The sequence below is a fragment of the Pantoea sp. App145 genome, from assembly GCF_047947045.1.
In the GTDB taxonomy this organism is placed as follows: Bacteria; Pseudomonadota; Gammaproteobacteria; order Enterobacterales; family Enterobacteriaceae; genus Pantoea.
Map to the genome: position 1 here is coordinate 170,510 of NZ_CP133293.1, position 115,343 is coordinate 285,852.

The 115,343-nt window shown below is 50.3% G+C and carries 95 protein-coding genes and 2 pseudogenes (1 of these 97 cut by a window edge); 32 read left to right on the plus strand and 65 right to left on the minus strand.

What is annotated here, in order from left to right; translation table 11 throughout:
• Positions 1-39 precede the first annotated feature (39 nt).
• On the plus strand, positions 40-537 hold the full coding sequence (locus tag RCF31_RS25685; protein ID WP_416414496.1) for a M15 family metallopeptidase: 498 nt from the start codon (positions 40-42) through the stop codon (positions 535-537).
• Between the two features lie 261 nt (positions 538-798).
• Here RCF31_RS25685 and RCF31_RS25690 read toward each other — a convergent pair whose 3' ends face one another.
• Positions 799-1,404 carry a hypothetical protein gene (locus tag RCF31_RS25690; RefSeq protein ID WP_416414497.1) on the minus strand — a complete coding sequence of 202 codons (606 nt, stop codon included), beginning with the start codon at positions 1,402-1,404 and terminating at the stop codon, positions 799-801.
• A gap of 858 nt (positions 1,405-2,262) precedes the next feature.
• On the opposite strand from RCF31_RS25690, the gene RCF31_RS25695 reads away from it, so the two are divergent.
• Positions 2,263-2,784 carry a hypothetical protein gene (locus RCF31_RS25695; protein ID WP_416414498.1) on the plus strand — a complete coding sequence of 174 codons (522 nt, stop codon included), beginning with the start codon at positions 2,263-2,265 and terminating at the stop codon, positions 2,782-2,784.
• Between the two features lie 249 nt (positions 2,785-3,033).
• Here RCF31_RS25695 and RCF31_RS25700 read toward each other — a convergent pair whose 3' ends face one another.
• From RCF31_RS25700 to RCF31_RS25755, 12 genes are all read right to left on the minus strand, one after another.
• Positions 3,034-4,032 carry an Ldh family oxidoreductase gene (locus RCF31_RS25700; protein ID WP_416414499.1) on the minus strand — a complete coding sequence of 333 codons (999 nt, stop codon included), beginning with the start codon at positions 4,030-4,032 and terminating at the stop codon, positions 3,034-3,036.
• Between the two features lie 2 nt (positions 4,033-4,034).
• The gene (locus RCF31_RS25705; RefSeq protein WP_416414500.1) at positions 4,035-5,312 is read right to left on the minus strand and encodes an NAD(P)/FAD-dependent oxidoreductase; all 1,278 of its coding nucleotides are present in this window, start codon (positions 5,310-5,312) and stop codon (positions 4,035-4,037) included.
• A complete protein-coding gene (locus RCF31_RS25710) occupies positions 5,309-6,079 on the minus strand; it encodes an amino acid ABC transporter ATP-binding protein (RefSeq protein ID WP_416414502.1) in 771 nt (256 codons plus the stop codon). Before RCF31_RS25710 ends, RCF31_RS25705 begins: the two co-directional genes overlap by 4 nt.
• Positions 6,072-6,755, minus strand: coding sequence for an amino acid ABC transporter permease (locus tag RCF31_RS25715; RefSeq protein ID WP_416414503.1), 684 nt, complete (start codon positions 6,753-6,755; stop codon positions 6,072-6,074). Before RCF31_RS25715 ends, RCF31_RS25710 begins: the two co-directional genes overlap by 8 nt.
• Complete coding sequence (locus RCF31_RS25720) at positions 6,752-7,423, minus strand: amino acid ABC transporter permease (protein ID WP_416414505.1); 672 nt, start codon at positions 7,421-7,423, stop codon at positions 6,752-6,754. The genes RCF31_RS25715 and RCF31_RS25720 overlap by 4 nt, the downstream gene beginning before the upstream one ends.
• Positions 7,424-7,489: 66 nt before the next feature.
• Positions 7,490-8,377, minus strand: coding sequence for a transporter substrate-binding domain-containing protein (locus tag RCF31_RS25725; RefSeq protein WP_416414507.1), 888 nt, complete (start codon positions 8,375-8,377; stop codon positions 7,490-7,492).
• Between the two features lie 33 nt (positions 8,378-8,410).
• Positions 8,411-9,151 (minus strand): cupin domain-containing protein, encoded by a 741-nt coding sequence (locus RCF31_RS25730; RefSeq protein ID WP_416414508.1) that lies wholly within the window; start codon positions 9,149-9,151, stop codon positions 8,411-8,413.
• Positions 9,152-9,165: 14 nt separating this feature from the next.
• On the minus strand, positions 9,166-10,512 hold the full coding sequence (locus RCF31_RS25735) for an NAD(P)/FAD-dependent oxidoreductase (RefSeq protein ID WP_416414509.1): 1,347 nt from the start codon (positions 10,510-10,512) through the stop codon (positions 9,166-9,168).
• Between the two features lie 120 nt (positions 10,513-10,632).
• Positions 10,633-11,418 carry a hydroxyethylthiazole kinase gene (locus RCF31_RS25740; RefSeq protein WP_416414510.1) on the minus strand — a complete coding sequence of 262 codons (786 nt, stop codon included), beginning with the start codon at positions 11,416-11,418 and terminating at the stop codon, positions 10,633-10,635.
• A gap of 11 nt (positions 11,419-11,429) precedes the next feature.
• Entirely contained in the window at positions 11,430-12,272 is an 843-nt protein-coding gene (locus RCF31_RS25745; RefSeq protein WP_416414511.1) for a sulfurtransferase, read from the minus strand.
• A 2-nt stretch (positions 12,273-12,274) separates the two neighbouring features.
• Positions 12,275-13,606 (minus strand): LLM class flavin-dependent oxidoreductase, encoded by a 1,332-nt coding sequence (locus RCF31_RS25750; RefSeq protein WP_416414512.1) that lies wholly within the window; start codon positions 13,604-13,606, stop codon positions 12,275-12,277.
• A gap of 152 nt (positions 13,607-13,758) precedes the next feature.
• Positions 13,759-15,234, minus strand: a complete 1,476-nt coding sequence (locus RCF31_RS25755; RefSeq protein WP_416414513.1) for a Sapep family Mn(2+)-dependent dipeptidase — start codon at positions 15,232-15,234, stop codon at positions 13,759-13,761.
• Between the two features lie 221 nt (positions 15,235-15,455).
• On the opposite strand from RCF31_RS25755, the gene RCF31_RS25760 reads away from it, so the two are divergent.
• Genes RCF31_RS25760 through RCF31_RS25785 form a run of 6 tightly spaced genes read left to right on the plus strand, consistent with a single transcriptional unit; the run spans position 15,456 to position 23,356 of the window.
• Complete coding sequence (locus RCF31_RS25760; RefSeq protein ID WP_416414515.1) at positions 15,456-17,513, plus strand: hydantoinase/oxoprolinase family protein; 2,058 nt, start codon at positions 15,456-15,458, stop codon at positions 17,511-17,513.
• Positions 17,510-19,537, plus strand: a complete 2,028-nt coding sequence (locus tag RCF31_RS25765) for a hydantoinase B/oxoprolinase family protein (protein ID WP_416414517.1) — start codon at positions 17,510-17,512, stop codon at positions 19,535-19,537. Before RCF31_RS25760 ends, RCF31_RS25765 begins: the two co-directional genes overlap by 4 nt.
• Positions 19,518-20,606, plus strand: a complete 1,089-nt coding sequence (locus RCF31_RS25770; RefSeq protein ID WP_416414518.1) for an ABC transporter substrate-binding protein — start codon at positions 19,518-19,520, stop codon at positions 20,604-20,606. The genes RCF31_RS25765 and RCF31_RS25770 overlap by 20 nt, the downstream gene beginning before the upstream one ends.
• A complete protein-coding gene (locus RCF31_RS25775; RefSeq protein ID WP_416414520.1) occupies positions 20,603-21,691 on the plus strand; it encodes an ABC transporter ATP-binding protein in 1,089 nt (362 codons plus the stop codon). The genes RCF31_RS25770 and RCF31_RS25775 overlap by 4 nt, the downstream gene beginning before the upstream one ends.
• Positions 21,691-22,557, plus strand: a complete 867-nt coding sequence (locus tag RCF31_RS25780; protein WP_416414521.1) for an ABC transporter permease — start codon at positions 21,691-21,693, stop codon at positions 22,555-22,557. Before RCF31_RS25775 ends, RCF31_RS25780 begins: the two co-directional genes overlap by 1 nt.
• Positions 22,550-23,356 (plus strand): ABC transporter permease, encoded by an 807-nt coding sequence (locus tag RCF31_RS25785; RefSeq protein ID WP_416414523.1) that lies wholly within the window; start codon positions 22,550-22,552, stop codon positions 23,354-23,356. Before RCF31_RS25780 ends, RCF31_RS25785 begins: the two co-directional genes overlap by 8 nt.
• Positions 23,357-23,482: 126 nt before the next feature.
• Here RCF31_RS25785 and RCF31_RS25790 read toward each other — a convergent pair whose 3' ends face one another.
• The 13 genes from RCF31_RS25790 to RCF31_RS25850 form a co-directional block, all read right to left on the minus strand.
• A complete protein-coding gene (locus tag RCF31_RS25790; RefSeq protein ID WP_416414525.1) occupies positions 23,483-24,658 on the minus strand; it encodes an acyl-CoA dehydrogenase family protein in 1,176 nt (391 codons plus the stop codon).
• Complete coding sequence (locus tag RCF31_RS25795) at positions 24,655-25,728, minus strand: LLM class flavin-dependent oxidoreductase (RefSeq protein WP_416414526.1); 1,074 nt, start codon at positions 25,726-25,728, stop codon at positions 24,655-24,657. The genes RCF31_RS25790 and RCF31_RS25795 overlap by 4 nt, the downstream gene beginning before the upstream one ends.
• Before the next feature lie 11 nt (positions 25,729-25,739).
• On the minus strand, positions 25,740-26,747 hold the full coding sequence (locus RCF31_RS25800) for an ABC transporter permease (protein ID WP_416414528.1): 1,008 nt from the start codon (positions 26,745-26,747) through the stop codon (positions 25,740-25,742).
• Positions 26,728-28,320 carry a sugar ABC transporter ATP-binding protein gene (locus tag RCF31_RS25805; RefSeq protein ID WP_416414529.1) on the minus strand — a complete coding sequence of 531 codons (1,593 nt, stop codon included), beginning with the start codon at positions 28,318-28,320 and terminating at the stop codon, positions 26,728-26,730. The genes RCF31_RS25800 and RCF31_RS25805 overlap by 20 nt, the downstream gene beginning before the upstream one ends.
• Positions 28,320-29,588: a sugar ABC transporter substrate-binding protein gene (locus RCF31_RS25810; RefSeq protein WP_416414531.1), complete on the minus strand. Its 1,269-nt coding sequence runs from the start codon at positions 29,586-29,588 to the stop codon at positions 28,320-28,322. The genes RCF31_RS25805 and RCF31_RS25810 overlap by 1 nt, the downstream gene beginning before the upstream one ends.
• Before the next feature lie 243 nt (positions 29,589-29,831).
• Positions 29,832-30,893, minus strand: coding sequence for a sigma-54 interaction domain-containing protein (locus RCF31_RS25815; RefSeq protein WP_416414180.1), 1,062 nt, complete (start codon positions 30,891-30,893; stop codon positions 29,832-29,834).
• Positions 30,894-30,902: 9 nt separating this feature from the next.
• Positions 30,903-32,066, minus strand: coding sequence for an acyl-CoA dehydrogenase family protein (locus RCF31_RS25820; RefSeq protein WP_416414181.1), 1,164 nt, complete (start codon positions 32,064-32,066; stop codon positions 30,903-30,905).
• Positions 32,067-32,258: 192 nt separating this feature from the next.
• On the minus strand, positions 32,259-33,614 hold the full coding sequence (locus RCF31_RS25825; RefSeq protein ID WP_416414182.1) for an LLM class flavin-dependent oxidoreductase: 1,356 nt from the start codon (positions 33,612-33,614) through the stop codon (positions 32,259-32,261).
• A gap of 14 nt (positions 33,615-33,628) precedes the next feature.
• A complete protein-coding gene (locus tag RCF31_RS25830) occupies positions 33,629-34,606 on the minus strand; it encodes an ABC transporter permease (protein WP_416414183.1) in 978 nt (325 codons plus the stop codon).
• Positions 34,603-36,165: a sugar ABC transporter ATP-binding protein gene (locus RCF31_RS25835; RefSeq protein ID WP_416414184.1), complete on the minus strand. Its 1,563-nt coding sequence runs from the start codon at positions 36,163-36,165 to the stop codon at positions 34,603-34,605. The genes RCF31_RS25830 and RCF31_RS25835 overlap by 4 nt, the downstream gene beginning before the upstream one ends.
• A complete protein-coding gene (locus RCF31_RS25840; protein ID WP_416414185.1) occupies positions 36,162-37,505 on the minus strand; it encodes a sugar ABC transporter substrate-binding protein in 1,344 nt (447 codons plus the stop codon). The genes RCF31_RS25835 and RCF31_RS25840 overlap by 4 nt, the downstream gene beginning before the upstream one ends.
• A 24-nt stretch (positions 37,506-37,529) precedes the next feature.
• Positions 37,530-38,867 carry an LLM class flavin-dependent oxidoreductase gene (locus tag RCF31_RS25845; RefSeq protein ID WP_416414186.1) on the minus strand — a complete coding sequence of 446 codons (1,338 nt, stop codon included), beginning with the start codon at positions 38,865-38,867 and terminating at the stop codon, positions 37,530-37,532.
• Positions 38,864-40,105 carry an acyl-CoA dehydrogenase family protein gene (locus RCF31_RS25850; protein WP_416414187.1) on the minus strand — a complete coding sequence of 414 codons (1,242 nt, stop codon included), beginning with the start codon at positions 40,103-40,105 and terminating at the stop codon, positions 38,864-38,866. Before RCF31_RS25850 ends, RCF31_RS25845 begins: the two co-directional genes overlap by 4 nt.
• Before the next feature lie 613 nt (positions 40,106-40,718).
• Here RCF31_RS25850 and RCF31_RS25855 point away from each other — a divergent pair.
• From RCF31_RS25855 to RCF31_RS25885, 7 genes are all read left to right on the plus strand, one after another.
• Entirely contained in the window at positions 40,719-41,885 is a 1,167-nt protein-coding gene (locus tag RCF31_RS25855; RefSeq protein ID WP_416414188.1) for an FAD-dependent oxidoreductase, read from the plus strand.
• Positions 41,886-41,903: 18 nt separating this feature from the next.
• Positions 41,904-42,713: a transporter substrate-binding domain-containing protein gene (locus RCF31_RS25860; protein WP_416414189.1), complete on the plus strand. Its 810-nt coding sequence runs from the start codon at positions 41,904-41,906 to the stop codon at positions 42,711-42,713.
• A gap of 108 nt (positions 42,714-42,821) precedes the next feature.
• Positions 42,822-43,757, plus strand: a complete 936-nt coding sequence (locus tag RCF31_RS25865; RefSeq protein WP_416414190.1) for an amino acid ABC transporter permease — start codon at positions 42,822-42,824, stop codon at positions 43,755-43,757.
• A gap of 18 nt (positions 43,758-43,775) precedes the next feature.
• Positions 43,776-44,582 (plus strand): amino acid ABC transporter ATP-binding protein, encoded by an 807-nt coding sequence (locus RCF31_RS25870; RefSeq protein ID WP_416414191.1) that lies wholly within the window; start codon positions 43,776-43,778, stop codon positions 44,580-44,582.
• A gap of 6 nt (positions 44,583-44,588) precedes the next feature.
• The gene (locus RCF31_RS25875) at positions 44,589-46,577 is read left to right on the plus strand and encodes an FAD-dependent oxidoreductase (RefSeq protein ID WP_416414192.1); all 1,989 of its coding nucleotides are present in this window, start codon (positions 44,589-44,591) and stop codon (positions 46,575-46,577) included.
• Between the two features lie 28 nt (positions 46,578-46,605).
• The gene (locus RCF31_RS25880) at positions 46,606-47,427 is read left to right on the plus strand and encodes a transporter substrate-binding domain-containing protein (protein WP_416414193.1); all 822 of its coding nucleotides are present in this window, start codon (positions 46,606-46,608) and stop codon (positions 47,425-47,427) included.
• 478 nt (positions 47,428-47,905) lie between these two features.
• A complete protein-coding gene (locus RCF31_RS25885) occupies positions 47,906-48,334 on the plus strand; it encodes a helix-turn-helix domain-containing protein (protein WP_416414194.1) in 429 nt (142 codons plus the stop codon).
• On the opposite strand, the gene RCF31_RS25890 is transcribed toward RCF31_RS25885, so the two are convergent.
• The 14 genes from RCF31_RS25890 to RCF31_RS25955 all read right to left on the minus strand — a co-directional run bounded on the left by RCF31_RS25890 (position 48,291) and on the right by RCF31_RS25955 (position 62,057).
• Positions 48,291-49,052, minus strand: coding sequence for an SDR family NAD(P)-dependent oxidoreductase (locus RCF31_RS25890; RefSeq protein WP_416414195.1), 762 nt, complete (start codon positions 49,050-49,052; stop codon positions 48,291-48,293). The genes RCF31_RS25885 and RCF31_RS25890 overlap by 44 nt on opposite strands.
• Positions 49,045-50,595: a class I adenylate-forming enzyme family protein gene (locus RCF31_RS25895; RefSeq protein ID WP_416414196.1), complete on the minus strand. Its 1,551-nt coding sequence runs from the start codon at positions 50,593-50,595 to the stop codon at positions 49,045-49,047. The genes RCF31_RS25890 and RCF31_RS25895 overlap by 8 nt, the downstream gene beginning before the upstream one ends.
• Positions 50,596-50,610: 15 nt before the next feature.
• Positions 50,611-51,552, minus strand: coding sequence for an ABC transporter ATP-binding protein (locus RCF31_RS25900; protein ID WP_416414197.1), 942 nt, complete (start codon positions 51,550-51,552; stop codon positions 50,611-50,613).
• Positions 51,549-52,559, minus strand: coding sequence for an ABC transporter ATP-binding protein (locus tag RCF31_RS25905; protein ID WP_416414198.1), 1,011 nt, complete (start codon positions 52,557-52,559; stop codon positions 51,549-51,551). The genes RCF31_RS25900 and RCF31_RS25905 overlap by 4 nt, the downstream gene beginning before the upstream one ends.
• A complete protein-coding gene (locus RCF31_RS25910) occupies positions 52,556-53,434 on the minus strand; it encodes an ABC transporter permease (protein ID WP_416414199.1) in 879 nt (292 codons plus the stop codon). The genes RCF31_RS25905 and RCF31_RS25910 overlap by 4 nt, the downstream gene beginning before the upstream one ends.
• Positions 53,435-53,436: 2 nt before the next feature.
• Entirely contained in the window at positions 53,437-54,402 is a 966-nt protein-coding gene (locus RCF31_RS25915; protein ID WP_416414200.1) for an ABC transporter permease, read from the minus strand.
• Entirely contained in the window at positions 54,399-56,045 is a 1,647-nt protein-coding gene (locus RCF31_RS25920) for an ABC transporter substrate-binding protein (protein ID WP_416414201.1), read from the minus strand. Before RCF31_RS25920 ends, RCF31_RS25915 begins: the two co-directional genes overlap by 4 nt.
• On the minus strand, positions 56,042-56,479 hold the full coding sequence (locus RCF31_RS25925; protein WP_416414202.1) for a PaaI family thioesterase: 438 nt from the start codon (positions 56,477-56,479) through the stop codon (positions 56,042-56,044). Before RCF31_RS25925 ends, RCF31_RS25920 begins: the two co-directional genes overlap by 4 nt.
• Positions 56,476-57,489: a zinc-binding dehydrogenase gene (locus tag RCF31_RS25930; RefSeq protein WP_416414203.1), complete on the minus strand. Its 1,014-nt coding sequence runs from the start codon at positions 57,487-57,489 to the stop codon at positions 56,476-56,478. The genes RCF31_RS25925 and RCF31_RS25930 overlap by 4 nt, the downstream gene beginning before the upstream one ends.
• Before the next feature lie 32 nt (positions 57,490-57,521).
• Positions 57,522-58,055, minus strand: coding sequence for an OsmC family protein (locus tag RCF31_RS25935; RefSeq protein WP_416414204.1), 534 nt, complete (start codon positions 58,053-58,055; stop codon positions 57,522-57,524).
• Positions 58,056-58,179: 124 nt separating this feature from the next.
• Positions 58,180-58,941, minus strand: coding sequence for an ABC transporter permease (locus tag RCF31_RS25940; protein ID WP_416414205.1), 762 nt, complete (start codon positions 58,939-58,941; stop codon positions 58,180-58,182).
• Positions 58,934-59,692 carry an ABC transporter ATP-binding protein gene (locus tag RCF31_RS25945; RefSeq protein WP_416414206.1) on the minus strand — a complete coding sequence of 253 codons (759 nt, stop codon included), beginning with the start codon at positions 59,690-59,692 and terminating at the stop codon, positions 58,934-58,936. Before RCF31_RS25945 ends, RCF31_RS25940 begins: the two co-directional genes overlap by 8 nt.
• On the minus strand, positions 59,689-60,996 hold the full coding sequence (locus RCF31_RS25950; protein WP_416414207.1) for an acyl-CoA thioester hydrolase/BAAT C-terminal domain-containing protein: 1,308 nt from the start codon (positions 60,994-60,996) through the stop codon (positions 59,689-59,691). Before RCF31_RS25950 ends, RCF31_RS25945 begins: the two co-directional genes overlap by 4 nt.
• On the minus strand, positions 60,993-62,057 hold the full coding sequence (locus RCF31_RS25955) for an ABC transporter substrate-binding protein (RefSeq protein WP_416414208.1): 1,065 nt from the start codon (positions 62,055-62,057) through the stop codon (positions 60,993-60,995). Before RCF31_RS25955 ends, RCF31_RS25950 begins: the two co-directional genes overlap by 4 nt.
• A 714-nt stretch (positions 62,058-62,771) precedes the next feature.
• Between RCF31_RS25955 and RCF31_RS25960 the strand changes: the two genes are divergently transcribed.
• Complete coding sequence (locus RCF31_RS25960) at positions 62,772-63,518, plus strand: MipA/OmpV family protein (protein ID WP_416414209.1); 747 nt, start codon at positions 62,772-62,774, stop codon at positions 63,516-63,518.
• A gap of 65 nt (positions 63,519-63,583) precedes the next feature.
• Here the strand turns inward: RCF31_RS25960 and RCF31_RS25965 are convergent, their stop codons facing one another.
• Both RCF31_RS25965 and RCF31_RS25970 read right to left on the minus strand, forming a co-directional pair.
• Positions 63,584-74,068 (minus strand): hemagglutinin repeat-containing protein, encoded by a 10,485-nt coding sequence (locus RCF31_RS25965; protein WP_416414210.1) that lies wholly within the window; start codon positions 74,066-74,068, stop codon positions 63,584-63,586.
• A gap of 12 nt (positions 74,069-74,080) precedes the next feature.
• On the minus strand, positions 74,081-75,799 hold the full coding sequence (locus tag RCF31_RS25970; RefSeq protein ID WP_416414211.1) for a ShlB/FhaC/HecB family hemolysin secretion/activation protein: 1,719 nt from the start codon (positions 75,797-75,799) through the stop codon (positions 74,081-74,083).
• Positions 75,800-78,208: 2,409 nt separating this feature from the next.
• Here RCF31_RS25970 and yciA point away from each other — a divergent pair.
• The 3 genes from yciA (at position 78,209) to RCF31_RS25985 (ending at position 80,144) form a co-directional block, all read left to right on the plus strand.
• The gene (gene yciA, locus RCF31_RS25975; protein ID WP_416414212.1) at positions 78,209-78,640 is read left to right on the plus strand and encodes an acyl-CoA thioester hydrolase YciA; all 432 of its coding nucleotides are present in this window, start codon (positions 78,209-78,211) and stop codon (positions 78,638-78,640) included.
• 181 nt (positions 78,641-78,821) lie between these two features.
• Entirely contained in the window at positions 78,822-79,697 is an 876-nt protein-coding gene (locus tag RCF31_RS25980; protein ID WP_416414213.1) for a helix-turn-helix domain-containing protein, read from the plus strand.
• A 228-nt stretch (positions 79,698-79,925) separates the two neighbouring features.
• Positions 79,926-80,144, plus strand: a complete 219-nt coding sequence (locus RCF31_RS25985) for a hypothetical protein (RefSeq protein ID WP_416414560.1) — start codon at positions 79,926-79,928, stop codon at positions 80,142-80,144.
• Between the two features lie 108 nt (positions 80,145-80,252).
• Here RCF31_RS25985 and RCF31_RS25990 read toward each other — a convergent pair.
• The 4 genes and pseudogenes from RCF31_RS25990 to RCF31_RS26005 all read right to left on the minus strand — a co-directional run.
• A pseudogene (locus RCF31_RS25990) lies at positions 80,253-80,472 on the minus strand (nucleotidyl transferase AbiEii/AbiGii toxin family protein); the annotation flags it as partial.
• Positions 80,465-81,237 (minus strand): annotated as a pseudogene (locus RCF31_RS25995) (type IV toxin-antitoxin system AbiEi family antitoxin domain-containing protein). The pseudogenes RCF31_RS25995 and RCF31_RS25990, both read right to left, overlap by 8 nt.
• A 182-nt stretch (positions 81,238-81,419) precedes the next feature.
• Positions 81,420-81,770, minus strand: a complete 351-nt coding sequence (locus RCF31_RS26000) for a hypothetical protein (RefSeq protein WP_416414214.1) — start codon at positions 81,768-81,770, stop codon at positions 81,420-81,422.
• A gap of 493 nt (positions 81,771-82,263) precedes the next feature.
• On the minus strand, positions 82,264-83,481 hold the full coding sequence (locus RCF31_RS26005; protein WP_416414215.1) for a mechanosensitive ion channel family protein: 1,218 nt from the start codon (positions 83,479-83,481) through the stop codon (positions 82,264-82,266).
• Between the two features lie 270 nt (positions 83,482-83,751).
• On the opposite strand from RCF31_RS26005, the gene RCF31_RS26010 reads away from it, so the two are divergent.
• Entirely contained in the window at positions 83,752-84,132 is a 381-nt protein-coding gene (locus RCF31_RS26010; protein WP_416414216.1) for a Kdo hydroxylase family protein, read from the plus strand.
• Between the two features lie 1,533 nt (positions 84,133-85,665).
• Here RCF31_RS26010 and RCF31_RS26015 read toward each other — a convergent pair.
• Positions 85,666-85,800, minus strand: a complete 135-nt coding sequence (locus RCF31_RS26015; RefSeq protein WP_416414217.1) for a hypothetical protein — start codon at positions 85,798-85,800, stop codon at positions 85,666-85,668.
• A gap of 412 nt (positions 85,801-86,212) precedes the next feature.
• Positions 86,213-86,872, minus strand: coding sequence for a hypothetical protein (locus tag RCF31_RS26020; RefSeq protein ID WP_416414218.1), 660 nt, complete (start codon positions 86,870-86,872; stop codon positions 86,213-86,215).
• A gap of 670 nt (positions 86,873-87,542) precedes the next feature.
• Between RCF31_RS26020 and RCF31_RS26025 the strand changes: the two genes are divergently transcribed.
• From RCF31_RS26025 to RCF31_RS26060, 8 genes are all read left to right on the plus strand, one after another.
• Positions 87,543-89,135: a tannase/feruloyl esterase family alpha/beta hydrolase gene (locus RCF31_RS26025; protein WP_416414219.1), complete on the plus strand. Its 1,593-nt coding sequence runs from the start codon at positions 87,543-87,545 to the stop codon at positions 89,133-89,135.
• A gap of 187 nt (positions 89,136-89,322) precedes the next feature.
• Positions 89,323-89,538 carry a YdgH/BhsA/McbA-like domain containing protein gene (locus tag RCF31_RS26030; protein ID WP_416414220.1) on the plus strand — a complete coding sequence of 72 codons (216 nt, stop codon included), beginning with the start codon at positions 89,323-89,325 and terminating at the stop codon, positions 89,536-89,538.
• A gap of 523 nt (positions 89,539-90,061) precedes the next feature.
• Positions 90,062-91,375 carry an NAD(P)/FAD-dependent oxidoreductase gene (locus RCF31_RS26035; RefSeq protein ID WP_416414221.1) on the plus strand — a complete coding sequence of 438 codons (1,314 nt, stop codon included), beginning with the start codon at positions 90,062-90,064 and terminating at the stop codon, positions 91,373-91,375.
• 56 nt (positions 91,376-91,431) lie between these two features.
• Positions 91,432-92,982, plus strand: coding sequence for an ABC transporter substrate-binding protein (locus RCF31_RS26040; RefSeq protein WP_416414543.1), 1,551 nt, complete (start codon positions 91,432-91,434; stop codon positions 92,980-92,982).
• Positions 92,982-93,983 carry an ABC transporter permease gene (locus RCF31_RS26045; RefSeq protein WP_416414222.1) on the plus strand — a complete coding sequence of 334 codons (1,002 nt, stop codon included), beginning with the start codon at positions 92,982-92,984 and terminating at the stop codon, positions 93,981-93,983. Before RCF31_RS26040 ends, RCF31_RS26045 begins: the two co-directional genes overlap by 1 nt.
• The gene (locus RCF31_RS26050) at positions 93,980-94,795 is read left to right on the plus strand and encodes an ABC transporter permease (protein ID WP_416414223.1); all 816 of its coding nucleotides are present in this window, start codon (positions 93,980-93,982) and stop codon (positions 94,793-94,795) included. The genes RCF31_RS26045 and RCF31_RS26050 overlap by 4 nt, the downstream gene beginning before the upstream one ends.
• Positions 94,792-96,387: an ABC transporter ATP-binding protein gene (locus RCF31_RS26055; RefSeq protein WP_416414224.1), complete on the plus strand. Its 1,596-nt coding sequence runs from the start codon at positions 94,792-94,794 to the stop codon at positions 96,385-96,387. Before RCF31_RS26050 ends, RCF31_RS26055 begins: the two co-directional genes overlap by 4 nt.
• Positions 96,388-96,416: 29 nt before the next feature.
• Entirely contained in the window at positions 96,417-97,412 is a 996-nt protein-coding gene (locus RCF31_RS26060; protein ID WP_416414225.1) for a dipeptidase, read from the plus strand.
• A gap of 202 nt (positions 97,413-97,614) precedes the next feature.
• Here RCF31_RS26060 and RCF31_RS26065 read toward each other — a convergent pair whose 3' ends face one another.
• The 10 genes from RCF31_RS26065 to RCF31_RS26110 form a co-directional block, all read right to left on the minus strand.
• Entirely contained in the window at positions 97,615-98,388 is a 774-nt protein-coding gene (locus RCF31_RS26065; protein WP_416414226.1) for an ABC transporter ATP-binding protein, read from the minus strand.
• The gene (locus RCF31_RS26070; protein ID WP_416414227.1) at positions 98,385-99,158 is read right to left on the minus strand and encodes an ABC transporter permease; all 774 of its coding nucleotides are present in this window, start codon (positions 99,156-99,158) and stop codon (positions 98,385-98,387) included. The genes RCF31_RS26065 and RCF31_RS26070 overlap by 4 nt, the downstream gene beginning before the upstream one ends.
• Positions 99,155-100,147 (minus strand): glycine betaine ABC transporter substrate-binding protein, encoded by a 993-nt coding sequence (locus tag RCF31_RS26075; RefSeq protein WP_416414544.1) that lies wholly within the window; start codon positions 100,145-100,147, stop codon positions 99,155-99,157. Before RCF31_RS26075 ends, RCF31_RS26070 begins: the two co-directional genes overlap by 4 nt.
• 450 nt (positions 100,148-100,597) lie before the next feature.
• A complete protein-coding gene (locus RCF31_RS26080; protein ID WP_416414228.1) occupies positions 100,598-101,833 on the minus strand; it encodes a Zn-dependent hydrolase in 1,236 nt (411 codons plus the stop codon).
• 3 nt (positions 101,834-101,836) lie between these two features.
• Entirely contained in the window at positions 101,837-102,322 is a 486-nt protein-coding gene (locus RCF31_RS26085; RefSeq protein WP_416414229.1) for an L-2-amino-thiazoline-4-carboxylic acid hydrolase, read from the minus strand.
• A gap of 14 nt (positions 102,323-102,336) precedes the next feature.
• Positions 102,337-103,482, minus strand: a complete 1,146-nt coding sequence (locus tag RCF31_RS26090) for a branched-chain amino acid ABC transporter substrate-binding protein (protein WP_416414230.1) — start codon at positions 103,480-103,482, stop codon at positions 102,337-102,339.
• 26 nt (positions 103,483-103,508) lie between these two features.
• Positions 103,509-104,231, minus strand: coding sequence for an ABC transporter ATP-binding protein (locus RCF31_RS26095; protein ID WP_416414231.1), 723 nt, complete (start codon positions 104,229-104,231; stop codon positions 103,509-103,511).
• Positions 104,224-104,991 carry an ABC transporter ATP-binding protein gene (locus tag RCF31_RS26100; RefSeq protein ID WP_416414232.1) on the minus strand — a complete coding sequence of 256 codons (768 nt, stop codon included), beginning with the start codon at positions 104,989-104,991 and terminating at the stop codon, positions 104,224-104,226. Before RCF31_RS26100 ends, RCF31_RS26095 begins: the two co-directional genes overlap by 8 nt.
• On the minus strand, positions 104,988-106,091 hold the full coding sequence (locus RCF31_RS26105) for a branched-chain amino acid ABC transporter permease (protein WP_416414233.1): 1,104 nt from the start codon (positions 106,089-106,091) through the stop codon (positions 104,988-104,990). Before RCF31_RS26105 ends, RCF31_RS26100 begins: the two co-directional genes overlap by 4 nt.
• Positions 106,092-106,101: 10 nt before the next feature.
• Positions 106,102-107,052, minus strand: coding sequence for a branched-chain amino acid ABC transporter permease (locus RCF31_RS26110; RefSeq protein WP_416414234.1), 951 nt, complete (start codon positions 107,050-107,052; stop codon positions 106,102-106,104).
• Positions 107,053-107,222: 170 nt separating this feature from the next.
• On the opposite strand from RCF31_RS26110, the gene RCF31_RS26115 reads away from it, so the two are divergent.
• Positions 107,223-108,149, plus strand: a complete 927-nt coding sequence (locus RCF31_RS26115) for a LysR substrate-binding domain-containing protein (protein ID WP_416414235.1) — start codon at positions 107,223-107,225, stop codon at positions 108,147-108,149.
• A gap of 53 nt (positions 108,150-108,202) precedes the next feature.
• Here the strand turns inward: RCF31_RS26115 and srlR are convergent, their stop codons facing one another.
• From srlR to RCF31_RS26150, 7 genes are all read right to left on the minus strand, one after another.
• Positions 108,203-108,961: a glucitol operon DNA-binding transcriptional repressor SrlR gene (srlR, locus tag RCF31_RS26120; protein ID WP_416414236.1), complete on the minus strand. Its 759-nt coding sequence runs from the start codon at positions 108,959-108,961 to the stop codon at positions 108,203-108,205.
• A gap of 95 nt (positions 108,962-109,056) precedes the next feature.
• Positions 109,057-109,419, minus strand: coding sequence for a transcriptional regulator GutM (gene gutM / locus RCF31_RS26125; protein ID WP_416414237.1), 363 nt, complete (start codon positions 109,417-109,419; stop codon positions 109,057-109,059).
• Positions 109,420-109,468: 49 nt separating this feature from the next.
• Positions 109,469-110,248 (minus strand): sorbitol-6-phosphate dehydrogenase, encoded by a 780-nt coding sequence (gene srlD / locus RCF31_RS26130; RefSeq protein ID WP_416414238.1) that lies wholly within the window; start codon positions 110,246-110,248, stop codon positions 109,469-109,471.
• Positions 110,249-110,261: 13 nt separating this feature from the next.
• Positions 110,262-110,630, minus strand: coding sequence for a PTS glucitol/sorbitol transporter subunit IIA (locus RCF31_RS26135; protein WP_416414239.1), 369 nt, complete (start codon positions 110,628-110,630; stop codon positions 110,262-110,264).
• Positions 110,631-110,642: 12 nt separating this feature from the next.
• Positions 110,643-111,647, minus strand: a complete 1,005-nt coding sequence (locus tag RCF31_RS26140; protein WP_416414240.1) for a PTS glucitol/sorbitol transporter subunit IIB — start codon at positions 111,645-111,647, stop codon at positions 110,643-110,645.
• A gap of 16 nt (positions 111,648-111,663) precedes the next feature.
• The gene (locus tag RCF31_RS26145) at positions 111,664-112,212 is read right to left on the minus strand and encodes a PTS glucitol/sorbitol transporter subunit IIC (RefSeq protein ID WP_416414241.1); all 549 of its coding nucleotides are present in this window, start codon (positions 112,210-112,212) and stop codon (positions 111,664-111,666) included.
• 338 nt (positions 112,213-112,550) lie between these two features.
• Positions 112,551-113,528, minus strand: a complete 978-nt coding sequence (locus RCF31_RS26150; protein WP_416414242.1) for an AraC family transcriptional regulator — start codon at positions 113,526-113,528, stop codon at positions 112,551-112,553.
• Between the two features lie 28 nt (positions 113,529-113,556).
• Between RCF31_RS26150 and RCF31_RS26155 the strand changes: the two genes are divergently transcribed.
• The 3 genes in view from RCF31_RS26155 to RCF31_RS26165 are tightly spaced (at most 28 nt apart) and all read left to right on the plus strand, a layout consistent with a single transcriptional unit that may run on beyond the window.
• A complete protein-coding gene (locus RCF31_RS26155) occupies positions 113,557-114,108 on the plus strand; it encodes a carboxymuconolactone decarboxylase family protein (RefSeq protein ID WP_416414243.1) in 552 nt (183 codons plus the stop codon).
• A gap of 28 nt (positions 114,109-114,136) precedes the next feature.
• Positions 114,137-115,186, plus strand: coding sequence for an acyl-CoA dehydrogenase family protein (locus tag RCF31_RS26160; RefSeq protein WP_416414244.1), 1,050 nt, complete (start codon positions 114,137-114,139; stop codon positions 115,184-115,186).
• Positions 115,183-115,343: the 5' portion of an ABC transporter ATP-binding protein gene (locus RCF31_RS26165; RefSeq protein ID WP_416414245.1), read on the plus strand. It continues 640 nt past the right edge of the window; only the first 161 of its 801 coding nucleotides appear in the window; its start codon is at positions 115,183-115,185; the stop codon falls past the right edge of the window. The genes RCF31_RS26160 and RCF31_RS26165 overlap by 4 nt, the downstream gene beginning before the upstream one ends.

Sequence of the window (115,343 nt, forward strand, 5' to 3'; positions counted from 1 at the left end):
CAAACCTATATAATCGCACTAATCCAACCGGAGGTATTTATGTCAAAGTGGCCACATCAAAATGAAGTTGATTCTTTTTACGGAGATCCTCGCGGTGCAAATGGTGAGGAAAGTGAATCGTGGGTGGCTGAAAATATAGTTTATGTTAGACCCCCATGGGAAATTGTTACTGCATGGGATTTTATGCCGGTTAAGTCAGGCGTGAAAATTCACAAGAAATGCGCTGATAGTCTTGAAACTATTTTCACACGTATATGGGATGCTGCGGATCAACAACAGCAGAAAATAAATGAATGGGGCATGAATCTTTATGCAGGAGGTTTCAATTTCAGAATTATGCGTAACGCAACCAGATTATCTATGCATAGCTGGGGATGTGCGATTGATTTTGATTCTGCCAAAAATGCATTTGGCAACCCATCACCCAATTTTGCCCTTATCCCCCCAGTTCTGGATGCTTTTTCAAGTGAAGAATGGACCTGGGGAGGAAGATGGACCACGCCGGATGGAATGCACTGGCAAGCTGCTGATATCTAGTGAAACTCATGATAATCTGGCATCAAAGTGAAAATTTTTCCGACAACCAATGTTGCGTCCCTTACGGGACGCATTTTTATTCCACATCAACATCCAGTAATGGCAGCTTAACTCAGGGCCAGGCATTCTTTCAACGAAACCAAAGTAATAATCATGGTGTACGGTGTATCCATCTGAATTAGCACTGCACTGCATTGATGCAGCGCATGGCTGGACGAAGACAATCAATGAAGTGGTATAAAGTTGCTCCAGCTATTAAGTTTAGCTGCTCATCGATTTGGCTGCCTTCTTGACAAGGTTATCACGGCATCGATAACAAACAAGTAGAAGCATAAAGGAAAGCAGCGCACTGATAGTCTTACGGATAGTTTCAATCTTGTCGGAATAGCTTTGGTAAGCATCAGCAAGACTGCTATATACGCCAGATAGCCTCTGTACAGAAGATAAATACTCAATCATCACAGTGTCACATTTTTGAGAGGGTGTATTTTCAGCGTCAGAAATATTTCGTAAGATCACCTGTGTTTGTGCAATCAAAATATCTGACATTTTATCAGATGAAGGTTCTGACAATCCGGCGACTAAATTCTGGTAGTCTTTCATTGCATGGCTATGGCACTCAGTCATTTTTGGGTAAAAATCATGCAACTTATCGGCTGTATCTTTAATTACTTTGCGCAGTTCAGGAGAGAGGCTGGTGTACCAGCCAACATATTTTGATTCATCAAAAGGCTTGAACATACCAATGACAATGGGTTTCTCAAGCAGCCAAAAATCCAGATACCGAGTCTCTGCAATGTTTAACTTGAGTGCAATCCTTGCTGTTTCATAATAGCTATGAGGACCTGATGTCATCTCATTTTGCATGTCAATTCTCTGTTTTTGATACTCATCCCGTAGTTTTATCAGTAGTTCAGTATGTTCAATGAGGATATTTTCATAATAGCCAGGAGGTGTCTCAGGTATTTTTTTTCAAACTAAACCACCCGAAGTTAAAAGCTGCAATGATTACCATAAGTATCACAGCCACTACTTCATATTTGTTTTTTATAAAATAGCATAAAAAACCACAATCAAATGAATTAACTTGACTTGATTCCATTTCTTTATCTTTGTCCATAAAGAGCCTTCATTTATAGGAAAAATTTAGCATAGAAATCATCCATAGAATCATGAACATCACAGACGAAAAATCATCATTCAGATAAATAAGATTCACTTTCTTCCTGGATAAAGCAAGCAATACACCAATAATAATTAAAAATGCAACTACTAAATTTAGTAGTAAACTTTACTGAACAAATGCCGATAATAGCATAGTGTAATGATGGCTTATTATGAAAAGGGGATTTTCTTGAAGTTTGAGGCGACTTCCCTGCTGGGAAGACAGTGTTCCTTCTAAAATCGCATACCTTATCCTGGTCCAAATGTATTATGCCGGATTTGAATTTTATTTTAGAATGACAATCCATTTTCCAGAAAAACCAACTGTACATTACGTTTTTATAATTGGAGGTTATATACTATGTGGAAATTCTCTATCGTTTGTTCAGTCATTGGATTCATTCAAGGCATCATTCTTGTATGGACTGCTAATGGAGCACCACAACAGGCAGCAGGTGCTGCAATGGGCTTAGCCTGGGCAGTGATCCCATATTGTATCTGCCGTGCAGTGCAGCAATTAAGTCCCCGTGAAGTTATTATCAAAACTGAGAGCCAGAAATAATGAAGCGCTTATTATGCTTTATCGCATTAATGGGATTATCTCAGCCACTTTTCGCTAGTCCCTGGGTTGCATCTTATGATAACGATGAGATGAGAGGGACAGCACGAAAGTTTCTGCAAAATGAGTCGAGCAATGATGTTCAGTTTGAGTTTCCATATAATGGAGGGTCAAAAATGGTCATAACTCTTCGGTCAAAAAAAATTGAATTAAAGTCCGGGCAAAAACCAGAAGATTTGAAAGTGACTGAGGCACTCCTCAGTATAACTAAAGGTCAATTTATTTGCCATTCATTCAATGATTGTCAAGTCGCCGTCAAATTTGATGATGGAAAAATCCAGAAATATTCCATGACTGAAGCAGGAGATGGTAGCTCTGACGTGATATTTTTTGACCAATCTTCATCTTTCATTAAGAACGTGCAAAGCCATAAAAATCTAATCATTGAAGCTGAGTTCTACCAGGCTGGAGCCAGGCAATTTAAATTTGATTTAGATGGAATGAACGTGTCTCAAAAGAATTGATTCATCGCTCCGTATTTAAGCGATTTTACTGAAAAAACTCCCAGCCAGTCTATTCTGAGGCCTGCTGGGTGATTTTTTCTCTGAACTTCCTTATTACAAGACCGATCCGTGAGAATGCCAGAAAAGAGAAAGTGTGTATTTTTTGTACAATTAAGTGTGTATTTTTTGTACAATTAAATGTGTTGTTTTCTGTTACAAGGACTCTTGTTATATTTTTCAGGCATTTTAAACCTAACCAGCAGTGAAATATTAGTTTAACCCTAGCACACTAACTATTTCTTCGCTGACTTTGATTCCGTTCTGAAGTGAATTTTCGCGATTAATTCGTCGGCGCTTACCAGGCAAGCGAATTTCAGGATCGTTATGTAAATGCGTGATCAGATTGGCGATCCGTTGTACAAAAGACGTCGGGGAGCTAAAAGCCGGATCAATGACGATGAGAAATTGGCCAGCATTGGAGCTGGCCGCACCAGGGAATTGAGTTGATCGGTCTTCAAAGCCAAAACTGGCACCCGTCAACGCTGCCGCCATAACCTCAACCATCAAAGCGATACCCGATCCTTTATGCTCACCAAAAGGCAGTAAGGTGCCCCCTTTGAGTATTGCTTGCGCATCAGTTGTTGGATTTCCTCTATGATCCAAACCTACACCAGACGGCAAAGGCTGCTGGCGTAATGCATACTGTTTTACTTCACCCAGCGACATAACGCTTGAAGCCTGATCCCAGCTAATGACGCCACCATTACCATCATAAAATGCAAACGCCATAGCATTGGTCCCGAGTAACGGACCACTGGCACCGTAAGGAGCCAATCGTGGGCGAGAGTTAACAAAGTTGAGCGCCACATATCCACGTTCCGCATAAGGTTCGACATCGGTCCAGAGAGCGCCAATATGATGGGCATTGCGGATGGACAACAGGGCAATACCGTTACCCCGAACACGTTCAAGTACAGCATCGATCGCCAAAGCAGAAGCCACCTGGGTAAATCCATTATCACCCTCAACCTGAACAAAAGGTGTCGTAGTGGGTGAAATTTGCTGTTTCGCTTTAGCATTAACCCAGCCAGCGCGTAACGAAGCCAGGTAATCTGGGACACGCATCAGGCCGTGACTGAGTGTGCCATCACGTTCGGATGCCACTATATGGCTGGCAAGTATGTGTGCGTCCTCATTCGAAAGGTGTTCACGTACCAGTATGGTTTTTACCGCGTTAGTTAGTTGTTCAATGCTGAAAATTCGACTCACCATCATCTCCCTGAAAACCGTTGTAGATTAAAAGGCTGTAAACTTCGTGCGCTGGCTTTGCCATCTATAATTGCCTGCACAAACTGTGCTGTTTTAGGTGCACCTGACATACCATAATGCCCATGACCAAATGCCACGATGAGATTGCTGAACTCGGGATGACGCCCAATGTAAGGTAATGAATCCGGTGTAGAAGGACGATGCCCATACCACTGCGAAAGTCGTTCAACAGGATAGTCCGGGAAACGCTGACGAAAGTGCTGTTCAAGCCGGTCATAACAGCGAGCCTTCTCAGGGGATGAACTTGAAGAATATTCAACAAAACCCGTTACGCGAATACCATCACTCATCTCGCTAATGACTTTCTTCTGGTTAGAATCATGCAGCACACAGGGCATCAGCCCCAGATCAGTGTGAGGATGAAATAACGGCTTTTGACGTTTAATCATGATGTGATATCCACGCTCAGCCATCAGGGGAAAATGATGTTGTGATTCAGGCAACAACGACAAGGAGTCACTGCCCGCAGAGAGAATATAGTTGTGCGCAGACATGCGATGATGATCGCCTGAGAGGCCAGTGATTTCTCCTTTTTCAACCTCAAAGCGTTGTACCGCGCAACGCTTATAGTCGCCACCAGCCGACCTGAATTCCCTGACAAGATACTCAAAAAGTTGTCGGGGGTTTGTCACCAGAGCGGTGCCATCAACAGCAGTAAAAGTACTGCGAGATGTTTGCAGCCCCGGGAAACATTGCTGGATGACATCTTTGGAAACGAGGCGACTGGCGACACCGACTTCCCGCCTTAACCTCACAGCAAGAGAATTCATCAGCGTCTCATTGTCATCCGGTGCAATATGCTGCGATACCGTACTGCCCATAGAAAATAACTGATACCCTCTTTCTTTCCCCGTTAAACGCTGCCAGTCTTCCAGTGTGTGGCGATTAAGAAGAAATAAACCATCACGGCTCAGCCTCAGTTGCGCCTGATTTGCCATTCGCAGGCATTCTCTTAACCAGCGCATCGCGCTCATACCGGCATGCGCTGCCAGTAAAACACTTCGGTCAGATCCGAAAATTAAACCCGGCAGTTGCCGCAGTAAACCGGGCGTCACCATCGGGATGACGGCATTGGGTCCAATCATTCCGGCATTGCCTGACGATGCTCCCGCACCAGGTGCTTTCGCGTCCAGCAACACGACCGCATAACCAGCGCGTTGCAGTTGCAGCGCTATGGTACATCCGATCACGCCAGCACCTACCACAATGCAATCGGTCATCGCGATGGCAACTTAAAGGTGGTGTGGCTGGCAAGAAAGCGCTGGGTGTGCGGTTTTTCCGGCGTCAGCAGGATCTGGTCTGGCGTTCCCTGTTCGTAGATTTTGCCGTCACGCAGAAAAACAATCCGATCCGCCACATGCCAGGCGAACCCCAACTCATGCGTGACTATCGCCATCGTCATCCCTTCGTCCCGCAGGCCACGGATGGTGTTCAGCACCTCGCCGACCAGTTCGGGGTCCAGTGCCGATGTTGCCTCGTCGAACAACATCAATTCAGGCGTCATCGCCAGCGCTCGGGCGATGGCAACACGTTGTTGCTGCCCGCCCGAAAGCTGCGCCGGTAATGCCTGCGCTTTATCCGCCAGTCCTACCTGCTGCAAATAGCGCTGCGCCAGTTGTTGTGCCTCGGCCTGGCTGCGGCGCAGAATATGCGTCTGCGCCACGGTAATGTTTTTTTCTACGGTCAGATGGGGAAACAAATTGAACTGTTGAAACACCATGCCGGTTTGCTGGCGCAGCAAACGAAGATCGCTGGCGCTATAACTGCGTTGCCCCTTTTTTCCAACTTTGCCCAACGCCTGCCCATGCAGCACAATCTCGCCTTGATCGGGTTTCTCTAGCAAATTCATACAGCGTAGCAGGGTACTTTTGCCCGAACCGCTGGCTCCGAGGATCACCACCACTTCCCCTTTATTGATGGTCAAATCGATCCCACGCAACACATGCTGATTGCCAAAATGTTTATGCAGGTTCCTGAATTCAATCATGATGTGTCACTCGGGTTGAAGAACTAAAACGGTTTTCAATCAGCCAGGCGATGGCGCTTAACAACAGGATGAACACCATAATGATCACCGCCACAGCGGTGTAGGTTTCAACCGGGCGGTATTCGCTGTCGCTGATCATCCGTGCCTGACTGAGCAGTTCCGGGAAGGCAATGGTGGCAGCGATCGCGCTGATTTTGACGATCTCAATCACTTCATTAACCAGCGCCGGTAAGGCATGACGTAACGCCTGTGGCAACATCAAAACAATAAACGCGCGACGTCGGGAAAAGCCCAGCATTTCTGCGGCTTCCCATTGTCCGTTGGGGATTCTCTGTAAGCTGCCGCGCAAGATTTCGCAGAAGTAAGCCGCAGTGTAGAGAGTGAAGGCCAGCCATGCGGTCAGAAAGCGACTGACCTGCACGCCGGTAAACAGCGGCAAGGCGTAGAAGAACCAGAACAGTACGATCAACGACGGAAGGTTACGCAGCAGATTGACATAAATCTGACCCACCATCCGCACACCCTGATGCTGCGACAGGCGGAGCAGCGCAATCACCGTGCCCAGCAAAAAACCACTGACCATAATGGCGAAGGAGAGCTGCATGGTGTTAAGTAGCCCCTCCCACAGAACCTGGCGGTAATTGAGCAGGAAATGGAAATTCAGGTTGTAGTTCATACCCGCCTCCCGATTTGCCAGCGATGCTCCAGCCATCTGGCCAGCAGCGCGATCACCGACAGCAGGATAAAGAACAGCCCGCCAAGCAGCGTGAAAGTTTCCAGAGGACGAAAGGTCAGGGAGGAGATGCGCCCGGCGTTATACACCACCTCGCCATAGCTGATCACGGACGCCAGGGTGGTGGTTTTGATCAGATCGATCAGTCGGTTCATCAGCGCAGGCAGAACATGCCTGAGTGCCTGGGGCAAAATAATGATGCGAAATCGGGTCCAGCCACGCATTCCCAGCACCGCAGAAGCCTCCCATTGCCCGCGCTCAACCCCCTGAATCCCGGCACGAAACACTTCACAAAAGAATGCCGCCGCCTGGAGACTGATCGCCATCACTGCCGAGGTAAGCGGTGCCGGGCGGAATGACAACAGAATGGGTGCGGCGAAGAAAAACCAGTAGATCAGCACGATGGCGGGTGCAGAACGAAAAAATGCCACGTAGATCCCAGCAAAGTGCCGGAGCAGGCCCTGTGGCGACAAGCGCATCAGTGCCAGCAGCAATCCCAGCGGGATGGCAACCAGCATCGACCACGCCACCAGCACCACCGTACCCTGTAATCCGCTCAATAGCAGCGGCAGTTGATGGGTGACCTGGGAGAAGTCCCATTGATAATGCATAACAGCCTCAAGTCCTGAAACAGTGAGACCGGGCAGGGGCAGCCCGGTTAAATTCACAGATCCCCGTCAGGCAGATTCACGCTGGACAGGGATGACCTGCTTCGGATCGATGCCACGGAAATTGAGGAAGGTTTCGTAAAACTGCTGCGATTTTCCGGTGTAGTAGAAGTAGCCGGCACAGGTGTTCAGATAGTTGAGCCAGCGGGAATCGGTTTCCTGACGCACGGCAATGCCACCGGGAATATACACTTTGGGGGCAGGGACCAGTGTCTTACCACTGCCAATACGCGCGCGGGCCAGATCGGCGGCAACCGCCGAGATCAGCCCGGCATTAATCCTTCCAGACTGGAATGCGGCGAAGATTTCTGCGCTGCTCTGGAACCGGCTGATGGTGGCTTTGGGCGCTTCTTTGGTGATGAACTCGTCCCAGGTGGTGCCCAGTCCGACACCGATATTGAAGGCAGGATCATTAATCTGCTGCCAGTTCTCAATGTTGGCATCATCTTTCGCCAACAGCGCCAGCGGATACCACAGCAGCGGCGTCGGTACAAAGCTGACGGAAAGCGCCCGTGTCGGTGTCGCGTCCAGCAGTACAAAGGTATCAAACTGACCGGTTTGCAGCCCGGCAACGGCGTTTGCCCAGGTCGTCTCAACAATTTCCAGCTTCACATTCATCGCTTCGGCAACAGCCTGGGCAAAACTGATCCCCACGCCACGCCAGGTCACGCCATTGCTGACTACCGAGCCGGGAGCGTCAGATCCGCTGCTGTCCTTGAAATACCAGGGTTCCATCACCGGTGCGCCAATACGCAATGTTTTGGTTTTCTGGATGCGATCCCAGGTGCTGTCCCCGGCGTTAAGCGCCTGTGGTGCTTGTTCAGCATTGGCGACCAACGGTATCGCTGCGGCCGCAAAGGCCAGCGGCATTGAAGCGAGAAGCTCGCGACGGTTCATACTCTTTCTCCTGGTAAATAAAAAATTAAAAAGTTAAACGCTGACTTTGCTGTAGATTTTTTTCACAACACCCTGGCTATGCCAGGCATTGCTGACGCCGCGATTGACGATAAAGCCCTCGTGCGCACTGAATGTCCGCGCTTCACCCAGCGCATTGGTGATTTCAATTTCACCCGCGATCGGATACATCAACTCATAGTCCCCAAAGGCGGCCAGGCGACGGGTATAGGCTGTGGCCTGCCAGATCCCTACACTGAACTTGCCATCAGCGCTGAGATACACCATGTTGCGCTGCACCTCGGGACGTTGGGCAGAAGTGATCAGTTCAGCCGATGGCCCGTCAATGGATGCCAGTTCAAGGTTTGGATCAACTTTGAAGGGGGCCTGCGGTGCAGCCTCAACAGGGTTCTGCTGCGGCTGATAAGCAACGAACCAGACCTCAGTACCCGTGGTGTTCAGCCAGTGAAAGGTTGCGCCACGCGGTATCACCAGGCTTTCCTGTGCCTGAGCCACAACGTCTTCGCCTGTGGATAACCGCAGCGTGACCTGCCCGGCGGTGACAATCAGGAAAAGGTCACTGGCGAAGTGATTAATGTGCTGCGCAAAAGGATGCAGCTGCGCGCTGCCCGCGTAGATGCCGTGTTGCTCGTTTTTGGTGTAATAGAAAGCACGTTCTATCAGTGGATCATCATTGTGATGTTGTTGCAGGTCGATCCATGATGTGACAATGTCACTTCTTTGTTCTGTGCGTACAAACGGGATAATGGGATACATAGCGATCTCTGGTGTTATGAATGAAGGGAAGGAACGGAGCGGGCGTACTGGTTATCGTAATGGCGATCTTCCACCCGATAGCCGGTCACCAGAGTTTGCACCAACGGACGATGAATGGCGTGATACCACTGCGGCTGCACAGCCGAAACCGGGTGAACCAGTTGATCTTCTGAGTGACCCAGCGCCAGATGAGCCAGATCGCGTCCCATCAGTGTGCCAATGGCGACTCCGCGGCCACTAAAGCCATAGGCCGCCAGCACACCAGGGGCGAGCCGATGCAGGCGAGGGTAGTGATCCACCGTCATATCAACCCAACCTGCCCAGTGGTAAGCCCAGCGCAAATCACGCAGTTGTGGGAACATCAGTTGCAGACGCTTTGTCGCTCCCTGCAACCAGCCCGATGCATTGGCCCGGAACAACGGACCATCAAGGCCAACGTGTAGTCGACCGTCTGGCCAGACACGCACGCCGGAAAACATCCGCCGAGTGTCGTTAAAAGGCTGCCCGCCGGGCAACAGGGTGCTCAGCACTTCTGTTGTCAACGGCTCGCTAATCGCCTGATAAGCCCGTACCGGGAATATCTCCTGTTGAGTCTGGCTCTGTAGCAGATTGCCGGTAAATGCCCCGGTCGCCATCACCACCTGCCTGGCGGTAACGCGGCCCTGAGGGGTTGTCACCTGCCAGTCGGCTCCGACTTTTTGCAGGGAAAGAAGCGGGGATTGAGTGAAAATCTGACTGCCCGCCGTTTGGGCGGCGCGTGCCAGACCGCGCGCATAACCTAATGGATTCAGCGCTCCGCCTCGTTCATCAATCAATGCGCAGCGATAGCGTGGGCTGCCCGTCAGTGCTGAAACGTCTTCCGCTTCCAGCAACCGTACCGGATATCCGCGTGACTGAAGGTCGGTGGCAGTGGAGCGAATCCACTGCGCTTTATCAGCATTATGGGCGGCAATGATGTTACCGTTTTGCACCGCATCGCAGCGCATATCATGCTGTCTAATCAGCCCGAACACCAAATCCGGTGCCAGTTCGGCAGCTCGATTAATACGGCCAGCAATCTCCGGCGGGAAATCCTTTTCAATCTGCGCAGGCATAAATTTAGCCGCCGCCGCAACCTGACCCCAGGCGCGGCCGGAGGCACCCCAGCCAATTTCCCGTGCCTCAAGTACCAGGTTACTGACACCCCGTTCTGACAGTTCCAGCGCACAGGACAGTCCGGTAAATCCAGCGCCAATGATCACCACATCGGTATGCTGGTCACCCTGTAATACGGACGTCTCAATCGGAGGTTCAGTACGTTGTGCCAGGTAATCGGAGAAGGTGCCTGCGGAGTCCAGCAAATGTTCAGGAGAGTTTGACACGGTTTTTTAATTCAGACGGTTAAAACATTACCTTAGTTATTCAGGCCAGACATGTGAAATGACGAATACAGGAGAGGTTATATCGAGAACGCAATAGCGCGTCCCTTACGGGACGCATTTTCACGCTTCATTTGGATCAAGCAGCGATAGTTCATCAAGAAATCGTACCGCAAAACTGCCGGTGCCACGTGCGTCGGAAGCGCGCCCACTGGCTTCCGCATAGATAACATGAGCGACTGTAACGGCCGTTAAGCTATCGTCTGATGCAGAGAGTAACGCAGCGGACAGGGCACCAAGGCTACAACCAGCCCCCGTCACCTGAGTCAAGCGGGCATCCCCACCTTCCACCAGGAACGTGCGGTTACCATCAGTGATATAATCCACTGCCCCGCTCACCGCCGTTACACATTGTTGAATACGAGAAAACTCTTCAATGAATGGCAGCGCATCCAGAGAAGTCAGCGTGGTTTCGACACCTTTACCTCCACCTTGCCCACCAGCCAGCGCGATAAGTTCTGAGGCATTACCGCGTATGGCTGTGGGTTTGAAGTCCAGCAGCCCGACGACGACGCGATCATATTCGGTCGCTCCCGCCCCCACAGCTACAGGATCCAGCACCCAGGGCACGCCTGCTTCGTGTGCTGCCCGCGCGGCCTGCCGTACTTCATGCGGTGAGTTGCTCATTAAACACGCGGCGTTAATCCATAGCGCATTGGCATGACGACCAAACGCCGTTTGCCAGTCCAGCGCGGCACCGATCGCCGGGCCAGCACCCACGGCCAGCAGTACATTGGCGGAAAGATTGGCGGCAATATAGTTGGTTAACCCGTAGCAAAAGGGTTTATTGTGTTTAACCCTGCGAAGCGCGTCGCGGACAGCGCTGTCCTGCCAGCTGAGTAGCTGCATAGTTTTCTCCTCTAAGTTGGATCACTGGCTACCGGGCGTGAAGGGTCGCTTAGCCAGCCATTAAGTGAGTCGTCGTAAAGCAGCAGTGAAGTGATGGGATAACCCGACGCGACCAGTGCCAGCGCTAACCCTGCAGCGTTAATGCCGCCACCGCAGTAAAGCAGGAGCGTTTCAGGCGGGGTGATCTGCGCATCGTGTAATGCGGACTTTACCTGGCCGATATCAATCAAACCTGCGGCATCAAGTAGTTCGGGATAGGGCAGGTTGATACTGCCGGGAATATGAGCCTGCCTGAACGGTTCACGACGCAGCGCGCATACCAATGGAAATCGTGTTTGCTGCTCGACCTGTCTGGTTGACACCAGCATCGGTTGTGCTGAACCCAGCTGGATATTGCCCCGGGAAACTGCGTGGGCAGGGCCATGCTCAACGGTTCCCTGAGCCTGAACCCAAGCCGGAAAACCACCGTCCAGCACCCGGACGTTATTCCAGCCAAATACCCCGGCGAGCAGATACCAGACGCGTGCCGCATAAGCGCCATTGAGTTGATCGTAAGTGACAATCAGGCTGTGCTGGTTCACACCAACGGCCTGTAGCGCTTCTGACATCTGACGGGCGTCAGGTGCGGTAAAGAGAAAACTGGCATGCGGTGCGGAGAATTGCTCAAACAAATCGGCAAATTGCGCGCCCGGCAGGTGTTGCTGCAAAAAGATTTCACGACCCGAAGCAAATGCGGTGCTGCCGTTTGTGGCGGCTGTGCGTGCGACGGAACAATCAAGAACAACGACCTGTTGCTGATGCTCAGCCAGCCACTGTGCAGAAACCAATGGGCCAGAGGGAAAAGTGACCGCCACATTCACCTCCGCAACGCACGCTGCTGCCACTCGTCACGCGCAGCTCGCTTAAGGCCAAAGTGTTCGCGCGCGGTAGTGCCCTGATACTGAGTTTTATGCAGGCCACGGCGCTGCAATTCAGGGACGACATGCTGCGCAAATTCTTCAAATGCCCCGGGCAAATGGGTCGCCTGGATCATAAAACCATCTGCGGCACCACGCTCCAGCCACTGCTCCATCGTATCGACCACACTGTTGACTGAGCCAACCATGCTGCCTTCAGTGCGGGCACCGTACCAACGCCCAATCTCACGAATGCTGAGTTGTTCTCGCTGTGCAAATTCACGGACTTCATCGTAATGACCTTGCACGCCAACTTCACCGAGATCCGGCAAAGGACCATCAAGGTCGTATTGGGTAAGATCGACATTAACATGGTAGGCAAGACGCGAAAGTCCGGCCAGTGGATGCACCAGCTCAGCAAAGGCATAATGCTTCTGCCAGGCGTCGGCATCATTTTCGCCCACCACCACGGTGGCAGCGGGAAGGATCCTGACTTGCTGCGGATCGCGACCATGATCGGCCACTCGTTGTTTCATCTCCTGGTAAAAGGCAATTGCAGAAGCGAGAGATTCATGGCTACAGAAAATGACATCTGCCCAGCGCGCGGCAAAATCCCGCCCGTTGGGTGATGCTCCTGCCTGTATCAAAAGTGGATAACCCTGCGGGGAACGTGGGACATTGAGTGGCCCCTGAGTGCTAACATAATCACCGCGGTAATCCACCGATCGCACCTTGTTTGGCAGACCAAACTCACCGGTAACTTTATTTTGCTGCAATACACCGTCATCCCAGCTATCCCACAGCTGCGCTGCTGCACTGACGACCTCTTCGGCACGCGCATAACGCGCCTCACGCGGCGGTAAAGCGGGATAGCCAAAATTTTGTGCTTCGGCATCCTGGAATGAAGTGACGATATTCCAGCCTGCACGTCCGCCCGATACATGGTCAAATGTCGCCAGCGCACGCGCCAGATGGAAAGGTTCGTGGTAGCCGGTTGACAGGGTCGCCGCCAGCCCAAGATGCTCAGTCACACCTGCCATCACGCCAAGAATCACGAGAGGATCCAGACGTGGCGTGCCCGAACCCCACTGCACCGCTGGCTCAAAAGAGCCTCCTAATGAGCGGGGCACAGAGAGTGCGTCAGGGATAAACGCCATGTCGAAACAAGCAGCTTCAAGCAGTTTTGCAATATGTCGGTAATAACCTGCCGTCAGAAAATGAGGGTCGGCATCAGGATGTCGCCATCCTGAAGTCCCCATCGGGCCGGCATTGAGGAACGCAGCAAGATGCATAATCGGTTTTCATTCTCCTGGCTGGATGCGGGAAAAGACCCGCTCAGGAGACCAACATAGAACATCTGCGATATCGGATTTAGATGGATTTACGCAAAGCTTAGTTTGCTAATGAATATATGGGACTGACACCCGTCGGCTTGTTTCTCTTATCACTGCTGTACCAGAAGATAGCGATCCAGGCGAATCAACGCAATGACGTAGATCGGTATCGCCTCCAGCAATGACGGCAAATGGATCGTCTCATCCGCGCCATGAGGTAAGCCATGGCCTTCAGGCAAAAAATCGGGCGTATTTTTATGGTTTCTGCGATAACCGGGACCAAAGGTGATGGCATTCCGCAGCATTTTCGAATGCGTGACACCCCCCATCGCATAAGATGCGTCTTCTCGTCCGGTCAAATTGTTCCAGGTCTGCTGAAGCAAAGTGATGACCGGGTGTGATTCCGGTAAATAGAAGGGGGAAACATCACGCCAGCGCTCATCGAGCGAGACTCCCGTATTATGTAAACGTTGTTGCAGAATCGCCATAATCTCCTCGCCTCGGCATGACACGGGATATCGGATGTCGCAATCAATGCTGAGAGAACCCGAACGCGTGCTATACCAGACGCCAGCATTCAGCGTCAGTTTACCTGACTGTTCGTCCTCAAATCCCAGACCGGCATTGTCACCATAGGGAGAATCAAAGATCTCATAAAGAGTACTGGCGATGCATAGCTCTGTTTCATCGAGTTGCTCAAGCTCAATCAGTGCAGCAAGTAAGATTAGCGTGGCGTTCCGTGTGCCCTCTGGGAAGGCGGCATGCCCGCCATTACCCCGTGCGACAAGGGTAATAGATTCCTCCCCTTTGCGCTCAAGGGAGACGTCAGTCGCTGCAATTCCCTGAAGCGACACCCGTTTTTCATTAATTGCTGCATCAGCAGCAGGCTCGAAATTAACACTGGCCAAATCCGGTACGCTGTTGCTTGCCGCTCCGGCCTTGATCCCGGCCAGCAACCCGGCATTAGAGATGTGTAACGTAAATGACAGCTGACCTTTCTGCGCGTTATTCACCGGAAACATCCCATCAGTGACGATAGAGTAAGCCGGCAGCGGGCCATGTTGTGCGTACCACGCCATATCTGCCATCGTGGTTTCTTCTGCCAGTCCATAAACGATACGCAAATTGTGATGTAGCGGAATATGCAAATCGCGGAGCAGCTTTAATAGATAGATGTTCATCAAACCGGGGCCTTTGTTATCGGCAACACCACGCCCGATAAGAAACTCCCCATGTCGCGACAGTGAGAAGGGGGGCCAGGACCAGTTATCGCCAGCCGGCACCACGTCGAGATGACCAATCAGGCCAATATCGCGTGAATGATTGCCATAAATGACGGAGCCGGCATAGCCTTCATGCCACTCCGTTTTAAATCCCGAATCTTCCGCCTGACTCAGCACCCTCTGAAGGATTGCGGCACATTCCGGACCAAAAGGTGCGCCGGGAACCGCCTGGTCCGCCCGGCTTATGCTGGGAATCTCAATCCATTGCGCCAGATCCCCGATGAAATCATCGCGATACTTATCAATCCATTGTTGGATAAGAGGCAGCAGTGCTTTTTCCTGAGCAGATATCGTTGCGGGCATGAGGGATCTCCTTGATGTTGAGTCCAACATAAAACATCCCATTGTTAACGCTTATTCCTATTTGCGCGAAGTTAAGCCAGATCTCAGTAAACGGGTCAGTATGCGATTTTCAGCAAAGCTTAGTCATTTTTGTTGGTCGCGCCGAGCATCAAAGCAACGGAGATTACCGGGTTATCTATCATGCAGATAATCTAAGTCACCAGTAATGCAGGAGAATTAAGGTGGATAACAGCCCCGTAGTCGGCACAATTGTCGGCGTGGATGTTGGTGGAACGTTTACCGATTTTGTTTTATTTGATTCTCAACGCCAGCAACGATTCTTTCATAAGCAGCCCAGCACCCCCACCGATCCTGCTCAGGCAGTGAGCCAGGGACTACAGGCAATACTGCGTAAATCTGACTTGCCTGCCAGCGCACTGACGTTGATTTTGCACGGCACAACGCTAGGCCTGAACGCAATAATTCAGCGTAGAGGTGCCGATATTGCCCTGGTGATTACTCGTGGGTTTCGTGATGTTCTGGAGATAGCGCGGGCGCGGATGCCATCTTCATTCGATTTTCATGCAGATCGCGAACCGCCGTTTTTACCCCGCCAGAAAGTGGTAGAAATCCCGGCTCGTTTTAGTCCGTCAGGTACCGTGACACAGTGGCCTGATGATGATGAACTTGCTCAGGTCGCCTCAGATATTTTACGTCTCAACGTCAGCGCAGTGGAGCTGGTCACCATTAATGGATACGCCAATCCGGAGCGTGAAGCCGAACTTGCCGCTTTGCTCGCAGATAAACTTGGCTCGTTGCCTGTACTGTCTTCGGCACAATTATGGCCTGAGATCCGCGAGTATGAGCGCACTCTGATTGCTGGTCTCAATGCCTATATTCAGCCGCTGATGCAGACTTATTTTCAGCGTCTTAATGACCTATTGAGTCAGCAGACTATCGATGTTCCATTGCTGATCACCGCATCAAATGGCGGTGTGCTACCACTGGACACCGCACAGCAGCGCCCCGTCGATACACTACTTTCCGGGCCAGCATCCGGTGTCATTGCTGCCGCTCAGCTTGCCGCAGGTGAAGGATTTGTCTCCTTTGATATGGGTGGTACCAGTAGTGATATCTCGCTTTCGGCACAGGGTGAAATCGAACGTGTTAACCGCACAGAAATCGGTGGACTCCCGCTGATACTGCCGGTGGTGGGAGTATCAGCCATTGGGGCCGGTGGCGGCTCCATCGTCCAGGTTGATGATTACGGCATCCTCAAAGTGGGACCTGAAAGCGCCGGTGCTGATCCAGGCCCTGTCGCTTATCAACGTGGCGGTACGAGACCGACACTTACCGACTGTTATCTGGTTAGTGGCATTTTATCCGCTGACGCACGGCTGGCGGGTAGTATTAGTCTGGATCATCAAGCGTCACATGACGCCTTGCGTGAGTTAGGGAGTTCGATCGATTTCACTGCTGAACAGGCCGCCAGTGGGGCAATTGCTGTCGCCACTGCGCAGATGGCCACCGAACTCAACAAGGCTTTAGCACAACGCGGACTGACAGCGGACGGTTTGACATTAATCCCCTTCGGCGGCGCTGGCCCTACTCACGCCAATTTCTTTGCTGAAGAAGCAGGCATTAACCGCATCCTGGTGCCCCTGCGCCCCGGTACGTTCTGTGCAGAAGGGGCGATAAGCGCGGATATCCGTCGTGATTTTGTACGCAGCCTGCGCACCAATGTCACCACCGATACGTTTATCGATATTGCCGGGACCATCCAGGAACTTCATCAGCTGGCTGAGCATTGGTTCTCACACCAGGCAAAACACCTCAGCGATGCGGCGCATTATCGGGTTGAAGCCGATATGCGCTACGCCGGTCAGGCATATGAGTTAAGTGTCAATCTGGGAAGCCCGGATGGCATCAACTATGAACAGATTGTCGCGCATTTTCAGCAGCTTCATCAGCAGCGTTATGGCTTTATCACTCCAGACGCCACTGTCCAGCTGACCACGCTACGGCTTGCATTAAATGCACCGTTGCCTCGTCCTGCTGAGAAAAAACCTGCGCTGCAGACGGCACGACAGGGACCCGTTCAGCGCCAGCTCTGGCTGCGCGGGGCATGGGTTAATGCTGATATCTGGCAGCGCAGAGACGTATCCGGGGATAGCAAAATCGACGGTCCGGCGGTGATTGAGCAGGAGGATACCACCACGCTGGTGTTGTCTGGCTGGACGGCGCGCACCGATGTCAACGGTAATCTCATCATTACCCGTAAAGCGGGAGACCTGCAATGAAACTTGATGCGATCACACTGGAGATCCTTAATCAGAAGCTGACCGCGCTGACTGAGGAAATGTGCCACATACTGCAACGCACAGGCCGTACCCTTTACGTGAAAGAAACGGCAGATTTTTGCTGTGCGGTAGCAGATGTGCATGGCCGTTTCTTTGCTTATCCGAAAGGCATTGGCGTGTCGGGTTTTGTCGGACTGAATGCATTGACGGCTATTGAGGCTGTCGGTGAGGTTGAACCCGGTGATGTGATCCTGACCAACGATCCCTGGCGTTCTCGCGGGCTGGCAACGCATCTTCCCGACCTGCAGGTCCTTGCCCCCTGGTTTATTGACGGGGAGCTGGTAGCCTGGGGATGGGCTTTTTTACATGCATCTGACGTCGGTGGTCGTGTACCCAGCAGCATTTCACCCACTAACAGCGACATTTTCCAGGAAGGGCTGCAAATCCCGCCGGTTAAATTACTGCGCGCAGGCGAACTGAATCGCGATGTGATGAATATCCTCACCGCCAACAGTCGGACCCCGGACGCGATTGCCGGTGATATTCAGGCGATGCTCGCTGCACTGCATGCCGGACGCGATCGTCTGTCCCGTATTGCCAGCCAACATAGCGTGACGAATATTATTCAGGCGCAGCAGGATTTACAGGCTTACTCGGCAGCGCGAGCTCGCCAGGTATTGCGCCTCATTCCTGATGGCGTCTGGCAGTTCGAAGATTACCTGGATGATGCCGCAGGCAACGGGTTGCCGGTACGTCTGGCAATTACCGCCACCTTCAGTGACGGCAACGTCCACCTCGATTTTACCGGCAGCGATGCTCAGGTTGCGGCAGCGATAAATATTCCCAGCCATGGCGATCCGCATGCCTGGCTGACACTGCGTATTCTGGCGCTGGTCTGCACGCTGGACAAATCAGTGCCGCTGAATGCCGGTTTGCTGGCACCAGTATCGCTCTACGCGCCTGTCGGATCGCTGGTGAATCCCTATTATCCGGCAGCAGTGGGGGTGCGCCACGCGGCGGCGGTGCGTGTTAACGATCTGCTCAATGGTTTGCTGGGTCAGCCACTGCCAGAGGTGATGCCAGCCGCCAGCGGCGGCACCATTATTCCGCTGGTGATTGCAGAAGTGGCCCGTAATGGCCGTGAACAAAATGTGCAGGTTATCGAACCCATGGTCGGTGGTGGCGGTGCGCGTTTTGGCCGCGACGGCATTGACGGGCGTGATAACAGTATCTCTAATCTGGCCAATAATCCGGTAGAGATGGTTGAGGCCGAAACCCGGATCGAAATCAGTCAGTATGCACTGCGGCCATCATCAGCGGGCGCAGGTCAATGGCGCGGTGGCATGGGGCAACAAATCCGTGTCCGCATCCTGGAGGATGACAGCACGTTACTGGCTCGCGGCATGGAACGCATGCTTTTCCAGCCGTGGGGAGTGCAGGGCGGGCAGCCAGGCCAATCCACGACACTCACGCTCAATCCACATCGGGCCGGTGGGCAATCGCTGGAGAAAATTGATTTACTCAGCGTTAATGCCGGTGACGAAGTGCTGTTGCAAACACCAGGCGGCGGAGGCTGGGGAGACCCCTACCACCGTGATCCACAGGCAGTGAAAACCGATGTTGATAATCAGCTGGTGAGCATCCCCGAAGCGGAGCAGCAATATGGCGTGATCATCACCGGTCAGCAAATCGATATTGCTGCGACCGCTGCACGACGAGCATTATCGCGCCACCGTCACTCCTCATCCGGCCCAGCCCGAACCCACTGGCAGCGCGTGTTCGATAGCGACGCGCTGACCCGGCTGAATCAGTTGCTTTATCCTCTCAGCCCGTCGGAGCGGCAACGCCATCGGCAGGCGGTTTTTGCTGCAGCATTGTCGCTGCTACCCACAAATTTTCCCCGTGAAACGTCCTCCGCAGTTGCCGCTGCGCGTCAGAAATTTGCTGAAGCGCTGTGGGCACTGGAAGTTCAACTTTCCGGTTCTGTTCCTTCAACGCCAGGAGATGGCCATGCTCAAGTCTAAAAATAACATCGTAATTACCGCCCTGCTGGGCATGCTAATCAGTTCTGCCGCAGGTGCTGCCGAAACGCCCGCAGCGACTGATACGGTGGTTGTAGGAGTCTACGGCGGCGACTGGGAAAAGAATATTCGCGCATCGGGTCTGGAGCAGTTTGCTAAAGATAATCACCTGAAACTGACCGTTGTACCGGGTGCCGATGCCGAGTGGTTCGCTAAGCTGCGTGCATCAAAAGGTAGAAGGGCACCTTACGATGTTGTCGTTTTTCAACCCGATACGGTGCAACGCGCACAGGCGGCGGGGCTGCTGCAACCGCTCGACGCTAAAAACATCCCCAATCTCAATAACCTCTATAAAAGTGTGCAATCACGGTTTGTTTATGATGGGCAAACCTGGGCCGCTGCATTCAGTCTTGGTCAGTTGGGACTGGCCTATCGCACGGATCTGGTGAAGACGCCCCCCAAGAGCTGGCTGGATCTCTGGAATCCAGAATATAAGGGGCATGTCGCTATCTCATCCCCTACCTATGCGGCGGGTCTGCAATTTTTTGCCGGACTGGTTCACGCGCTGGGTGGAGAACTTAATCAGCCCACAGCAATCGATAAAGCCTTCAGTAAATTACAGACACTGCGTGGCAATGCGGTTGCCTTCCCGGACAGCCCTGGTGCGATTCAGACGCTGCTGGAACGCGGCGATGCATGGGTCGTACCTTACTGGGATGGGCGTGTTTTTGCGTTAAAACAGCAGGGAATGAAAGTCGATTTCGTTTACCCCTCTGACGGCCCGGTGGTCGGCGCAGCGAACTGGGTCATCCCCAAAGGTGCGCCGAATCTCGCTAATGCCTATAAGGTCGTGAATGCCATGTCCGCAGCCAACGTGCAGAAAGCGTTCTCCGATAAATCACTCTATGGCATGACCAATAAAGATGTGCAGTACAGCGACAACCTGATGAAGCAGGTGAAGGTCGGGGAAGAGGCCTACAGCAAACTTATCTGGATCGATTACAGCACGGCAACGCCGCAGCTGGCAGACTGGACCCGTCGCTGGAGTCAGGCTCTGGGTGGTAAACCATGAGTTCGGTTGTCATTGACAGCGTGGCGCGGCAGTTTGATAACCACCGCGCATTGAACAATGTCAGCATCACCATTGAACAGGGTGAGTTCTTTTCATTACTCGGCCCCAGCGGTTGTGGAAAAACCACGTTGCTGAATATCATTGCCGGTTTCCTGTCGCCAAATCAGGGGCGTGTCTCACTGGGTGGAAGGGATGTGACCGCGATACCACCCTATCAACGCAATATCGGCATGGTGTTTCAGAACTATGCGCTTTTCCCCCATCTGAGCGTGGGCGATAACGTCGCCTTCGGCTTGAAGGTACGCAAAGTTTCGCGACATGAACAGCAACAACGCGTGACGGAGGCGTTGCGGCAGGTGAGGCTGGAAGGGCTGGCGGAGCGGATGCCTCATCAACTTTCCGGTGGTCAACAACAGCGCGTGGCAATTGCTCGCGCGCTAGCCATCGAACCACAGGTGTTGTTGCTGGATGAACCCCTATCAAATCTGGACGCACGACTGCGCAGGTTGATGCAGGATGAGTTGCGTGAGTTGCAGCAACGTATCGGTATCACCACCATCCTGGTAACGCATGATCAGGAGGAAGCGCTGACGCTGTCAGACCGGATAGGAATTCTGGGGCAGGGCGAGTTGCAACAGGTTGGCTCCCCCTCTGCGCTTTACCGCCAGCCTGCCAACCGTTTCGTCGCGGAATTTGTCGGCCAGGCCAATTTGTTTCATGTCTCCACGCACAGCGATGGTTATCATGCCCGTGATCACTTCACCGCCACTAATGAAAAACTGATACTTACCGCTGTGCAACCTGTGACAGCGGCAACATTACTGATTGTGCGCCCGGAGCGAATTCAGTTATTACCCGGCCCATCAGTTCAAGCTACATCGCCAAACATGGCACCGGCAAAGGTGAAAGAGGTAAGCTTCGCGGGTGCGACGTTGCGTGTTGTCTGCCAGTTGCCTGGCGGCGGCGAAATCCGGGTTCATCCCGCTGAAGCGCAGTTTTCACAACTGCCTGCGGCGGGCGACAACTGTTTTTTACAATGGCGTGCGGAAGATGTCATCGTGCTGCCAGCACGGGATCATGCCTGATGAAAATGAGCACGCGTAATCTCTTTCCCTGGCTGATGCTGACCCCATGCCTGGTGTTTCTGCTGCTGTTTTTGCTGGTGCCGTTACTGCTGTTGTTTGATCAAAGCCTAACAAACGTCGATAGCCTGTTGAATCCGTTACCGGGGTACAGCTTCGCCCAGTACGTCACCATTTTTGCCGATCCTCAGTACCTCTATGCCCTGTGGACGACACTCTGGGTATCCCTGCTGACGGCCGCTATCACGGTTTTGCTTGCCTGGCCTGCTGCCTGGCTGCTAGTCACCACACAACGACGTGGCTGCCGCACCCTGCTGTACGTGATTCTGCTGTCGCCGCTGCTAACCAGTGTGGTTATCCGCACCTTTGCGTGGATCGTTTTGTTGGCACAGAATGGCCTGATCAACGGTTTTCTGCTTTTTACCGGCTTAATTCCTCAGCCCCTGAGCCTGTTATGGAATATGAATGCCGTGGTCATTGCCTATGTGCAGGTCATGTTGCCATTTGCGGTGTTGCCGCTTATCACCTCGTTAAATGAGATTGCCCCCTCGCTGCGGCTGGCAGCAATGAGCCTGGGTGCAACACCAGTAGCCACCTTTCGTCGGGTTGTGCTGCCCCTGACGCTACCGGGCATGTTGACGGGTTTCATCATTGTGTTTTCCCTGGCGGCGGGGAGTTACATCACGCCACTGTTGATCGGCGGGCGTTTACAACCACTGCTACCGATTGCCATTTATCAGCAGGCCATGCAGATCGCAAACCTGCCGCTGGCGGCGGCACTGTCGCTGACATTGCTGCTAATGACAATGATCGTCGCGGCGATTGTCGGTGTCTTCATGAAACGTTGGGAGAAAAAAAATCATGGATAGTCCCCATAAGCTATCTTACCGCCTGGGTCACTTTGGCGTGAGAGTGGCAGGCATCCTGATTTACGTGTTTTTAGCCCTGCCAGTGCTGGTGATAGTACTTTCGGCATTCAGCCCAGAGCCTTATCCTCAGTTTCCACCGCAGGGTGTTTCATTACGCTGGTTTAGCGCATTGTTACAGGATGCCGGTTGGATCGAATCACTGTGGATCAGTGCGTTGTTGCTGGTTATTGTCACGCCGGTTACCGTGATGCTGGGCACCGGCGCGGCATGGGCTCTGGCGCGAGTGGATTTTCGCTACCGGCAAGTGTTGCAGGCCTTCATTTTATCTCCTCTAATGATCCCCCAGGTTGTACTGGGTATTGCTCTGCTCTATGTGCTCACGGCAACTGGTATTGCCGGAATGGTAAGCGGGCTGGTGATTGGTCATGTGGTTGTGGCATTACCTTATGTGGTGCGCACAGTCAGCGTTAGCCTGATGGCAATGGACCAGCGGCTGGAGGCGGTGGCGATGAGTCTGGGGGCAGGGCGCTGGTATAGTTTTCTCCACGTTACACTGCCGCTGATTAAACCGGGCATCCTGGCAGGTGCTGTCTTTGCTGCCGTGACCTCATTCGGCGAGGTATCGGTCAGTCTGTTTTTAAGTGCACCGGATACCATTACCGTCCCGGTGCGAGTATTTAACTATGTCGATCAGACTTTTGATCCCACTGTTAATGCTATTTCAGTGGTCTTTATCGCCGTCGCAGTACTCATTCTGGTAGTGATAGAGAAGACGATTGGTCTGGTGAAACTCAATTGATAAGAAGCAGGGATGTAGTGAACCCCATGGATTTAGATTGCACCGCAGCGCCAGCTTGCGTCAACGTTCTCCCATCACCGTGGGTAGCTAGATACCAATGCAAAGCGATTTTCGCCATGTTTCACCTCAGAAATAGGATGTGCGTGGTGGCTGAATGTTGTTAACTTCCCAGTTCGCTACCGCCCAACGCTTGTAATCCAGCGGGTTGTGAGCCACCACAGTTTGCGCGTTACGCCAGTGGCGGTGCAGGTTGAGTTCATCACGTACCGCTGATGCTCCACCCGCATTGAAAATGCGCGTGGTAGCAGGCAGCACCAGATCAGCCACTGCTACTTGCGCGCGCGCCACATCAATTGCCGCGCAAAGCGCTGCCGCTTCGTTATCAATCTGTCGGGCTGCTACATCAAGGCTATCCGCTGCCGCCAGCACCACCGCGCGAGCAGCCCAGGCCGCACTGCTCACATCACCGGCAGTGCGCAGGAAGAAAGGGTCTTCACTTGCTTTCTCTGTTAAACCGTGGGCACTGGGTCGCGCTTTAGCACTGAGATAGCGGTTGATATCGGATGATGCATTCAGCGCAATACCTGCCAATACGGCTGAGAGAAACAGTTGACGCTGACCACCGATATGGGTAAATCGTTCGTCGAGCGAGTGGAAAGAGAGCAGTTCATCGGCCTCCACTCGAACCTGTTTAAAGATCGAGGTCCCGCTGGCAGTGAGACGTTGCCCCATGCCATCCCAGTCATCGTTCAGCGTTATCCCGACGCGATTGGCAGGGATCAGCGCGGTACGCCGCACGCCGTCAGCATCCTGGCCCGCCACATACAGCAGCGAAGCGAACAAACTTCCGGTGGAATATGCCTTCACACCATTCAACTGCCAACTGCCATCGGGCTGTTTGATCAGCGTTGAAGTGATATCACCAACACGTGAAGTCGTAGCTTCGCTAAGTGCATTACCAATGACGGCACCCGCAACAATGGTTGGCCACCATGCTGTCGCCGTGCTGCCTAAGCCATGTACACGCAACTCCTCAATAAAAAAGAAGTGCGGGCGAATCGCTTGCGCAAGGTTGGAATCGACGGACGCGATGGCCGTAATTGCCGCCATTTGTTGGTGTAATGTGCCACCAGCACCGCCATATTCTTCCGGAACACGCAGGGTGAAAAGTCTAATGGTCCGCAATAGCCCGAGACCGTCAAAAGGCAATTTACGCTGTCGTTCTGAGGCTGCAGCATGTGCACCAAGAAGTGGAAGAATCGCGTTCAACGCAGTAAGAATTTTTTCAGCCTGTTGGCTCATCGTTTTGTCTCCAGATGACGAACGCGCGGCAGAACTTCCTGCGCAAAAATCTCCATCCCTTTTTCGAAGGGTTGGAAGGCGAGCATAAAAGTCTCAATACCCAGTTGATTCCAGCGTACAATGCGCTCGGCGACGGTGTCATAACTGCCCACCAATCCCGCCGCCGTTCCGCCATTGGGACCGATATGCGGACGATCGCGCAGGTTCTGCCACATCACCGAGTGCTGATCGGTTTGTTCAAGGAAACGATCGATCATGTTGCCTGCTCGCGCTTTATCCTCCGCATCCAATTGCCACTGCCAGTGCAAAATATCCTCAGCGTCTGCGTCACTTGCGGCGGCAATAACAAACGCCGCCATGCCAAAACGAATCGGTGCTAATGCAACAGGTCTAACGCGGCGACGCAGATCGGCAATCAACGTGATAGCGTTCTCTTCAGGTTGTCCATTAAGGAACAGCACATCAGCCTCTTGAGCTGCCAGTGCACGAGCCGGTTCTGATTCCCCGCCCATGTAAATGCGCGGCCGGTTACGCCAGCTTCTGGCCGGGCGCAACACAAAGTCATCCACATTGAAAAAATCACCACGCAAGCTGGTGCGTTCGCCCTGCATCAGCTGGCTCACGACCTTTAGCCACTCGGTGCCATAGGCGTAGCGCTGTTCATGCGGCAACATACCGATACCTGAACGTTCCAGATCAGGTTTCCACCAGGCATTGACCACATTGATGGCGAAACGCCCGCGGCTGATCTCTTCAATCCCTAGCGCCTGTTTCGCCAGCACCGTGGGATGAATGATTGAGGGTTTGATTGCGGCGATGATCTCAATCTTTTCAGTTAACGCTGCTGCCGCTGCTGCGGCCGTCCAGGCATCGAGCTGATCAAGGTCTTCACCCAACGGATTCATGGTGTGCTGAGCAATCAACGTACTGTCAAAGCCCAGCTTTTCGGCTAATACGATCTGTTCACGTACGCGCTGCCAGCTGGCATCCACTTTTTCTTCTGGGTGACTGAGTGAAGCAAAGGTGCCATGGACATTGGCCCAGACACAAAAACGAGAAACACCAGGCATAATTGTTGTCCTTACTTAATGATGTTCTGCAAACTTTGGCGATCGATGGTGGTGAGCACCGCCAGCACGATTATGAAGCCCTTGACGATCTCTTGCGTGAACGGCGAAACCCCTGACACATTGAGACCATTGCTGAGGATGGTGATCATCGCAACACCGGAGAGGGTGCGTGCTGCCCCACCTACGCCGCCGCTTAACGCGGTTCCGCCCACCACAATCGCTGCCACGCTATCCAGTACGTAGCTTTCGCCAATGGAAGGAGTGGCAGAACCAAGGCGTGAGAGCAGGAAGAAACCACCGACCGCTGCCAGCGTGGCAGAGAGTACAAAGGCATAGGTTTTAAAGCGCCTAACCGGAATGCCGCTTAACAGCGCAATGCGTTCGCCCGCACCAATTGCGACGATGTAACGTCCAAAGCGAGTGTGAGACGTGCTGAAACTGAGCAACAGCCACAACACCAAGCCGAGCAATAGCACATTCGGCACATTCGGAATGAGCTGACCGTTCGCCAGTAAAGAGAAATCATCGTTATCCACCGACAACGCTGAACCGTTCAGCACATGCAACATGACACCAGTAAAAATCGAACCGGAAGCGAGCGTGGCGATAAAAGACGGTAAGCGCATTAAGGTCGAAAAACTGGCGTTGATCAGTCCAGCAACAACACCAGCCATCAGCGCCGCGAGGAAAGTTAAGCCAAAACTCAGACCAAACTGTTGCAGCAAGACTGCGCTGAGTGCTGATGAAAGTCCGGCTACGGCACCAACAGAAAGATCTATACCACCCATCAACACCACAAAAGTGGCACCTAATGAAAGCAACAACAAAGGACCCGCCTGAGCGCCCATCACCACCAGATTTAACGGCGAAATGAATGCCGGTTGGTTAATGCCAAACCACAACACCAGGACGATCAGTGCTGCTATCGGCAATACGATGGCGCGCTGCTCACGCCGCAGCAGGTTTTGCAGGCGCCAGCACGGCAGCGTTTCAACCGGTTTAAGCGAATCGATACTCATGAGTATCTCCTGAATCATAGTGGGTAGAAGATGGGCCAATCATTGCCGCAACCAGATGCTGTTCGCTGGCTTGATTGCTGTGGGCGGAAATATCCGTGACCAACCGGCCATCACGCATAATCAAAATGCGCTGACTCAAACTAAGTAACTCCGGCAAATCATCGCTGACAAAAAGAATGGTGGTGCCCGAGGCAGCCAACTGACGCAGCAACGCGTAGATATCGGCTTTGGCCCCGATGTCTACTCCCGCTGTCGGGTTTTCAATCAGTAGCAGGTCGGGTTGACGGTGGATCCAGCGCGCCAGTGAAACCTTCTGTTGGTTGCCACCGCTGAGCGATGCGACTTTTTGATCGGCGCGGGTTTTAATACGCAACTGATGGATCATCTCTTTGGTGATCAGTTGTTCATAGCGAGTACGCCATAGACCAAACCAGCGCGTAAAACCGCGAGGTGCGCGTTCCCCACTCGGCAGTGAGATGTTGCTGGCCACGCTTTCACTCAGAATTAATGCCTCATGCGGTCGATCGCCGGAGATAAAAACCACGCCTTGCCGAATACGTTGACGCAGATTGCCGCTTAATGACTGTTGCTTAAAGCGCACTTCACCGTTTTCCGCCGGTTCAATCCCCGCCAGAATGCGCAAAAGCTGCCCTTTACCCGAGCCGAGCAAGCCACCAATGCCAACAATCTCGCCCTGGTGTAGCGCAAAGGAAACATCATGCAATGCCCCACGCCGCGTGCCGCCGCGTAGCCTGCTGCCCGCAGAGAGCGCATTGAGAGTCAGAGTTTGCTGTGCTGCCGGAATCGGTACAGTTGCAACCGCATCAGTGATAGCCCGTCCCACCATCAGCTTATGAATGCGTTCCTCGCTGTAATCGCTGACTTTTCCTGTGCTCACCAGTTCGCCATCTTTCAGGATGATCACGCGATTGCACACCTCAAACACCTCTTGCAACCGGTGCGAGACAAACGCTACGCCTACGCCTTGCTTTCGCAAAGCAGACATTTGCTTGAGTAACCGCGCCACTTCAGCACGGCTCAAACCGGTTGTGGGTTCATCGAACAGCACAAATCCAGCAGGGAGATTAAGCACTTTGGGCAGCATCACCGCGCGCGCCACTTCCAGTGCCTGACGCGTGGCGAAGTCATAACTGAGCATCGCGGCTTTGACGTCCACCTCAAGCCCCATATGCGTAACGATGCGCAGCGCTTCTTTAACCATGACGCGCTTTTGCAGTACCCCAAAACGGCTGAACTGCTGCTCATGTCCCAGGAACAGACTTTCATACACGGGCAAATTGCCGATTAAGGCCGGGTCCTGAAAGATGCGCCAAATCCCGGTGAGATTGGCTTGCCGGTAGTTTTCCAGCGTCAGTGGTCGTCCATCCAACTGCACGCTGCCCTCCGTGGCGTGTAAGGTACCGGAAAGGATATTGAGCAGAGTCGATTTTCCGGCACCATTTTCGCCAAGAATCCCTACCACTTCACCGGATGCGATATGCAGATTGATGTTTGCCAGCACCCGATTCCGACCGTAGCTGTGGCCGATACGGTCAAGGCTGAGCTGCGCCATCAGACACTAATGCCTTTATAAGCAAAGTCATCCAACTTCAGGCGATAAGCCTGTTGATAGCGCTGGGTCACCTGCTCAAATTCGCCGGAGGCAATCGATGCGGCATAGGCTGCTGGCGGCTGCCAGCCAGCGGGTTTTGGCGTGCCGGATGAGGCGTAATAATCCTCAATATTGATCGGTACCAGAGGGGTTTGCGGATCCCAATTATCGCCGCTGATTACATGCGACAGCAGGTGCGGGTCAAACGGCAAATTAGGGTTATCGACAAAGCGTGCCATCACGCCATCAACATTTTCTTTGGTAACCAGCAAGCCAGCAAAACCGACAAATCTCTCCGGCACTGAAGGTTTATAGCCATTGAGAGCGTCAAACAGTCTGACCACCGCCTGAATACCATGGTAAGCCGGCGACTGGAACACAGTCGCGGTGACACGACCACTTTTCACCGCTCGCAGAATATCCGTTGCACCATCCACGCCCACGGTTAGCACATCGCTGCCCGGCTTCAGGTTGAGACTGCGCAATGCCGCCAGCACGCCCGTAAGTGAACCGTCGTTTTGCGCGATAATTACGTCAGGTTTGCCAAAGCGCGCCACCAGTTCTGCTGCGGCTTTTTGCCCGTCTTCGGCACTCCAGTTACCCGGCAGGTTACCGAGGATTTTGGCTTGCGGGAATTCAGAAAGCGCATGATAAACCGATGCACTGCGCAGATTATCAACAAATGCACCTTTTGGACCAGTTACGTGCAGCACCTTCAGCGCGGGACCGGATTTCTTCACCGCTTCGCCAAGGGTATATTTCACTGCCTGATAGAACCCAACATCCTCACGCGTGACAAATGCCTGCGCATAGCCATCGCCTGCATCCAACGGATGGCTCCATGGCAAATTGCTTCCAAAATTGACCAGGGCTCCTCCGTTAGAGGCTACAGCGCGCGCAATGTTCTTGTTGCCACTGCCATCAACGCTATTGGTGAGAATAAATTTTTGCCCGGCGGCAATCGCTGACTGCGCCTGCGTTAACGCCGTGGAATCGTCAAGGTTGAAGTTGGTAGAGGAATAGGGCAATCCAAGTACCTTCGCGGCGCGTCGTCCGGCATCATTCACAATGGTGTTCCATTCATTATTGAGCAGTAGCAGCTGATGCACCGGGGCAGTTAGCAGATTTTGCGCCAATACATTACGCGCTGTTAATAACTGACCACCTAATAAAGCCGCTCCGGCACTGAATTGTAGAAAATGACGACGTGACAAGGACAATGAATCCATTATGCTCTCCGGCAATGATTAAAAAGTGAGTTTACTGGTGTTGCTACTTCAATCTTAACTTCAGACTGAAAAAACAGTAATATCTGAATTAATGTTCCAATTGAAATATCGATATCAGTATTCTATTGCCTTCCAGGTAATAACCATTTTTTTATTTTTCATAAGAAATAGGGATATCCTCAACCTGATATCAGTCGATTTTAATAAGGAGGGCAGTTTCAATGTTATTATAAAATATCGTACTTAACGCGGAGTACGATGGTTAACAATTAACTCCCCAATACGGATGAGGTGTGACCGTGTTACATTACGCGTCAAACCCAGCAGGCTAGCCGTATGCACCTGATTGTATCCACAATGTTGATACGCCATTTTAATCAGCAGGTCTTCTACGAGTTGATGGATATTATCCACTCGCTCTTCAAACAAACTTTCTAACGCCTGCAACAACAGTGTTTCGCTGGTGATTTCTGACACATTACTGTTATCATCTGGTACCAACCTGGTATTATTTAAAGTGATATGCCACGCCTGAATTTCATTGCCATTACTAATCAGTAAGGCATGATGGATAACATTTTCCAACTCCCGGATATTACCCGGCCAGCTGTATTTGGAGAGTTTATGGATAGCATCATCACTTAATGTAGCTGATTGATAGCCCAGTCTGCTGCTGTACTCTTCGATAAAATGATGCGCCAACGGAATAATATCACCAGGTCTTTTCCGTAATGGCAGCAGTTGTAAACTCACAACATTCAGGCGATAAAAAAGGTCTTCGCGAAACCGTCCCTGAATAATCGCCTGTTCAAGTTGAATATTGGTGGCGGCTAATACTCGCACATTAATCGGAATCGATTTTCGTGAACCTAAACGCACCACTTCGCGTTCCTGTAGCACGCGTAAAATCTTCACCTGAATCGCCAATGGCAGATCGCCGATTTCATCAAGAAACAGCGTGCCACCATTCGCCTCTTCAAACCATCCCGCTCGCGCCGCAAGTGCGCCCGTGAAAGCCCCTTTCTCATGACCAAACAACTCTGCTTCAACCAATGTCTCGGCAAATGCGCCGCAGTTCACCGCAATAAAAGGGCCGTTACGGCGATGACTAAGATTGTGAACATGTCGCGCCACCAGCTCTTTACCGGTGCCGGTAGCGCCGTTAATTAAAATGCTGGCTTCACTCGGCGCAATACGTTGGATGTGCGCCAGTAATTCCAGCGAGAGCGGGTCTTCAAATACCTGCGCGCTAGCTCTTTTTCGCATTGGCACAGGCGCTACAGCGGGAAGCGTCAGCAGATTCATGGCTGCTCCTTATGAGTAATACGAAGGTTCAGGGATCCGATCGTTTAACGCCCATTGCCCCAATTCCTGAATGCGATAATCCAGTGGATCGTGCAACGTTTGCGTGCGCATGTTGCGCCAATGACGATCGAAACGCAGTGACGCATGCGTGGCTCGTGCGCCAGTGACATCAAACAGACGATTACAAATATCTAATCCGTGCTGTGTGGCCGCCACTTTAGCGGTGCCAACAGCTAGCGCAAGTTGCGCACGCTCTGCGGCATCCAGCTGTAACTCTTTGCGCCATGCTATATCGAGCTGCTGCGCTGCACGATCGACGAGCAACCGTACACTTTCCAGACCGACCCAAAACTCGCCGTAATGGTGCAAAACGTAATGGTCTTCCGTAGCCACGCGCACATCCGAACGCAGCCAGGGGCGTTTCTCGCGACGCGTGTAATCACGTGCTTCATTGAAAGCACCTTCGGCTATGCCGAGAAACATCGAGGCGAAGTGCAGTTGTGAAATGAGAGGACGCAGGCTGGCAAAAGCCGAGCTATTGGGTCCAGGCTCCAGTAACATTTCAGCGGGTTCAACACGCACGCGTTCAAAAGTGACATTGCCACTGTCGGTCTGACGTTGGCCGATATTGTCCCAATCATTGTGAATGGTGATCCCTGTGCGCCCGCTCGGAACCATCGCCATCACGAAACGGTTGTCCCGCTGAGTCTCAAATCCTGACGCGAGCAGAATTTCAGAATCTGCAGCACCCGAACTGAAACTTTTCTGCCCGGAGAATTCATACCAGCCGGGCTGCTGCTGCACCGTCATGCGCGCATCCAGCACATTTAACGCATTGCCCCAAAACCAGTTACGCGAGGCGGTTTGATCAAACCAAGGTTGCCACTGATCAGTGCGGGCAAACATCCGCACGGTGGCCAGTTGCAAATGATGGAAGCCAAACACATGAGCCAGCGAACTATCGACGCGGGCAAACAGTTGCGTGGTTGCCATAATCTCGCGCCAGCTACAGCCCAGCCCACCAAAATGTTGCGGAATCAACATGGCTAACAAACCACTGGCACGAATTGCATCGCGCTGCAGTTTCGGCGTGCCGCCTTGTTGATCGCGCTCAACCGCATCAATTTTAAAAAAATCAGCAAGTTGTTCAGCACGTTTCACCAGCGTGGCCATAATATCTCTCATTTTTCAGTGTTTGATACTCAACAGCAGTCGCTAGTCTGGCATTCAGCTCAAATGCACTAATGTTCAGCAGGCAACAGTGTTATAACCAATCTGTATGAATGGCCCAACCAACTAAAATCGCTAGTTATAGTTGAAGAATGGGATACGAAGGGCGGCCAGCTCGCTGTCTGACCGTTTATGTTAGTAAAAGGCGTGCCGCCATTTTCGCGCCGGATGATGCTCAGGCAAGGTGGGAGCTATGCCAAACATCTTTTCACGGAGCGTGCCGTCGCTATATTCGCGTTGCGCCAGACCGCGCTGTTGTAAAACCGGCAGAACATGATCGATAAACTCAATAAACGAGCCTGGCGTGGTTTCATACATCAGGTTGATGCCGTCAACACCGGCGGCCTGCCAGCGAGCCAACTCATCTGCAATCTGTTCAGGCGTACCGACAATGCGCGTGTTAAGGGCGTAAGCGCTGGCGAGATCAGCAATGGTGGGAGTACGGTCGAAGGCATCACTGAAATACTCAATAATTCCCTGCACCCCATCGATTTTGACTTCAGACAAGGGCTGATCCGGTGACATTACGCCAAGATCGACACCCAGGTCACGGCTGATGTGTGCCAGCAGACCATCGACACTGAGATATTCATCTAATGCGCGCGCTTTACGCTTGGCTTCCTCTTCCGTACTGCCGACCACAAACGACAAGCCTTGCATAAATTTCAGGTCGTGCGCATCGCGTCCACTTTGGCGTAGCTGTTCCCGCATGTTGCTGGTGAGCACGCGCGCACCTTCCGGATTACGGCAAACAATAAAGGTACCTTCGGCGTGGCGACTGGCAAAAGCGCGCCCCGCCCTGGACGATCCCGCCTGATAAAGCACCGGAGTACGCTGCGGTGAAGGCAGCGCCAGATGCGGTCCAGCGACGCGATAACGATCTCCCTGATGCTGGATACGATGAATATGCGTTGGATCGGCATAGCGATTGTTGCGTGCATCGTTAAGTAACGCCTCATCGTCCCAGGATCCTTCCCACAGTTTATAGACCACCTCCATGTACTCTTCAGCCCAGCGATAGCGCTCATCGTGAGCGGTAATGCCAGGCAAGCCAAAGTTTTGCGAGGCATTGTCGCTGACGCTGGTGACAATATTCCAGCCGACGCGACCTTTACTGAGATGGTCGAGCGTCGAGACGCGACGCGCGAAGTTAAATGGATGGTCTTGCAAAATTGAGCTGGTAAAGACCAGTCCAAGTTGGTGTGTGACCGCGACCAACGCGGTCGCGATGGTGGAAGCATCGTGAATTGGGATCTGCACCGCTTGTTCTATGTAGGTGTCGGCCGAGCCTTTATAGATGGCGTCGACGCCGAGCACATCGGCGAGAAACAGCGCATCGAAGTGTGCCGATTCCAGTCGTTTCGCCAGCTCAACCCATACATCAAGCTCATAAAAACGTGTCGCCTGCGTGGCCGGATTGCGCCAAAAACCGTGATAAATATGTGATACCGCTGCCATCGAGAAGGCGTTAATAATCAGTCGTTTTGCCATCGGTAATTTCCTCTCTATTTCACTACATTCTGGGCTGGCTGACGTCCGGTGAGAACAGCTGCGATTACCACCGCGCCCTTAATGACCATCTGCATAAACTCCGTCACACTCAGTAAATTCAGACCGTTATCCATCAGTGCGATAATCAGTACACCAACCAGGGTACGCTGCGGTCCGCCGTTACCACCCGCTAATGAGGTTCCACCAACCACAATCGCGGCCAGACTATTGAGCAGCAAATCGCTACCCAATGATGGCCCGGCAGCACCGAGACGTGCTACTGAGAGGATCCCTGCCAGACCGGCGAATACACCCGAGGCGCAGAAGGCATAAATCTTATAGCGCCTCACCGGAATGCCTGCGGTATGCGCCACGCGTTCGCCGCCGCCAATCAAATAGCTGTAGCGACCAAAGCGAGTACGATGAGCAACAAATACGCTGAGCAACCACGCCAGTAGTGCCCACAGTGCAATGTTGGGCACATGCGGAATCAACTGACCAATGGCGATAGACTCAAATTCCAGCGCTTGATACGCCACCGCACGGCCTTGAAGCAATGTCAAAGCCAGACCACTGAAGATCGATAATGACCCCAGTGTGACTACAAATGAGGGCACGCGACCAAAGGTGTAAACCACGCCATTCAGTACGCCTAGTACGCCACCAATCAACAGCGCTAGCGGTAGCGCGGAGTACATCAGCCCCATACTGTTCATCAGGGTCACGGTAGCCGCTGCAACCAGCAGCACCATCGCACCCACTGAAAGGTCTATACAACCCATCAAAATCACAAATGTCAGGCCAATACAGGCAATCAGCAACGCACTGGCCTGACCGGCAATCGCGCTGAAGTTGCGCACAGTGGCAAACGCATCGGTGTTTAGGCTAAAAAAAATCACCAGCGCGATAACCACCAACAGCGGCAGCGCCTGTTTCCAGGCGAAAGGAAGGGCACGCGTGTTGAGTAACGGTGATACGGTCTGCTGTGTCATAGTAGGTTCCGGTCAGAGTGGGAAACGGGGACGTTGAGCATCATGGCAACCAGCGTTTGTTCATCGGGTTTGTGATTGGCAGGTGCCGATATTTCACCGACCTGTTGCCCGTGTTGAAGGATGACTATACGGTGTGACAAACCAATCAACTCCAGCAGTTCATCACTCAGCAGCAAAATCGCAACGCCTTGCGCACTCAGTTGCCGTAGCTCGCGATAAATTTCCTCTTTGGCACCTGCATCAACACCACGTGTGGGATTATCGAGGATTAACACGCGCGGCTGGCGAAAAAGCCAACGCGCCAGCACCACTTTTTGTTGATTGCCACCGGAAAGCTGTGCGCAGAGCTTGTTCGGTGTTGCATTACGGATACGTAAGCGTTCAATAAAATCTGTTGCTACCTGGCTCTCTAGCCGCCGATACCAATAGCCATAACGATGGCTAAAACGATCTGCTCCACTGGACAGTGAAAGATTCCAACTGACGCTAAAGGGTGCAATCATACCTTCTTCCAACCGCTCGGCCGGAATGTAGCCCACGCCTTGTCGCACTAGCTTGCTAATGCGCGGTTTCTGGCTTGGCGCTCCTGCAAGCGAGACTTCTCCGCTTTCCGGCAACAGCACTCCAGCAACGCTTTTGGCCAACGCTTCCTTGCCGCTATTTAGCAAGCCACCTAAGCCAACAATTTCCCCCTGACGTATCTGCAAATTGATGTTGTGGTAACTTGCTGCTCTCGCGAGGTTTTGTACCGTAAAAGCCAGTGGCTGATCATCGACCGGATGTTGCAGATGTTGATAGTAGTGATCGGCTGCGCGCTCGCGCCCCACCATCCACTGTTGCAACTGTGTTGGGCTGGTGACCTGCGACTCGGTACATGCAACCCGCACTCCATCTTTAAGCACGTAAATAACATCGGAGAGTTTGATCACCTCCTGTAATCGATGGGATACCAACAGGAAGCTGGCACGCTGGCGCAGTTTTCCCACTAAATCCAGAAACCACTTTTCATCGGCCAGGTCGAGTGTTGCGGTAGGTTCATCCAGCAGGATCAGCGGGTGAGCAATATCATCAAGCAAGCCCGGAGCCAGACAAGCGCGTGCAATCTCGATGGTCTGGCGCTGAGAGAAGGAGAGCCGATCAACCGGTTGACGCACATCTAATTGCAATACCGCCTCATCCGCCAACTGCTGGGCTTTTAGCACCATGGCGCGGCGCTGTAAAAAGCCAGCACGATAAAAGTGGCGATCGCGACCCAGCAACAGGTTTTCATACACGGATAATCCGCTGACCAGAGCCTGCTCCTGAAATACTCTTGAGATGCCTGCGTCTTGTGCTTGTTGTAACGAACGGGGGGCATAACGGACGCCACGCAATGACATTTCGCCGCCGTCAGCGGGTGTGAGTCCAGAGAGAATATCGAACAGCGTGGTTTTACCCGCTCCGTTTTCACCCACCAGACTCACCACATTGTGTTGCGCCACCTCCAGAGATAAACCGTGCAGCACCGCATTATCACCGTAACGCTTTTTCACCCCCTGAATACACAACAAGCTACTCATACTTTGGCCTTGAAGGGCGAGGGACCAAAGAAGGGGATCTTGTAGTGAGCGCGATACTCCTCAATCACGCGTTGCCATTCGCCGTTGTTTTTGGCATCAAGGTAGGCTTGGGGATATTGCCAGTTGGCGGGTTTAGGCAGTCCAGCCCACTCAACATCTATATCCAGAGGCGTGATTTCGCCTTGCGGGTCCCATTCATTAGGGTGTGCGACTTTCGACATTAATTTGTAATCGAAAGGTGGAACGTCACCGTTATCGACATAGCGTTGTAGATACACATCGACGTTATCGCGAGTCATTGTGACTGAGTGCCAATTAAGCATGCGTTCCGAAGCGCGTGGCTGCCAGCCATTAAGCACATCATAGAGACGCGCAGTGAAAAATCCTGCCTGAAACGCCGGGCAGTTGGCGCTGGTTGCCAGCTGTTGACCGTTTTTAATAGCACGGGCGCCTTCAGTGGTACCATCTGCGCCAACCACCAACACATCTTCACCTGGTTTCAGGCCGTTGGCCCGCAAGGCAGCGATCACGCCCTGAGCAACATCATCATTTTGTGCCACCACACCCACCACATTCTTATGGCGTGACAGCAGATCCTGCGTGGCTTTTAATGAATCTTCGCGGTTAAATAGCCCTGGCAGTTGGTCGACCAGTTTGGTTTTCGGGAAAGCAGCAAAAGCAGCATCGCGTCCACGACTGCGCACCGAGTCAGTGGAGAAGCCAGGCACGCCAGTGACGCCAATAATATCGCCGCCGCCAAACTTCTCAGTGACCGCTTTGAGCAGCACTTCCGTCACGCTGCGATGGGCGCTGAACTCTTCAGGTACCGCATAGAGTGTGTAGTATTCACTGGCATCGAACGGCGTAAACCACGGTAACGTCGCCCAGACATTGGCAAAGTAAGCTTTGTTCTGCTGTGCTAGCTGCGCGATGCGCCGCACCGCGCTACCATCCGGCGCATGCAAAATCAATGCGTTGGCACCATCGGCAAATTGTTGTTCCGCCTGGTTCAGCTGACGCTGGCTGTCGATTTGCCCGTCAAGGTAGCTGTAGCCAAGGCCAAAAAGCTGCGAAGCCGCCTGAGTGGCGTGGCTGGCCTGCGCCATAAACTCTACCCGACTGGTCCACGCCAGATAGGCGAGTTTGCCCGATGGTGCAACGACGGCAACTGCTGGGCTACTCCACAAACTGGCCGTGGCAGCGGCAGCGGCGCCTGCGGTGGCTAAAGTGATAAATTCGCGGCGACTGATGCCATGTGTATCGAGGCGATCAAGGTGCGTATCAATAGCGCGTGGATTATTTAAGTTGAACAAGGTAGATCGCACGTGTTTAAACATCATATTTTCCTGATTGAAGCGGCAAAATTAACGCAGAAACTCGCGTAAAGAGACTTCGGGTAAACCAAGGTGGTCGCGTAAACGAGTACTTTCATAACGCTGGCGTACCCGTCCGCAACGCTGGAGTTCTGGTACGACAAAGTCGCTGAATTCGTCGAAGCTGCCCGGCAAATAGGCGGCTGAGATGATGAAACCATCGGCTTCGCCATTGTCGAAGCTGGCTTCCAGCTGATCGGCAATTTGCTGTGGTGTACCCACCAATTGCGGCAGTAGTACGCCTTGCGCATAGAGTTTTCCGAGATCACGCAACGTTAGGTTGTCTCTGGCGGTGATACGACGTGCCACTTCAAACAACCCGGTATTGCCGCCAACATCAACGTTCTGTAGCGACTCATCCAATGCGTAGCCGGAGAAGTCGTGATCGACGTGCGCCGACAAGGTAATCAATCCCGCAATCGGATCCGCCAGTTGGTTATGGAAACGCTGCTTTTCCCGCGCAATACTTTCCGTTTCCCCGACAAACGTAATAAAAGAAGGGAAGATTTTGACACTATTGGGATCACGGCCACGTGCCGCCGTGCGAGCCTTAACATCGCGATAATAGGCTTTGCGACCATCCGACGTGGGATCAATTTCGAAGATAATTTCCGCCCAGCGCGCGGCAAAATCCTTCCCGAGTGCTGATGATCCCGCCTGCATAATGGCGGGTCGGCGTTGCGGTGATGCGGGTACCGTCAGCGGCCCGCGTGTGTTGAACCATTCGCCGTGATGGTTAACCACATGCACTTTATCGGGGTCAGCAAAACGCCCCTGTTTATCAATAATCAGCGCATCGGGATCCCAACTACCCCACAATTTACAGGTGGCTTCGAGGAATTCATCGGCACGGTTGTAACGTTGTGCATGTTCCAGATGGTGCGGGAAACCGAAGTTCTGTGCTTCGGCATCGGCGTTAGACGTCACGACATTCCAGGCGATGCGACCCTCTGTGAGATGGTCAAGTGTGGCAAAGGCTCGTGCGATGTCATACGGGTTGTAATAAGTGGTAGACCGCGTCACGCCGAGGCCAAGATGGCGTGTAACGGCGGCCATCGCCATCACCACATATGAAGGATCCAGCGTAGCTACCGACTGCACACCATGCTCAACGGCCTGCCGAATGTCGTTGCTATAACGGCCGGGCACCGCCAGAACATCAGCAAAAAACACGAAATCGAAGAAACCACGCTCTGCGGCACGTGCCACATCCTGATAATAGCGAACGCTGAGAAAATCCGTGTTGCCGCGTGGGTGGCGCCACATCGCGTGACTGTGCGTCACGGCAGAGGCCATCATAAATCCCGCCAGGTGAAATTGTTGGCTCATGCTTTCTCTCCTGTGTTTTCAACAGCCACCCCAATCCGCCATTGATAGGGCGGCAGGGTGCCATTCACCGCGAAATCACCAACAATGCGATCTTTGTAGATGCGCGGGTTGTGAGAGGAAAGGGTGCGCACGTTGCGCCAGAAGCGGTCCAGCGCATGTGGTTTTAAAGTGGCGGATGCGCCTAGTGCATCAAATAGCAGCGTTGAACTGGTGAGAAGCAGATCCGTCACCACATTGAGTGCCTGCGAAACTTCAAGTTCAGCGATAGCATTAACCTGTGCCTTCTGCTCTTCTTCCTCATGACTGACTTCAAACGCGCGTTGCAAGGCTTCAGCACTTTTCAGCACGATAGCGGAACTGCTATAAGCGGCACTGCGCACTTTGCCGACTACTTGCAGAATTTGTACATCCTGCGACGCACGCGGTGCATTACCGTTGCTATAGGTGCGAGTACGTTGTGCCACATGCAGTGCCACTTCATCACTTTGCGCTCGGCCAATGCCCGCGAGCGTGGCCAGATGAACCAACTGGTAAAAACCGGTTGCATAGCGGAAGTTGGGTTCCTGATAAACGTCCGTAACGGAGACCACAACCTGCTCAAAAATGGCGGTGCCGCTTGCGGTCAGGGTCTGGCCGAAACCATTCCAGTCATCCAGAACAGTGACACCTTGCGCATGGCGCGAGACAATAAGCCCTTGCAGATTTCCTTCGTCGTCCTGCAGGCCGATATCAATCCAATCTGCGTAGAGCGATCCGGTGGTGTAGAATTTTTTTCCATTCAGCGTCCATTGCCCTTCCGATTCGACTAACTGGGTGCTGAAGGTTAGCTGGAGTGCATCTCCTGTTTCACTCCAGGCCAGCCCTACAATGTCACCGCGCCCGAGTAGCGGAAGCCAGTGCGCCTGACGTTCAAGGTTGTCGCTGTTAATAAGACTTTCGATAAAGCCAAAATGGCCGCGCAATGCCTGAACTAAATTAGAATCTGCTTCGCCTAATTCAATCAGCAAATTAAACAGTTCCGGAAGGGAAACCGCGCTACCTCCATATTTTTTGGGGATACGTAACGCAGTAAATCCCGCTTCTTTGAGCCAGTCTAATTGTTCAATGGGTAATTCTCTCTTTAGTTCACGATTAATGACCCCCTCACGAATGCGGGCAAAGAGGGGCCTGAAGCGCTCAGCAAGACGTTCATAACTCTCTGACGGTCCCGCTCCCCATGCTTTGTCTATTTGACTCATACTGACTCCTGTTTTAATAGAAGTAGAATGTCATTCAAATAGCATGCCAAGGCGCATCATCATGATTACGTTGAAGAATTATAAAATGACATTTTTTAAAATGTCTCAACACCAACAGCTGGCTATAGAACTGTTGCGTGATATTCAGCTCAATTTTTCAAAAGCTTAATAAGTGAGTAAATAAGGGCGGTATGAAGGTGAGATCACAACGTGCAGCTTCCAGAATTTTCGCAACATGCCGATAGTAGTTTGCAGTAAAAAATCCCGAGTCTACCTCAGGGGGGCCGCCAACCGATGGTTGCCCATGGGATCGCATTGAGAAAAATACCCTCATGGAATGATTACATCAATTATCATGAAATAAAATTAATGATAATCTATGTTTCCTTATGTCTAATTGCATAAATTATTTTAGCTGCAAATTACTTTATTTATAAAGCTTACAACATAAATAGAATAACCCAATAAGTATTAGTAATTAGCAATTTCCCTGTGTATTGTAACCTGCCTCTAACACCATTTAATAAATATCGTGATAGTGATTATATTGAGCATAATTAAAATCATTATAAAAGTATTTAAGACTGCTACACCGATATTAGGGAATGAATAGATGAGTAAATTAAAAGTCGCCGTCGTGGGGTTAGGTGCCGTAGGCTGCGCCACCTTACTGGCGCTGGCGCGCAAAGGCATCGAGGTTCATGGTTTTGAACAGTTTAGAGTGGGCAATAATTTCGGTGCCTCAGGGGGACGAACGCGACAACATCGCCTCATTTACGGTGAGGGCGGGTTGTACACCCCGTTATTACAACGCTCCCAGGCACTTTGGCAACAGTTAGAAGAGGAACAACAGCAAAAGCTTTTTTATGCTGGCGGATTCCTGACCCTGGGAACACCTGATAGCCCGTGGTTTCTTGCCGTCGAGCACTCCGCTCAGCAACAGGCGCTGCCTCATGAACGTTTAAGCCGGCAAGAGATTAACCAGCGTTTCCCTCGTCTCAATGTTGATAAAGATGAAATAGGATTATTTGATCCCGCAGGTGGCATTTTGCTTACCCATGAGCTGCTGCTGGCTTCTGCCCAACAAGCTCAGTCACTGGGTGCCGTGATACAGGAAGACGCGAAAATCACCGCCATTATCCCGACAGAGCAAGGTGTAGCATTAACGCTCAACGGAGAAAAGCAAGAATTTGACGAGGTTATCATCTCTACCGGTGCGTGGGGAAAAAACCTGTTACCTCAATTACCTATTGCCTCGCGTCGTTTAGGAATGAGCTTTCACATCGGTAAGTCTGATGGTTTTGACAGTCATTTGTTTCCCGCCACGATGCGCGTCACCGCCGGACGTCCCATGTGGAATACGCAACCCTTACCTGACGGTAAACATTTCAAGTTCTTCGTCGGCGATGCTGAACTGGACGAACAACATGATCCGCAGCTGGTCGCTACTGACGCCACAGCGAGTCTTACCCCAGTGCTGTATCAACGCCTCGATCGCCATCTGGCAGAAGCCGTCAATGGTGCCCATCGAACCATTATTGGCGGTGGGACCTGGCCAGAGGCTTACACCTTTGACCAGGCCCCGTTATTAGGTCGTCACCAACCGCATTCGCATTTATGGCTGGGGCTGGGTTTATCAGGTCATGGTTTCAAACTGGCCCCAGCGCTGGGAGAACTGCTCGCTCAGGCCATCAATAACGAGATCAATCTGGACACTGCGTGGCCAGCGTTTTCACCTGAGCGTCAATTCGCTGATCCTCAGGCGGTTTATTCACGTTAATTACACCAGGAATAAAAGATGAAAAAAATAATGATAGCGAGCCTATTCGCCTGTCTGAGCACCCATGCGTTCGCAGAAAGCACCCTGAATACGCCTTTACAGGGTAAACAACTGCACGGAATTATGCAGAATGACTACGAGCCATTAGTTTTTGTTGATGATAAGGGCGAAAACAGTGGCTATTTCTATGAATTGGTTGCAGCGGCAGCGAAAAAGTTGGGCGCTAACCTGTCGATTGCCAACGGTACCTTCGACACCTTCATTCCTGGTCTGCAAAGCCAGCGCTTCGACCTGGCGTTGGGAACGGATGCCACTGTCGCCCGACAACAGGTGGTCGATATCATCCCACTGATCGATGCGGGTTATTCCTTCATTACCCAGACTAAAAGTACGGTGCACCTGGGTAAGCAGATGGATGCTTTGTGCGGCCATTCAGTTGCAGCATTGGCAGGACAATCGACGCTGGATGCCCTGAACGAACAAGCGGCACAGTGTGAGAAACAGGGTAAGCCCGCCTTACGCGTCGCTATTTTTCCGTCTCGCTCTGCTGCGTGGTTAGCGGTTAAAAGTGGCCAGGCTGAGTTAACACCGGTCTACACCGGTGAAGCCGGCTGGATCACCAAAAAAGACCCAGACTGGCGCGTTACCGGACCGGTTTTCAATAGCGGAGAGTCCGGTTTCTCCGTGAATAAAGAGAGCGGAAACGCTAAAGCCTGGGCTGCAGCCATCAATGCCCTGATTGCAGATGGTAGTTATCAAGCCATTCTTAAAAAATACGGTGTTCAGAATGTGGGATTGAAAAAGGTTGTCATTAATCCAGCAACTTGACCCGTTTGCGGGGACAACATGATAAATCCAGCAATAGATAATTAAAATTCGCATTGGTGCCCCCGCATCATTTATGAACAAATAATTTATTATTTTCCAGGGGAAGTTATGAGTGAGATAAATTCACGCTGGCGTGCTGAAGCCAGTTTAAATGAAAAACATCCACCGTCGAAAGGAAGTGAAACTTTTGCTATTTCCGCAATACTGGAGGTTGAACAACGAGACGGCATTCATTCTGCCTGGCGTTGGCGACGTGATCTTTCTGCGCTCTTTGCTGGCGGAGTATTACTTTACCTGATATGGCAAGCTGCTGAAAATCAAGCTTTTGACTGGCCGTTGGTGGCGCATTATTTGTTTGATAAACAGATTATGCTGGGACTCTGGACCACACTGTGGTTGACAGCGTTGGTGACGTTATTAAGCGTCATTTTTGGCGTAGTTATTGCCCTGATGAGGTTATCGGTTAATCCTTTACTTTCCGCGCTCGCCTGGGCCTATATCTGGCTTTTCCGCGCCACACCACTACTGGTACAGTTACTGTTTTGGTTTAACATCGGCTATTTAGTGCCCAAACTGACTCTGGGCTTTCCCGGCCTTACCCCTTATATCACCGTGCCTACCAACGATTTAATTAGCGCACTAGGTGCCTCAATCCTCGGTTTGACATTACACGGTATGGCTTATTCCGCTGAATTTATTCGTGGTGGCCTATTAGCTGTACCGTTAGGGCAAAAAGAAGCGGCCAGTATGTTGGGGCTATCACCGGGTGAGATATTCAGAAAAATAACTCTGCCACAGTCACTGCGTACCATTATTCCTGCGCTGGGTAACTTCCTCATAGACAACCTCAAAGGAACGTCGATTATCAGTGTCGTTGCTGTCACCGAATTGTTGTATTCAGCGCAGCTCATTTATAATCGAAACTATAAAATCATCCCATTGCTATTGGTTGCCACATTCTGGTATGTCGCTGTCACTTCGTTATTGTCATTATTGCAATCTTGGAGTGAGCGTTATTACGGTCGCGGTTATCATCGGAGTTAAAATATAAAAGGATAACTTATGTCAGAGAGTATTCATGCTGGTGATAATGCAACAGCCGTACCGGTTATGCGTGCGCGTCATTTACAAAAACGTTATGCCGATAATGTGGTGCTGGAACATGTCGATTTAGATATCGCTGAAGGCGAGGTACTGTGTTTAATAGGACCTTCAGGGTCGGGAAAAAGCACATTGCTGCGTTTACTCGCCACGCTGGAACGCCCTGATAGCGGAATGATCTTTTTTCACAACGAAGCGCTTGGCGTGGTGAATCGCAATGGAAAATTGTTTCATGCGACAGAACGCGTGACACGCCAGCAACGTAACCGAATCGGTTTCGTATTTCAGCAGTTCAACCTGTTCCCTCATTTAACTGTTCTACAGAATATTACATTAGCACCCGGTATACAGGGACAGTCCGCAGTGGCGGAGGATAAAGCCAGGACATTGCTGGCACGTGTGGGATTGGAACATAAAGCCGATGCCTGGCCGCTATCACTTTCAGGCGGCCAGCAGCAACGTGTGGCTATTGCGCGAGCGCTGGCGCGTGACCCGCAATTGATCCTGTTTGATGAACCTACGTCAGCCCTTGACCCAGAGTTAGTCAACGAAGTATTGGCGGTAATGACCGACCTGGCGGCCAGTGGTATTACCATGGTTGTTGCGACGCATGAAATGCAGTTTGCGCGTCGTGTCGCCAGTCACGTTGCATTCCTCGATAAGGGGCACATAGTCGAATACGGGACACCACAACAAGTCATTGATAATCCGATTCAGCCACGTACCAGAAGCTTTTTACAACAAATACAATCACTTTCCTCAGAGTAATTTTTCATGAGCAATGAACATAAGCACCTGTTTACACCGTTACAGGTCGGAAAACGCAGGCTACGCAATCGCATTATCAATTCCGGGCATGGTACGTCGCTTGGGCCAGGCACTCACAACGAAGATCTGCTGGCTTATGAAGCCCGCCGGGCAGAAGGCGGCGCAGCCGTGGTGATCACCCAAGCCAATGCCGTTTCCCCAGGATGTGGTGACTTTTTCGTTCAGAATGAAGCGCGAACCGGGAAATACCATCAGCTTGCCGAGCGTATCCATGCGCATGGGGCATTAAGTTTTGTGCAGCTGAATCATCCTGGGCGCCAGGCATTTCTAGGCCCTAATCGTAGCGAAGAGATCCTTTTCTCTGCTTCGTCGGTTCCACAACGTGAGTATGGTGGCATTGTTCGCGTGCCTCGAGCGATGAGCGAGGATGAGATCGAGCAGGTCATCAATGATTTTGCCGATGCAGCAGCCGCAGTCGCTGAGACGGGGGTTGATGGTATTGAATTGCACTTTGGCCACGGCAATCTGGTGCAGCAATTTCTCTCGCCAGAAACCAATCTCCGCAATGACGATTGGGGCGGTAGTGCAGAGAAACGCACGCGGTTTGCACTGGCAATATTGTTGCGTATTCGTGAGCGGATTGGCGACAGTCTGGTAGTGGGTGCGCGAGTCAATCTGGAGCTTCAGCCTCAGAAAGAAAACCTGACACCCTTGACCGAGCAAATCGTTACTTTAGGCCGTAGTGGTCTGCTCGATTACTTATCGGTAAGTGGCGGCAACTTCTCCAGTGGGTGGGGGGTTTCAACCAATCTGCCGGATGCCAGTTTTCCACCGGCGTTATGGCAGGAGTCAGCGGCAACCTTAAAGCGCCAGTTACCACATTTACCCATCTGGCTTGCCGGCCGAGTGCTTGATGCGACACTGGCTGAAAAACTCATCAGCAGTGGCGTGTGTGACGCCGTCACAATGGCACGTGAACTGGTTGCCGATCCAGACCTACCTTTAAAAGCCCAGCGAGGAGAGGCTGATCGCACACGTCCCTGCGTAGGTATCCAATCGGGTTGCTGGCAGCGTGTCGCGGATGGTAAACCCATTCACTGTGCATTCAACCCGGTCGCTGGCCGTGAAGCGGAAGCAGCAGCATGGTCAGAGCGCGAGAGCAACAGCGTACTGAAAGTATTGGTTGTTGGTGCAGGGCCAGCGGGCCTGGAAGCCGCGCGCAATGCCGCGTTACTTGGGCATCAGGTGACGTTGTTCGACCAACTGACACAGTTGGGAGGGCAGTTGACGCTCATCGAAAAAGTGCCACATCGACAGGATCTGCGCGGCATCATTAACTGGTTTGAACGGGAACTGGCTGTCTCGAAGGTCAGTTTGCATTTGGGGCATACTGTCACCCTACAGACCTTGCTCGACATTGCTCCCGATCAGGTCATTATCGCCAGTGGCAGTCGCGAAACGGAAGCCGTTGAATGGCGTGAAAGTCTTTCTGCCCCCATTCTTACCGTGAATCAAGCGCTGGAGATGCCGCCCACTTCGGCCAGCAAGGTTTTGGTGTTTGACGATTGGGGCGGACGTGCCGCACTCAGTGTGGCAGAACTTCTGGCCAGCCAAGGTCATCAGGTGCAATTCATTACATCGCTAAGTTTTGCCGGGCAAGGACTGAATGGCACCGTACGCTTACCAGCGTTATCACGACTTGCAGACTTGGGTGTGCAGTTTATTGCCGACCACAGACTGATACTCAACCAGAGGTGTTTAATGCTTCAAAACATCCTCAATAATCAGTTGGTTGAATTATTCACTCAGCCTGAGTTAATCGTCACCTCACTGATTCCGAGTGTCAATAACCAGTTGTATGATCAAGCAAAACAGGCGGGATTTGCCGTGCAAATAGTCGGCGATGCCCGCGCACCGCGTGGCTTAACCGAAGCAACGCGAGAGGGGTATCTGGCCGCTCGCACATTAGGTCGTTTTCACACCACGCCGCTGTAACTGGCAGGTATTTCACTTGGGATAAAATATGAAACTTCGAGCTATATCTATTGCCGTGCTCTCATCTATGCTGGCTGCCTCACTGGCACATGCTACGGCCATCAAAGACTCGCCTTATGAGGGAAAAACCCTGGTTGCAGCCATTCAATATGACTGGGAGCCACTGTCTTTCAAGAACGATAATGGCCAGCCCACGGGGTATTTTTATGATATTGCGAACGCGGCCGCACAGCGGCTGGGAGCAAAGATTAGCGTCACGAGCGGTGATTTTGCTGCAGTCATTCCGGCTATTCAGTCTGGTAAATTTGCTCTTGCCGCCGGTTTGGACGCCACACCAGAACGACAACAGGTTGTGGATATCGCCTCTACAGTGCGTGCAGGTTATCAACTTATTGTATTAAAGAACTCAGATTTTCGTGACAATGTCACTCTCAATGATCTCTGCGGTAAGACTATTGCTTTGCTGGCCAGCCACCCTTCGACTAAAACCTTCGAACAGCATTCACAGCAATGTGAATCACAAGGTAAAGCGGCCATTAAAGTGAGTCAGTTCCCAGATCGTGGGGCAACATGGCTGGCGCTGCGCTCTGGACGTGCTGATGCAACCTTGGGCTACACCGGGGAAAATGGCTGGTTGCTACAAAGTCAGAATGATTTAAAACGGGTTGGACCTGTATTCGATACGGTTTACGCTGGCATTCCGATTAGCAAACAATCAGGGGATGCTAAATACTGGGTAGAAGCCGTGAACTCGTTGATCAAAGACGGTACCTATCAAAAGATTCTGGCTAAATATGGTGTTGAAGATGTTGCCATTGATCACTCCGAATTGAATCCTGCTAAGGGCTGATGGTCGAGACTGTCGACTCCTGTATTTTCTTTTGACTGAAAGGATGCATGCATAAGGTGGATACTCATACCAGGGAGGTGGTTAATGTTTTTTCAAACTGGCGGCGACAGCATAGGATAGCCATGAAATAACCGAGCCAGTTTATTGTTCAAAACTGCGCTTCAATTAAGTCTTTTCAGACTTTGGGAATATGAAGAGTATCAGTCTTAGTATAATGCCGCTTTACTGGTGAGGTGAGCGGCTTTTGTAGATGAAGGCCAGATAACTGAGACGATGAGTGAATGTCTGAAGCATAGGTGGTGGTAGGTGATGTAAATAACTGGTTTGTGTATTTTTGATGAGTATGTATTTAACATAATCCTCATTTTGTGAACTTTTATTGTTACTCCAAAGCGCTAATGTCGTACGGAACAATTTACAGATTTCGTCCCTGAACTAGTCTTAAATTTCCTCAGGCTCAGCTCAGGATGCAGACTTTATGTTGGTGACCATGACAGATAAAGATCTTTACCGGCTTGGCATCATTCAGCGCGTTCACGACCACACTCTGCTGCAGCGCGAAGCCGCACGCCTTCTCGAACTTACGGTACGTCAGGTGCAGCGCGTTTTGCGGCGTTACCGTGAACACGGTGCGGCGTCGATTGTGTCTGCCCGCCGCGGACGTCCCGGCAACAACCGCATTCCCGAAGATTTACGCTGTGCCGCTCTGCAACTGATCCGGCAACACTACGCGGATTTCGGGCCAACGCTGGCCACCGAGAAGCTGCTTGAACGACACGGCATTCCGGTTTCCGTTGAGACCGTCCGCAACTGGATGATCTCAGACGCTCAGAAAGTGACATTCAGTCCGCCCCCTCACGTGATCACAAACGCTGTCCTCCGCTGGCATCAATCTGCTGGCCGGTAATCCAACCTCCAGCATCACTTACCAGAAACCCCACGACCTGTGCGATATCGTTGGGTTGGCCGACCCTACCCAGCGCGATGGTACGTGCAACGGAAGCAGCAACGACCGGGTCGCTGCTAACGGCATTCATATTGGTGGCGGTGGCGCCCGGCAAAACCGAATTAATGGTAATTCCACGCTCACCTAATTGCGGAGCCAGCGCCAGCGTAATGGCTTCCAGCCCTGCTTTGGTCGGCGCATAACCGATCATTTCAGGCCAGGATGAACGGGTTGCAATCGATGAAATGTTAATGACCCTGCCGCCATCGCGTAGGCGTGTTAATGCCTGCTGGATAAGAAACAGTGGTGACGTCAGATTGGTCTGCAACAGGCTGGCAAAGTGCGCAGGCGTCAGTACCTCAAGTGGCTTCCTTCCGCCTTTACCCGCATTGTTAATCAGAATATCATAATGGTTACTGCGATACCGAGTCTGCAACTGCGCATCCAGTTTCCCAGTCAGATCTTCAACTCCGTTTGTTGCGGCCAGGTCAGCTTGTACAATCAGCGCATCTCCTCCAGCAGCAACGATCTCTGTCTGTAAATCTCTCGCTGCAACTGCATTGTTATTATAATGCAGCACCACAACCGCCCCCCGCTCAGCCAGCAGCCGCGCTATCGCCGCACCGATTCCGCCGCTTGCACCCGTTATTAAGGCTATCTTGCCTTTAAAATCAGACATCTGTGCTTACCTCACCCGCCGGTTGCTGCCAGCTTTGTTGTTCTTCCAGAGTGCGTGCGCGAGCAATCAGCTGGTTGCGGTCCACTTTATTGGTGCCTGCCCAGGGTAATTCGTGAATGAATGCAATGCGTCGTGGATGTTGATAGGCCGGTGCTTGCGACAAGGCCCACGCTTTTAACGCTTCAGCGCTTAGCGCACTCCCGGGTTGGAGCACTACAAACGCGACGGGTACCTGGCTCCGCTCTTCATCAGGTAACGGCACCACGCACGCCTGACGCACCTGAGGATGCGCTTCCAGGGTTTTTTCGACCTCAACCGGATAGATATTCTCACCTGAGGTGACAAACATGTCATCGGCGCGTCCAACGAAAAAGTAAAATCCATTCTCGTCTCTGCGCATCACATCGCCACTGTCATACCATCCATCGCTGAGCACCTTGGCGGTCTTATCTGGCAAACGGTGATAGCCAGGCGTAACCGCAGGATTGCGCATGCGCAGCACACCCTTATCCGGTGCTTCTGCTCCAACTAACTCAACCGCCGACAGCGAAAGCGGATAACCCAATGAAAGCGACGGCGTTGCCAGTCCATCCGGATGCGGGCCAAAAATAGCCGGTCCCGCTTCCGTGGTGCCATAGCCATGCGTAATGATAACACCGGGAAATGCCGCTTTAATGCGGTTCAACAATCCTAAAGTCATCGGGGCAGAACCGAGCATCACTTTGCGTAACGCACTGAAATCATAGCGCTGTAGCTGTTGTGCATCGCGCAGTAAACGGGCAAACATAGTCGGCACCGCCGTGACAATATTAATCTGATAGTCAGCCAGCGCGGCAAGATAGCTCTCTATGCTGAATGACGGCAATATCACCAACAGTCCGTTGGCGGAGAACACCCGTTTGCTCAGAAACAAGCCATTCATGTGAAACAACGGTTGGGCCACTAAGTAGCGATCCTGACCGCCATCCGTTTCAATGCCCGCCGATCGTGTGACGGCCAATGCCCAGCGGTGACCACTGTGCGTAAGCGGCACACCTTTAGGTCTTCCGGTTGAGCCTGATGTGTAAAGGATCATCGCCACTTCATCCTCTTCTGCGTTCACAGAAACAAAAACGGCCGGTTTAATCTGCGCAGCAAAGCCAGCCTCGCCAGGCTCATCAAAACAGACGATCGGCAGGAATGACGCCAGCTGCGCCGCCCTGATGTCATCGACAAAGGCCAGTTTTATATCAGCATCACGGATCAGGTACTGCAGAGTTTCCAGCGGCAGCTTGGTGTTTAACGGCACCGCGACATAACCCGCCCGCATAATGCCGAAATAGGCGATCAGGTATTCCGCCCGGTTCAACGCGGCAATAGCAATCGTACTACCGCGCGCATAGCCCTTTTGCTGCAAAAAGTGAGCAACGCCACCCGCAAGCGCATCAACTTCAGCATGACTGTAATGACGAGGTTGATGCACGTCACGCAGATCGATAATGGCGGGTCGGTTTAAATTCAGTTGGCGATCGATCAGATCGCCGAGATTATTAATCACAGTCATAACATTGCTCCGAATTCAGCCCAGATGGAAATGACACGCCACCTGACGCTCAGATGAAATAAAGGAAAGTTGAGGAGTTTCTTGCATGCATAGCGGTTGCGCGTGCGGGCAACGCGTGTGAAAAGCACAGCCCGTTGGAGGTGAAAGCGGGCTGGGTAATTCGCCTTGCAGCAAAACCTCGCTCTGGAGATGGCGAGGATCGGCCACCGGCGCTGCTGCCAACAGGGCTTGTGTGTAGGGATGAGCTGGCTGACCCCAGAGTTCAGCAGTCGGCCCGCTCTCCACGATACGGCCGAGATACATCACCATGACGCGCTGCGCAATATACTCCACCACCGATAAATCATGGGAGATAAACAGGTAAGCAATCTGCGTGCGTTGCTGAATATCCTTCATCAGGTTGATCACCTGCGCCCGCACCGAAACGTCTAATGCCGAAACCGGTTCATCGCAAATCACCACTTTAGGTTGCAGCGCTAATGCGCGCGCGATGCCAATACGTTGCCGCTGGCCGCCCGAGAATTCGTGAGGATAGCGCCGCGCCGCGTCGGGCGATAATCCCACTTGGTCGAGCAATGCCTCTACCCGCTCGCGGATCTGCGGTTTTTTCCAGCCTGCAGCCTGCAGCGGTCGCGCAATACTGGTGCCCACGGATTGACGGGGATTGAGAGAACCCAGTGGATCCTGAAACACCATCTGCACATGGCGGCGAAAAGATAATAGCGCTTTGCCGCTGGCAAGGCTGATGTCCACGTCATCGAGAGAAATGGATCCTTCCGTCGGGATCAGCCGCATCAGGGCTTTGCCCAGCGTGCTTTTTCCACATCCCGATTCACCCACCAGCCCCAGTGTTTCCCCGGCGTTTAGATACACATCCACGCCGGACAATGCATAAACATAGCCTTCACGGGTGCGATAGCGCACCTGCAGGTTCTGCGCTGCAAGAACATGACTCATAAACCTCCTCCAGCACGTTTCAGCGATGCGGTAGTTTTTTGCTGTTCGGCAACAAAACACGCGGCAATGTGTTCACTGCCAAATGCTCTCAGCGCCGGGGGGTGTTGGCGACACAACGGCTGTGCGCAGGCGCATCTATCATAAAAAGAACAACCCGCAGGTAACTGACTGAGCGGCGGCACGCGGCCAGGAATATCAAATAGTTTTTGCGCTGCGCTGCCTTTGGTTGGCGTGGCGTTGAGTAAACCTTGGGTATAAGGATGCTGCGGATGTTCAAATAAGCTCAGCAGGGGCGCCTCTTCAATCTTGCGACCGGCGTACATCACGGCAACACGGTTTGCCACCGCGGCCACCACGCCCAGATCATGTGTAATTATCAGCAGCGCCATGCCATTTTCCTGCTGCAGTTCTTTCAGCAGGGTGAGGATTTGCGCCTGAATGGTAACATCCAGCGCGGTAGTGGGTTCATCGGCAATCAACACTGCTGGCTGGCAGGCGATAGCCATCGCAATCATCACCCGCTGCGACATGCCACCGGATAAGTTATGCGGATATGCCTGCATGCGCCGTTCGGCATCGGGAATGTGCACGCGCTTGAGCAATGCCACCGCTCGCTGATAAGCCTCTGCACGACCTAGCCGTAAATGGGTAATCAATACTTCCATCAATTGGTAGCCGACGGTTTTGACCGGATTGAGCGCGCTCATTGGATCCTGAAAAATCATGGCGATCTTGCATCCCCGCAGGCGCTGCATTTCACGCTCTCTGAGGCGGGTGAGGTCTTTTCCCTGAAAGCGGATTTCACCTGACTTTATGCGCAGAGCGGGCTGGGGTAACAGCCCCATCAGCGCGAGTGCGGTTAGTGATTTACCGCAGCCAGATTCTCCCACCAGCGCCAGCGTTTCTCCTGCATGCAGCGTTAATGACAGATCGTTTAGCGCATCAATACGCTGCCCGCCGGAGCGCAGCTCCAGATATAAATTTTTGACGCAGAGAACGGGTTTCATGTGCGCTCCCGCAGTTTGGGATTGAACGCGTCATTCAGACCGTCACCCAGCAAATTCAGCGCCAGCACGGTAAGCATAATCGCTACGCCCGGCACAGCGCAGATGAACCAGGAGGAACGAATCAGCGTTCGGCCTTCCCCGACTAACCGTCCCCAACTGGCAAGGTTGGGATCGCCCAAGCCAAGAAACGCAATCACTGATTCATACAGAATGGCGCCCGCCACCACCAATGAGGCCAACACGATCACTGGTGGCATCACATTGGGTAGAATTTCTCGCGTGACCGTTTGAAAGGCGCTCATGCCGCTGGCACGGCAGGCGAGGATAAACTCGCGATCTTTGAAGGAAAGAAATTCGGCTCGGGTCAACCGTGCAATCGGCTGCCATGAAACCAGCCCAACGGCAACAACCACATTAATCATGTGCGGCCCTAATACCGAGACGATGGTCAGTACAAACACCACGTTGGGGATAATCTGAAACAGTTCCGCCACGCGCATCAGCGCTTCATCGACCCAGCCGCCAAACCATGCCGCACAGGCGCCCACGGTGACACCAATCAGGGTAGCGGCAACGCTGGCGCTGATACCAATCAACAGCGTTGCCCGCGCACCATGTAACATCAGCGCGGTAATATCGCGTCCTAATGAATCGGTTCCCAGCGGATAGCGCCAATCAGTAAACGGCCAGATTTCCGGCAGGGCTACGATACGCAGCGGATCCCTGGGATAAATCCAGCCAGCCGCCAGTGCCACCAGCAAGACTAGTGCGAGGATCAAGGTGCCCAACATGCCACCACGATGACGGCAAAACTGCCTGAACCAGCCGCGGCGCGGTGCTGCAACCGGCAGTCGAATCGAGGTTACAGTAGCCATCTTCAGCTCCTGATGCGCGGATCGAGGCGCAGATAGAGCACATCGACCATGATATTGATAACAATGACGAGCAGCGAACTCAGTACTAGCACGCCAAGCGTCAACGGATAATTGCGGCTCATCACGCTGTCAAACAGCACCTGACCGATGCCTGGCCAACTAAACACAGCTTCAATCACAATACTGCCGCCCAGCACCGTTCCCAGCTGAAGCCCCAGCAACGTCACCACCGGAAGCAATGCATTACGCAACGTGTGATGAATGATGATCCTGACACCCCCTAAACCTTTAGCGCGCGCCGTTCTGACAAAGTCCATTTGACCGACTTCAAGCATAGAAGCGCGCATCACGCGCGTGTAGGTGGCGGCGTAGAACAATCCCAACGCGACACCGGGCAGCACTAAATGATGGAAAATATCCAGCGTCTGGTTCCATAAGGTCAGATTCGCGCCGATGGTTTCCATGCCTCCCACCGGAAACCAACCGAGCTTTACCGAGAAAAAGATGATCATCATGATGCCCAGCCAGAAGCTCGGAGCTGCAAAGCAGAGGATGGCGGCGGCTGAGATCAGCGTATCCCACAGCGTATTCACGCGAAGGGCCGACATCACGCCCGCGCTGACGCCAACTACCACCGCCAGCAAGATGCTTGCCAGCATCAATATCAACGTTGCGGGCAGGTGCGTCAGGATCACATCTAAAACGGGCATGTTTTGTCGATAGGAAAAGCCGAGGTCGAAGCGCAAGACCGAGCCGATATATTTCAGTAATTGCATCAGCACCGACTGATCGAGGCCATACAGATGACGCAATTTTGCAATCATCGCCGGGTCGGTAACCTGTTGCTCGGCGGTCATCACGTCCAGCAGGGTGCCGGGTACCGATTTTATCAAGATAAAATTGATGACAATAACGCCGAGCAACAGCGGAATGCCCTGCAGAACCCGTCGAACGATCAGCCTGATCATCGTTCGACCGCCAGCCAGATATCGTTCAGTGAGGCGCCCTGCACGTTGGCATCGGTGGTGACATTGCGCACGTTGCTGGCAGCCAACGTGAACGATTGCATTTCAACCAGCGGCACAATCGGCACATCGGTGCTGGCAAGGCGGGCAAACTGATGGATTAACCCCTTGCGCTTTTCCTCATCGGTTTCCACGGTAATCTGCGCTACCAGTTGATCCATTTCAGCTGAGCGATAGCCGGTGGCGTTGCGGAAGGCGGCTCCTTTCACGATGCCGTCGCTGGTATAGAACTGAGTCACCGTTGGCACCGGCTCTATCGGGGCCGTGAAGTTGGAAATGGCAATGTCGTAGTCATAATCACTGTAAATGCGCTTTAATGCCGTCGCGCGGTCGACGGAATCCAGACGAACATCGATGCCAACATCATTCAGCGCCTGCTTGAGATATTGCCCCAGTTTGGCGTTCTCTTCGAACCAGGCCGCCGCCAGCAAATTGACGCTAAAACGCTTGCCGTCTTTTTCCGGTAAGCCAGCCTGATCGAGCAGCTGTTTGGCTTTTTCTGGGTCAAAAGCATAGAGCGGAACATCGTCAGTAAAGAAGAAGGCATTGCTGCTAAAAATAGGTGATACGGCAGCTTTGCCGCGACCAAAATAGATGGTGTTGATGATGAACTGACGATCAATGGCGTGCAGCAGCGCCTGGCGCACTTCGCGGCGCTTCACGTTGTCGCGTCGCTGGTTAAACTCCACGCTGACGGTCCACGCTGAGTTTTCGTAACCGCGCGTATCCAGCACCACTTTTCCAGTTTTCACCAGTCGCTCAATTTCGCGAGCTGGCACCGGATTAGAATACCCAACGTGTAATTCGCCAGTTTCCAGTGCCGCGGTGCGTGACGCCGCATCACCCCACCAGCGAACAATCAACTTATCCAGCCACGGTTGGCCCTGCCCCCAGTATTGCTCGTTACGCGCATACTCGACGTAGCTACCACGGATCCAGTTGCCATACTTCCACGGTCCGGTGCCCACTGGACGATTGTTCAGCGGATTGGTCAAAATCTCCTGACCTGCATACAGATGTTTAGGCAGCACCAGCTGATACTGTCCTGCCAACGTCGATTTCAGGAAGAACTCGGGCACCGGCACAGCAAAATCCAGCGTCACCGTATGTGAGTCAACCGCTTGCGCCGCAGTTAGTGACTTCAAGGCGATCCCCGCCGAGATCGCCTTCCAGTGTTCGAGAGCGTTAAACACCACGTCCTCGGCGGTGAAATCATGGCCATCGTGCCATTTCACACCCTGGCGCAGTTTGAGGGTGTAGCGTTTAAAATCCATAGAGGGCGTGACGCTCTCTGCCAGCTCAGGCAGGAAGGTTAAATCACTATCCAGCTTCAACAGACGCTCGAGGATCTTGGTCGATGTCTGGAAGGGTGCCGAGCCACCACCACCGGGGACATACAGCGCCTGTGGCTCCAGCCCACCCCATGAGATCACTAGTGTGCCGCCGCGTTTTGGCACATCGGCATTCACTGACGCCGCAAGTGCGTGGGTGATCAACGAGAATCCGCTGAGTTTAGCGGCCGCAACCAAAGTGGTGCCGCCCGCCGCGAGCGTAAGCAAGCGGCGACGTTGTTGATTAAATTTCATTTTTTATCTTCCGGCGTAGAAAGGGTGGTGGCGTAGCTCGCACGGCCAATCGCCACCACTTGCTGGTGATCATTCAAGACATCAATATCCGCTACGCCGACGGTGCGACCCAACCGTCGAACGGTGGCGACCACAGTGAGATCGGTATGAATCGCGGGCCGCAGGTAATCCACGCGAAAGTTGATGGTAGGCAAGCCCTGCCCGAGCAGCATCCCAAGGGCAAAATCCCCGACGGTATCGATAATGGAAGCGAGAGGTCCGCCATGCCATTGACCGGAATCGGCTTTACGTTCGAATTCCGGCCGCATAGGTACGGTCACAGTTAAGGTCTGGGCATGATAATTCACCTCTTTCACGCTGAGATTGAGCCAGCGGATAAATGGTGAATGATAGAAGCGATCAGCCAGCTGTTGTGCATCAAGGCGCTGTGTCATGCCACCACCGCCTTACCAAATACCTGGCGTGCTTCAAGTGCCGCTAACGCATCAGCCCCTTCAGCCAGTGGCCACTGACGATCAATCACCGTTTTGAGTTTGCCTTGTTCAACCAAGCTTAACAGCGCATGCAAATCCTCGCGTTCCCAGCCGTTGGAGCCAAAGATCTTCAATTCAAACGTCCAGATGTAGCGCAAATCTTCGGGTGGCGCATAACCGGCTGTCGCGCCGCAGGTGAGCAAGCGGCCGCCAATACGCAGCGTGCGCAGCGATTTAACCCAGGTATCGCCGCCCGTGAAATTCACCACCACGTCAACTCCGCCCGGTGTAACAGCATGACGACGACGCGCAGGTTTACCGTGGCGCTCATAAATAATTTTCATAAAATCAGCGTCACGATAGAGGATGATTTCATCGGCCCCCAGCGCCGTCAGGCGGTCTGCTTTTTCAGGCGTTCCGGCGCAGGCGATCACATACGCACCCGCCAGCTTCGCCAACTGCACGGCGGCAACACCTACCCCACCGCTGGCACCGAGAATCAAGACTTTCTCGCCTTGCTTGATTTGCCCGATACTCTGCATCATGCGCCAGGCAGTACCATAAGCCACAGGCAGCGACGCCGCATCAGCAAATGACACCGTATCCGGTAGTTTAATTAACTGATGTTGGGGAACGCGGCATAATTCAGCTAATCCACCGTGGCGGGTTTCACCAATAAGTCCGCCATCAATCCTGTTTACCGGATCAACTAAGACACGATCGCCAATATTCCAGCCATCGACATCTTCACCAAGCGAAATTATTTCACCAGCCACATCGAGGCCGATAATCACAGGGAACTGCAACTTTATCCCCGGCATTCCACGACGAGTAAAAACATCATGATAATTCAATGAAGAGGCTTTCACTGTAATGAGAACTTCATTTTTCTCTGGCACGGGATCGGGGAAATCGCTTTCCAGCGTTAATAAGTTATTATCACCGTGCGCACGTAATACAATGGCTTTCATAATATGTCTCAGTAGTGTTTTATTGGCAGCCTTTATCCCTGGGTGCGGCTATACACAACTTTCCCGGTCAATGACTGGGGGTTTTTAATTAAATTCAACACCGGGCACCAGCGCTCGACAGCAGCCTGCAAGGCATTAATTTCTTCCTCGCTGACATTGCTCTCCAGTTTAACCTGATATCGAATATTAAAAGGATAAAAAGGCACATGTTCAAAGCCGGCCACCTTTCCACCACGTTGATCAACCTCAGCCTGTACTTCAACCTCCAGTTTTTCCAGCGGAATTTGACGGTCGGCGGCATGAATCAGGAAAATATGTGTCAGGCAACTGGAAAGTGAGCCGAGGAAGATTTCAGGTGATGCTGGGCCTAAATCATAGCCCGCAAAATCCGCCGGGCTGTCACTGATAATATGATGATCGCGAATACGAATATGACGGATGCCGCTGCGTCCTTCCGCCGTTGCGTGAGCGGTAAGCGTCACAGGTTGGATATCCTCGACAGGTACTGCATTTCTGGCCAACAGCGCCGCTCTTTTTTCAATAAGATATTCTTGTAAATTACTCATCGGATTTCCTCAAAGATAAAAATTCGCTCAGACAGCAATCAATGGCTTAACGCTTCACTATGTTTATCTCACGTTCGATTTAATGATCAAATGCGTATTTAGATTATCCTTACCAGAAAAATCATTATCTATCGCCATTTTCCCAAAAAACCATTTTCCGTTTTACGCTTCGCACTAATTGCGTAGTGCACACGCCGATAATGGCCAGTAAAAATACGCCAGCAAACATCGTTGATAAGCTCATATTGACCGAACTTGACGCAATTAAATAACCTAAACCGCTCTGTGCCGATAAAAATTCGGCGACGACGGCACCAATCAACGCTAATGAAACGCCAATTTGTAAACCGGAGAATATATCGCCTGCCGCCGACGGTAATTTGACGTGCAACAGCAGATAGAGACGCGAGGCAGAAAATGCCCGACAGGTATCCAGTAATTCTTTATCAGTACGACAGATGCCATTGACGGTGTTAACAAACAGCGGAAAGAAACACACCAGCGTCACCAATACAATTTTCGACGCCATGCCGAATCCGCACCACACCAGAATGATCGGCCCCAACGCCACTTTGGGCATCGCCTGCAGTGCCACTAACAGCGGATAAACAAAACGCTCGAAGGTTTTTGATTCCGCCAGCGCGATTCCCAGCGCTACCGCCAGCACGCTACCCGCCAGATAACCCACGGCAATTTCACTCAATGTCGTGGCGATATGCGGCCACAGGCTACCATCGGCAAATCCCTGACTCAAGGCCGCAAATACCGCGTCGGGCGCGGGTAGCAAATAGTCGGGAATCGAAAATATGCGAACCGACAGATGCCAAACCAGCAGCACCAGCCCCAAACTGATCAGAGGATACAACAGCGCTGACATTTTACGCATGCGCAAAATACCCACGCAAATGCTGGCACAGCACCATAAATTCGCCCTGCCCCAGCGTTTCAAGGGTGCGCGGTCGCGGCAACGGGATGGTGAGAGACGCCACAATTTTCCCTGGTCTGGGTGACATGACCAGCACACGATCGGCCAGAAAAACCGCTTCCTGAATGCTGTGCGTAATAAATAGCACGGATTTACGTTGCTGCTCCCAGATGCGCTGCAATTCCAGCATTAGCATTTCCCGGGTTAACGCATCCAGGGCAGCAAAAGGCTCATCCATTAGCAGCAGTTGCGGATCGTGCAGCAGCATACGCGCAATGCCTACGCGCTGCTGCATGCCGCCAGACAGTTCAAAAGGATAGTTATCTGCAAACTCCCCTAATCCTACCATCGCCAACATTTCGCGGGCGCGCTTCCGGGCAGATCCATCGACCAATCCCAGCGTTTTAGCTGGCATCAGCACATTTGCTAGCACGGTTTTCCACGGCAGAAAATTAGGTTTCTGGAACACCACGCCGGTTTCCCTACCGGGTCGCGTTACCGTCCCTGCACCTACCATGATGCGCCCGTGAGTGGGATGTAATAATCCCGCAGTGAGTTTGAGAAGCGTCGATTTACCGCAACCCGAAGGCCCAAGAATCGCCACAAACTCGCCTTCAGCGACGTCCAGACTGACCTCCGCTAAGGCCGAAATATTACCCGCACGCGTTGTATAGGTTAGCGCGACATCCTGGAGTTGTAAGGCTGCGCTCATGAGTGATAGGCCCGGGCCGCAGTGGCCGCCGTCAGGAATGCCAGTACCCGCTGCCAACTTCGTCGATTGGCCTGCGCATTGGCCAGCGGCGTGCCTCCGCCGTCGATAACCACCCCCGCAACCGGATGCACGCGGGCAATCTCGGTGGTGGGAACATAAGGGAAGCTAATCGCATGCCCCGCCCCCAGATTCTCAACATGCTCGACCGGCCAGCGATGTTTGCTGGCGCGCAGCGTTTCGCTGATGCGATGGCAATAATCATGCGAAGGCCAAAATCCGTCATCGGTGGCAGAAATCAGCAGGACTGGCCCGGCAATCCGTTCGACGGGAATGCGTGCAGCTTGCAAACTCACTTCATGCTGTTCAACCGTTACAAAGGCGGGTGCTTGTCTGATAGATTCACCAGGGCTACCTGGATAGTCGAAGGCGTGCCAGTTCGCCGCAGGATTGTTTTGCCAGATATTGCGCAATCCCTGCCCCTGAAATGTCCAGGCAGTGGCATCGCGCGGTTCATCAGGACGACCAGCACGCAGCGTGCCATGTATCACTGCGCTGGGAACATAGCCCAGCACCGCCGAAACGCGTTCCGGGAATGTTGCCCCCAGTAGCAACGCCAACTCCCCGCCTCGCGAATGTCCTGCAACGGCGATAAAATCATCTCGCGGTTGCAGCGCGCCAGCGGCCCAATCCAGCGCCTGCTGAAAATATTCAAGTGGCGTTTCAGAGATGTAATCCGGTCTTCCGGCGGCTTTAAAGTAACCCAATGCCAACGACTGATAACCGTGTGCCGCAAATAATGCGGCGCGCGCTTCAGGCACGCCACCACCGGAGCCGTTAAGGACGATCACCAACGGAAACGGACCCGAGCCTGGCGGAGAAAACAGGGTACCCGACAATCCCTCGTCACGGATTTCACGGCGCGTCACGCCGTCCGCCAGGTAACGCTGTTTTAGGCGGGCACGAACGAGGGTTCCCTGCGCATCCACCAGCTGTAGCGTAACCTGTCGCGCGGCCAGACTTTCGGACAGTTCCACATCATCCGGCTCCGACAGCTTTCGTAACGCCCACAGCGGCGCACCCGGCTCGGCCTGATGCCAGTCGCCTTCAAGCGGAATCGCGCTATCTAGATCAAGGGTGCCATTTTCACCGACAGTAAAAGTGGCGCGACTCTGCCACCGGCTGCCATCCGCATGGATAAAATCGGTGGTCAGCGTAGCGTTACCTGCGGCCAGACCCGTTGCGTAGATATGACGAGGCTGGTCAATCAGCCCATCCACAGGTTCAACGATCAGTTGAGTACTCATTTAGCCTCCAGCGCACGCGTTTTCAGCGCTTGCTTATCAAAGTCATCAAAAGAAGCAACAAATTGGTTGGAGAAAATGCGCTCGACCGGGACATCGGCGCTGGGAAATTCCCCGACCCTGGCCATGGCATTAATCGAGGCACGGATAACTGGCAAGTCGTACTCTCCTGGCGTTCGGCGCGTGCCATCCTCGCGATAGAGCGTGCGGTGCAGACGGCGGGAAAGCAGCGTGGTGGCATCAGCCAAGGCGCGCGCATCGGCATGGGCAGGTTTGCTTTCGGGATGTTGTCGCCAGAACGCTTTGACACAGTATTCAGGATTGATTTCGCAAACATACTGCGCTTCGGTGTAGGCACGACCAAAACGGCGAATCAGATCCGGCTGCTGAGTAAAGGTATCTTCGTGAGCGATAAAGCCATTTCCGGCCGTTTCCTGAAAAATAGCCGGGTAGGCAATGCGGTGAATTGGGGTTCCGGACAGCTCGAGAATATCGTCCCAGCTACTATTAAAGTTTAGCGCATCCACCCGTTTATTCTTCAGCGCCACGAATCCTGACCCCAAAACGCCGACCGCTGCGAATTCAACATTCTTCCCCGGTTCGAGACCCGCCACTTTTAAAGCCGCACGGCTGTTAGGCAGGGTACCCCACGTCAATGCGCCGACGCCGATGGTTTTGCCTTTGAGATCCGCCAGCGTTTTTATTGGCGAGTCTGCCAATACCGCATATTCCATGGTTTGTGACGGCGTGCCGTTATAAAAGAAGCGCAAGGGCAACGAATTTTTACCGCTGAAATAGCTGGAGATCACTGGTTCAGAAACGGGAAAACCAAACGTGACGCGTTTACTGGCGACCTGCGGCAGCAAAGCCCCGGCACCCTGAAACACCACCAATTTGACCGCAATATTCTGTTGCTTAAATAATCCCAGTTCCTGTGCTGCCGCATAAGGCGCACCATCGTGAACCGCTAACGGTATGGCCAATGCCACGGTCACGTCATCAACGGCCCGGGCGGCGGTTACACCGGCAGAAAGTAAAGTAATAAATAGCCACGTTAGGCGCATGTATGTTCCCGGTCGGTAATGAATGCCCACCAGGGTAAAGCAGAGTTTTAAAATCAAGAACGAATAACTTTATCTAAATATGTGCACATCCTGGCTGAACTGAGATGCTCAGCATGAATCTCGTGGATGAAGATTCTAACATGCTAACAACGATATGGTGAGCAGCCCAGTTAACGCACGCTGTGTGAAATCCAGACGCCCATCCTATGTAAGGTAATGCTCAATAGCGTAAACTTTCTGGGCGTGTGAATATCTTTTCCTGGATTTCAATTCTTTTGACAAGTCCTCAGCTTATTTATAAATACGCCACCAGTGACTGAGATGTTTAACCGAGGGATAATCTGTTCATCTGACAATAGTGGCAGGTCTTCTGCCGCCCCTGAATAAAGTTCAACTGCCCAAGCCCGGTCTTCATATGAATGCATAAATGGTCTCCGGAACGTGCAGAAAACACCCCCCCTGATAACTATTATTATAGTATTGACTTCTAATAAGTAGAGGAGAGTACTAAAAAATCATAAAACAGGAGATTATAAAATAATAAGTCAAATCACTTTTCACAAATTAATGAAAAAACCACTATAGTGACGTCCAGAAATGATTGGAATTTTCCATAAAACCAAAAAACTAAACATTTGATGCTATTTCGTTTGCAGTTTCAAAAAAGTTAATTAAAATCAGCAACCTTTAATTCTATAGCCTGGATGCAGTACCATGAATTGTAAGTTAGCCTTGTTTTTTTTTAGTACTTCCTGCCTGCTTATTGCTCTTCCATCACATGCAGACCCTTTGTCTCTTGGTGCTTCTGTTATTTATGCCCAGTCACCTTATCGAGGTGGACAAGATCGATACATACCAGTACCTATCATTAATTATGAAAATGATAACTTTTGGATCCATAGCTTGGAAGGTGGGTATTATCTTTGGAAAGACTCTGCAAACCAATTATCGTTAACACTACTGGGTTCGCCACAGCAATATAAACCAAAAGACAATGATTTTGGGGCCATGAAAGCATTGGATAAGCGCCGTATGACATTAATGGGAGGCGCAAACTATCAACACACTGCTGATTGGGGGATAATCCGAACATCATTGTTAGGCGATGTATTAAATAATAGCAACGGTATTGTTGGGGATCTTGCATACTTGTATCGTTTCGATTTTGGGGATTTTAGTCTAACCCCAGGATTCGGAATCATGTGGAACAGCTCAAATCAGAACAAATATTACTATGGCGTTTCTTCTCATGAAAGTGCTCGCAGTGGTATATCAAAATACGATCCGAATGACAGCTGGTCACCTTATTTAGAATTAGATGCCAATTATCAAATCGGCAGTAATTGGAATGCCAGCCTGTCGGGGCGATATACACGTTTTGATAACGAAATCAAAGACAGCCCTATGGTGAGTAAAAGTGGTCAAGTTACGTTATGGACAGGCATAAGCTATAACTTTTAATTATTTTGGCTACCGCCCACCGAGGGTGCAGGCCAGCACTACCTTCCCGTCATCACCGGGTGCCATCACTGCGGCGAGGCGGGAATGCGCAACGCAGTACGACACAGACTCAGCGGGCAGGTATAACGCCTTTCAGCGGAGGCCACAGGCCGACTTCCCTTGGCTGGCGACTGAAGGGTAACTGACTGATAAAAAAATCCCGACCCAATGCCCCCCTGCTGCGTCGTCAGCGTGTGGGACAGGTTACTGCTGGTCTCCTTCCCTTTGCTCACGCTGACGTTCGCTGAGACAGAAAATCCGGCGCTGCCCGAACCGGCCGCAAAACCCACCCCCAGGCTGCCGCCGTGGCTTTTGCTGGTCTGGCTCTGCTGCTCGCTGTTCTCACCGGACGTCAGGCTGATATCCTGGCTCGCCGCCAGCGTCATATCCCCGCCCGCCTTCAGCTGGCTGCCCTGCACGCTCAGGTCGCCGTCAGTGGCCCGCAGCGTCATATCCTGCCCGGCCTGCAGCGAACTGCCCGCTGACGTCAGCTGGTCGGTGCGGCTTTCGGTGGTGGATTTCTGGCTGCCGTAGCTCAGCGTCAGCCCGAAGGTGTTTTTGTCCGCCGGATTATCCGACACCCCCGCCAGCCGTTCCGCCTGCGAGGCCTGGAACCCGGTCAGCGCCGCCTGCGTGCCGCGCAGCGCAGCCAGACGGCCATTATCCTCTTTCGCCGCCGCCGTCGCCTGCTGCGTGGCGGAGTTCAGCGCGCTGCCCACGGCCCCGGACAGCCCCAGCGTCAGCCCGCTGCTCTTTATCTCCGTTTTCGTCAGCGCGGTATGGCTGTTCTCTGCGGCGGTCACCGCCACCTCCCGCCCCTGAATGCTCAGGTCCTGACCGGCCACCAGGTCGCTGCCGTGGATTACCGCGTCGTTGCCCGCCTCCAGCGTCAGGCTGCCCGCACTGCTCCCGGCCACGCTGCCTTTCTTCACGTTGCTGGTGTCATCGCTGGTGAGCTTCTGCTTCGTGCTCCCCACCGAGAACCCTATCCCGCCAGTGCCGCTCAGGCCGGATTTCTTCTTCTGCGTGATGCTGACGTCATGGTCCATCTCATCGGCCGTGGTCAGCGTCAGGTCATGCCCGGCGGAGAGCAGCACATCATGCGTACCGGCAATGTTGCTGCCCGTCAGGGTCAGGTCATTGTTCGCCACCGCCGTCACCGTGTCGCCGCTCACGGTGGTGCTGACCGCCGACTGCTGCTGCGTACTGGTCTGTACCTGGGTTTTGGTGGTGGACAGGCCGTGATGCGACTTCCACTTGCTGCTGGTCTGCTGATCCCAGCTGTCCTCGCCACTTTCCAGGGTGAGGGAATTGCCTGCCAGCAGGGTGGCATCGCCGGTTGCCGTCACACTGGCCGCGCGCAGCGTCATGTCATGCCCGGCCTGCATGGCCAGGTCGCCCCCGGCGTTAGTGGTAGAGCCGATCTCCTGGCTTTCCTGGCTGCGGTCGTAATTGTTCTTATCACGGGTATAGTCAGTGGCGTGACTCGTCGTGGCGGTATCCAGCACGATGTCATTGCCCGCCACCAGGCGGGTCTGGCTGTCTGTCCCCTGGTTACTCACCACGCTGGCGGTGAGCTGAATGTCATGACCCGCCGCCAGCGTCAGCGTCCCGTTATCATTCTGAACACTGAGGCCCGCCTGTCTGTCGAGCCAGCTTTCCGTGCCATCCTGATGGCTGTCTGTCAGGCTCAGAATGTCATTTCCGGCCTGCAGCGAGAGCGCATCGCCGCCGCTAATCTGTCCGTCGCGATTGACCAAATCATTACTGGCCACCAGCTGGGTGGTACTGCCGCTGATATCACCGGTATTGAACAGGTCCGTGGCGGAGAGGGACGTCAGATCACGCCCGGTGATGGTGCCGCTGTTAATCAGGTCCCCTGCGGTATTGATTCTGACGTTATTGCCCGCCAGCAGCGTACCGTCACCACTCAGCGTGTCCGGCTGAACCCGGGCATACAGCTTCGGTATGCTCACCTGCTGCGTGCTGCCATCAGGGAGCGTGACCGTTTCATTCACCATGATCACCATGTCGCGGGTGACGGAGGCCATCTGCTCCGGGGTGAGATCCACACCCGGCGTGATATTAAACTGTTCGGTGAAGGCTTTGCCGCTGTTCAGCAGATCGCGGTATTCATCTTCATCGTTGGTGTAACCGGTCAGATAACGCTGGCCGGTGGTTTCCATCACCTGGTCGCGCACCAGGCTTTGCTCGTAATAGCCATCACCCAGGCGTTTCTGAAGCTGGTCCTGGCTGTAGACGTCGCTGCTGCTGACGGTGGTGTTGCCCTGGGTGAACTGCGGATCGGTTTCCACCAGGTACTGACTGTCGGTGCCCGGATGCAGGGAATACAGGCTGGCGTCCGGCAATTTTACCGGCCCCGTCACGCTGCGCAGCACCCACTTATCCTGAGCGGTGGAGATACTCGCAGGCGTACTGTTTTGTGCACCACTGGACGGGTCACTCTGCTGCGTGGTGGTGAGCTGTGCAGCCGGGCTCTGCGTCACCTGTGTCAGACCGCCTGAGGATGACGGATCGCTGCGTTGCGTGGCGGTTAACGGGTCATTCTGATTCAGTGCCACCTGTGTCAGCCCGCCAGCTGTATTACTGCGGGTCTGCAATGCCGTCTGCGTAACGCTGGCATTATCCGAGAGCGTATCTGCCACCGTACTGATCTGCGTACTGGTCGGTGTAGAAGGCAGACTGACTTCAATGACCTGCTGTTGTTGTACAGTGCGCGCTAACGCCACGGTGCCATTCAACGCAGCGGCTGGCGTACTGGCATTAGCAGACTGCCGCGCATCAATAGTCTGTCCCTGGCTCTGGCCCTGATTCTGCAGTTGCTGTGTCAGGTGCAGCGGAACATCAAGATCGCTGACCGGCGGCTGATAGGTTTCCGGGCCTTCATAGTGCGTCTGCTCGTGTTTTTTACGTTTCCCGGCGGTAAGGCGATTACCGACGTCGGTGATTTCCTGCCTGACGGTGGTTTCGTCATTGTTCACGCTGCCGTTAACCGTCAGATCCTGACCGGCCACCACCTGGCTGTCTTTATTGTGTAAGCCACCGTTGAGCGTTAAATCGCCTCCGCTGCGGATCAGCGCGCTGTCCTGCTGCGTCACCACCTGTTCTTTCACCGTCTGGTTGTACTGGAACACATCGAAACGGCGTCCTGCCGTGGTGACGCCGGGCAGGTTAAACAGCAGAATGTCGCTGTCATCAGGATCTTTATAGAAATAGACGTAATCATCCTTGCCATCGACGGTAACCCTGAGACGATTGCCCTGATCATCCAGCGCATAACTGCGGCCATCCGCGTCAAACACAAAATCGACGGTGTAATCATTCTGTTCCGTGCCGCTTTCGTGCGCGTTGAAGTGATAATGCACGCCGTCAGTTCTGCCGCAGGCGTCTACCCATTTCTCACCGGTGCACAGTTCAATATCCAGCACAGCCGCGGAGGTGGAGACCGTCTGCAGATCCGGGCTGACCGCTAAATGAATATCGCGGTTTTCCGTCTGACCGGCATCAATCTGCAGATTGCCCATCGCTTCAAGGGTGGCACTCAGGTTTTCAACCAGGGCGGCCTGGCCGGTCAGCGCACCGTTTGCATCCAGCGCCCCGCCGATGTGCATATCCCCCGCGCTGTAGATCAAACCGTGGTCCTGATTCAGCAGATGATCGGTCGCCAGATTAAGCTGCTCACGGCCCGCAATCGTCCCCGCTGTATCCCCTGTTTTGTCATTGGTTAACGTCCGGGCCGCGATAGTCAGGTCATCACCGTAAATGCGCCCGGTGCCGGTATTATGGAGCGTAGCGCTTTGCAGCAGCACGTTGCCGCCGTCAATCAGTCCCTGGTTGAGGATATCGGATGCGATGAGGTGCGTTGTGCCTGCATTGATCGCACCGCTCTGCTGGTTTTCGACATTACCCGCCTCCAGGGTTAACTGGCCTGTCGCGGTCAGCGCGCCGCTGTTGGTCAGCGCATTGCCATGGGTATTCAGGGTGAAGTCTTTACCCGCGGACAGTGTGCCATCCTGCGTCAGCGCGGCGGTGGTATCCAGCGTCAGGTTGCCGCCGCTGGTGATGCGTCCGGCGTTTACAATCTGGCCCACCTGTAAATCTGCATCGCCGTTGGCAACAATATCGCCATCGCTGTTATCCAGCGTCGGCCGCTGATCGGGCTGACCTATCGTCAGGCTGTTCTGCGAGGAAATCAGACCCTGCTGGTTATCAACTTGCTGACGCACATTGGCCTGTAAGGTATCGACGGCACGGAGCGCACCGCTCTGGTTATTCAGTGTGTCGGACGAGAGTGTGAGGTTTTGCGCTTCGATCCCCTGGTTGGTACCACGGGTATCATGGTTATCTATCTGCGGAGCCGTCAGGTGCAAAGTCTGACTGGCTTTAATCAGCCCCTGCTGATTCTGCACCTGTTGCAGGGCGGTAATATCGGCGTTGCCTGTGGCGAATAACATCCCGTTATTATTGGTGAGCTGATCCAGCACCGCGGTCAGATCCGTGCCTGACAGGATACGTCCCTGAGTATTGTCGGCGGTGGTTCCCTGTAACGTCAGGCCGTGGCTGCCCTGAATCACCCCCTGCGCATTGTGGAGAGCGGCGGCGTTAATGGCTAAGGACTGATCCGCAATCACGTTGCCCTGCTGATTGAGTAAATCAGACTGCTGCGTATTCAGCGTCAGATTGCCGCCCGACTGGAGAGTACCGGCCTGGTTATCCAGGGTCAGGCTGGTCAGCTGGCCGTCCCCGGTGCTGCTGATCTGACCCTGTTCATTGTTTACCGCCTGCATTGCAGCATTCAGGGTGCTGGCGGTGATCAGCCCTTTCTGGTTGTTCAGATCACCCGACGTCAGACTGAAGTCTCCGCCGGTACGCAGCCCGGTGGTGCTGCCTGCGGTATCACTGTTATCCAGTTGCTGACCCTGAGTATCGATAGTCAGCTGGCTGGCACCCTGAATTAAACCGGCGTTGTTACTCAGCTGCTGGCTGGTCAGGTTGAGGGTGTCGGCAAGCATCGCGCCGCCGCCGTTATCCACATCCCCTGCCTGTAACGTCAGGTTTTTCCCTGCACTGAGCGTGCCCTGCTGGTTATTTAACGCGCCGGCCAGCGTCAGCTGGTTATCACCCTGCGTTGACTGAATGATGCCGTTCTGATTATTCAGCGTTCGGGTGTTCAGCAGCAGATCGCCACTGCTTTGCAGCGTCCCGCCGGTATTGTCCAGGGTGCTGGAGCTGCCTGCTGACAATACTCTGATGCGCGCCAGGATCCTCATCGCCGGGTTGGTCTCCACGGTCAGCCCGCCGCCGACCGCCGTTACCCTGCCCAGCTGGTTATTGAGTGCGCTGGCATTCAGATGAATGTCTTTGCCAGCGGCAATACGCCCCTGCTGATTATTCAGTGTCTGGTTAACGGATACGGTCAGCCCGTCGCTGGCCGAGAGCAAAGAGCCACTGGTGTTATCAAGCTGATCGGCGCTGATTTGCACCGGACCATCGCCTTCCAGCGCGCCGCCCTGATTATTGATCGCCTCACCGCCGTTAATGCTCAGCGCCCCATGCTGGCTGCTGACGAGTCCGTTCTGATTGTCCAGGCTTCCGGCCTGCAAGCTGATATCCTGTGCGCTGAGAATGTTGCCCTGGCTGTTGAGCACATCCCCGGTTACCGCCAGATTATTGCCTCCTGCCACAGCCAGCACCTGACCGTTACGGTTATCCAGCGTATCGCTTTGTACGGTTACGCCATGACCACTCTGCATCACCCCGGACTGATTGTTGACCGCGCCATGGATCAGCGCGTTAAATTCCCCCTCCACACTGGTGAGCGTTCCCCCGCTGTTATCCAGTGACTGCCCGGTCAGCTGAACATCACCCTGCCCGATTATGCGGCCATTCTGGTTGCTGAGGGAATCCGCAGCGGAAACGGTTAATGGACCGCCTGAAGCCACCAGCTGGCCTCCGGTGTTATCAATGCTGCGGCCATTTAACGTTAATGCGCCCGCCGCCGCGATGGCTCCGCCCTGATTGAGCACATCCGACGCGGCCCCAAGTTGTGCGTCACCATTGAGTGCCGATAGCGTACCGGCCTGATTATCCAGGGTGGCAGCGGTTATCTGAAGATTGTCTCTCGCCAGCACCTGGCCCTGGTGATTACTCAACTGTCCCGTCACGGTGACACTGGCATCCTCACCGGCAGCGAGCAATGATCCCCCTTCATTATTCAGCGAACCGCCATTGAGGGTCAGCCCCTGGCTGCTTTGCAGTGTGCCCTGCTGGTTATCGATGTCCTGCGTGAATGTGGTGGTCAGGTTACCGCCTGCTGCACTGACCAGGCCCTGGAGGTTGGACAGAGATGTGCCCGTGAATGTTAAATCCTGGCTGCTGTCCAGCTCGCCTTTTTGGTTATTCCACGCCTGCCCCTGTGCCAGTACCTGATTGCCGCTGATCAGCCCGTTGTGGTTATCCACATCGCCCGTGGTGAGCGTTAACGCGCCGCCGGACCGGATACCACTGGTGTTATTCAGGGTATCGGCGTTGCTCAGTGCCCCGGCGTGGGTATCAATATGCAGATCCTGCCCGGACTGGATAAGCCCCTGGTCATTGGTCAGGCCGGTTGCCGAGACCTGCATGGCATCGTTCGCCAGCAGCCTGCCGGCGCTGTTATCCAGCGTGCCGGAATTAAGGGTCAGATGCTGACCGCTTTCAACGTCACCGCCCTGGTTATTCAGGGCTCCGGTCAACGTCAGCTGCGTGTCGCCCTGGGTTGAGGCAATCACTCCCTGCTGATTATTCACCTGCGCCGCGCCCAGTTGCAGCGCCTGGTCTGCCAGAATCTGCCCGGACTGGTTGCTGACCCCCCCGCTGAATGCCCCCGTGACCGCACCGCCCGCCGAGAGCAGCCTGCCGCCATCGTTGGTCAGCGACGCGGCGTTCAGCGTCATGTCCTGCTGGCTTTGTACGGTGCCCTGCGCGTTCGACAACCCGCCCGTGAGATCGACACCCGCGCTGCCTTCTCCGGCGCTTATCAGGCCAGCCTGGTTATCAAGTGACAGGCCTTTTATCGTCAGCGCATCATCCGCCGTCAGATAGCCCTGCCGGTTATTGATCTGCCCGGCCGTCAGGCCGAGAGTGCCGGCCTGGATATTCCCCGCCTGGTTATCCAGGTCACCGCCGGTAAACGTCAGGTCATGACCGGCCAGGATGCCCAGCCCGTCAACCGCGGTCTGTGAATTGTTCAGCCCGCCGCCCTGCAAATCCAGGCTTAGGCTGTCCTGGGTGGCGATCCGGCCAGCGGTATTATCGAGACCGGTGGCATTCACCGTCAGTGCAGCTGCACCTTCCAGCGAGCCGCCACGGTTATTCCACGCCTGCCCCTGCGCCTGCACCTGATTGCCGCTGATCAGCCCGTTGTGGTTATCCACATCACCCGTGATAAGCGTTAACGCGCCGCCGGACCGGATACCGCTGGTATTATCCAGGGTATCGGCGTTACTCAGTGCCCCGGCATGGGTATCAATATGCAGATCCTGCCCGGACTGGATAAGCCCCTGGTCATTGGTCAGGCCGGTTGCCGAGACCTGCATGGTATCATTCGCCAGCAGCCTGCCTGCGCTGTTATCCAGCGTGCCGGAATCAAGGGCCAGATGCTGGCCGCTTTCGATATCACCACCCTGATTATCAAGGCTTCCGGCCACCGTCAGCTGCGTATCACCCTGGGTTGAGGCAATCAGTCCCTGCTGGTTATGCACCTGCACCGCATTCAGTTGCAGCGCCTGATCGGCAAGGATATGCCCGGACTGATTGCTGACATCGCCGCTGAATGTTCCCGTGACCGTACCGTCCGCCGAGAGCAGCTTGCCGCCATCATTGGTCAGCGACGCGGCGTTCAGCGTCATGTCCTGCTGGCTTTGCACGGTGCCTTGCAGGTTCGACAGCCCGCCCGTGAGATCGACCCCCGCGCTGCCTTCTCCGGCACTGAGCAGGCCAGCCTGGTTATCAAGTGACAGGCCTTTAATGCTCAGCGCATCCTCCGCCGTCAGATATCCCTGCTGATTATTGATCTGCCCGGCAGTCAGACCGAGGGTACCGGCCTGGATATTCCCCGCCTGGTTATTCAGGTCGCCGCCGTTAAACGTCAGCGCACCCGCGCTTTGCAGGTTACCGCCGCTGTTGTCGGTGTCCCCGGTGATATGCAGGTTTGCATCGCCGTTATCGGCGCTGATAAAACCCTGGTGGCTGTCGAGGGAATTCGCGTCAATCGCCAGCCCCTGCTGGCTTTCCAGCGTTCCCCCACTGTTGGAAAGGTTGCCCGCGGTGACATCCAACTGATGGCCCACGATAAGCCCGGCGGCGTTATTCATATCGCCAGCCTGAATATGCAGGGAGCCGTCAGTACGTATCCCGCCCTGGGTCGCCTCGCTATTCCCGTTGATGAGATCACCCTGATGGGTATCTATCGCCAGATCATTGTTGCTGGCGATGCGTCCCTGCGTGTTATCAACACCACCAGTATCCAGATTAAACGCACCCGCACTTTCCATCACACCCGCAGTATTATTGAGCTGGCCGGTAAGCTGAATCTGCGCCGTACCCTGCCCGGTCTGCAGCAGATGTGCCCCCTGATGCGAAAGATTGGTGCCCTGAAGGTTGATTTGTTCGCCCTGGGTCACGCCCTGATCCAGCGTGATCTGCTGGCCGGTAATGCTCAGATCCATACCGGCCAGAATTTTTCCCTGCGTACCGGTAATGTCACCACTCCGGATAGTCAGGTTGCCCTGGTCCGTACTCAGTTGACCGCCGGTATTGGTCAGCTGGTTAGTGGAGAGACTGAAATCACCGGCTGCGGCAAGCGTTCCGCCGGTGTTGTTGATCTGCTGGCTATTGAGGGCAAAGGCATCAGCGCCCAGTTGTGTGAGTGATCCACCGCTGTTATCAATCAGATCGGGTGCGCTGATGGTCAGATTGTTTGCCGCAATCGCCCCCTGGCGACTGGAGAGCGTGTGAGCGGAAGAAAGCGTGGCCTGCTGCGCATCAACCACCGCATTGTCCGCATTCAGGTTACCCTCACGCGCCGTCAGGCTGACATTAGCGGACCGGTTCTGGCTGCCGGAGACATCCACCTCAGATCCGGACGCCACCATCGCGTCATGGCTCAGTTGCGTACCGTGGCTGACCAGCGCCCCTGAGGCGTTGAGGGTGAGCTGGCCGCTCTGCGTGGCATATCCGGTCTCATCGATACCGGCCCCCATCGCGCTCCCCGCATCGGCCTGAATATCGTGGGCATTAACCGTGGTATTTCCCCGGGCGATCAATGAGGATCCTGTCTGGCTGTGGAGCTGCCCGCTGGTATCTAACTGCAGGTTACGGCTGGCGCTTAACTGGCCCTCGTTTGAGATGTCGCCCTGGTTACTGACGCTGAGATCATTACCGGATGAGATTCCGCCTGAGTTCTCAAGCTGCCGGGTATTGACTGCGAGATCCTGCTGCGCGTAGACGGTGCCGCTGTTGGTGAGCTTTCCGTCTGCGCTGAGGGTGAAGTTTCCTGCTGTCGCCCCCATTTCACCGGCATTACGCACCCCGACACCCTGCTCAGTCCCCACCAGGGTAATACGGTTGGCGTACATCCCCCCTAACGCGGACGTGTCGAGCGCAAACTGCGGACGACCGTCCGGATCGTCGGCTTTAACCTGTGTCACCTGACCATTCGCGTCGGTCTGGTTATGTCCGAGGGTGACCTGTAAATTGTTTGCCTGCAGGCGGGCATTGACGTTAACGGCCCGGGCAATCAGCGTCGTGTAATCCTGACCGGTGCCATTCATTCCTGTGCCGCTGATGGTGATGTTGCCACGATCAACGTCATAACCTGCCACCTGACCATTTGCCAGTTGTGCACGCCCCGCCGCCAGGGTATTACGCCCGGCATTAATAAATCCGCATCCGCTACAGGTAATCCCCGCCGGGTTAGCGATAATCACATCCGCTTTGCTGCCCGCCACTTCGACAAACCCATTCAGCTGGCTGGGATTAGTGCTGTTTACTTCGTTGAGAATAACCGTTGCCGAACCGTGCGCCAGCCACGGGTTACCCGTCACCGTACCCGCCAGTTGCGTCTGCGCACCGTGCTGGCTGTTATTTAATATCGCTCCCGGCTGATTAACATCGAACTGACTGTAAGTATTGTGGGAAAGCCCCTGGCTGTTGGGCGTCTGAATATTGATGAGCGGCAGGCCGTTACCGGTCTGCATCACCGTCGGCTGCTGCCCGCCGGGCGCACTGTGATCGGGGGCAATAGTGCCTGCCTGCACACTGGTACTCACCAGCCCGCCGGCGATCCACATCGCCAGCGTTAAAGGACGCAGACCTGCCAGATAATGAGCAGCAATCTGTCCTGGCCCCCGACCGGTATCGCCACCCCGGGCGCGGGCCAGTTCAGATACCACGACCAGCATCCGGCGTGCACGATTGAAAATAATGCGGTAGCAGCGTTTATTCATCATCTGTCCCTGTATTCAGTACTGCCAGCTAAGGCTGAAGCCAAACGTCACCGGATCGGTTTTAAAACCCTGTGGTTTAGAAAGCGGAATACCGCTGAAAACGTCGTAATTGGCATGCAACGCGGCAATCGTACCGCGCAGGCCCGCCACCCCCCCGGCCAGATGCTGACCCAGCAGCGTGGAGCCATCGCTGAATCCGCCGACCTCGCCGTAATCAGCGCCAAGATAAAACTCCTGGTCCGGCAGAGGGGTACGCCACGCGAGGGTGTTTTGTACATACCAGCCGTGGCTGGCGCTCAGCATCCGCTCACCGTCAAAGCCCCGTACCGTCCAGCGGTTGCCGATGGCAAGTTGATCGGGCGAGGTCAGCGGCGTGGTACTTTGCTGACGCAGGTAGTTCATCTGATAGCGGAAATGCTGATTCCACAGTGTGAATGGCCAGTTCAGGGCGGCCGTCCAGGTCAGGATTTTGCTTTTTTCCGTGGCTCTGTAACCGTCGTCATAGCTTTCTTCGTAGGCGGGAAGCGCGCCAAACCAGCGCGTACCGTGCTGATAAGTCACACCGCTATCCAGGGTGACATCACCAAAATACTGGCGATGATCCAGCCCCAACTGCCAGGCACTGGTACGCCGCCGCTGTACGGCAATTTCGGTATCGTCGATGTAATTGCGGATTTCGCGGGCCTGCACACTGGTGTGCAGCGTGGTTTTGCCGCTGGCATTGCGCTGGATGACTCTGCTCAGCCCGACACTGAGGTTTTTGCTCTTACCGGAATAACGGATGTCGCCGTTATAGCCTGCAATGTTCTGCGTGTAGTTATTCTGGCCCGCGTTGATTTCAAACAGCCAGTAACCCAGCGGTACGGAATAGTGGCCATTGATATTTTTACTCTGCCGGCCCCCTTTAAAACCCAGATCATGGCTCGCAGAAACATACAGCAGATCGCTCAGAGCAAAGGGATTATCGAGCGCCAGCATCGCGCCCCCCTGATACCGTCCAGTGGACCGGGTACCGGAATCATCCACCCACAGGCTGGTGCGCCAGATTCTGCGCTGATGTCGGGTAATCACCACGTCGCTTTCGCCCGGGTGTTCACCGGGCACAATCTCCATACTGGCTTCCACCGTCGGCAGGCGCTGCAGGTTTTCTAATCCCTGTTCAATATCGCGCAGATCCAGCAGTTTTCCCTCCTTCACAGGCATAGCATTGTAAAGGAAGGCACGGGCATCAGACCCGTCAGCATATCGGATCCTTCCCAGGGTGCCCGGCACCATCGCCAGCCTGAGTTCGCCCTGGCTGAGATCCTGTTCCGGCACCAGGACACGGGACGTCACCCAGCCATGTGCAATCATCTGATTTTGCAGTTGGCTCATCAGTTGATTGATGCCTTTTCCCCCCAGGCAGTGGCCCACCGCAGCGTTCGCGATGTGCTGCGCCGGGAACCAGAAGGGAAACCCTTCACGGCCGATAAGCTGCACGCTTTTTATGGGAAAACAGGGTGTTTCCCGTGGAAATTCGCCATCGGGATTGGCGTTTTTTTTCGCCTCAAACGTAATATCCGGTGCCTCAGGCGTTAATTGCGCATCTCTTGCCGACTGCTGCGTTTTTATATGCTGTTGCTGCTGATCAATAAAAGGCGCAGCCTGCGTGCCGAAAGAGAGAATACTGATGCCGACGGCAATATGCCCACGCAAGCGAGTACCGACATCCCCAGCCAGGGTCAACAAATCCATCTGTTATTCCAGTAAGTTAGTTATAAATCCGATGATTTTTATAATGAGACTGATTGTTATCGATTCGAAGTCACTGTTCCTGCATTGCCCCCTGCCGAGGCAGTTTATGTAAGGATGTAGAAAATCAGCCATTAATCGACAGCACACATCAAGCCATCATTCATTAACCAAACTGATTGTAAGTTTTGTGTAAAGAAGAAAAAGAAGAATACCACCTAATCAATCGGATAATTCCTGCACACAATCAAAAACGATTAATTCACAGCGATTTATATTATGTAAAAATCGATTGTCGCCTTAACTCAAATTCCTGAATCGATATACAATTAAAATCATTGCCCACGCACTAATTGCTAAAAATCCCGCCAAGTCAATTTAATACTTTTTATCTTTTTTTCTTTCTAATAGCAACTAAAATGTAAATAGATATATTTAACTGGCTTTTCAAAATACAATGATAAAGTGCAGTATCTTCATTCAGATATTACGGCAACGCAAACCTGACCAGGTTGTTCTCTGTTGAGGGGGAGTTATGAAGTCGATAGGTGCGCAGTTTTGTACGATAAATGGAGTTAACCTGCTTAAAGGTAATCCAGCTCTGCACGTTTCATGGGAATATGAGATCCTATAAAACCTTATCCGGGGTCACACTTTTCGATTTAGTTTTATCACTGATTTAGATATCAGAATTGGTGAACCTGCCCATTAGAATCCCGCGCTTTTGACTTTTCAAACAATGGATTTATCTTTCTAATATTGAAGAATCTTTCCGAAGAGAACACCAGTACAAGCATTAAATTAATAGTATTCTGTAAAAAACCATGAGAAATATATAGGTATTATTAGATTGGATATTTGGTTAATGATGATTGTATAATAATTTTCGATAAAATAGTGATCGCTTGATTTTAACATAAATACGGATGCATAGATATTTCAACCGTTCAATTTAATATTTAAACTATAGCTGACATGTTATAAGAGGATAAAAAAACCGTTCAGGAGAGTGAACGGCCTAAGGTGTTTTAGTAAGACAAGTTATAATCATCAGTAGACGACTCATAGGATCGTATTCCATAGAGGCAGTATGAGTATTATCAATAAATGCTTAAATTTTCTGGTTGAATTTCGCTCAAAAAAAAGACCGGAAATTCCGGTCAATAAAAAAGTGATCTTTCAATAAGGGATTACCTCTCAGGAGGATTTTCAATATTACATCTCAGAGCGATGAAGAGATTATCACATGGTGCTCTAGAGAATACCAGATTGTTACAATAACAAAAAAATCGACAACAAGTGTCGATTAAATATAGGGATAGCGATTATTATGAAAGAAAAGCCGGTTAGTTCGTTGGGGATACCGGCCAATCCAAGACACATGAGGATAAATGATAGCGTTTTGATGGTACTACATCCCTAATGCTGGTATTGTCGTAAAGTGCTATTAATTAAAAATTATAAAAAAAAGTCCTGGATTAATGCCAGGACAAGTGTTAGGAATGCGAATAAAGTAGCTATTATAGTAGTACGGTCAATCACAGGAAAAAATATGATAAAATTAAGATACATTTTTTTCGTTAAGTGCTAAGGAAGACTAATTAAGCATTAAATTATAAAATAGTAATTCACCCTACATATCATAAAAACAAGTCCCATATGCATCAATCATTTTCTTTCTTGATTTGAAACAACCAGTTAATTAAAAATTGATGCTGGACCTTCAATTAAAAACCGGTATGCAATATTTAGAACTTTCTCCAACCAGTGCCTGGGTTCATCATTGATAGATTTAATTTCGGCGAGAAAGATATGAGTCCAGCCCGATGAATGCCGAAAGAACAGTTTATAGAAAAATCAATTTAAAAGCATATCTATTGAGGTGAAATCAATTTCGATGCCGCGAACGCAGTTAACCATGTTAGTGAACAAAATTGCGGTAACAGCACCGATGATTTTAATCACCTGCTGATCAGTATAATTCGCCTTTCTCAACAGGCTGAAATGATGCACAGCCAAGGTTCCCCGCGTTTAAACTCATTCAACTACCGAAATAGATAAGTCCAAAATCAATCAAACAACACAAACCAATTCACTTAGTTTCATTTGGAAATAAATAATTAATCTGTGAAATAAAAATACGACTGCATTAGCACTTAACTCAAAATAAAGGATCTTGAAAATACATCACAGATGTCACAAGCATTTATTATCAAAAAATTAATTCTTTATGTATATATTGTGTTAACACATTGTGAAATATAATTGACTTTAATTATAAAATAAAGCCTTTACATCATAATTCATGTATGTTTCATACTTTTAACTAATGATTTATTGTTAATGAATTATTTCCCTGAATGTTCTAAGTATTCAAACACGACTCTTTAATCTTCGAATAGGGATTAGCTTATGATTGAAAAATTCAAGTCGCCCCAGGGCGACATGGTATTACGTACCCTTGCAATGCCAGCCGACACCAACGCCAATGGCGATATATTTGGTGGCTGGATTATGTCTCAAATGGATATGGGTGGAGCCATAAAAGCGAAGGAGATCGCGGAGGGGCGTGTCGTGACGGTTCGTGTCGATGCTATGAGCTTTTTAAAACCCGTTGCTGTGGGAGACGTTGTCAGTTGTTATGCTCGCTGTGTAAGGACTGGCACTAGTTCTATATCAATTCATGTCGAAGTATGGGTAAAAAAAGTCGCTTCAGAACCAATTGGAAAAACATATTGCGCTACTGAGGCCGAGTTTATTTATGTTGCCATTCAGCGAACTGGTAAATCACGACCATTACCAAAAGGAAAGGCCAATTTCTGTATTAAATCAACTATTCTATGAATAGAAAATCAGGCGCTAACTTTAATACCATCTACTGACATTACAGTAATTTCCAATAAGAAAATTATATCAAAATTTGTGCCTGAAAAAGCTAGAGACAGAAAATTTTGCAATGGTTGTATGAGAATGTCTTGACATTTAATCAATCATAAATGAGCAAATAACCATGTGGGGTATCTCAATGGAATATCATAGCTTTATGCATTCATTGCTTGTTTGGATAGAAAACAACTTAACAACGCCTTTAAGCATTGATCATATTGCTTACAAATCAGGCTATTCAAAATGGCATTTGCAACGCATGTTCAAAGAAATTACTGGGCAAAGTGTAGGAACATATGTACGCGGGAGAAGATTATCTAGATCTGCAATTGCATTACGTCTGACCAGCCGCTCAATTCTGGACATATCTGCTGTATATCAATTTGAGTCCCAACAGTCTTTTACCAGAGCCTTTAAGAAACAATTTAGAGAGACACCCTCTCGTTACAGAAAATCGGAAGACTGGGATGCAAAAGGAATACATCCACCAATCACTCTTTCTAAACAGTTCCCGCTTCAATTCTCATTTTCCATCATTGATGACATTAGCATTTATGCATTCTCAGGAAAATATAAAAGTACATTAGATTCTTTCAACGAGTCCCGAACTATAATAAGAGAATCATTATGGAAGGAAATTATTGAAAAACGGCCTCATCTCCCTGGAAAATTATATGGCCTCCACATAGCGATACCAGGTGAAAATGCATTCGATGAGCAGGAGCTTTTTTATGCAATAGGTGCAATTGAAAATGATTCATTCAACGGCACTACAAATTTAGATAAAATTAAAATTGAGAGAGGTCATTATGTAAAGTTTAATTATAATGGTCCTTCTTCAGAATTTCAAAGATTCATATTAACTATCTATCACACGCATTTACCTTCTTTAGGTCTGATAAAGAGGAAAGGATATGACATCGAGAGGTATAGTACGGATCAATCACGAAACACAAAAGAGCTTCCATCATTCATTTCATGCGAATATTTGGTTCCAATAAGAAATCCAAATTGAAAGATTTTAGTTACTAAATGCTTGGTACACATTTTGCGCTATAAATTCATCATTATGTCTCGTTCCCGGTATTGGTCTTGCGCGGATCGCCAGGTTCACTTCCTGTTTCGATTAACCTCCGGGTAATGGCTCAATCTCAGTGACGGACAGATGGCCTATATGGATTTGGGTTTAATGAATGCGAAGAAATCTTACTCAGTAGTATGACATGAGGTATTGGTCGGGCCATTGCTGAAGCATTTTTATCTGAAGGTTCAATATCACTTTCTGTGCATGAAATGCAATGAGATTGATGCGGCGCAGGCTGAATTGGGCAAACAGGTCTTTGGCTACAAAGTAGATGTTGCAGAGCTTGCCCCGGTACGCACCTGGGCAGTGAATGCGGCTGGACACATGGGGTGTCTACATCGTCATCCCGGATTTCAGCGCTTTGACCGGCGGTTCTGACCCAGAACTTTTGACACCATTCTGTGGAAACGGGCTCACTCCACACGGTGAGGCCTTTCGAAGGCCTCCACACTGCTGCAATACCAGTCTGTTGTTGCAGTATTACAGCAATGCGCATCAAAGCAGCCCGAACATTTGGCAATACCACATCTCTGCTCTCCAGTGGAATGTAGGACTAATCAATATCAACCGATAAAGGTGGAAAATCACAGACAAATAAATTGATGGCAGTTCCACCTTTTAATGCAAAGCATGGTTCTGATGCCACGACAGGTAATGCACTGAGCAACAACGTAACTTGCCGATAATAAGGTGATTGCTTATCCATATGAGGACCCTTTGATAACAAAACTTTCTGGAACAGTGTTCTGATATTTTTGGTCCAACTTGCCACCAGATACGATCTGTCGTTTCCCAGCACCCAAATCAATGCTGGATTTATCTATGCGGTTAACCCACGCATGGCCGTAATGTTCGACCATAAAAAGGTAAAGACGGTTAGTTTGAACTGCTCGACTGGATTGCAACAACATTGCGACTTTACGTGGACTCAGATTTACCTAGCCCTGAAACAACTCTCCAGCCTGTTCAAATAAAAGCAACCCTGGGACCGCATTAACAATCTCGTATGCAGCTAATTCAGGCACAATCACTTTGAAACGCTCACCCTTAATTTCTACCTCTGTCAGCTACTTTTCATCATGTATATTGAGCTTCTGATTCGAAAGTAAAAGCCATTCGACATTGGGAAATCCTTTGAACCATTTTGGTAATGAAGCTTTATCTTCTACACAAAGCCTAATTGCCTGAGGCGTTGAATGAAGATAATGAGAGCGCCCCTGATAGGCCAGGGTAGTGAGTCCGGCCAGATGCACAGAAATTTCCAGCTGATTTTGTAAGCACAGAATGGCATCACTCCACAGAGGTTCATGCCCGCTTCGCACATATCCCCCAGCACGCAACTTTTGTAACCAGTTGCTGTGCATATACTTATTGGCTAAAGACGGACTGATGCCATTTTTGTCAACCAGGGCTGCAACACCAAAGTTCCCGGCGCTGTGTTCTGCAAGAGCAAGTTTATTTTTGATGACATACATTCATCAATAGTTGAACAATAGCATTAATATTAAACTAATCAGTGAGCAAAATGTCGATAATAAACCGCTGCTGGCACTCCAGACACTCCTGGGCCGTTGATAGTGATGTTCATATTCAGGAAGGGAAACTGGATCAGTCAAACCATAGCGTGAAGAAAGCCAGGAATGTGTTAGATAGTCAAATGGCATGACTTTTCTCGGTTTTATTGAGTACGGTATGGCTGTTTTCTGTAGAGGTAACGGCCACCTCACGGCCTTGAATAATCAGGTCCTGATCGGCCACCACGTCGCTGCCATGGAGAAACGCGTCGTTCCCCGCCTCCAGCGTCAGACTGCCCGCACTGCTCCCGGCTACGCTGCCTTTCTTCACGTTGATGGTGTCGTCACTGGTGAGTTTCTGCTTCGTACTCACCACCGTGAATCCTATCCCGCCGGTGCCGCTCAGGCCGGGTTTTTTCTTCTGTGTGATACTGACATCGTGGTCCATCTCATCGGCGATGATCAGCGTCAGACCATGCTCGGCATGCATGGCCAAATCGCCTCAAGCACTGATGGTGGAACCGGTTTCCTGCCTTTCCTGGTTGAGAACGCAATTGTTCTTATCGCGGGTATAAGACATTAAGGCAGAGGTCCCGGACTCAGGACATGCTTTCCAGTGATAAAAGCGTGCGAATTAGCCAGAACCATATCCTCAACAAGCAGTACAGAAGGTCTTAATTCCAAGGTGTTAGTCCAGAGCCTTGCCGATACAATCTACCGGTGCCAGCCAGAATAATTTAAACTCAAGATAAGACGATAGTTGATAAAACTTCTGTCGGAGATAATATGACCAGATGGGCCATTTAAGTTCACCTTATCGCGCTTGCTGAAATGGCACCGTGAATAGATACCATAAATGAATCAAGCAGGTTAATAGTAGTTGTCAAGGAGTATGCCTGCTCGACGAGTTGAGATTATAGATAAATACATTCTACTCTACATCCAAAAAAGGGCAGAAGTTCGATGTTAAAAATAAATAATATTCACATGCGCAGCTGCCTCTCCTTAAAAACATTTACAGATGTCACATAATTTATTCCATTTTCTTGATAGATAGTAATACCAAAAAATTTCGCCATCGCGTAAATATGTTCGACTAAAGATGCCGAGATCTCCTCATACCATGACCATTGTGTTGTGGAACAGAAACAATATATTTCCAAAGGTAACCCATAAGGTTGGGCATCAAGCGTCCTCACGAGTAATGTCATGTCCGTTTTTACTCTCTCATTAGAGTGAAGATATTGCCTGATATAATCACGAAAAAGCCCAAGGTTAGTCATATCATGATTGTTAGATTCATTAATCCTCATGCGAATATGTTCACAGGCAACTTTCATCTCATGGGACCGTCCGGTTAATTCATTGAGAAGATCCTTATGTTTTTCTGACAAGAATTCGATTGATGATTGGTCTATGAACAGTGTCCTTTTTATCCGTCTCCCACCCAATTCATACATCGTCCTCCAATTGATGTAATTTTCGGTGATAAATGTTTTAGTAGGAACGCGAGAAATAGTATTATCCCAGTTTTTTAATGTGATTGTATGCAATGCAATATCTATTACCACACCATCAATGCCATATTGAGGAACTTGTATCCAATCACCTATCCGCAATATATTCGATGATGAAACCTGGATGTTGGCAACTAAAGAGATGATCGTATGCTGAAAAATCAACATCAAAACCGCTGCAACAGCCCCCAGACTTGACAATACAATAACAGGTGATTTATTAGAAAGTATTGCAATGATAAGAATAACTGCAACACTACCGTTAAATATTTTTGCTATTTGTATATATCCTTTTATTGACCGATGAGAGCCGATGTGATTATTTTGCTCATGTTTATTTAGCGTACCCTCCAAAATCTCATTAATGACGAGAAAAAAAGAAAGTATCATGACAATACTACACGAAGATTGAATGATTTCACGAATAGTGAGTGTCAATAAACAGTCACTTGACACCAATAACCAGACGATTAACGAAGGCACAAAAAGAGAAGCTCTTCTGATGATTCGTTTCTCTCTCTCCGAATATTCTCTATTTTTATTCTTCAGAGAATGAAACAGAAATCGAAAAATCAATCTAAATATCACATAACGACTGATAAAATAAACCATGACATACAATAACACCCCAATTACTAGATGTTCAGCTTCGAATTTATAAATTTTAATATCAAATGAAAACATATTTAACTAATCCTATTGCTAGATATAAAAAATAAAAAACTACCATTATCGCATTTTGCAACATCATCTATAGCACATGTTTTTCCGGTCAAAAAAATACTATGATGTAGTTCATACGGAAAAAATTATCAAATCCTGCTAAATCAGACCACCTTCTATAAATACATACCCCACACATTAAAATAAAGAGAGCGTAAAAATAAGATGCTAAATTCCGGAGACCATTTTACGATGATAAATACTTATAATGACAACTAACCAAACAATCGTTTGGGCCGGGTCGGGGAAACATTTCCAACACTTGCACAACGATTTCTCCCACGCCTTAAAGGCTATTCTCCATTACTTAGCAGACTGCTATACACATTCGTAATATTAAAAATCCTTCGTAGTCATCATCACCATTTGATATTTCAACTTCAGGATGCAATGGAAGCAGAACCTGATTATTTGAAAAACTGCCCTCATATCGCGATCGAATTTCCTTCCGCTAGCAGTTTAATGTTTTTTCCAGATGAGACGACTCATGCCGCCATTGGCGGTCAATTTATGCTGGAACAAACATACCTTTTACCGGTTGAAGCAATGCAGGAACCGCAGCACGCACCGTTGAATACACTTCAGACATTGCTCTATAATTCGCTAATTTAATGTATATATTCATATGTCCGCTCTTGATTCTGGCTGAAGTCTGTGGCAGATTCCGCCGCAAATAGATCAATCACTTTCGATTACTTTCAAGGTAATTATCGTGTTTTCAGATCATACATTACTTTTGTTCAGGGTTAAGTAAGGCCGATATGACCAGGTATTTTCCCGGACAATCGTTCAGGATGTTAACACCGGGCTTCATCATAAAGCACGTTGCGACAGGTAGGAGGGGGGAATTAATCACTACGGAAGAACTATACGCGACCCTGAATACCTTTCAAGGTTATTTGAGTAAAATCTGATTGGTTAAATAATTTCCACAGCCACAGTGAGCGTGGTATCTTTCATATTACTGAGACAAAATTTCTTGATTCTAGCAAACTCTCATAAGTTGTTATTTTTCTTATCCAAATACCTTTTGGCTCTTCAACCAGTGTATCTATAATCTTATCTTAAGAGTGCTTTTAGAACAAACCAACAAGAAAAATTAATAACCCCTCTAACATAAATCCCATCTAGAATCATATTGATTTTATTACCTTTGATATTTCCGACAATCTACAACTGGATGAAAAATATAATAAAAGAGAGTCCTCGTATTTTTTAAAGAAAATTACGGATATTAAGCAGCTTTAACAGTTCGCTTCAATATTTAAAGTATAGTTGATATGTATTAAACAGCTAAAAAGACCATTAAAGATAGCGAACGGATTAACGTGTTTTAGGAAAAAAAGTTACAATCATTATTAGACGAATCTTTTCTATTATTCCATAGAGGCAGAATAAGCATTACCAATACATGTTTAATCTTACCAAAAAAAGACCGGAAACTCCGGTCAATTAAAAGGTGATCTTTCAATAAGGGATTACCTCTCAGGAGGAGGTTCAATGTTGCATATTAGAGTATTGATGGGATTGTCATATGGTGCTCTTTCAAATATAAAATGGTAACAAGAACAAAAAATAACAATGAGTACCGGTTATATACCTGGATGGAACTTATTATTAAAAATAACTGGTTAGCTCATTGAAGATGCCGAACAAATCGAAAAGCAGTAGGATAAATGATAGCTTTGTGATGTCACCATCCTTCCAATATTGGTATTACCGGAAAATGCTATTTCATAAAATGAAAAAAGCCCTGGACTTTACCAAGGCAAGTGTTAAGAACGCTAATAAAATAATTATTATAGTAGTACAGCCACTCTCTGTAAAAATATGACAAAATCAATAAACGGTTTTCTCGTAAAGTGCAAATAAAGGCAGGTCAGCATTAAATGCTGAAATAGCAACTCACCCTGCATATAAAAAAATCAAACCGTCTATCAAAGATATCAACCATTTACTTTTGTACTCTGAGCCAACCTCTTACTTTAAAAATTGATACTGAAAGTTCAAGTACAAACCAGGATGCGGTGTTAGTAGCTCTCCTAAACCTGTGCATACGCTCATCATTGATAGTTTTTGTTTGGGTGAGAAAGCGATGAATCCAGCACGATCAACGTTGAAAAATATTTTTATAGCTGGATTTGTTTAGAGCAGTTTTAGTGGGCGATAATCAATTTCAGTATACTTAAAGCGGTTAACCATATTGGCGAACAAAATTTCGGTAATGGCACCGATGCTTTCAATCAACTGTTGTTCGGTGTAATCAACCTCTCTCAGCATGCTGAGATGATGTGTAGTCGAGGTTCAGCGCCTTGAAACCAGTAATTGAACAATTTTCACCACCGTATCAATACACGTATCATCAGCCAGAAATTCCTTTTTTAACTCCAGTGTCTGCGGCTTGCTGCATTCCACTTTCAGCACCATTGGTGTATGCTGCCGGATAGAAACACAGCCATTTTCTTCACTGGCTTCGAGGTCAATTGCTCCGCCTTCTCATATAATTAAGGTAAGCAGTTTAAGTATATGCACCGAATAGCCGGTGCGTATGAGCCAATAGTCAGGCTAATCATGAATAATTCCAGCCTCAAACAGCATAGAAACATTTTGGTTGGCATGAATTATTCGATTATATTCCATAAAATATACAGAAAATCATTGCCGATAACCATCCCAACCATAATTAGAAAACTTAAGAAAAAACATGTGATGCTTTTGCTTTTTCATTTGCAAGCGAAGCATTTTCCTGGCTTCGTGTTTGCCACAAATACCGCGCTGAAGCAAGAAAGCAAAAGCTATAACCCAATAGTTCTGAGCTTTCTTCTGCCATATTTTTTACAACCCGATTGTAACCATCAAGCATGAGATTTTGCCAGAGTTGGTGCATACCAAATAATCGGGAAAATACTAACACTATCAATAAACCTGTAGCTGACATCAGCCATGTGCGATGACTAATGAACTTTGCTAACCCCCGCATAATGCTTTGTGGCGAGCGCAGTGCTAATACTATACAAACTGCTGAAGTAAACAAAGCGAACCACACCCAGCAGCCATGCTTTATATAATCAAATAAAAAGTCAAGCTCCCGTATCAACATACAGGCATAAAAGCCACCAATTAGTATTAATCCACTGCGTATTTCTATTCGATTAATTGATGTTACAAAAAACATACCCGTAATCAAAGCCAATATAACTTCCTGTAGAACTTCGCTTAGGGAATTTTCATGGAGCGCATTATGCATCCAGTTAACATCAATATAGACTGAAAACATCATTGCAGTTATAAAGACTGCAGAAATCAGGAAAAACACCACCTCATGGAATATATATAAAATTTGTTCACGCATGGAAACACCAACATTAAATATCAGCACATAAATAATAATATTATTATTTCACCTGAATAATTTCTCATTTCATGCTTTTATGATAGGGTCTATGGAGATTAAAAAATCCATTATAAATGAAATCGGTAAAATTACGTATAATAATCATTAATATCCCGCAAGGAAAAATGAAAATCTTTACTAAAAAACCACATACCCAGAATATTTACCAGCGTTGGATTAATTATGTTTCTCCTTTGCACGTATGCGTAGTTGATGACGTTGGGTATAATAATCGTCATTTTTATCATACCGGAGAGATTCTGAATAAACTTCTTATAAGGTCATCCAATTTCACCTCTCCGAGGTTAGGAAGTCTAAATCATTTTTATCAATGGTTATTCCGTACCCTGCGGATCAGCGGCCCCATGAACTGGAGTGACCTCACTCCAGCTGACGTTAATCTGACTTTAATAAAAGCTCTTATCTATAAAAATCCCAGCGTACTTTACGATACACTGATTGGTCATCCTGGGTTACAGCATGAGAGGCTATCACATTCCTATGTTCACGAACCCGCTCACACCTGGTCAAAAAACGGCTTTTGTAATTAAAGAAATGATTTTTATTCCCCAGATGAACTACCCGGCACTTGTCGGTTAATAAATCTATTCAGCCATGGAGAAGTTTTATGCATAAAAATAGAATACCAATGAAACCTTACCCCTCCCGGAGTGTGGTTTCCCTTGCAATAATTTTATCAGGTTTGTCATTTTCTTCGCTGGCACAAGCAAATACCATTTCGCCCCCACAGCCAGTTCCAGTTGCTTCTACACCTGGTGTTGTAGCCTGTAATGATCTCATGAAATTAGCCATTCCCGATACCACTATTGATAACACAGAATATTTGCGAGGATCGTTTACTCCCGCAAGTAAAAATGCCGATGTATTGCGTGGTGGCACGACTAATACAATTAACGGTTTACCGGAATTCTGTCGGGTGTCACTTACTATAAAACCATCCATCAAAGTCGAGGTCTGGTTACCTGCTACTAATTGGAATCACCGCTTTCAGGCAGAAGGCAATGGCGGTTATGCAGGATTCATCGTTTATGACGCTATGGGGCGGGCATTGAAACAGGGTTATGCAACAGCATCAACCGATACCGGGCATGAAGGGTCGCAACTGAACGGTAAATTTGTCCTCAACGCAGATAATAGCCTCAATCACGGTGCTGTGAATGATTTTGCATGGCGGGCTGTACATGAAATGACCGTCAAATCGAAAGCAATAATTCATGCTTATTATCAGAAGCCCATTAGTTTCTCATACTGGAATGGCTGTTCAACTGGTGGGCGTCAGGGCCTGATGGAAGCACAGCGTTTTCCGCATGATTATGACGGAATCTATGCAGGTGCACCAGCCATAAATTGGGATCGATTTATCGTGGCTGAACTCTGGCCAAAACTGGTAATGCAAAAAGAACTGGGCAGCAGTATCAGCAATGAAAAATTAAGCAAATTAAATGCAGCAATAGTCGCGACGTATGATCAACAGGATGGAGTAAAGGATGGGGTTATTTCTGACCCATTTAAAATTAGCGTTGATGATGCCGTCTTTAAAAGTGCCGGATTTAGTGCACAGGAAATGGCTGTTGTCCGAAAAATTTGGGCTGGTCCGACAACACCTGAAGGTAGGCAATTGTGGTACGGACTCGAACCTGGCGCACCTTTCACTCTGGCAACTATGGCATTTCCAATAAGTACAGATTATTTGGGGTCATGGCTACAGAATAACCCTGAATGGGATTGGAAATCACTAAATTATAAGGAATATACAGATCTATTTTCCTTATCAAAACAGATTTTTGCCCCGATCATCGCAACCGACAATCTTCAGTTGAACACTTTTAAAGCATCAGGTGGCAAACTGCTTATATGGCATGGATTAAGTGATCAACTTATTTTTCCAAAAGGAACGATTGAATATTATAAGAACCTCATAAGCACAATGGGTGGAATGGAAAGCACACAAAGTTTTGCACGCCTCTATCTGGCACCTGGAGTTGAACATTGTCGAGGTGGTGAGGGTCCGAATTCTATTCAGGGAATGGATGCACTGGTTAAATGGGTTGAAAAAAACAAGGTACCACAAGAAGTTATGGCTCAGAAAATAGTTAAGAATAAGGTTATTCGAACGTTACCGCTTTGCGCATGGCCCAAACGTACTATTTATCTGGGCAAGGGTAATATTAATGAAGCAGAGAGCTATGCATGTAAATAACGCATATTCATAATTAACCTTCAGAATTTCTGAGTATAGCTAACCAGGTTTTTAGTACCTGGTTAGCTCAAGGAATAGCATTAATCATCAAAATTATGAGCATTAATTATCAACTTGCAAATAGTAATGTCGGTTATTATAATCATGTTAATCAACATCTCAATCCTACACAAGTGAGAATAATATTATGACATCTATTAAAAAGACCGTATTGGCCTCAGTTGCTGCAATTGCATTTGTTTCTTTTGGAAGTTTTGCTCAAAGTATTACTGCAATTGACTCTACTATTGATGGAGCAGAAGCTCAAATCGCAGAAAAAGCACAACAGAAAGGTATGCATTACAGAATTACAGAGGCAAGCAATAATAATTATGTACATATGACGGCAGAGTTATATAAATAACCTTTTATAATGAATTATTTATTACCACCTCTATATTCATTAAATTAAGACTTAACATATCTTCAACTAGTAGTTTGTTGTATTCGTGTCGACTTGCTCCCTGCAAATTTGAGGGTTACTTTTTTGAAATGGTATTCCACACCAATTACAATACACGAGATAACCCTCGCATTCCATGCTAACAACCTCTTCATCAAACATAATACAGGTTTGTTCCATCTGGCAGAATAACTCATCATTGTATGAGAGTTACCAATAAAATCTTCTCTGAATTTGAAAATCCCCCATCATAAAATGGTAAAAAATCCGATATAAAATCACCTACCCTCAGGTATCTGGCTTGCAAAGCAGTCCATCATTACCCCCATTTCCTGGTTTGTCATTAACTTATTCTCGTTAAGCATTAGACTATTTCTCCCCAGGTTCATTATCATCTCTCACATACTTAATTCTTTATCTACCAGGCCCCCATTGGGTCGGCAGGCTTGTCTCAGATGGCTGCCAGATTGATTAAACATAAAAAATGAACATTCAACACCTTCCTTTAGACCAGAACATAAATGGCTGGGCAGCATTAGATAACCGAATTCCGCGTTTTTCTTCATTACGTGGAAAAATAACTGCAAACTGGCTGGTGATTGGGGCGGGCTATGCAGGACTCGCGTTTGCCCGACGCATTGCGGAACTGCGCCCCCATGAGAGTGTAGTGATTCTCGATGCCATAAATATCGCTGATAATGCTTCGGCACGTAACTCAGGTTTTGTGATAGACCTGCCTCATACGGTTGGCAGTTCTTCTGCCGAGCTGGAACACGCGAACACCTATCGTCGGCTACTACAATATGGTGTCAACCATCTGAAACAAGCCGTCCACCAGCACAATATTGATTGTGACTGGATGAATTCAGGGAAATATCACTGTGCAGTCAGCCAACAATTTGACCGTGAAATTGATAATTATCAACAAGAGTTGACTTCGCTGGGTGAAAATCATCAGTTCCTGGAAAAAGATGATTTAAAAAAGCGACTGGGTACAGATTTTTATCGTCGTGCGGTTTATACCCCAAATTGTATTCTGGTTAATCCTGCTGCTTTGGTAGCAGGTCTTGCAGCAAGTTTGCCTGAAAATGTGACTATCTATGCCAACTCACCTGCATTACAGATTTCAACTTCGGGCCTCATTCATGCCTTTACACCCCATGGAGAAGTACGCGCTGACAAGCTGATGCTGGCAATAAATGGTGCCGCTCGTGGCCTGCCTCTGGTTAAGGGTAGTGTCTTCGCAATGTCTACTTTTGCAACCCTCACTGAACCACTCACACTACAACAACGCCAGCGTCTGGGGGAAATCAGTCCCTGGGGTCTGACGCCAGTTAATGCATTGGCTGGCGCGACTTTGCGCTATACCCGAGATCACCGCTTTCTGATTCGTGAACATGTCAATTTCGCACCAAACCTGATCACCAACGCCGTCGAAACTGGTATCCACGCTCGTCGGCATCAACAGCTATTCAGCCGCCTATATCCTCAGCTCGGGGAAGTGAATATGGCGTGGAGTTGGTCTGGTCTTATCAGCATTACACGTAACGGAGCACCCGTGTGGGGACAACTCGCTCGGAATGTATATTCCGCAGCAGGGTGCAACGGTGCTGGGATTTCTAAACAAAGCGCCTTTGGTCGTCTGCTTGCAGAGCAGGCTCTTGGAGAAGACAACCCTCTTTTATCCGACATGTCATCCCTGGGCCGAGCGAACTATTTACCACCACGACCATTACTGGATATTGGCGTAAAAAGCTTTTTGGCTCGGGAACGTTGGTATGCACGTAGCGAAATTTGAAAACAACATTCCTTATCAACAATTCACTACAAAAATATTTATTACAGGGATTAAAAATGTCACATTTTTTAAATCGTCGGGAATTTATTAAGTTTTCACTGGCTGCTGGCGCGGCAGCCAGTGGCCTCGGACAGAGCCTACAAGCATATGCTGAGGGCAACATACCCGTAATAGGTGGACATCTTAAACTCGGTATTGATGGCGCAGCCACCACCGACCAGCTTGATCCTGCTAGCTGGATAAGCTCCTATATGATGGTAGTCGGCTGTGCATGGGGTGACACACTAGTAAGAACCGATCCTCATAGTGGTAAAGCGATTGCTGGTCTTGCAGAAAGTTGGGTATCCAGTGAACAATCCTCACGCTGGATTTTCACACTACGTAAAGGGGTACAATTTCACAACGGGCAAACACTGACAGCAGACGATGTGGTGAAAACAATTACCCGCCATCGTGATCCTAAGTTCCGTTCAGGTGTTATTGCTTATTTGTCAGCAATCGATTCAATCACGGCAAACGGTGACCAGGTCGATATCAGGCTCACGGAAAGCAATGTCGATTTCCCATTGGTTCTGTCGCTCTGGAATCTGCAAATTCAACCCGGAGGAGGCTATGATAACCCGCACGCAGGTATTGGAACCGGCCCTTACCGTATCGTTAAATTCGAACCCGGTGTCTATACCCAACTGGAGAAGAACACCAATGACTGGGACACCAATCGAGGATATGTCGCCAGCGCTGAGGTCATCGCCATTAATGACACGACGGCACGTGTTGCCGCTTTATCAACAGGAAAAGTTCATTTTATCAATAGCCTCAATCCAAAGATCGTTCCGCTATTAAAAAATGGTCCAGTGACCCTGTATAACACCCCAGGACGTGGGCATTACACTCTGCCAATGATGGTAGATACACCACCGTTTAATAACAATGACCTTCGGCTGGCACTGAAATACGCCATTGACCGTGAGCAAATACTGGAACGTGTTTTGGGCGGATTTGGTTCAGTGGGGAACGATTTTCCCGTTAACAAAGCCTATCCACTCTTTCCATCCGACATCCCCCAGCGCCAATACGACCCAGAAAAAGCGGCATTCCACTATAAGAAATCAGGTTATACCGGACCTCTTATCCTGGATGTCGCCGACGGCGTTTTCCCGGGTGCTATAGATGCCGCCACACTTTTCCAGCTTAGTGCCCAGAAGGCCGGTATTAAGCTTGATATTCGACGTCAGCCTGACGATGGTTATTGGAATAATGTCTGGCGCAGCAAACCGTTCTGCGTATCAAGCTGGGGGACACGTCTGACGCAGGATTTGATCTACTCCCTTGAACTCGGCCCAGCCTCTGCCAGCAACGAAACTCACTTTTCTCATCCGCAATTTGCCAGCCTGTTAAAACTGGCCAGGGCAGAGGAACATGAAGCTAAGCGTGCTCAATTGTACCACGATATCGCGCTTATCGTGCGTGATGAGGGGGGTACGCTACTGCCAGTATTCAATAACTATCTGAATGCCAGCAGCAAAAAACTGTCAGGCTACGTTGAGGATGTAGGTAACGATCTCTCCAATGGCCATGTCATTGCCAGAGTGTGGCTGAATAGCTGATGGTGCTGAATAACTCAAAAATGAGGATGCCGTTACTGGCATCCCTAAATCCGCTGGTGCATGCTCTGGTGCACCGTTTGTTATTGGCGGTTCTATTGTTGTGGGGAGTTTCACTACTCATTTTTATAGCGGTAAATTTCTTACCTGGTGACTACGCTGCCACCGCACTAGGCAAGACAGCCACCCCTGAAACAATAGCCAGTGTACGACACAGTCTGGGCCTGGATAGGCCACTGATAACACGCTATATCTCCTGGTCATTACAGATTTTGCAGGGCGATTTTGGGCATTCGTGGGCTGGACAACAGGATGTCGGCAAACAGCTGTGGCATCGCCTGGGCAATTCACTATGGCTTGCTGGTTGTTCTGCATTGTTGGCAATTCCCCTGGCCATCATCGGTGGGTTACTGGCGGTGCGTTATCTGCACCGATTACCCGATCGCATAATCACGCTAATTTCACTGGTTGCGCTTTCTTTACCAGAGTTTTTTATTGGCTATCTGCTGATTATGACGCTGGTGGTACATGCCGGAATATCCACCTTCCCCTCAACTATTTATGATGGGATGAGTCTGTCTGACAGACTTGCTGCGATGCTGCTCCCGGTTTTGACACTGACTATTGCTGTGCTGGCAAACATGTTGCGTTCAGCTCGTAGCGCACTGATGTCCGTGACGCAGTCTCCGTGGATGGAAACCGCAAAACTAAAAGGATTACCGCCACTACGGATACTTTGGCGACACGCCTTACCCAACGCTATTGCGCCGGTTCTGACTGTTGTTGCAATGAATCTTGCCGCCTTGATCGTAGGTGCCATGATCGTTGAAGTCATTTTCGTCTATCCCGGTGTCGGCCAGTATATGGTGGATGCTGTAACGGTACGTGACATACCGGTCGTTCAGGCATGTGGGCTGGTATTTGCCGCTATCTATATTCTTTTTAACCTGCTGGTGGACATACTGATGATGCTGGCAAACCCCCGAATGAGGTTGCCGCGATGAAGTATGCCCCTCCTTCAATTTCAACCATTGTAGGTAGTATCTTGCTGACCATTATTGCCATGTTGGCCATCACTGTCCCGTGGATTGCGCCTTATGGCCCCAACGATATTGCCGGCGAAGTCTGGCAACCGATGAGCTCCACTCACTGGCTTGGCACTGACAGCCTCGGACGCGACCTGTTCTCCCGGCTGGCTTATGGTACGCGACTGACACTGCTGTTTACGCTGATCATTTCAATATTGTCCACACTCTCCGGTGCGCTATTGAGTTTTCTGGCGGTCAGTATCGGAGGGTGGTTTGAAACCATAATCTCGCGACTTAATGATCTCTTTATGTCCTTGCCATCATTAATTATTGCGCTAGTCGCACTGGCCGTCTTACCCCATAACAACGCGTCGCTGATCATTGTGTTGGTGGTTGTATTGGCAACTCGCGTTTATCGACTGGGCTACAGCCTGGCCACCCATATCGCCGCCACTGACTACATGGAGGCAGCACGTCTGGCAGGTGAGTCGCATTGGTTTCGGGTTACACGCGAGATGCTACCTAACGCTCAGCTCCCCCTTCTCGCTGAATGGGGAGTTCAGTTCGGCAACAGTATCCTGTTCATTTCTACGCTGTCGTTTCTGGGGCTGGGAATACAACCCCCAGATGCAGACTGGGGAAGTCTGGTACGTGAAAATAAAGATGGCATTCTGTTTGGCATCAGTGCGGCTTTCTATCCTGCCATCGCTATTGCTCTTCTGGTGATCGCCGTGAATTTGCTGGTGGATGCGCTCAGCAATCACTTACAGCAGCGGGAGGTACAGTGACTGAGAAAAGCATTTTACGTGCTAACCAGCTTTCAATTGGCAATAGCCGGAAGACACTGGTGAACAACGTTACATTTGAGCTGCGTCACGGCGAAGTACTGGGGATTATTGGTGAGTCAGGAGCCGGGAAATCGACGCTCGGGCTGGCCGTCATGGGCCATTATCGCGGTTCAATGTACCCAGTCAGTGGCAACATTATGTTTCAGGACAGACAATATAACCCTCAAGATGTTTCAGACCTGGCCCGGCAACAGGGAAAAAAAATCTGCTACGTTGCTCAATCAGCCAGTAGCAGCTTCAATCCGGCCATGAGGATAGGTCAACAGGTGATTGAGGCGGCCTGTTATCACGGCAAACTGGATCGTCTCGCGGCGCATAAACGGATGCTGGAACTGTTTACTTTGCTTGCTCTGCCGCATCCGCAACAATTTGCAAAACGCTACCCCCATCAGGTTTCTGGTGGGCAATTACAGCGCGCAATGACGGCGCTGGCACTCTGTCCATCACCGGATATCATCGTATTTGATGAACCCACCACTGCGCTGGACGTCACCACACAACTTGATGTGCTGGCAGCCATCCGCCACACGATTAAACAGACGAAAACTGCGGCTTTGTATATCTCACATGATATCGCCGTGGTTTCGCAGGTTGCCGATTCACTGTTAGTATTGCGAAATGGCGAGCAAATTGAATATGGCTCAACAGCTGACCTTATCCGTTCAGCAAAACACCCTTATACCCGGGCACTGATTAATGCCCGACATGCTGAACCACCGGAAGAACGGCAATCCGAGATTGCAGCCCTTGAACTATCCGGTTTAACCGTCGGCTATGGCAGTGGCGAACCCGTGCTCTCGGACCTGAGCCTTACACTTGCTCGCGGACAAACCCTGGCATTGGTAGGCGAGTCCGGTTCCGGAAAATCAACCCTTGCGCGAACACTGATTGGCCTTCAGACCCCGTGCTCAGGCAAGTTAATGCTCGACAATTCACCCCTGTCGTTCACCTGCGAACAACGTACCCCGCAAGAACGACAAAAAATACAGTACATTTATCAGCATGCTGACTCTGCGCTGAATCCGCGCCATCGTGTTAGTGAACTGATTGGTCGAAGTCTGAAACGGCGGAATGGTTCTGGTAAAGTCGCTCTGCGTGAGCAAATTATCGCTTTGCTGAAACAAGTTGAACTGGAACCCGAGTTGATCGATCGCTTCCCAGCGCAATTATCAGGCGGTCAAAAGCAACGCGTCGCCATCGCACGAGCACTGGCATCTGAACCAGAGATCCTGATTTGTGATGAGCCAACCTCGGCACTCGATCCACTGGTAGCAAAGGGGGTACTGGCGTTATTTCGGCAGCTACAGCGAGATAAGGGATTAACGCTGCTGTTTATTACCCATGACCTTGCCACAGTGCGCAGTATCGCCCACTCGGTTGCCATCATGCATCGCGGAAAATTGATTCGCCACGGTCTCCGTGACACGGTCCTTTCACCGCCATATGACGATTACACCGCACGCTTACTACGCTCGGAACCCACGTTAAACCCCGATTGGCTGAATCAAGCACTGACATCACCCGCCAGTTAATTTTTGATAATAATGGACAGAGTAGCCATATGACAAAACAGGATCTGAAACAACAGGCCCACGCCCTCTATACTGATGCACTGATATGGGACGGGCATTCTGGTTTTATGCCCGACCCCGCAGCCGACCTGAATAATCTCCAACGCTGGCGCGACGCGGGAGTACATTATCTGTCGGTGGACGTTGGCTTCGATGTACTTCCCTGGGAACAGACGGTGCGTAATCTGGCCGTATTTCGCCACTGGATCCTCGACCACTCTGATGATTATCTTCTGGTCAGTGAGGCTCAGGACATCCTCAGCGCGCGTGCAACAGGCAAACTGGGCATCAGCTTTGATATTGAGGGCATGAATGCCCTTGATGGGCGTGTCGAGATGGTGGAGTTTTATCATCATCTCGGAGTACGCCAGATGTTGTTCGCATACAACCGCAATAATCTTGCGGGAGGCGGTTGCCATGATCAGGACATTGGGTTGACATCATTTGGCCGCGAAGTCATTGATGAAATGAACCGCGTAGGAATGTTCGTTGACGTGTCTCATTGCAGCTACCGCACCAGCATGGAAGCGATGGAGTATTCAAAAAAACCTGTAATTTTCTCTCACTCAAATCCTGTTGCAGTGACACAACACGGTAGAAATATCAGCGATGAACAGATTCGGGCGTGCGTAAATACCGGGGGACTCATAGGGGTAAACGGCATTGGCGAGTTTCTCGGTAGCCATAATCCTGATGCCGCTTTGTTTGCTCGCCATGTAGACTATCTGCTGCGCGTTGCGGGGCCACGTCATGTAGGTATTGCACTGGACTTCGCTTTTCCGGTCGGTAATGTCAGCACTGAAGAAATTCTGGCTGCACATCCCGAATACTGGCCAGAGTCTGAATACTCCGGCTCTTCAGGCTATGTCACGCCAGCAATACTCAATGAGATTGTTGTCCATCTGCTTCAGCTCGGTCACAGTGAAAAAACTATTCGCGGTGTGCTCGGAGAAAACTTTTATCGGCTGGCGAAAGAGATCTGGTGAAAACAGGCCTCTAACAAACAATGAGGCCCCTTACGAGTATCACAAGCCAATTGCGGAAGAGATACGTAAAGCAGAGGAATTAAGGTATGGCTGAGTAATTAGCACAACGATGAACATGCGGGCGGGGAGATTAACTACCCGCCTGAAACAGATATTCCCTTAACCTCCCTTTAGTCATGGAGGAAAAATCAGGCAATTTCTACTAAGAGGAAGTGAGATGCCGTTTTGCCTCATATCGAACCCGCTGTAGGACTTTCTGTTTTAAATATCGGTAATCTGCATGCTCAACAAGTGTTTCTATATCCCGTTGACGGCCAAACGGCAGTGTAACTTCATCGACAATGCGACCCGGATGGGCTGACATTATGAGCACCCGATCAGCCAAAAACAACGCTTCGTCTACGTCGTGAGTGACAAACAATAACGTAGTTTGATTTTCCAGCCAAGCATCACGCAACAATTCCTGCATCATCATACGAGTTTGCGCATCCAACGCCCCAAAAGGTTCATCCAGTAACAGCACTTCAGGCCCGGGTAGCCATGCTCTGGCTAATGCCACTCGTTGTTTCATGCCACCTGAAAGTTGCCAGGGAAAATGGTCTTCAAACCCTGCCAGTCCCACCCGCTTCAGCCATTCACGTGCTCTGGCATTTACGAGCTCTCTATTGTGCTTACTCAAGCGAGGACCAAATGTAACGTTATCAAGAACATTAAGCCAGGGGAAGAGATTTGGCTGCTGAAAAATCATACCTCGTGATGGGTCAGGTTGTTGTACAGATCGCTCATTGCAAAATATTGTCCCTTGCTGAGGCTGATAAAAACCCGCCAACAGATTCAGAATAGTGGATTTACCGCAGCCAGAGGGACCGAGCAAGACAACAAACTCACCTTTAAAAATATCAAGATTGATATTATCCAGCACCCTATGCTGTTCAAAAAATAAGCTAATTTTCTTCAGTGAAATATGAGCGCTCATCCTTCCCTCCCCGCCCAGGGTACCAACCAACGCTGCATACCCAGCAGCAATAAATCAAGCAAATAACCAATTCCCCCAAGCAAGAGAATTCCAATCATCACAATATCGGTGCGCAGGTATGAACTGGCATTGATTACCATCCAGCCTAACCCTGAATTAGCAGCGACCATTTCGGCAGCAATAAGTGAAGTCCAGCCAATTCCTACAGACAATCGTACTGTGGTGAAAAGATCCGGCAATGTATTTGGAAGAACCACCCGTAAAAAGATCTGGCGGCGGCTGGCACCGAGTGTCTGCGCCACCCGGATGTGCGAACGTCCAAGCCTTTCTACCGCAGCCTGTGCACCAACAATTACACTAAGGAAAGTTGCGATAAAAATCAGGAAAAACTTAGAGGCTTCTCCGATCCCCAGCCACACGACAGCTAACGGGATAAGGGCAATTTTAGGTAATGGTCGCAGGAACTGTACAAAGGGGTTAAGTACAGCGGTCAATGTTTCTGACATGCCCATCATCAAACCGACAGGAACACCCAGAAGGATGGCGCAGGTAAAAGCACTCAGCGAACGTGCCATGCTTACAGCGATGTTCTGCCACAACGGAACCTGACGATAGCCATCAATGGCCAGTTCCTGTGCAGTTTGACCAATATCGATAAGAGAGGGAAGCAGCAATGGGTCAACCCACTGCTGCGCTGCTGCCGTTTGCCAAAGCACGAAGAACAGCGCTACCGAGGTGACGCTGATTGCAACTTTTACAGATAATCTCATGGTGCAGAGTGCGCCGCCTCACGCAGATAGCGTGAATTTATCGCAGCGTCCCAGTTTGCTGGAATATCTCGCTTACGTACTTCCCCCGTTTCTGCGAGGAAGCTGGCCGTTTTACTCAGTGCCTTACCAAGGCCGGTATTATTGGTATTTTGCCCCTCACCAAGCCATGCATTGGTGGCCTGCTCCTGAATGGAAGGATATTCAAGCCCTGAGAGAGTATTAGTCGCAGTGGTGACGGGGGCACCAACCTCTTTGGCAACGATTTCTGCCGCCTGTTCCGGATTCTTACGGAACTCATCTACCTTTTGTTGATGTACCCGCAGAAAGGCACTTACAATTTGCGGATATTGATCAGCGAAGGTTTTACGAACGGCATAGTTGTTATAAATCAGGTAACCATCCTTTTGCAGATCCTTTGTAGCGAAGACCTGATGTCCCCCCGATGCTTCCAGCTCCTGTGCAAAAGGTGCCCAGACATAACCAGCATCAATATCACCACGCTTCCAGGCAGCCACCATTTCAGCAGGACGCAAAGGTAATAAGGTAATTTTGCTGCGATCAAGATGATAAACTTTGATAGCCGCATCAAGTGCATATTGGGAAGTTGAGTTTGGTGGATAGGCAACACGTTTGCCCTCGAGATCTTTCAGGCTATTGATACCACCTTTACCAATCAATCGCTCGTAGCTGGCTATCACACCAGAGACACCAACGATTTCTATCGGTAACTTGCGCACAAGACCTGCTGTAGCAGGACTCGAACCAAAGTTAGCTATATCAATGGCATTACTGGCAAAGTAGTTAAGCGCATCAGCTCCTGATGCAAACTGAACCCATTGCACCTTCGTACCAAAAGCTTTGTCCAGCGAACCATCGGCTTTAGCCAGTATAATGACCTGTGAGCCACCGCTATAAGCGATGCGAACCTGCTGTGGTAACGCTGCATAACTAATATTACTGACCAGGCTGACAGCTAATAAAAAACCCATTTTTTTCTTCATTACTTTTTCCTGTTTTTTCAGTAGCACTCTACGAGTGTTATTATGCATATAAAAATAATGCTGCCTCATATGAGTAGTAGTAGGTTTCCTTCCCGCCAAAAAATTCTCGTCAGGGGATAAAAACAATACAGGGCATTATTAAAATATGAGACACGAAAGTAAAAGGTGAATAAGTGAAATGGTTTTCTTAATTTGTGGAATTGATAGATCCTGTCTAAGCATAAAAGCACCATGTGAATTCATCTCCACTGGTGTTACAACGGGGGAAAAGTTGATCATCTCTGAAGATGCCAGAATAGCATCAGCAAGGCCATAAAATGGCACGTATACAGATTTCTATTCGGGATATAAAAGGTTACAGCATTTTTTCAATATCCACTTAACCAACATGCAGTTAAAAGAGGAGAGGACACTTAATAGCCCTCTCCATACCCGGAGTTACTTTTCGTTTGCTGCTTTCAAAAGCGTCGAAAACAAGACATTCGCCCCATTTTCTGCCCATTTCGGGTAAATCTTTTCTTCCTCGTTGTGGCTTATTCCTTTGACACAAGGGATAAAAATCATGGCAGTAGGGGCAACACGCTGCACATAACAGGCATCATGACCTGCGCCAGAAACCATTGGCCGTTGAGTATATCCCCTTTCCGCAATGGCACCTTCAATACGCTGCACACATGCCTGATCAAAGACCACTGGCGGATAATGAGAAAGACGTTTCAAATCTGACTTAAGATACCGGTCTGTTAATGCCTTAACCGCAGCTTCCAGTAAGGCATGCATCTCATCCAGCGCAGAATTTTCAGGATGCCTGAGTTCAACGCTACACAATACTTCCCCGGGAACAACATTGCGTGAATTAGGAGTGACCTGCACCATACCAATAGTTGCCCGGCCATCCGGGGCAAATCGATGTCCGATCCGTTCAACTGCGAGCGTAAACTGCGCAAATCCACACAAAGCATCAAGCCGTAGATTCATTGGCGTAGTACCCGCATGCGCAGCAAAACCTTGTATACGTAACTCATACCAGTTTTGCCCCATTGCGTGATGCACAACGCCAATATCAATAGATTCCTGCTCCAGTATTGGTCCTTGCTCGATGTGCAACTCGTAACAGGCGTGTAGTGGTCGTGCTTTGGAAGGAAATTTCCCTTTATATCCTATAGCCTTCAATGCCTGGTCAACCGTAACTCCGTTGGTATCACTGCGACTCAGAGCATATTCCTTCTCAATTGCTCCACTCCAGACACCTGAAGCTAACATTGCAGGCGCAAAACGCGCACCCTCTTCATTAGTCCAGTTTACCAGGATCAAGTCACGTTCTGTTTGAACACCGTGATCATTTAAAGTGCGAAGAACTTCAAGGCCCGCGAGTACGCCATAAATGCCGTCATAATTGCCACCCAGTGGTTGTGAATCACCATGTGAGCCAGTCAGTACAGGGGCAAGATTGGGATTTTTTCCGGGACGACAAATGAACATATTCCCTAGCTCATCCACTTCACAACCAAATCCATCCTCCTTCGCCCATTGGATTATTTTATCCCTCCCCTGTCTATCCTCGTCACTCAAGGCCAGCCTTGTTACCCCTCCATTTTCGGTTCCGCCAAAAGTGGAGAAGACCTCCAGAGTGTGCCAGAGCCGTTTTGCATTAATGCAGTAATCCTTTGTCATGTGCTATCTCTGCTTTTTAACTTGATAGCGAAAATCACAACGTTTTTCACCAGACATGATGGTCGTCGTTCGCTTCAATTCCACTTCAGGGGCATAACCGACAATAAACTTATCATCTCGTGCACAAGAGAGCAGATGACCAATCTCGCCCAGCCCCATTTCGTGATACATTTCAGCATAACGACAACGGATAACATCGTAGTTATAGTGGTCCCCGTCGTCATCAATGACCCGAACGTCCAGAGCGTTGTCTTTTTCCCACAAATATTGCAAAGCTACAAAGCTGCGCAGATCGGCTTTCTGCGGTTCACTTGCGGCAAATTCTCGCCCTGCCTGGACCGCGGCATTCTCAATTGCCTCTCCAATTATTGACTGAGCACGCTGTTTTCCCAGTTCACGCACCAGCAAGTCATAGATCGGTTTAATAATTTCAGCTTCGATTTTGCGACGGGCGAGAATACCCAGCTCTTGTTTTTGATTGCAGCTCATGTTTACTTCTCCGGTTATTTACTCGTCCCACCCAAGACAGTCTGGGGTTGCCATTTACCCTGAACAACTTTGTAAACGGTGAATGACGGATTTTTTAGGTTGCCCTGCCCATCAAAGGCAATATTTCCCGTGACGCCAGCGTAGTTGATGTTACGAAGTACAGGCAGATAAACACTGGCATCGGTAGAGTTAGCTTTCTGCATCGCGGCAATCAGTACACGGGTTGCATCATAGGCAAAGGGTGCATGCAGCTCGATATGAGTGTGGTAGCGTGACTGATAAGCTTGCTCAAACGATTTACCACCTGGCATCTGATCAATTGGCAGCCCCGGCTCCAGCGCTACCACGCCCTCACCCTCTTTTTGTGCCAATGTGAGGAATGTCTGGCTAACAAAGCCACCGGCTCCCATTAGTGTGGCATTGATCCCAAGCTGCTTGATGCGACGTGCCAACGGGGCGGCCTGGCTATCTACTCCGCCGAAGAAAATCAGATCCGGGTTTTTGCTGCGAATCGCCGTTAATACAGCACTGAAATCGACGGTTTTATCGTCCACATATTGACGATCGATAATCTTCACGCCTTGTGCATCTAGCGATTTGATAAATTCATCAGCCAGTCCCTGACCAAATGCAGTACGATCATCAATCACCGCGATACGTCTGGCCTTAAGCGTATTAACAGCGTACTGGCCTGCAAAGTTTCCACCATCATCATCATGACCCATAACACGGAAACTGGTATCGAATCCCTGCTGCGTATAGGCATGCCCTGTAGCGACTGGTGCTACCTGAGCAATTCCCGCATCATGATAGATACGTGCGGCAGGAATGCTTGTACCGGTATTCCAGTGTCCTACAACACCAGCAACACCGCTGTCGACCAGGCGTTGTGCTACCGCAACCGCAACCCGTGGATCAGATTGATCATCTTCTGACTGAAGTTTGAAGGTCACGGCCTTACCGCCAATAACCGGGTGGGATTTGTTAACATCATCAATAGCGAGCTGGGCACCGTTTTCCAGATCCTTCCCAATACGTGCAGACGGCCCCGTTAATGGCCCTGCCAGGCCAATGAGTACGGTTTCTTCCGCCTGCGCAAACCCTGCCAGACTCGCCAGCAGAAATGCACTACTAATGACGCTGATATTCATAATTTTCATTTTATTTTCCTGATGTTGGTAAGGAATTAAACGGGCAATTCGCCCAGGTAAATTTGTTGTATGCGGTCATCGGTGAGAAGTTCAGAAGAAGTGCCCTGATAAGGCAGCGTACCGCTGTCCATTACCCAGGCGTGATCGGTCACTTCCAGCGCCAGTCGTGCATTCTGTTCAATTAACAACAACGTGATACCGATCTCACGCAGCGATGCTATAACGGAGAAGATCTGATCTACCATGATGGGTGCAAGACCCATTGATGGCTCATCCAGGATCAGCAGCCGCGGTTGGCTGAGCAGAGCTCGGGCGAGAGCCAGCAGTTGCTGTTCTCCCCCGGACAGCAGCCCTGCCAGTTGTCTTTGCCGCTCACCAAGACGTGGAAAGCGTTCAAATAGTTTTTGGATTTCCTTGTTAACCTGTGCGGTATCGCGTCTTAGCCAGGCACCCATTTGCAGGTTCTCCAGTACCGTCATTCGGCTAAATATGCCGCGTCCTTCCGGTACCATGACGATGCCGAGTTTCAGCAAGGCATCAGGAGACTGCCCTTTAATTGATCTGCCACGCCACAGAATGTCGCCGCTAAAAGGCTGCAAACCAGCAATGGCTCGCACAGTGGAGCTTTTCCCTGCACCATTGGAACCAATCAGAGTGCCAAATTCCCCCTCCAGCAATGACAGGCTGATATCGCGCACTGCCTGAATACCACCGTAGTGCACGCTAAGCTGTTTAAGTTGAAGAATGGCTTCAGACATGGCTGCGTCCTCCCAGATATGCACGGATGACTTCGGGATCTGACCGCACCACTTCGGGTTCCCCTTCAGCAATAACCTTGCCGTAATCAAGCACGGACAACCGATCGCACAAGCCCATGATAAGTTTGACATCATGTTCAATAATCAGCAGCGTTTTCCCGTCATCACGGATTCGACGCAGAAGATCCCCCAACGCCACTTTTTCTGCAGCATTCATACCTGCGGCCGGTTCATCCAGGGCAAGCAACTTAGGCTCCGACGCCAGGGCACGAGCGATTTCCAGCCGACGTTGGTGGCCGTAAGCCAGATCACTGGCACGATAGTGAGCAAATTGAGCTATCCCTGTATAATCGAGCCAGTGCCACGCTAGTCTCTCGGTTTCTGCCTCTTCAGCACGGGCCTGACGATGGCGGCTAATTGCCGCCCAAAGGCCATTGCGGGTACGGACATGGCGGCCAATCATGACGTTCTCAAGCACGCTCATTTCATTAAACAGACGCAAATTCTGAAAGGTTCTGGCGATACCAGCCTGGGTCACTTTTTCAACCTTCTGTGGTTCATAACGCTTTCCGGCTAGCGAAAACTCACCACTATCGGCCCGATACATGCCGGTAATCAGATTAAAGCAGGTCGTTTTACCAGCGCCATTCGGGCCGATCAGGCCATAAATTTCTCCGGCATTAACCGTAAGGCTGATGTCGTTAACCGCTACCACGCCGCCAAAGCGTTTGTTAAGATGACGTATCTGCAACAGACTCATGCCTTTCCTCCCTGCTGACGGGCCGGCCACAGACCATGAGGGCGAAACAACATCACCAGAACTAGCGCAAGTCCATAAAAGAGCTGGCGCAGAATTTCAGGATCAATCACAACAGTACCAAACAATGCCTGTTGCAGCGGGATCGCCTGGCTGCGCAGCACCTCCGGTAACGCAGACAACAACACCGCACCGAGGATGACGCCAGGAACATGGCCAATCCCCCCCAAAACAACCATCGCCAGCACGACAATCGATTCCTGCAATGTGAATGACTCGGGCGAGACAAAACCCTGAAATGAGGCGAACATCACTCCGGCCAGGCCGCCAAATGACGCACCCAACGCAAATGCCAGCAATTTGTAATTGCGTATGTTGATACCCATTGCACGCGCTACATCCTCATCTTCACGTATGGCGTGCCAGGCGCGACCAATGCGTGAACGTTGCAGACGAATGCATACCATCACAATGGCAATAATGAGCACTGCAAACAGGTAGTACCACAAATACAACGCCGGCATTTTCATGCCAAACAGATGAAAGACTCCTCTAAACTGCACACCAAAAAGACTCAGGGTATCCACGCCGGAAATCCCTTTAGCACCATTGGTGATGTTTACCGGACGATCCAAATTGCGCATCAGAATGCGAATGATTTCACCAAAGCCAAGTGTCACGATGGCAAGGTAATCGCCACGCAGTCCGAGCGTAGGTGCACCTAACAGGATGCCAAATACACCGGCAATTAATGCCGCCAGGGGCACCAGCAACAGATATGAAGTATGCAGACCCGCCGGAAACATCGACTGCAACGCCGGAAATACGTCGAGAAGATGGGGGGAGGCCAGCAGTGCTGCGAGATAAGCACCGACAGCGTAAAAAGCGATGAACCCCATATCGAGCAAACCGGTGAAACCCACGACAATATTGAGTCCCAGAGCCAACATGATGTAGAGCAGTGTAAAGTCGATAACTCTGACCCAGTAATTACCACCTGCTGCAGAAGCAAGCCATGGCGCAATAATCAACCCCACCAGCAGCAGTAATACACCACCGTTTATTTTTTTACGCGGAGCATGTTCAGTCGCGATGATGCTCATTGCACTTTCCTCAGGCACGCTGTGCCACACGTTCACCCAGCAGACCTGCAGGACGGAAAACAAGTACCAAAATCAACACAATAAAGGCGAATACATCCTGATAATTGCTGCCAAAGACTCCATTGGTTAGCTCACCGAGATAACCTGCCCCCAGAGATTCAATCATCCCCAGCAACAGGCCACCCAGCATGGCTCCGCGCAGATTGCCGATGCCTCCTAGTACCGCTGCGGTAAAAGCTTTAATTCCAGGCAGGAAGCCCATCGAGAAACTGGCGTTCCCGTAATTGCTCGCCATCATCACTCCAGCCAGTGCAGCAAACACGCCACCGATAGCGAATGTCAGAGTGATGATACGATTGGGATTGACGCCCATCAGACTGGCAACGCGAGGATTCTCCGCCACGGCTCGCATCCCACGCCCCAGACGCGTATGTTCTGCCAGCAGCCAAAGTCCGGCCATCGCTGTCAGTGCCAGGAATAAGGTAACAATGCCCGTTATTGTCACAATCGCAGGGGGATGCTCTGCACTCCCTGCAGTAATCGCAATCGGATCCATGGGCAGCACCTGCGGGAACATCAGCGGGTTGCGGCTCCAGATAATCATGGCAAGGGTCTGTAAGAGTACGGACAGGCCGATACCGCTAATCAGCGGTGCCAGGCGAGGCGCATTACGAAGCCTGCGATAAGCAAATCGTTCAATACTTATGGCAAGCAGTGCGCATACCAGCATCGCAAAAAGTGTTGCCAGGAGGAGAACAACCAGCACATTGAGAGCGGGAAAGTGCTGTGTCAGCACCTTCATCCCTGACAATGTGGTTAAGGCACCCACCATCAAAACATCACCATGAGCAAAATTGATGATGCGCAGAATCCCGTACACCATGGTGTAACCAAGCGCGACCAGCCCATAAATGCTGCCTAGCATCAGGCCGTTAATAAGTTGCTGTATAAATGTGTCCACAAGATCTATCCGGTATTAAGTGTTGCGTGCTTAACATCCGTTAATTGAGATACATTGTGAAATACAGAGTTATTCTTACTTATGGCGAAAGGGTTTTTTTATTATCTTGTTGATTTATATATATTTAATACAAATGAAATCATTAAGACTACTGAGAAAAAGTTAAACATATGAGAAAAACAGAACAATTGGCTTCAACTAATGCCTGTGCGGAAGGTCTGTTTCCTGGCGATCCTCCGTTACGTGCCGTGCGAATTTTTGAAGCAATTGCACGGCTTGGTAGCCTAAGTGGTGCCGCAGAAGAGTTGGCAATTTCACCGTCAGCTGTCAGCCACCAGCTCAGGCTGCTGGAAAATTTCTTACAACAACCACTGATGCAGCGACAGGGACGCAGATTAATACTGAGCAACGCTGGTCGTGAGTATTATCGCTCCATCCGTTCCGCCTTTACTGTTTTACGTCAGGCGACAGGGCACCTGCTGGAACAGGGGAATTCACGTCAGGTCACGATCAGCCTGATCCCGTTGTTTGGCATGAGCTGGTTTATTCCCCGTTTGCCGCAGTTTGCTAATAAGCATTCTCCGGTAGAGATCAACGTCGTATATGCTAACCATCGAAACTACCTGAGTGACGCTTCCGATTTATCGATTCGTTTCGGTAGTGGCCAGTGGACCGGATATAACGCAGAAAAGCTTATCTCAGGAAAAATGATCCCGGTGGCAAGCCGAGACTTTATCCGTTTACGCGGATACATCGATACACCAGAGTTACTGGCACAAACGCCATTGGTACATGATGAAGAACGAGCCTCATGGCAGCAGTGGTTCGCCAGGCGAGCTATCCGAAATTTTCGCCGTGATGGCCCATTGTTTGAGGATGGTTTATTAACGCTGGCAGCGGTACGCGCCGGACTTGGTTGTGCACTGATGCGTGAACCAATGATTGCTGATTATCTTAAATCGGGTGAACTGGTAAAACTGTTTGATGACGCAGTTGATGACGGACGAGATTACTATTTATGTGTCCGTCAGGATATGGAGTTGAGCGAAGAAGCGAAATTACTTCAACAATGGTTGCATAATGAAGCCCGCCAATAGCTCTTGTTGCTGCCTTATTGTGATAAGGCAGTCCAACAAAAAAAGAGTCTTTTTCAGACAATAATCACCTCGATTGATTTTTGCTCAAGTTCAGCCACAATTTCAGGAGGAATGTCACTGTCTGTTATCAGGATGTCAACATCATCAAGACTACACACCACATTAGGACTTTTACGGCCAAATTTAGACGAATCGACAAGTAATACAATCTTCTTCACTGCCCGACACATAGCCTGGCTCACACCGAAGACTTCATTAAAGGTTGTAACTCCAGCAACCAGGTCAACTCCATCAGCACCAATGAATAATTTATCGAAGCTAAACTGGCTAAATGCCGCCTCTGCAAGGCTACCGTGAAAAGATGCTGAAGTTTTACGAAATGTCCCCCCCGGCATGAGGATCACCTGGTCGTTCTGAAGTTCGACTAATTCATTGATAATAGTCAGGCTGTTAGTCATAACTGTTATGTTGTTGAAATGCGAAAGATAAGGGACCATTTGCAACACGGTACTGCCTGCATCAAATATCAGTGAATCCCCTTCAGTTATCAATGCAGCAGCTTCAGCAGCAATACGTTTCTTTTTGTCTGTATTAATGAGTGTTTTACGATCAATAGGTTGATCACCTTCGTCTCTGTTCAACATCACGCCGCCGTAGGTACGAATCACAGCGCCTTCCTGTTGCAACCTTGTTAGATCCTTACGGATAGTCGTTCCTGTGGCATCGAAATGAGTAATGAGTTCTTCGACCCTGGTTCGCCCTTTTTTCTGCAGATACTCAAGAATCAGCGCCTGGCGTTGTTGCGGTTTCATAAGGATGTCCTTGTCATGCTAATTGCAACTTCCTCTCTCATCCCGAACGTCTCAAAGCGTGATGCAAAAGGATTTTTCTTTCAAAACGAAAGGTATCATCCTTTATTTGCTAAGGCTAATGTCAAAGCTTGCTGAATCGATTTATTTTTCGGGAAAACTTGCTGTGGAACAATGTCTTCAAGTTTTGTTCCTTTCAACTGAGGAATCTCTACGGGCCGGGCAAAAATTGTCAGACCTTTCAGAATAAAATTTCCTGTTACGACATTACTCTCATCCAGGCTAAGCGCCAGTACAACTCTCGGTTGAAAACGCCCGGCAGATCGTCCAATACAGACACGACCATTGTGTGATAACTGCAGCAACGCTCGATTGAACTGCTGGATTTGCAACCATCCCAGCGCAATCTGTAAACACCATGCTCCCACAGCCAATAAAATCAACGCGGTTACAGCATCCATATCGCCACCTTTGGAAAATAGCTGGCAACCAATATTGCCAGCACATTAATTAGAACATTACCTGACCACCGGTAATATTAATCGACTGGCCAGTGCAGTAGGCCGCTTTGTCGCTCGCATAAAACAGGAGTACGTTAAGCACATCTTGATAGTCACACCCACGTTTAAGTGGCACTTTATCTACATAATATTGTTCAACTTCATCGGGCTGAATTCCGAGTTTTTCTGCATACTGAGGAAGAAGTGACTGGAACATGGGTGATTTCAGCAAATTACCCAGCATGAGTGAATGCACAGTAATACCGTATTCTGCTAAATCGAGTGCCAACGACTGGGTAAGCCCAACTCCACCGAATTTAGCTGCACTATAACCTGAGTTGTGTTTGCTACCTACTTTGCCAGACTTAGAATTGATCTGAATGATTCGGCCTTTAATGTCATCACGAATCATCAGTTTCGAAAACTCACGGGCACAAAGGAAATAACCAACAAGATTTACCTGTAGTGAAAGGTCAAAATCATCCAGCATAAACTGGGTGATGGGTGCAGCTTTTGCCACCCCAGCACTGTATACCAGTAAATCGCACCGTCCAAAAGTCGTCTCAACAGCTGCCGCCAGCGCCTGAACACTGGCTTCACTGGTGGCATCTACAGCGAATCCCTGGGCAATGGCTTCACCAAACTGGCTATTAATCCGATCCGCAACGCCATTCGCATTGTTCACATTTAAATCTGCAACGGCAATCCTGTATCCTGCCTCAGCCAGACCTTCACACAGGAAAGCCCCCAGCGTCTGACCACCACCGATGACTACAGCAACCTGTCCCATATTTCTCTCCTGATTAATCACTGAATACACAAAATTTTTCGCCAACATGAATCACTGCCGGCGGCTTACCGATAACGTGAATCGTTCCTGGAAACTCCGGGCTGCTGGAACCATCAAAACGCAGAGTTATGTGACCCAGATCGCGTAAATTTTCGCGAGCGACATCCCCAACAGCAGTTATTGGATATTGATGTTCGCCTAAAGTAATTAACGCACCGGCTGAGAAGTTCTCACCGGGGTTAATATCACTACGGTGAATAAAGCAATATTCTGCAATGTCATTTGGCGCACCCTCACCAAATGTTATAAGGAAATTATCATCAAGAGCTTCTGCCGCTGATTTACCGATGGCAATGAATGTTGACTCGTAAATGGTTTTCATGAAGCCTCCTTATTATTGATAAATAAATCCAGACACAGCCCAGGCAAGCAAAACAGAGGGGGCTCCAGTGAGAAATCGGCCAACTAACACAGAAGGAACCGCAACACGAACAGTTTCCTGTTTTGCATTTGCCAGAGATAATCCAACGGGAATAAAGTCACAGGCTGCCTGCGCATTAATTGCAAATAGTGCGGGAAGTGCCAAATGTGGGGGAATAGTTCCCTGCCCAATCTGGACACCGATCAAGACCCCAATGACCTGTGCAATTACCGCCCCTGGTCCGAGGAACGGTGACAGTAATGGGAAAGAACAGATGAGTGCCAGGGTGACCAGGCCAAGCGGATTAGTTGCCAGTGGGGTTAATCCATGAGCAACAAAATCCCCCAGCCCGGATGCCATGATGATGCCAATAAGGGCTGATACAAAAGCCATAAAGGGCAAAATCGTTTTAAGTACCGTATCAATGGTTTCCCGGCCTGCCTGGAACAGAACGGCTACAACAGATCCCATGCCCATACCCACTTTTGCAAGCAGGCCATCACTCTGTTCAGTAATTTTCTTGCTGGTGTCATAGTCGCGGCCAGTCAAAGCCCCTTGAGTTGACAGTTCCGAAGCCACTTCTGTTTTTTGTACAGATTCAGCGACGTTATCGTTAGCCGCAGAAATATCTTCAACCCGGACACCAGAAACATAAATATCTTCTGTGATGAACTGAGCCAGTGGTCCCGATTTTCCTGTCGCATGGATGTTAATCGTAGGAATACGACGTTTGGGATAGAGTCCACAACGCAACGTGCCACCACAATCAATAACCGCAACACCAATTTCATCGACTGGAGGTTCCCCTTCCCGGAAACCATCAACAGCTTCCCACCCAGTCAACGTTTTAAGTCGATCGACTATTGCTGGTCGAGTCCCTGCAGTGACATAAACTATTTTTTTCCCCGGTGTAACCTCGATCGACAGGGGGCCACCCCAACCACTTTCACCTTTACGAACTTCAATCGTGTTAGCCATTATTAAGCCTCGATTTTTATAAGCGAACATGACGTTCAAGTTGAAGGCCCATTTTTTTCTCAAAAATGGTAGTTGTAAGGTCAGTAACCCATCCTCGGAAAAAATTGGTGACCAAACCTACGAGTAGATAGCTCACAGCCAAAGGTCCCAGAGGCAAATGCAGCGTAGTCAGCCCACTTGCTATCCCCAGATAAACAAACAATTCGCCGGGATTAATATGTGGAAATAAACCATTCATTGAGTGACAACTGTAGGACGCGGCGGCGTAATAGCTCGGTTTATACTTTTCCGGCATGAACTTACCCAGGCTATGCGTCATCGGATTACAGAAGACAAAAGTACCGATGGTGGGTAGTAACAGATAACGTGAGATGGGGTTACCAGCACAGCGTTGGGCCAGTTTCTCAATTCGGCGTTGACCAACAAAAACAATCAGTGCATTCATGATCACAAGCAGGCTAATAAGCAGGGGCAGTATTCCCGTCACCATCCCAACAAACACCTCTCCACCTTTTTGAAACAGCCCAATAAACCACTCGGCACCGTGGGTGATGATTTCTATCATTTATGAAATCCTTATGTAGAGAACAGTTGATGTAATTTTTCACTGCGAACACAAGGTAGATCGAAAATGGACCTAAAAATGCAATAATGATCACAAAATGATTATAAAATCTTTTATTGTGAAAGATGAAATGAAAGATTTAATCTTTCATTTGAGACTCTAATGAAGGTGAAGAAAACCTGAAAGGCTATGCCAGTGGGTGTTATAGGATGGGTGGCAATGTGAATGACGATGAGTACGCCTTGAAATAATCCTTTGAACCAACAATAACATTTAGCGCCCAGCCAAATTCATAAGTTGAAATCATGCAGCTGATCCACGCAAAAATTACCTGTCAATTAATGATTAGATTTACGGCTATAACGTCCGGGCGTCTCGCCTGTTACACGCTGGAAAGCTCGGCTAAAGGCAGCCTGTGACTGATATCCCACTTTCTCTGCACATTCAGTCAGTGATACGCCATCATCAATTGCCTGGCATGCAAGAGCGATTCTTACATGCCTCACCATATCGGCTGGTGAGAGCGGTGAAGCCTGACTAAACCGCTGGGTGAACCACGAACGAGACATACCTGATGCCTGAGCCATGTTTTCCACCGTCCAATCTCGATCAGGAAACAAAACAATTTCCGCTAGCAGATGTAAAAACTCTTTAGAGACCGGTACTCTTCCTAATGGGCTTATGAGCGGATGCGCAATAAATTGCTGTCTTATAACCATAAAAAAAATCATTTCAGTCAATGACACGACCAGCTTTTCGCTTTTATGATCAGTCCGAATAGCTTCCTGAGTAATCACATCGACTAACTTTCTCACAGAACCAGAGTGGTCATCCTGCTTTCTGAATAAAATCATCTGAGGAAGAAAATGCAAAATCATTTTACTAACAACTGAAGTAAAGGTAATAAAACCGCATGTTAACGCTGTTCCCTCCTCATCTTTGTACGTCATTGGTTGCATTTCTCGTTGTGGAGCATCAAAAGCCTCCTCACGATCCTGAAACCCAGACAACACAAATGGACAATCCTGTAAAAATAGAACCATGTCCCCTTCCTGCAAAAAAGTAGGTATAGGTTGGGAACCATGATGAAGCCAGCCAGTACCTTCCATTATAATATGATAGCTCGCCTTCCCTGCGCCTGCAGTGCTTCCTTTCCATGCACCGCAGTATTTCCCCATGTGATAAACAGTATTCTGAATAGTAAGGTTATCTAATAACCATTCGATATTAAACATAACAAACAGGACTATAAAAAAGGACGAATGAACAATTTTTAAATCATTATCAGCATTGCTGTCAACTGCCAATAAAAACATAATTACATCAGTTAATCTGGAGGACAAAATGTCAAGAATCACTTTACAAAAGCTGGAAAGCGCCCCCATTGCATCGCAACCTTATCTGGAAAACGCAAAACGCTTATCTGGTTTTATTCCTAATCTACTACTTAATTTAGCAAATTCACCACAAGCACTTGAGGTATACGTCACTGTCAGCAATATCAACAATAAAAATAGTTTGTCACCAGCAGAACGAGAAACAGTGCAATTAATTGCTGCCACAACTCATGATTGTGCTTTTTGTGTAGCAGGCCATTCTGCCACTGTGGAAAAGAAAAAGATTATGTCTGCTGATGATCTCAAAGCACTGCGTGAACGCAACCCTCTTCCTGACGAGCACCTGGAGGCTATAGCTGAGTTTACCCGTGCAGTGATTGCCAATCGTGGAGCTGTCACTGAAGCGGAATGGGAAAATTTCCGGGGAGCAGGTTATAGCGAACAACAGGCACTCGACGTCATCCTGGGAGTAAGCCTGGCTACCCTATGCAATTTTGCCAATAGCCTTGCTCAAACCCCTTTAAACCGTGAATTGAGCCAATGGGCCTGGTCGAAATAGCTTACTCCATGAACCTCTGAGGACAATCATGCTTACTCCTACATTACGCGCCTGGCTTGATAATAATGCGCTCTTGCTTGATCAAACCAGTGATCTAACGTCGGAGCTTTTTCAACAACTGGCCACCTCAGATTTATTTCGCATCGGTGTACCATCTGAATTGGGTGGCTTAGGCGGATCGATACTGGATGCTATCAATGCGTTGAGCCAGGTAGCAACCCATTCACTCACCGCTGCATTTATGTTTTGGGGCCACAGGACCTATATCGAGATACTTCTTCAGGCATCTTCGGAACAGCTAATCAAAGAAGAGTTAGTCTTGCTCCTGTCTGGTCAACTAGCAGGGGCAACCGGTTTATCAAATGCCATGAAATTTTTATCAGGCATTGAAGAACTTCAAGTCAAGGGATGTAAGCACGGTGACAGTTGGCACATTAGCGGGAAGCTTCATTGGGTGACAAATCTGCAACATAGCGGCTTTAGAATTGTGACTGTTATAGAACCTGATGATGGCAGTGAACCTTTCATTGCCAGTATTGCATCTAACCAGGCTGGCGTTACGCTTTCTCCTGAACTCTCTCTAATGGGGATGCAGGGAAGCGCCACGGCTGCCATCGTTTTTGATGACGTAAAACTGCGCGATGTTCAGGTGATCCACCCTTCAGCCCGCCAATATCTACCACTTTTACGCCCGCACTTTCTTGGTCTGCAATGCGGTATGGCATTAGGTATGGTTGCGCGCACTCTCAATGAGAGCAAGATAAAACTGAACAATGTATTGCACTCACAATGGGAAGAGGCAAATTCCGAGTTCCGGCAGGTTAATAGGAGCCTTTTAGAAGGCATCGGTTCAGGACAATTTATTCAACAGCCAGAAAAGTTGTTTCGACTGCGTCTGGCTTTGATAAATCTTGCACAAAGATGTATGCAGCTGGAGTTGATGCAAGCAGGTGGTAAAGCCTACCTTTCCCCTCATGGCGATCAGATTGCACGTCGATGGCGCGAATGTGCTTTTCTACCCCTGGTGACGCCGAGCGTAACTCAACTTACTCAGCAATTATCGAGGCGTAAGAAATGAGTGCACTATTACAGGCTCACAAATTAGATATTGGTTACCAGCATAGCGGAAAGGTAACCCGATTAATGCAGCATTTTGATTTTACATTAAGTGAAAATGAAATCGTTGCAGTAGTGGGATCAAGTGGTGTAGGTAAATCCAGTTTGTTACGAATCCT

Excerpts from the sequence above, each read along its gene's own strand:
- RCF31_RS25935 (WP_416414204.1), bottom strand. The coding sequence starts at position 58,055 with ATGAGTAATTTACAAGAATATCTTATTGAAAAAAGAGCGGCGCTGTTG.
- RCF31_RS26025 (WP_416414219.1), top strand. The coding sequence starts at position 87,543 with ATGCATAAAAATAGAATACCAATGAAACCTTACCCCTCCCGGAGTGTG.
- RCF31_RS26150 (WP_416414242.1), bottom strand. The coding sequence starts at position 113,528 with ATGTTTTTATTGGCAGTTGACAGCAATGCTGATAATGATTTAAAAATT.
- RCF31_RS25845 (WP_416414186.1), bottom strand. The coding sequence starts at position 38,867 with ATGAGCCAACAATTTCACCTGGCGGGATTTATGATGGCCTCTGCCGTG.
- RCF31_RS26080 (WP_416414228.1), bottom strand. The coding sequence starts at position 101,833 with ATGACAAAGGATTACTGCATTAATGCAAAACGGCTCTGGCACACTCTG.
- RCF31_RS25790 (WP_416414525.1), bottom strand. The coding sequence starts at position 24,658 with ATGAGCCAACAGGCTGAAAAAATTCTTACTGCGTTGAACGCGATTCTT.
- RCF31_RS26035 (WP_416414221.1), top strand. The coding sequence starts at position 90,062 with ATGAACATTCAACACCTTCCTTTAGACCAGAACATAAATGGCTGGGCA.
- RCF31_RS25970 (WP_416414211.1), bottom strand. The coding sequence starts at position 75,799 with ATGGATTTGTTGACCCTGGCTGGGGATGTCGGTACTCGCTTGCGTGGG.
- RCF31_RS25965 (WP_416414210.1), bottom strand. The coding sequence starts at position 74,068 with ATGATGAATAAACGCTGCTACCGCATTATTTTCAATCGTGCACGCCGG.
- RCF31_RS25830 (WP_416414183.1), bottom strand. The coding sequence starts at position 34,606 with ATGACACAGCAGACCGTATCACCGTTACTCAACACGCGTGCCCTTCCT.
- srlD (WP_416414238.1), bottom strand. The coding sequence starts at position 110,248 with ATGGGACAGGTTGCTGTAGTCATCGGTGGTGGTCAGACGCTGGGGGCT.
- RCF31_RS25885 (WP_416414194.1), top strand. The coding sequence starts at position 47,906 with ATGTTGGTGACCATGACAGATAAAGATCTTTACCGGCTTGGCATCATT.
- RCF31_RS26020 (WP_416414218.1), bottom strand. The coding sequence starts at position 86,872 with ATGCGTGAACAAATTTTATATATATTCCATGAGGTGGTGTTTTTCCTG.
- RCF31_RS26050 (WP_416414223.1), top strand. The coding sequence starts at position 93,980 with ATGAAGTATGCCCCTCCTTCAATTTCAACCATTGTAGGTAGTATCTTG.
- RCF31_RS25870 (WP_416414191.1), top strand. The coding sequence starts at position 43,776 with ATGTCAGAGAGTATTCATGCTGGTGATAATGCAACAGCCGTACCGGTT.
- RCF31_RS25690 (WP_416414497.1), bottom strand. The coding sequence starts at position 1,404 with ATGCAAAATGAGATGACATCAGGTCCTCATAGCTATTATGAAACAGCA.
- RCF31_RS25685 (WP_416414496.1), top strand. The coding sequence starts at position 40 with ATGTCAAAGTGGCCACATCAAAATGAAGTTGATTCTTTTTACGGAGAT.
- RCF31_RS26095 (WP_416414231.1), bottom strand. The coding sequence starts at position 104,231 with ATGTCTGAAGCCATTCTTCAACTTAAACAGCTTAGCGTGCACTACGGT.
- RCF31_RS26115 (WP_416414235.1), top strand. The coding sequence starts at position 107,223 with ATGAGAAAAACAGAACAATTGGCTTCAACTAATGCCTGTGCGGAAGGT.
- RCF31_RS26160 (WP_416414244.1), top strand. The coding sequence starts at position 114,137 with ATGCTTACTCCTACATTACGCGCCTGGCTTGATAATAATGCGCTCTTG.
- RCF31_RS25835 (WP_416414184.1), bottom strand. The coding sequence starts at position 36,165 with ATGAGTAGCTTGTTGTGTATTCAGGGGGTGAAAAAGCGTTACGGTGAT.
- RCF31_RS25715 (WP_416414503.1), bottom strand. The coding sequence starts at position 6,755 with ATGAACTACAACCTGAATTTCCATTTCCTGCTCAATTACCGCCAGGTT.
- RCF31_RS25775 (WP_416414520.1), top strand. The coding sequence starts at position 20,603 with ATGAGTTCGGTTGTCATTGACAGCGTGGCGCGGCAGTTTGATAACCAC.
- RCF31_RS25705 (WP_416414500.1), bottom strand. The coding sequence starts at position 5,312 with ATGACCGATTGCATTGTGGTAGGTGCTGGCGTGATCGGATGTACCATA.
- RCF31_RS25900 (WP_416414197.1), bottom strand. The coding sequence starts at position 51,552 with ATGAGTCATGTTCTTGCAGCGCAGAACCTGCAGGTGCGCTATCGCACC.
- RCF31_RS25815 (WP_416414180.1), bottom strand. The coding sequence starts at position 30,893 with ATGAATCTGCTGACGCTTCCCGCTGTAGCGCCTGTGCCAATGCGAAAA.
- RCF31_RS26000 (WP_416414214.1), bottom strand. The coding sequence starts at position 81,770 with ATGCATGCCGAGCATGGTCTGACGCTGATCATCGCCGATGAGATGGAC.
- RCF31_RS25940 (WP_416414205.1), bottom strand. The coding sequence starts at position 58,941 with ATGCGTAAAATGTCAGCGCTGTTGTATCCTCTGATCAGTTTGGGGCTG.
- RCF31_RS25875 (WP_416414192.1), top strand. The coding sequence starts at position 44,589 with ATGAGCAATGAACATAAGCACCTGTTTACACCGTTACAGGTCGGAAAA.
- RCF31_RS25860 (WP_416414189.1), top strand. The coding sequence starts at position 41,904 with ATGAAAAAAATAATGATAGCGAGCCTATTCGCCTGTCTGAGCACCCAT.
- RCF31_RS26030 (WP_416414220.1), top strand. The coding sequence starts at position 89,323 with ATGACATCTATTAAAAAGACCGTATTGGCCTCAGTTGCTGCAATTGCA.
- RCF31_RS25855 (WP_416414188.1), top strand. The coding sequence starts at position 40,719 with ATGAGTAAATTAAAAGTCGCCGTCGTGGGGTTAGGTGCCGTAGGCTGC.
- RCF31_RS26140 (WP_416414240.1), bottom strand. The coding sequence starts at position 111,647 with ATGGCTAACACGATTGAAGTTCGTAAAGGTGAAAGTGGTTGGGGTGGC.
- RCF31_RS25740 (WP_416414510.1), bottom strand. The coding sequence starts at position 11,418 with ATGCAGCTACTCAGCTGGCAGGACAGCGCTGTCCGCGACGCGCTTCGC.
- RCF31_RS25785 (WP_416414523.1), top strand. The coding sequence starts at position 22,550 with ATGGATAGTCCCCATAAGCTATCTTACCGCCTGGGTCACTTTGGCGTG.
- RCF31_RS26065 (WP_416414226.1), bottom strand. The coding sequence starts at position 98,388 with ATGAGCGCTCATATTTCACTGAAGAAAATTAGCTTATTTTTTGAACAG.
- RCF31_RS26105 (WP_416414233.1), bottom strand. The coding sequence starts at position 106,091 with ATGAGCATCATCGCGACTGAACATGCTCCGCGTAAAAAAATAAACGGT.
- RCF31_RS26090 (WP_416414230.1), bottom strand. The coding sequence starts at position 103,482 with ATGAAAATTATGAATATCAGCGTCATTAGTAGTGCATTTCTGCTGGCG.
- RCF31_RS26060 (WP_416414225.1), top strand. The coding sequence starts at position 96,417 with ATGACAAAACAGGATCTGAAACAACAGGCCCACGCCCTCTATACTGAT.
- RCF31_RS26100 (WP_416414232.1), bottom strand. The coding sequence starts at position 104,991 with ATGAGTCTGTTGCAGATACGTCATCTTAACAAACGCTTTGGCGGCGTG.
- RCF31_RS25915 (WP_416414200.1), bottom strand. The coding sequence starts at position 54,402 with ATGATCAGGCTGATCGTTCGACGGGTTCTGCAGGGCATTCCGCTGTTG.
- RCF31_RS25765 (WP_416414517.1), top strand. The coding sequence starts at position 17,510 with ATGAAACTTGATGCGATCACACTGGAGATCCTTAATCAGAAGCTGACC.
- RCF31_RS26075 (WP_416414544.1), bottom strand. The coding sequence starts at position 100,147 with ATGGGTTTTTTATTAGCTGTCAGCCTGGTCAGTAATATTAGTTATGCA.
- yciA (WP_416414212.1), top strand. The coding sequence starts at position 78,209 with ATGATTGAAAAATTCAAGTCGCCCCAGGGCGACATGGTATTACGTACC.
- RCF31_RS25850 (WP_416414187.1), bottom strand. The coding sequence starts at position 40,105 with ATGAGTCAAATAGACAAAGCATGGGGAGCGGGACCGTCAGAGAGTTAT.
- RCF31_RS25730 (WP_416414508.1), bottom strand. The coding sequence starts at position 9,151 with ATGTATCCCATTATCCCGTTTGTACGCACAGAACAAAGAAGTGACATT.
- RCF31_RS26005 (WP_416414215.1), bottom strand. The coding sequence starts at position 83,481 with ATGTTTTCATTTGATATTAAAATTTATAAATTCGAAGCTGAACATCTA.
- RCF31_RS25695 (WP_416414498.1), top strand. The coding sequence starts at position 2,263 with ATGAAGCGCTTATTATGCTTTATCGCATTAATGGGATTATCTCAGCCA.
- RCF31_RS25795 (WP_416414526.1), bottom strand. The coding sequence starts at position 25,728 with ATGCCTGGTGTTTCTCGTTTTTGTGTCTGGGCCAATGTCCATGGCACC.
- RCF31_RS25755 (WP_416414513.1), bottom strand. The coding sequence starts at position 15,234 with ATGCCCGCAACGATATCTGCTCAGGAAAAAGCACTGCTGCCTCTTATC.
- RCF31_RS25890 (WP_416414195.1), bottom strand. The coding sequence starts at position 49,052 with ATGTCTGATTTTAAAGGCAAGATAGCCTTAATAACGGGTGCAAGCGGC.
- RCF31_RS25710 (WP_416414502.1), bottom strand. The coding sequence starts at position 6,079 with ATGATTGAATTCAGGAACCTGCATAAACATTTTGGCAATCAGCATGTG.
- RCF31_RS25750 (WP_416414512.1), bottom strand. The coding sequence starts at position 13,606 with ATGCATCTTGCTGCGTTCCTCAATGCCGGCCCGATGGGGACTTCAGGA.
- RCF31_RS25825 (WP_416414182.1), bottom strand. The coding sequence starts at position 33,614 with ATGGCAAAACGACTGATTATTAACGCCTTCTCGATGGCAGCGGTATCA.
- RCF31_RS26155 (WP_416414243.1), top strand. The coding sequence starts at position 113,557 with ATGTCAAGAATCACTTTACAAAAGCTGGAAAGCGCCCCCATTGCATCG.
- RCF31_RS25910 (WP_416414199.1), bottom strand. The coding sequence starts at position 53,434 with ATGGCTACTGTAACCTCGATTCGACTGCCGGTTGCAGCACCGCGCCGC.
- RCF31_RS25840 (WP_416414185.1), bottom strand. The coding sequence starts at position 37,505 with ATGATGTTTAAACACGTGCGATCTACCTTGTTCAACTTAAATAATCCA.
- RCF31_RS25810 (WP_416414531.1), bottom strand. The coding sequence starts at position 29,588 with ATGGATTCATTGTCCTTGTCACGTCGTCATTTTCTACAATTCAGTGCC.
- RCF31_RS26015 (WP_416414217.1), bottom strand. The coding sequence starts at position 85,800 with ATGCTGAGAGAGGTTGATTACACCGAACAACAGTTGATTGAAAGCATC.
- RCF31_RS25930 (WP_416414203.1), bottom strand. The coding sequence starts at position 57,489 with ATGAAAGCCATTGTATTACGTGCGCACGGTGATAATAACTTATTAACG.
- RCF31_RS25920 (WP_416414201.1), bottom strand. The coding sequence starts at position 56,045 with ATGAAATTTAATCAACAACGTCGCCGCTTGCTTACGCTCGCGGCGGGC.
- RCF31_RS25950 (WP_416414207.1), bottom strand. The coding sequence starts at position 60,996 with ATGAGTACTCAACTGATCGTTGAACCTGTGGATGGGCTGATTGACCAG.
- RCF31_RS25925 (WP_416414202.1), bottom strand. The coding sequence starts at position 56,479 with ATGACACAGCGCCTTGATGCACAACAGCTGGCTGATCGCTTCTATCAT.
- RCF31_RS26040 (WP_416414543.1), top strand. The coding sequence starts at position 91,432 with ATGTCACATTTTTTAAATCGTCGGGAATTTATTAAGTTTTCACTGGCT.
- RCF31_RS26135 (WP_416414239.1), bottom strand. The coding sequence starts at position 110,630 with ATGAAAACCATTTACGAGTCAACATTCATTGCCATCGGTAAATCAGCG.
- RCF31_RS25880 (WP_416414193.1), top strand. The coding sequence starts at position 46,606 with ATGAAACTTCGAGCTATATCTATTGCCGTGCTCTCATCTATGCTGGCT.
- RCF31_RS25955 (WP_416414208.1), bottom strand. The coding sequence starts at position 62,057 with ATGCGCCTAACGTGGCTATTTATTACTTTACTTTCTGCCGGTGTAACC.
- RCF31_RS25800 (WP_416414528.1), bottom strand. The coding sequence starts at position 26,747 with ATGAGTATCGATTCGCTTAAACCGGTTGAAACGCTGCCGTGCTGGCGC.
- RCF31_RS25960 (WP_416414209.1), top strand. The coding sequence starts at position 62,772 with ATGAATTGTAAGTTAGCCTTGTTTTTTTTTAGTACTTCCTGCCTGCTT.
- RCF31_RS25820 (WP_416414181.1), bottom strand. The coding sequence starts at position 32,066 with ATGGCCACGCTGGTGAAACGTGCTGAACAACTTGCTGATTTTTTTAAA.
- RCF31_RS26070 (WP_416414227.1), bottom strand. The coding sequence starts at position 99,158 with ATGAGATTATCTGTAAAAGTTGCAATCAGCGTCACCTCGGTAGCGCTG.
- RCF31_RS25805 (WP_416414529.1), bottom strand. The coding sequence starts at position 28,320 with ATGGCGCAGCTCAGCCTTGACCGTATCGGCCACAGCTACGGTCGGAAT.
- RCF31_RS25895 (WP_416414196.1), bottom strand. The coding sequence starts at position 50,595 with ATGACTGTGATTAATAATCTCGGCGATCTGATCGATCGCCAACTGAAT.
- RCF31_RS26145 (WP_416414241.1), bottom strand. The coding sequence starts at position 112,212 with ATGATAGAAATCATCACCCACGGTGCCGAGTGGTTTATTGGGCTGTTT.
- RCF31_RS25780 (WP_416414521.1), top strand. The coding sequence starts at position 21,691 with ATGAAAATGAGCACGCGTAATCTCTTTCCCTGGCTGATGCTGACCCCA.
- RCF31_RS25865 (WP_416414190.1), top strand. The coding sequence starts at position 42,822 with ATGAGTGAGATAAATTCACGCTGGCGTGCTGAAGCCAGTTTAAATGAA.
- RCF31_RS25945 (WP_416414206.1), bottom strand. The coding sequence starts at position 59,692 with ATGAGCGCAGCCTTACAACTCCAGGATGTCGCGCTAACCTATACAACG.
- srlR (WP_416414236.1), bottom strand. The coding sequence starts at position 108,961 with ATGAAACCGCAACAACGCCAGGCGCTGATTCTTGAGTATCTGCAGAAA.
- RCF31_RS25905 (WP_416414198.1), bottom strand. The coding sequence starts at position 52,559 with ATGAAACCCGTTCTCTGCGTCAAAAATTTATATCTGGAGCTGCGCTCC.
- gutM (WP_416414237.1), bottom strand. The coding sequence starts at position 109,419 with ATGGATGCTGTAACCGCGTTGATTTTATTGGCTGTGGGAGCATGGTGT.
- RCF31_RS26085 (WP_416414229.1), bottom strand. The coding sequence starts at position 102,322 with ATGAGCTGCAATCAAAAACAAGAGCTGGGTATTCTCGCCCGTCGCAAA.
- RCF31_RS25980 (WP_416414213.1), top strand. The coding sequence starts at position 78,822 with ATGGAATATCATAGCTTTATGCATTCATTGCTTGTTTGGATAGAAAAC.
- RCF31_RS25725 (WP_416414507.1), bottom strand. The coding sequence starts at position 8,377 with ATGAACCGTCGCGAGCTTCTCGCTTCAATGCCGCTGGCCTTTGCGGCC.
- RCF31_RS25770 (WP_416414518.1), top strand. The coding sequence starts at position 19,518 with ATGGCCATGCTCAAGTCTAAAAATAACATCGTAATTACCGCCCTGCTG.
- RCF31_RS25720 (WP_416414505.1), bottom strand. The coding sequence starts at position 7,423 with ATGCATTATCAATGGGACTTCTCCCAGGTCACCCATCAACTGCCGCTG.
- RCF31_RS26045 (WP_416414222.1), top strand. The coding sequence starts at position 92,982 with ATGGTGCTGAATAACTCAAAAATGAGGATGCCGTTACTGGCATCCCTA.